Origin of the sequence: Methylobacterium sp. B4, assembly GCF_003201865.1 — a bacterium.
Taxonomy (GTDB): domain Bacteria; phylum Pseudomonadota; class Alphaproteobacteria; order Rhizobiales; family Beijerinckiaceae; genus Methylobacterium.
The window spans coordinates 113955-206271 of the sequence record NZ_QJJJ01000007.1 but is presented as its reverse complement, the minus strand read 5'-3'; the positions used below and the strand labels follow the sequence as shown (position 1 = coordinate 206271).

Here is a 92317-nt window from a genome sequence, read left to right as displayed (position 1 = left end):
GCGTCGCCCGCTGCGTCGCCGATCAATGGAAACCATGCCGCCAGTGGGTCCTTTTTGGACGCCGATCCCGGGTCCCTTTTCAACGCCGATTGACAGCCACGATAAAGACTTCGAATAAATTTCGACGTAGGGATCATTGGTTCGTCGAAGGATCGTGCATCGAGATACCAATTTTGAAGACGCCGCCCGGATGCGATTAGCTCGGATACGGTCCTGGCCGTCGCTCCCTGCGCGGACGCTGCCGTCGAGAACTTGGCCCAACGGGCATTTCTCGTGGCATGGTGGTCGAGCGTCCGAGGGCCTGTTTGGTTCGCGTGTACCCAGGCCTTCGCTCGTTCTGCGGTGCCGCGGAGCGGCCTCGAAAGGGGATCGAGGGACCGCGGCGGTCTTCGGGAGGTCTCCCTTGAGGCTTCTTACCGAGGCAGGGGAGACCTCAGGATGAGAGGGATGGATCGGGCGAGCGGATCGGCGGACCGGCTGCCTGCATCGGTCAAACAGGCTCCGAGCACGGCGCAGGATTGAACGCGGAGTCGATGCGCGAGGGTGTAGCCCGATCGGACTGCCACGCGCATGAGGGCCGGCCTCGTATAGCTCCGGGCGACTTGGAACCGCGAGCCTATTCCGACCGAGCCGCAAGGGCTTGGGGCCGGGCCGCAAGGGTTTGGGGCCGGCAGGAGCCTTGGATCGCGACCGACTTATCACGACAGACAGGCTTTTTCTCAACCCAGGAGGTGCGCCGTGATATCGTCTCCGGCTTTTCGGTGAGGCCTTCGCGGTACGCCGCGAAGGGATTCCCTGCAATAAATTTTGCTCTACCAGCGATAGTCGCAGATCTGCGTAGGTTTTACGTGAGACGATGCTAACTAAACGCGGCATGCATCTCGGCGATCCATACACATGATTGTCAGGATTTACTCGTCCTGGAAGTACTTGTTCGTTAGATAGGCGACTTCGGTGCGGTTCTTCGCCTTGAGCTTCTTCATGATGTTGCGAACGTGCACCTTGACGGTGCTCTCGCACATGTTGAGTTCGTAGGCGATGATCTTGTTGGGCGTGCCCTTCCGCAAGGCCCGGGCGACGCTGATCTGACGCGGCGAGAAGACTTCGTCGTCCTTCTTGGTCCCTTGCGGCTTGGTCGAGCCGTTGGCGAGCGCGGTGAGCATGCAGGCGGCGGGCATGTAGACCCCGCCGGCACAGACGAGCCGGAAAGCCTGCACGGCGACGTCGAGCGAGCTGGTGGTCGGGATGTATCCCTGCACGCCGAGTTGGAAGATCTTGACGATGACCTCGGCACTCTCGGTGTCCGACATCACGATCACCGAAACGGCGTCGTTACAGCCGCGCAGCTCTGCCAGATCGCGGGTGACGAAGGCGAGCTCCGCGTCCGCCGTCTGCCCGCCCGGCAGGCACAGGACGACGAGGGAGGGCGCCGCATGCACCGCGTCGGCGCGCCAGTGCTGAAGACTGGGGTAGAGCGCGAAGGTCGACAGCTTGTCGGTCCCGCGCAGCGACGTGAGCAGGCACTGACCGACCAGAGGACGATGATCGATCAGGATGATGGTGTGGCCGCTTGTTGCGGCCTTCACGGCTATGGTGTCCGCCGTACTGGCGGCTTGAGAAAGAAACCCATCCTGGTCGACTTGCGACTCAAAGGCGATATGCCGACCAGCCGGAGTACCAACTCGCACGACATCGACGGTGTTCATCTTTCCCCCCTCGGAAATCTGAAATTAATCAATCATCTTTAGTTCGATCCAGTCGGTACCCCCTGCTCACTTCAGCGTCTGATTGTATCGGAGCGCAGTAGCTTTGCATTGAGAAGACGTTAACGGAAAATTAGAGATTCTGTCAATTGGATTGGGTACTCCTTTTGGGTATCCGCAGCAGCGAGTTTGATTTCGAAAAAAGCATATCAAAAGTATATCGCGCAAAATCTGTAATAGAAAAGTTTTGAATAAGTGAATATCTCTAGGCTTGCTTCGGCGTAGAATGTTCTTCTCTGGATGCTGTATACTTTGATGGGGCAATAGCCTTAATGTAATTCTTATGGTCAAGCTCATATTTTATATTAAATATCTTGCGGTGTTGCGCAGTCGCTTTGGCTCTCGAGGGTCGCTTTCAAGTCGAATTTCCTAGATTTATCTTAGGTAAGATCTGGGTCCGCTCTTATTCTCGCGCTTAGTTCCATCGCATGAATAAAAATCAATTTTCCCAGGAACGAATCCGATCATCTTGCGCTTTACGCAAGTATTGGGTCTAAGTATAAACTGCTTAAGCAGTGCTGAAAAGCGGCTCTCGATCCTCGTTCTGTGCAGGATGGTCCGGGCGCGCACTTCACGATGATTCGCGTTCCCGGTCCTGGGCCTCAGGTCCGATGCCGCCGTTACTTCATTGGAGTATGGTTACCGCACGGCGGATCATTTGCCGGCCTCGAAGGGGTAGTTGGTGCACGGCGGGCTGCGCATCCGGGCCGTGCCGTCTACCTCCAAAGGTCGCCGTTTTCGCCGCGATTCGCCCAGGGGCGGCCGAGGGTCGACAGATGAACGTCAGGATTTTTCCGTCCCTGGAATTCATTGATCGGAGTTGGTAGCCGGATTTCCGGGCCTTCGGGTTATCTTTTCATTTAACTACCGCATGGGACGATTCGATTGGAGGCAGGATTGAACTCTCGCTTTCACTTTGACCTTGAGAACGGACGCGAGGCGATCCGTGACGAGGAGGGCGTTTGGGCGATCAATCTCGCCTCCGCGCTGGAGCAGGTGACCGCAGGCGTCGACGAGTTGCGCGCCGCCGGAGAATTCCAGGACATCGACAATGGATGGTTCCTCGTCGTGCGCGACGACGAGGGTGTGGTCAGGAAGTGTCTGCCGCTCTGAGGCGGGCACGATCTGCCCGATCATCGGCGCCTTCCCGCGACGACGTCGGTGTCGAGGGCATTTCCTGAGCGATACTGCGGCGACGGTCTCACCGGCCGGCATCGGCGGCAGGATCGAGGCTCGGCCGAAGCCGCCGGCAACAGGCAGCGCCGCCCCGTGCGGCGCTGCCGATGAGCGGAGCGGGAAAGGTCTTGCCGAGCAGCTCTTGCCGCGGCGGAGAGCTTGCCGCGACGAATTGGGCTCCGTCAGCCCTTGTACTCGATCAGGCCGCTGTCGCGCCGCCGGAGGCGGTCGAGGTGGAAGCGGGCATAGCCCACCATCTGCGGAAGCTTGGCCAGCGCGCAGTGAACACCGTAGGTCCAGGCCTCGCGCTCCACGAAGCCGCGCCGCCTCAGCCCGCGCGCGACCCGCCAGGAGAGGTGTCCGTAGAGGGGAAGTCCCAGGATCGGGAGCAGCGGCGAGATCGGCGTCAGCGCGACGAGCAAAGCCGGGACCGCACCGCCCCAGACCAGGGTGCTCCGGACCTGACTTCGGAAATGCGGGACCGCGGACGCCCTGTGCCGGTCATGCACCCGCGCGAAGGCGTAGCCGGAACGCTCGGTGCGCTTCCACCACTGGCGCATCGTCGTCATGGCGGCATCGTGCAGCGTCATGTCGGCGTCGATGCGCTGGATCGTCCATCCCTGCTGCCGCATGCGCACGCACAGATCCTCGTCCTCCCCCGCGATCAGGATCGGATCGTAGGCGCCGACGGCGTCGAGCGCGGCGACCCGCACCAGGGCATCGCCGCCGCAGGCGGCCGCCGGCCCGACCGGCGTGTTCCACTCGATGTCGCAAAGGAGGTTGTAGACCGATCCGTCCGGATGCCGCTCGCGCCGCCGTCCCGCCACGGCGCCGCAACGCCGGTCCGCCCCGAGCACGCGCAGGGCGGCGGGGAGCCAGCCTTCGAGCACCTCGCAATCGCCGTCGATAAATTGGATGATGACGGTCTCGGGCTGAATCCGGCGCAGATGCACGATCCCCGCATTGCGTGCCCGCGCCGCGGTGAAGGGCAGCCCCGGATCGAGTTCGACCACCTCCGCGCCGACCGAGCGGGCATGGGCGCCGCTGCCGTCGGTCGATCCCGAATCGACATAGACGACCGGCCAGGGCGTGCCCGCGAGCGAGGCGAGGCAGCGTTTGAGCCGCTCGCCCTCGTTGCGGCCGATCACCACGAAGCCGAGAGGACCCTCCGCCGCATCGGAGACGGCCGGGGCGGGGGGGCAGGCGGGAGCCGTCGGGAGGATGCCGGTCACAGGTTGCCTCCGCGAAGATGCGACAGGCCGTCGAAGGCGGTGCCGAGGGAGAACCACTCGCGCAGCAGCGTGAGCAGGAGGAGCGTCGCGAGCAGGACGGCCGTGGCGAGGAGATCGTGCGCGCCGAAGCCTGTCCGCGTGCGCAACTGAGCGATCAGGAGTGCCGCATAGCGAACCATGTCAGCTGTCACGAGGATCGTCAGTGCGGCGAGTATCCCGCCGACCTGGAAGGCGAGCGGCAGGCCGATCAGCAGATATCCGAGCTTGATGCAGCTCGCGACTGTCCCGACTTTCGGGCGGCCCTGACCGATCAGGACATACTCGTTCGTGGTGCACAGGATCGTCGCCCAGCTGCCGAGCAGCAGCGGCGGCAGCATCGCGGCGGCGAGTGCGTAGCGAGGATCGTAGATGGCGCGGATGATGAAATCTCCGCCCGCCGCGGCGCCCCCGATCCCCACTGCCGCGACCAGCAGGAAGCCGAGGCGGATCGGACCGATCTCCCGGCGCAACCGCTCGTGGGGCATGTCGCCGGCCGCCGAGACCAGGGGGAAGACGAGCGAATGACCGAGCCGTCCCGCGAGGGCGGCCGGCAGTTCGGCCATGGTGCGGGCGATGCTGTAGACGCCGAGCAGGGCGAGGGGCACCATGGTGCCGATGTACAGGCGGTCGACGTTGAGGCTGAAGAAGCCGACCATCGACCATAGGAAGATCCATTTGCCGAACCGGACGATCTCGCCGAGATGACGCCGGTCGAGACACAGGCGATTGCGTGATTCGGGCATCAGGAAGCTGGCCACGACCCGCATTACCGAACTCAGTAAATTGCACAGCAGGATCGTCCATATCGTCGGACTCCACGACACCAGCAGCAGCAGGGTGACCGTGCCGATGAAATCCAGAGTCAGGTCGAACATGGTCAGCATCGGCAGCCGCAGGCGCCGCTGCAGCAGGCAGAGCGAGGTCGACGTTGTACCGAGCACTGCGAGCGTCAGCGCCCCGAGCTGGATCGCCGATTCCGGCGCGCCGTATATCTGTGCCAGCGGACCGGCGAAGAGGCAGCAGAGGACGCACAGGATCAGTCCACGCAGAATCTGCAATGTCCACGCGGTATTGTAGAACGCCGGATCGTCGCCGCGCGGGTTGTTGACGATGTTCTGGCCGATGCCGATGTCGGACAGAAGCTCTGCCCCTGTACGGATAACGACGATGATCGCGATCATCCCGAAGACTTCGGGGGCGACAAGCCGAGACAGCATGACGTTGGAGCCGAAACGCAGCACGACGCTGGCCGCGTAGGTGCCGATGGTCCAAGCGCTGCCGCTTAGGATCGCGCTGCGGGAAAGCGCCAGAGCACTACTCACCGTACGGTCTCTTTGATCCGGGAGGGAGATGGACGACGTGCGCGGGCGAAATCGAACGGCTCGATCGAAAGTCTTGGATACGGACGCACGGTCCTCTCCCCACTGGCTGGCTCGGGGCGCGATAGGACTGTCACGATAGCGGCAGGCAGTTCGCGGGACACATGCCGTCCTTCGCCGGAGCAGGCCGAAGGCGATCCCCCGAACGGGGTAAGGTTCTACCTCAAGCGCGCGACGAAACCCCTGAATGGCGCAGGTTCGAGCCGCGCGTGCCCGTGCCTATGTTCGAGGCACCCGGCCTTGCTCGGATAGCGCGACCATGCCCACTGCACTGCTTCTAGCTGCCGGACTCGGCCTGTTCGTGCCGTTCGTCATCTGGGTGCGCGGCGGCGACGTGCTGGGAAAACGTCTGTGGATTCTGTTTGGACTCCTGCCGTTCCTTCAGCCGGCGCTGCCGCAGCTCGACTTCGCACTGTTGAGCTGGGGCGCGGACTGGCCGGGTCTCGTCAGCGGCATCGAGGTCACGGCGTTCGACCTCCTCGTCCTGGCGATCTATTTCGGCCTCAACAAGCCGCGGCTGCCCTCATTCTACTCCGCGGTTCTGGCTCTCTATTTCGTCGCCGTCCTGCTGTCGCTTCTTCAGGCGGCCGCGCCGACGGCAGCCTTCTTCTACTTCTGGCAGATCTGTCGGGCCGGCTTGCTGCTCGTCGTCGTCGCGCGGGTCAGCAGCGATCCCGTGATCCTGCGCTACATCCTGACGGGGTTGGCGCTCGGCGTCGTCCTCGAAGGCTTCGCGACCGCATATCAGCGCTTCGGGCTCGGCACTGTGCAGACCAGTGGGACCTTCGGCCATCAGAACACGCTCGGGCTCGTGCTCCACTTTGCCGTGCTCCCGCAGGTGGCGCTGTTGCTCTCCGGTCGTCGCGACTGGGGCACGGTGCTGGTGCCGCTCGCCGGCATCGCCGCCGTCGTGCTCACGACATCCCGTGCCGCACTGCTGTTCGCGGCGATCGGAATGGTGCTGATCTACATTCTGTCGAGTCTGCGCCGGGTTTCCGCGCACAAAATCCTCATCGGCGCCGCAGGCTTCCTCATCCTTGCGGCCTTCTCCCCGCTCGCGGTCAGCTCCTTCGAGAAGCGCTTCGAGGCCAATCCCTTGAACGAGGAAGAGTACGACGAGCGCGCCGCATTCGAGCGCGCCGCCACCGCGATCCTGCTCGACAAGCCGCTCGGGGTCGGCGCCAACCACTACGTCTACATCGCCAAGAACTTCGGCTACTCGGACGAGGCCGGCGTCATCGCCAACGAGGGCAACCGCAACAACCTTGTCCACAACGCCTACCTGCTCGCCGCCTCCGAGACGGGATGGCCGGGCCTCGTCGGGCTCTTTCTCCTCCTCGCTTATCCCCTTGTGCGGGCCTTCCGCGTCGGCTGGCCCCGCCGGACCGGGCCTGAGGGGGACCTGCTCATCGGGCTCGGGCTCGGCCTGCTCATGGTCTGCCTCCACTCGACGCTCGAATACATCCTGCTCCTGCGCGACAGCCTCTACCTCCTCGCCGTAGTGATCGGAATGATCCTGGGCCTCGCACACACGGTCGAGCGGCGCGCGCGCAGGCCGGAGCCGAGGCCGGCGCCCCTCCCGGCGAGGCGGGAATTCCTCGCCCCGGCCGAGTGACACGGTTTCCGGCTGAAGGGTTCGGTCTGGCCTTCACCTTCGTCTGGGGGGCCATCAAGCGAACCTGGAGCCGAACGGGTGCGCCGGAGGCATGCCATCCACGACGGGCCTTGCTTTGGCCGTGCCGCCCACATCACGGATGGATCCCGGGTGCCGCTACGCGGCTTCGGGGTGACGGGGAGCGGGATACCGAAGCGATCAGTCGGGAGCCGTATGACACGAAGCCCGACGGCACGCGGCCCGCGGGCGCGAGCCCGGCCTACCGCTTCGGGATGAGCGGACTCATCCTTCGACCGCAAAGGACAGGTTGTCCCGTCGCGCAAGGCCCCACAGCATCCGCTCACTGGCCCTCTCGCCGATCCTTTGCCCGCGGATGGGACGATGCCCCTCGACATGACTCGCACGACCCTCGCCCGCGCGCCGCTGGCCTTCGAGGGCGACCGAACGGGCGAGCGCGATGCCGCGGACGCCGTGCCGCGCACCGGCGGCGCCGGGCCGGGCGATCCGGGTCCCGGCAGCGTGCTCCTCGTCACCCACGTGCCCCTGCGTCGGATCGGCGGCCGGCTCTGCCTCGACGAACAGACCTGCGCCGGCCTGGAGCGCTGGGGCGAGAACTTTACCCGCATCACGTTCACCGGGATCGATGCGGGCGAGGGGGCGTCCGCCGACATACAGGCCTCCGCCGTCTGGCGCCCGGTTGCGGATCTCGCCTGCGCGAACCGTCTCACGGTGATCGCCCTGCCCGAGGCCTACCGTCTCCTGCCCTTCGCGCAGCACTATTCCAGCACGCGCCGCCGGCTCGCCGAGGCGATCCGGGCTAGCCGCTACCTCTGCTACACCCTTGGCTCGCTCGCCGGCGACTGGGGCGGCGTCGCAGCCCTCGAATCGATCCGCCAGGGCCGGCCCTACGCCGTCTGGTTCGACCGGGTGGAGCACGCGGTGATCCGCCGGACCTCCGCTGGGGCTCCTTTCCGCCGACGCCTCAAGAACGCCCTCTCCCTGCCCCTGATGGTGCGCTACCACCATCGCCTGATCGCTCGCAGCGCCCTCGGGCTGTTCCAGGGGCGGGATACGTTCGGCGCCTACGCCCCCCGTGCCCGCCACCCGTTCTGCGTCTACGACACGCACACGACCCGCGCCGACCTTATCCCGGAGGAGGCGGTCGCGGAGAAGGCCAAGACACTCCTCGGTGGCGCGCCGCTGAACCTAGTCTATGTCGGGCGAGCCAGCGCTATGAAGGGCCCCCTCGACTGGCTCGAGACGCTGCGCCTCGCCCGGGGGGCAGGCCTGCGCTTCACTGCCACGTGGTGGGGCGACGGCCCCATGCTCGGCGCCATGCGGTCGCGGGCGGAGGATCTCGGCCTCGTCGATTGCGTGGCGCTGCCGGGCTTCGAGGGCGACCGGGAGCGCCTACTCGCCGCGATGCGGGGAGCCCACCTCTTACTATTCTGCCACCTCACGCCGGAATCGCCCCGCTGCCTCATTGAGGCCTTGGTCTGCGGCACGCCGCTGCTGGGCTATGCCAGCCCCTATTCCGAGGATCTGGTGGCGCGCGACGGGGGCGGGCGCCTCTCGGCCATGGACGACCCCGCCGCCCTCGCCGCGCACCTCGTCGCCCTCGACGGCGACCGTGCCGGCCTCGCGACCATGGTGCAGGCGGCGGCCCGCACCGGCACCCGCTTCGACGAGGAGACCGTCTACCGCGAGCGGGCCGACCTGTTGCGACGGAATCTTTAAGGTGGCCGCCCGTCCCCCCGATTGGTTCGCCCGCCTCGGCCGCAGGCTCGGCCCGCTGCTGCTCGCGGGGCTGCTGCTCGGGCACGCGCTGGCCGCGCAGCCGGCCCGGACGACGCCGGACGCGGTCGGCGTGCACGAGGTCACAATCGCCGCCCCCGACATCCTAGCGGTCGAGCTGCAAGATCCCGCCTTCGTCCCGGGCCGCATCCTCGCCCTCGACGCGCCCCACTCGGAGGCGCCCGGAACCTGGATCCGCCACGGGGAGGTTTGGGGCCGGGTGATTGGGCCGCACCGGAGGCATCTGCGCCTCACCGATGCGAAGCCGGGCACGCCTCTCGACCGCCGCGCCGTCGACGCGGCGGAGGGCTACGGCCGGATCGGCGGGCGGCAGGTGCTCGCCGTCTACCGCAAGTCGGTGCCCTACGATTCCGGCATCCTCCGCGGCGAGGGTGGATCGACTCGGGTCGGGGCGAGTTTCCGCCACCACGTCTACCTCAAGCTCGACGGGCCGGTGCCGCGGGGCAACCACGCCATCGTCTGGCCTGGCCAGGTGCTGCCGCCGACGCCCTTCAGCTACGACGACCGGGCGACGCGGGCGATCGCCCTGCGGGGCACGCAAGTCGGGCACGCACCGGCCGACACCGCCAAGACCGCCTACCTCGCCCTGTGGCTGCCGGGCGGTCCCGACGCGGGCGCGGTCGATTTCCGGCGCTACGGCCTGAACCGCTTCGTGGTGCTGGACGGGGACGGCCGGGCGGTCTTCTCCGGCGAGATTCGCCTGCGCACCGCGCCGGATACGCCCGAGCCCGGCAACGGTCTGGCCAAGCCGTTGCCCGACAGCCTCGACATCGGCGGCCTGCGCCGTCCGCTCGACGGCTTCCGGGCCAGGGACGGCTTGGTCTCGGCCCGCGCCCACGGTCTGCGGGCGGGCGAGCGCATCGCCCTGGAGCGGCTCGGCGGCGAGCGGGTGCCCTACTTCGTCACGGTCAAGGAGCCGACCCGCGACGGCTTCACCGCAGCCCTGCCGGACCGCGTGCTGCCCGATTCCGACCGGGCCGGCGGCAGCCTCGCACCGGCCCATCCGGCGAACCGGGCCGGGACTTTCGTGTTCGAGCTCGATTACTCGTCCTGGAGCCCGCGCCGGCCCGGTCCCTACCGGCTCTACGTGCCCGGGCTCGGCGTGTCCGATCCCTTTCCGGTCGCCGACACCGTGTGGCTCGACGCGGCGCGGGTCGCGGTCGGCGGGCTCTACAACCATCGCAGCGGCATCGCCCTCGACGGACGGTTCGGCTTCCGCCGCCCCGCCGCCTTCCGGCCGGGACCCGACCTGCCGATACGCCTGAGCCGCCTTCCGCTTGCCTGGTCCGTCGAGGGCCTGGAGGGGTTCGTCTCAATCGAAAAGGCGGTGGAGCCGGCCTGGCTCACCGGCAGCGACGCCCCGGCGGGCTTCTGGGGCGGATACATGGATGCCGGCGACTGGGACCGGCGCATCCAGCACGTCGACGTGGCCAGCCTCCTTCTCGAACTGTTCGAGGGTCTGCCGCCGCATCTGCGCAAAGCCGATTTCGGCCTGCCGCGATCGAGCGAGCTGCTCGACGATCCGGTCTACGCCGCCACCGACGCCCTGCCCAACCTGCTGCACGAGCCGATCTGGGTGCTCGACTTCTTCCGCCGCCTCCAAACGCCGGACGGCGGCGTCAGCGGCGGCATCGAGAGTGCGGGAGGGCCGCTGCTGGGCGAGCCGAGCTACCTCGAGCATCAGGCGGTCTTCGCCTACGCCCCCGATCCGATCGCGACCTACCGCTACGTGGGCGCCGCCGCCGGGCTCGCGCGCATCCTGCGCGGGCTCGGCCAGGAGGCGCCCGCCGCCCTGTTCGGGGAGAGCGCGCTGCGGGCGTGGCGCTGGGCCGAGGCCGGCTCCGCGAAGCCGGACGCAGCCTATGCCGAGGCCTTGGCCGCGGGACGCGCCACCGGCCTATTCGCGACCGTCCCCTGGGAGACGCGGCGGGCCACGTTGCAGCGGATCACCGGCCCGTTCCGGGTCATGGCCGCCGCCGCCCTGTTCCGCGCCGGCGAGGGCCGCGCCTTCGGGCAGGTCTTCGAGGAGGCCTGGGGCGGTGGCTTCGGCATCGCCGAGCGGCGGGCCGACGCGGCCTGGGACTACGCCGCGGCTGCCGGAGCCGATCCGCGGATCCGCGGGCAGATCGAGGCCGCCCTGGTCCGAGAGGCGACCGGCTTCGCGGCAGCCCAGCGCGCGTTCAGCTATCCGGGCATGAAGCATCCCTACGCGCCAGCCGGCTGGGGCCAGGGCGGTGTGCCGGACGAGGCGATGACCCGCCTGTTCATCCGCGCGCACCGGCTGAGCCGGCACCCGGAGCTGCTGCGGGTGATGGAGCAGACCGCCCAGACCCTGCTCGGCGCCAACCAGCTCGGCCTGAGCTTCACCACCGGCCTCGGTCTGCGCCAGATCCGCCACCCCCTGCACGAGGATCACCGCGCCATGGGCGTACCGGTGCCCCCCGGCATCACGGTCTACGGCTTCGGCCCTCAGGCGGCCTTCTCCCCGGACTGGCTGTTCGGCCCGCCCTGGTCGATCTTCCCCGAGGACGAGCCCGGCATCCCGGCCGAGCGGCGCATCGAGCCGGCTCGCTTCGCCATGCCCTACTTCGAATACCTGATCGAGCATCCGCTGATGGTGATGCAGCAGGAATACACCGTGCAGCAGACCATCGGCACCACCGCCGCCCTCTGGCTCCACCTCGCGGCGCAAGCCGGGCGCCCGACCCCGGCCCGCGATCCCGGCCCGATGCCGGCGGCGCTCTCCTCCGAGCGGCGATGAGGCCGCCTGAACCCACCCGTGGTCCGATGTGAAACCCGGATGGCGATCCTTGGCCGATCCCTCGACATACGCCGTGAGGTACTCGGGGGCTCAACCCTCAGGGACGGCTTGCAGCTCCGCCATGCCCGCGAGGATCGTCTCCTGCAGCGCTGTCGCGACGGCATGCTGGCGGCCTGAGCCGAGCACCACGAACTCGACCTCCCCGATCGGGGGCAACCCGGCCGTCTCCGGGATCGGGGCCAGTCCCGGCGGCATCGCCCTGGCCGAGTGCGGCGTGATGCCCAGGCCCGCTTCGACGGCCGCGCGCAGCCCCATCAGGCTGCCGCTGGTGCAGGCGATCCGCCAGGAGCGGCCCGCGGCTTCGAGAGCATCGAGCGCCAGGGTGCGCGTGATCGAAGGCGGCGGATAGAGCACCAGGGGCAAGGCCAGCGCCGGATCGGGAACCAAGCCCGGTCGGCCTGCCCAGATCAGCTCCTCCGCCCAGGCCAATGCGCCGCGCGGATCGCCGCGTCGGCGCTTGCAGAAGATCACATCCAGTTCGCCCGCGTCGTAGCCCTGGTAGAGGGCCCGGCTGAGCCCGACCGTGAGCTGCAGATCGACCGAAGGGTGGCACTCGGCGAACCGCGCCAGAACCTGTGCCAGGGCCGACAGGGTGTAGTCTTCGGAGACGCCGAGGCGGATGCGGCCGCGCAGGCCGCCCGGCGAGAAGAAGGCGCGAAGCCGGTCGTGCGCCTCCAAGACGTCGCGCGCGAAGCCGATCATGGCTTGGCCATCCGGCGTCGGGGCGACCCGATGGGTGTCCCGCATGAGGAGAGAACGGTCCAGCGCCTGTTCCAGCCGCGCGATATGCCCGCTGACCGTGGACTGCCGCACCCCGAGCGTCTGCGCGGCCGCTGTGAAGCTCCCGTTCTCGACCACGGCCAGGAAGGAGCGGATCTGATCGACGTTCAGGCTGCTCATCATGACTCGTGATAGCCGATATCCCTACCGCTTCAGAGCCCGGCCGGCTTAGGGTCCAGACCGAACCGGTATCCCCCATCAGCGCCACGCTTCTTCCGATGACCGCACCCGTTGCCATAGCCATGATCTTCATCGGCGGCTTCGTCGCGATCCCTGCCTTCGGCCGATGGGCGCATCAGGTCACGGAAGCTCTCGCCTTCCTTCTGGCGACGGTCGCGCTGGTGTTTGCGATTATGTTCCTTTGCGATCGATGGCCGGGTTACTTTGCCAACCCTCAGGCGCCGATCGCGGTGAGCGTCGATTCGCTCGGTGATTAGTGCATCGAAGCGCATTCAACGCCAATCAATTCAGGACGCTCTCGTGAAGCCGCAGGCCACGGGTGGCGGCACCTCCGCCGGTGCCGCTCTCGCTTTCGTTGCCGGCTTCGTCGATGCCGCGGCCTTCATCGCGCTTACAGGCTTGTTCACGGCCCATGTCACCGGAAACTTCGTCCTGATCGGCGCCGAATTGGTCGCGAGTTCGACCGGCGTGCTGGCGAAGGTCTTGGCTCTGCCCGTTTTCATGGGGGCGGTGGCTTGGGCCCGCATCGTCGCGCTGCTCCTGGAGCGACAGGGGGCCGATCCGCTGCCCTGGCTGCTCGCCGTCGAAGCGGCCCTGCTCGCGGGCTTCGGCTTGTGCGGGACGGTGTTGTCGCCGCTCGATGCGCCGGACGGTGCCCCGGCTCTGGTCGTCGGCATGCTCGCCGTCGCGGCCATGGGCGTGCAGAACGCGATCGGTCGGCTCTCGCTCGGCCATCTGGCTCCCACCACGGTGATGACCGTGAGCGTGAGTCAGGCCGTCATCGACGCGATGGATCTCATTCTGAGAACGTCCGGGAACGCCGCTCCGGCGCGCGCGCGGCTGCTGCGGCTGCTGCCGGCCATCGCGACCTTCGCCGCGGGCGCCCTGTGTGGAGCCTACGGGATAGCCTACCTTGCGTTCGGCTGCGTCGCGCTGCCGATCATGGTTCTGATCGGTTTGATCGCCTTCGTTGCGCTGACGCCTGCCGAGGCGAATGCCGCGACGTGAGTGACGTCGGCGATACGCAGCGGAATGCTGCGTTCGCCAGGAAGACCTCACTGCCGAACGTCCGCCCCCGGGGGATGGGGCAACCGCTGCTTCCGACCCTCGCCAGACCCTCATTCGGCCGATGAACTCGGATGCCAGAGTGATGCCTCGCAGGCGTCGCGCGGTTCTACGGCAGCGTGCCGCCTTCTTCCGAAAGGAGGCGGTGGTGCTCGCGACGACGGCGGGGCTGGGGCGACCGAATCCGCGATCAGGCCTGCTCTCGGCCGCTCGCGCGCCAGAGGAAGGCGGCGGCCGGGGAGCCGGTGCGGCGAAGCGCGGCGACGTCGACCCGATTGAGCACGACGCCCAGGAGCTTCTCCCGGATCAGGCCCGCCTGGGCGAGGCCGATGCGCAGATGCTCCGCCTCGACCTGCCGCCAGCCGGCGACGAGGATCACACCGCTCATGTACTGCGCCGCCGCCCGCGCCTCGGCGACGCAGGCAAGAGGGGGCAGGTCGCAAACGATGGTCTCGTAGTCCCGCCCCGCCTCGGCGAGGAAGCCGCGCATCGCCTCGGTCCAGATCGGCGCCGCCCGCGGTGCGTCGGCGCGGCCGAGCGGCAGGAAATGCATCCCGTCGGCCGGGTCGACCTGAATCGCCTCGGCGCTCACGCCGCCGGCCGCCAGGCACTCGATCAGCCCGCCCTGGGGGCGACGCAGCAGCCGCCGCGTCAGGCCGGGATCGGCCCCGTTGCCGTCGATCAGCAGCACGCGCTCGCCCCGGGACGCGAGGAGATGGGCGAGGTTGGCGGCCACCGTCGAGGCCCCCTCGCCGGCAAAGGCGGCGGTGACGCCGATGCAGCGGGGCGCGCGGGGGGGAAGGCCGAGGTCGATCGCGACCTTGGCATGGCTCAGTGTCTGGGCGAAGGTCGAGGCGGGATGGGTCGCGGCATAATCCGCGATCGAGAGCCGCCGCAGGGGCGTTCCCCGGCGGAGGCGGTCGCGCCAGCGCGCCAGCAGCCCGGCGCCCCGCAGCCGCGGGACGATGCCGAGGCACTGGGCGCCCGTCGCCCGCACCACCTGCTCCGGGCTCTGCACCGTGCGGTCGAACATCTGCCGCAGCAGCGCGTAGGTGACGCCGAGGGTGCCCCCCGCCAGCGCCGCGAGCGCGACGATGAAGATGCCGCGCGGGTTGCTCTTCTCCGTGGGGGGCGCCGCCTGCGCGATGACGCGCGTCTTCGGCCCGACGTCGCGCAGGCGCTCGCGCAGCCAGATGCTGGCCGACTGGGCCGCTTCGATCCGCGCCGCGACCTGATCGTCGGTGTAGGCGCGGGCGACCTCGTTGGCGATCCGGGCCGCCCGCTCCGGCTCGACGGCGGTGGCGCGGATCATCACGATGTTGCTCATGCCGATCCGATCGACGCTGTAGCCGGCCTGAACCGCCTTCATCGCCTTGCGGCGGGCCTCGTCCGGGTCGCCCGAATCCTGACCCGCGGCCGGCCGGATCGCGTCGGCCGCGTCGCGCAGGATCGCGTCGAGGGGCGTCTCGGTCTCGCCCTCGGGAACCGGAGAAGCGAGTGCGCCGATCCGGGCGGCGGCCTCGGCGCGCAGCCGGTGCAGCAGGCCTGGCACCTGGGGTTCGTCGCCCTCGGTCGCGCGGAGGCGGTCGGCTACGGCGAGTGCGATCTTCTCCGAGCGCATGATCTGCATCTGCGTTTCGAGGAAGGAGGGGTCGGGCAGGGATTCGGCGAAGAGCGCGTCGTCGCGGCTGAAGGTCAGCTTCAGGTTCGTCAGCAGGAGATGGGTGTGGGCGGTGTAGATCACCGGCCGCATGACCACGTAGAGCGCCGCGAGCGAGGCCGCGAGCAGCATCAGTTTGACGATGAGGCCGAGGCGGCGGCGGATCGCCGACAGCATCCAGCGCCAGTCGATGATCTCGTCCTCGCCACCCAGAAGGAGCGTGTTACCGACGAGGTTGGCCGGGTTACCCTTGACGTGCAGCATTGGCGTCGACTCTCAGTACGGTCTCGCCCCTTCCGGAGCGGTTTCGCGGGCGAATTGCGCCGAGCCGGCCGAGGGCCCGGTCAGGGGACCGCCTCGGTGGCGAGGTTCACCTTGACCCGCGCTTGCTCGGCGAGGCGCGCGGCGGTGCCGCTGTTCTGGGCCAGGCCTTGCACCGCCTCGCGGCGCACGAGCTGCACCTTGAGGATGTCGCCGGGCAGCACGAGCGTGGTTTCCTGCGCCTCGAACTCACGGGCCTCGCCGCCCTCCACCCGGACGATGGCGAAGGCCAGATGCGTGGGCGCATCGCGCTCGTTGACGGCGGCCTCGCCGGCCTGGATCGCGCTCTCGCGCATCAGCCGCTCGGCGCCGGCGATGCGGCCGTCGGTATCGGTGAGCTGCGCCTGGGCCTCCAGCAGGTCGCGCAGGGCGGCCACCGCGCGTTCGTCGCGCACGGTGGAGGCGGTCCGCTCGGCGGTGTTGATGCTCTGGCGCGCCCGCAGGGCCTGGGCGTCGAGCTCCTTCTGCTCGCGCTCGATCTGCGCCAGCGTGCGCTCCAGCGGCAGGATGCGCGAGGTCGGCGTCAGGCCCCGTCCCATCAGTTCGCGCACCTCGGCGAGTTCGCGCAGGACCGACTGGCGCAGCTTCTCGGCGGCCTCGCGCTGACCTTTGAGGTTGACGATCTCCTCCTGATGCAGGGTGACCGACTGCTGCAACGCCCGCATTTCGTTGATCTGGTGCGAGCGCTGGGCGCCGTACATCCGCTGCTCGCCGGTCGTCAGGCCCGGCACGCCCTCGGGCGCCGCAGGATTCGTCGCGGGGGAGGACGTCTGCTTCTCCAGGCTGGCGATCTCGGCCTTGAGGCGGGCCTCCCGGGCGAGAAGCTCCCGCTTCTTCTGCCGCAGGATCGGCAACTCGGCATCCGCCCTCAGGCGCTCGACATGGATGGGCCAGCTGCTCGCCGATTCCGGCCGGCGATAGGCGCCGCCGGCGATGCTGACGGCGTTGAGCACCAGCATGCCCGGCCGGTAGGTGTACTCACCCGAGCGCTCGACCCCGCCGATCACGTAGAAGGGCCGGTACTGGGCGATGCCGACGGCGGTGTCCGGCGGCTCCGTCAGGCCGGCGCGGGCCTTGAGGCGAGTCGAGATCTCCTGGGAGAGATCCGCGGTCTGGAGGCCGGTGACCGACACCTGCCCGATCAGCGGCAGCGACAGCATCCCGTCCGCGCCGACCGTGAACTCGCCGGTCAGGGCCGGCCATTCGTAGACGTGGATGCGCAGCCTGTCCTGCGCGCCGAGCCGGTACTGCACCGTCTCGGCGGCGACCCGCGGGCTCGCCCCGAGAAGGCACAGGCCGAGAAGCACGGCCGCGCTCAGGCGCTTCGTGGGGGAGGGAGCAAGAAGAGCAGTCATGGCCATCCCGTCGATGCCGGCCGCCGAAACGATCGCGCCGCAACATTGCGCCGAAAGATCCTAGGTGCGCCCGCGTCCGCACTGCGACTTGACCATTCGTGGGCTGCGGTGCGCGGGGCGGATGCGTCCGGCTGAGGTACTCGGCCGAATGCGCCGGGCGCTACGCCTTTCGGCGAAGCGCCCGCAGGCTCAGCCCGCGTCGCGGGTCTCGCGCAGGGCGACGCCCCGGCCGCGCAGGGCGTTGCGGCGCTGGGCGGCGCGGGAGGAGACGCTGGCCAGAGCCGCGTCGGCGGCACCCGCATCGGCGAGGTGGCGCGCCAGCGCCCGCGCCGAGGGGAAGCGGAACAGATCGGTGATGCCGAGCCGGGGCGCGACGCTCGCCTTGAGGTCGCGATGCGCCTGCATCGCCAGCAGCGAGTGGCCGCCGAGCGCGAAGAAGCTGGCATCACCTGCCACCCGCTCCAGCCCCAGCACCCGGCCGAACACGCCGGCGATCGCCGCCTCCAGCCCGTCGGCGGGCTCGGCCGCCTCGGCCTCCGCCTCCGCTGCGGCCGGGGCCGCTTCCACCATGGGGGCCGGCAGCGCCTTGCGGTCGATCTTGGCGTTGGGCGTGAGCGGCAGGCGCTCCAGCGTCACGACATGGGCCGGAACCATGATCTCCGGCAGGGTCCGCGCCAGCGCCGCACGCAGCGTCTCGGCGGACGGGGGGAGGCCGTCCGGCACGATGTAGGCGACGAGGCGCTGGTCGCCCGGCCGGTCCTCCCGCACGATCGCCACGGCTTCCGCGACCCCGACTTCCGCGCGCAGGGCGGTCTCGATCTCGCCGAGTTCGATCCGGTGGCCGCGCAGTTTCACCTGACCGTCGATGCGCCCGAGGAAGCGCAGCGTCCCGTCCGGCTCGAACTGCACGAGGTCGCCGGTGCGATAGAGGCGCCCGCCCCCCGCGAAGGGATCGTCGAGGAAGCGCTCGGCGGTGAGGTCGGGGCGGTTGAGGTAGCCCCGGGCCACGCCGTCGCCGCCGATATAGAGTTCGCCGGGCAGAAGCGGCGGCAGCGGGCGCATCCGCGCGTCGAGCACGTAGAGCTTCGTGTTGGCGATGGGGCGGCCGAGCGGCACCGTGCCGGTGCAGGGCAGGGCCTCGTGCGTCGAGGACCAGATCGTCGTCTCGGTCGGTCCGTACATGTTGGTGATCGTGGCGACACCCGCCGCCCGAAGTTCCGCGAGCAGGTCGCCGGACACGGCCTCGCCGCCGACATAGAGGTGACGCAGCGCGCCGAGTCCCGCGCGGTCCTCGGGCGAACCCAGCAGCATGCGGGCCATGGAGGGCGTGCATTGCAGGTGGCTGATCCGGTGCCGGCGGATCAGCGCGCCGAGCCCGTCCGGCTCTTCCGCCGCCTCGGCCGCCCCGCGGTTGCAGGCCGCCACCACGGCGGCGAGCGGGTGCAGGCGCTCCAGCACCGTGGCGGTGGGCAGGCCGTAATCGATCAGGCAGGCGATCTCGTCGACGCCGACCGCCTTCACCTGCGCGGCGCGGGCGAGGGCGTCGGCCTGGGTGCCGAACAGGCCGCTATCCTCGAAGTAGCGCTCGAAGGCGAAGTCGAGGATCGCGTCCATCTCCTCGGGTGCGAGGGTGCGCAGGTCGAGCGCCATGGGCTGGGTCACGCCGGCCGGGCGCTTGAAGGCCGGGAAGGCCCAGGCGTACTGCTTCACCAGGGCGGCGGCGCTGCGCAGGTATTCCCGCATCGGCTCCCGCGCCAGGGCGCGCACGGCCTCCCGGTCCTCGCCGAGCAGCGTGTGGAGCATCAGCGTCACGGTGTGGGCTGCCGGATCGTGCCCGGCCTCGGCGAGCGCCCCGCGGTAGATCGCGATCTTCTCGCCCAGTTCATCGACCGACTGCCCGAGCAGGTGGGTCAGCAGGTTGGCGCCGAGCCGCCCGGCCTCGCGAAAGCTGTCGGGATTGCCGGCGGTGGTGATCCAGACCGGGAGTTCCCGGGAGACGGGCCGGGGCTGCGTGATCACGTCGATCGTGCCGCCGGGCCCGTCGAAGGGGACGGCCTCGCCGCGCCACAGCCGCCGCACGGTGTCGAGGTCGCGCACGAGCGCGTCCTTGTTGCGCGGCGGAGCGTTCTCGGGGCGGAGCAGGAAGTCCTCCGGCATCCAGCCGGAGGCGAAGGCGATGCCGGCCCGTCCCCCGCTGAGATTGTCCACCACCGCCCATTCCTCGGCGACGCGGGCCGGGTGGTGCAGGGGCAGGACGCAGCTTCCCGCCCGGATCGCGACCCGCGAGGTCACCGCGGCGACCGCGGCCCCGGTCACCGCCGGGTTGGGGTAGGGCGCGCCGAAATCGTGGAAGTGACGCTCGGGCGTCCAGACCGCGGTGAAGCCGTGGGCGTCGGCGAAGCGGGCGCTTTCGAGCAGCAGGCGGTACATCTCGCCCCCGCGCTCGGCCTGACCCCAGTGGAACAGGCTGAACGTCATCGGCACGGCGGCCGGCGCGGCCGTGGCCCCGGTCGGGGGGGCGGCCACCACCACCTTGAAGCCGCGCGACAGGGTCCAGAACAGCTCCAGCACCGAGATGTCGAAGGACAGGCTCGTGACCGCGAGCCACGTGGGCTGCTCCGGCTCGTCGCGGGCGATCCGCTCGTCCATTCCGGCGAAGAAGTTGGCGACGTTGCGGTGCTCGACCACGACGCCCTTCGGCCGCCCGGTCGAGCCCGAGGTGTAGATGACGTAGGCTGCGTGCGCCGGGCTGACGCCGGATTCCGGCCGGGTCGCCGGGCCTGTGCCCGCCTCCTCGATGGAGAGGATGGTCTGGGCGGCGCCCGGCACCGAGCCGGCCAGCGCGCGCTGCGTCAGGACGACGGAGAGGCCGCTATCCTCGATCATCAGGGCCAGCCGCTCGCGCGGGTAGGCCGGATCGAGCGGCACGTAGGCGCCGCCGGCCTTCTGGATGGCGAGCGCCCCGACCACGAGGTCGAGCCCGCGGGCGGCGTAGAGCCCGACCGGCTGGTCCGGCCCGACGCCGCGGGCGCGCAAGGCGTGGGCGACCCGGTTCGCCCGCTCGTCGAGGGCGCGATAGCTCAGGCTCTCGCTGCCGGAGACGAGCGCGGTCGCTTCCGGCGTGCGGTCGACCTGCCGCTCGATCAGAGCGTGGATGCAGGCCGCGTCGTAGGGCGTCTCCGTGCGGTTCCACGCGACCAGCATCCGCTCGCGCCACGCCTCCGAGAGCAGCGGCAGATCCTCGATCGCCCGGCTGGGCTCGGCGGCGAAGGCGGCGGCGAACGTCGCGATGCGCTCCGCCAGCGCTTCCGCGTCTTCCCTGGGCAGGCGGGCGGCGTCGTAGACGATCAGCGCCTCGCATCCACCGGCCACCAGGGTGAGGGGGCAGCCGGGAACGGCGTGGTCCGGGCCCGACCCCTCGACCAGGGCGACGCCGTAGCGCGGGACGGCGAGACCGGGCCGGCGCAGCGGCAGGTCAGCGGGCAGCGTCGCCCGCGCCCGCAAGGCCGCGATCTCGGCCGCAACCGCCCGTTCCAGGCCGTCGCCCGTCATCCCTTCCGCCTCGATGCGCAGCGGCAGAACGGGGCTGAACAGGCCCGGATACGCGCGGCCGGCCGCGCCGACCTGGGCATCCGCGTAGGCGACGTCGAAGCGCGGCTCATCGGAAACGCGGGCGAGGTAGGCGGCGAGCATCGCCAGGGCGCGCGTCCCGGACAGCACAGGCGGAAGGCCGACGGAGAGGTGTTCGAAGCGCGTCGCGCCCGTGCCCTCGGGACGGATCTCCGGCAGCGCCAGGGGTGCGAGGGCGGCAAGGCGCGCCTCGCCCCAGGCCTCGTTGCGGACTGCCGGCTCGGCGGCGCGGGTGATTTGGGCGAGCGCGCCGGCCTCGAAGAGCGGCAGGGCGTCGCCCGCGGCCGCGAGGGTGTCGGCGGCCAGAGCCGTGCCGTCCTCTTGCCGCAGGCCCTCGACCCGCACTGCCCCGTCGAGCGCCGCGACGGTGAGGCCGTCCGCGTCGGCGTCCAGCACCGTGCCGGGGGGCGACACGGTCAAAGCGCCGGTCGCCGACACCGAGGCGACCGGGTAGGCGCGCCCGTCGATGCAGAGTTTCGGCGTCAGCAGCGGGTTGGCGTAGCCCGGCCCGAAGTCGAGGGCGCGGGCGAGCCGGGCCAACTCCTCGGCCGGTCGGTCGAAGCGTAGAATCCCGGCGGCCTCGGGGCGTGCCGTCCGGCGGTAGAGCGTCAGCGGTCCCGGCTCCTGCGGCCGGGGCGCGAGGGTGCCCGCCTCGATCCCGTCGAGCAACTCGGCAAAGCTCTCGATGCCGGCCTCGAAGCAGCGGCCGTTGAGGCTGAAGCCGGTCTCGTCCGGGGCGACCTCGAAGCGGCGGGCGACGTAGACGCCGCCGGCATCGACCGCATCGGTCATGGCGTGCCAGGTGATGCCGTGGCTCGCCTCGCCGTTCAGGATCGCCCAGGCGGGGGTGTTGAGGCCGGCATAATGCGGCAGCGGCCCGTCGTGAAAGTTCGCCGCGCCCTCCAGGGCCCGGCCCCAAACGCTGCGCGGCACGATGCGCAGGTTGGCGATCGAGAGGAACCAGTCGAAGGCCTCCTCCGCCAGCGCTGCGGCGACGTCGGACCCGGCCTTGATCACGGGCAGTCCCGCCTCGTCGGCCCAGTGCGCGACCGCATCGCTCGCTGTCACCACCGCCACGATCCGGTGCCCGCGCCGCAGGGCGGTCTCGCCGCACTGCGCCAGCAGCGACTGGTCGCCCATCAGGACGAGCCGACGTTCGGTGGAAGCCCTCATCGCCGTTTGCCTTCGGTGTTCGGATGCGCCGAGCCGACCCGTCGCGGACCCTTGCCGGGACTTCTTGCGAGCAGGTCCGCCGCGGCGGCGGAGGAAGTGACGCCTCCTGCTCTTAAGTCTCGCCGGGCGTGCGGCTCCACGCCGCCAATCGAGCGACTGCTACGCCTTCCGGGGGAGAGGGGGCGCCGCCCGACGGACGGGCGGCCCCTCGTTTTGGCCGGATGGCGGCTCAACCCCGCCTCTCGCTAGCCTGAGCGATGCGCGCCCTCCGCCGAGGGGCGCTCAAGCCGCGCCGCAAGAGGGCTCGACCGTTCCATGTCCGTCTCCCCGCCACCCTCCGCCTTTGCCGCCACCGAAGCCGAGGTTTCGGAGACCGACATCGCCGTGATCGGCATGGCCCTGCGGGTTCCGGGCGCCCGCAACACCCGCGAGTTCTGGGAGAACCTGCGCGGCGGCGTCAGCTCGATCCGCCCGCTGACGATGGAGGAGCTCGACGCGGCCGGCGAGTCGCCCGCCCGCTCCCGGCTGCCGAACTACGTCGCCGTCTGCGCCGACCTGCCCGACATGGAAGGGTTCGATGCCGGCTTCTTCGGGATGAGCCCGAAGGAGGCCGCGGTGATGGACCCGCAGCACCGCCACTTCCTCGAATGCGCCTGGGAGGCGATGGAGAGCGCCGCCCGTCCGCCGGAGCGCGAGGCCGGCCCCGTGGGCGTCTTCGCCGGCTGCGGCATGGGCAGCTACTTCTACGACAACGTGCTGAGCCACCGGGAGCTGGTCGAGGAGACCGGCCTGTTCCTGCTGCGCCATACCGGCAACGACAAGGACTTCCTCACCACCCGCGCCTCGTTCCTGTTCGACCTGAAGGGACCGAGCGTGAACGTGCAGACCGCCTGCTCGACCTCCCTGGTGGCGGTCCACAGCGCCTGCCAGAGCCTGCTCGCCCGCGAGTGCGACATGGCGCTGGCCGGCGGCGTCACCATCGAGCTGCCGCACCGGCGCGGCTACCTCGCGCAGGAGGGCGAGATCCTGGCGCCCGACGGCGTCTGCCGCGCCTTCGACCACCGCGCCGCCGGCACGGTGTTCGGCTCCGGCGTCGGCGTCGTCGTCCTGCGCCGCCTCGGCGACGCCCTGCGCGACGGCGATCCCATCCAGGGTGTCATCAAGGCGACCGCGATCAACAACGACGGCGCGGGCAAGGCCGGCTACCTCGCCCCCAGCATCGACGGGCAGGCCCGCGCCATCGTGGAGGCGCAGGGGCTTGCGGGGATCGACGCCGATTCGATCCAGTATGTCGAGTGCCACGGCACCGGCACCTATCTCGGCGACCCGATCGAGATCGCGGCGCTCACCCAGGCCTTCCGTCAGAGCACCGGCGGCACCGGCTTCTGCCGGGTCGGCTCGGTGAAGACCAATATCGGCCATCTCGACACCGCCGCGGGCATCGTCGGGATGATCAAGGCGCTGCTCGCCCTGCGGCACGGGGAGATCCCGGCAAGCCTCGGCTTCGAGCGGCCGAACCCGGCGATCGACTTCGCCGGCAGCCCCTTCGCCGTCGCCGACCGGCTCACCCCCTGGCCGCGCGGTGCCGGCCCGCGCCGGGCCGCGGTCAACGCGCTCGGCGTCGGCGGCACCAACGCACACGCCATCCTGGAGGCGGCCCCCGCCGCCCGCGCCCGCCCGGCCGCCGGAGCGGAGGGACCTGAACTCATCGTGCTCTCCGCCCGCAGCCGCGCGGCGCTCGACGAGGCGGGTCGCGCACTCGCGGCCGAGCTGGAGCGCCGGCCCGACCTGCCGCTGGCGGATGCCGCCTACACCTTGTGGAGCGGCCGGCGCCATTTCGAGCACCGCCGGGTGCTGGCGGCGGGTAGCCAGGCCGAGGCGGTCGCGCTGCTCACCGGCGGCGACGGGCGGCGCCTCCACACCCATACGCTCGTGCCTGACGCCTCGGGCGCCGCGTTCCTGTTCCCGGGCGGGGGCGCGCAGCATCCCGGCATGGCGCGCGGGCTCTACGAGGGCGAGCCGGTCTTCCGCGCCGCTTTGGACGAGGGCTTGGGCTACCTGCCGCCGGAGGCCGCCGCCGAGATCCGCGCCCACTGGCTCGGGGCCGAGTCCCGCGAACCGCAAGCCGCGCAGTGGCTCTTGCGCCCCTCGCGCCAGCTGCCGGCGATCCTGATCTGCGAGGTCGCGCTCGCCCGGCTCTGGCAGGCCCGCGGCCTGAAGCCCGCGGCGCTGATCGGCCATTCCATGGGCGAGAACGCCGCCGCTTGCGTCGCCGGAATCATGACCTTCCGCGAGGCGGTCGGCCTCGTGCGGCTGCGCGGCGAATTGTTCGACACGGTGACGGGCGGCGGCATGCTCAGCGTCGCCCTCGACGCCGAGGCGCTGCGGACCCGGCTCCCCGATACCCTCGACCTCGCCTCGGTGAACGGGCCGGCGCTCTGCGTCGTCTCGGGTCCCACCGACGCGCTCGCGTCGTTCGGCGAGGCGCTGAAGGCGGAGGGCATCGAGACCGCCCCGGTGGCGATCAACATCGCCGCCCATTCGCGCATGCTCGATCCGATCCTGCCGCGGTTCGAAGCCTATCTGCGCACGCTCAGGCTGCGTCCGCCCGCGATTCCGGTGGTCTCGAACCTCACCGGTACCTGGCTCACCGAGGCGCAGGCCTGCGACCCGCTCTACTGGGTCTCGCACTTGCGCTCGACGGTGCGCTTCACCGACGGCCTGGCCCTGCTCGCCGCCGACCGGGGGCGGATCTACGTCGAGGTCGGCCCGGGCCGCACCCTCGCCTCGCTCGCCAAGGCGCAGGGGACGATTCCCGCCAATGCCATCCTCAACAGCCTGCCCCACGCGGACGAGGCGACGGATGCCCGCCTCGCCTTCCTCGCCGCCTTCGGCCGCGCCTGGGCGACCGGCCTCGCCGTCGATCCGGGCCTGCTCTGGCAGGGCCGCGATTGTCGCCGGGTGGCGCTGCCGACCTACCCGTTCCAGCACCAGCGCTACTTCCTCGACGCCGTGGAGCGGGTCGCTCCCGGCGCGGCCGAAGCGGTGCCTGAGAAGCGGGCCGACATCGCGGCCTGGGGCTACCGGCCGGTCTGGCGGCAATCGGCGGCGGCGCTGGAGGTCGAGGCCGATTCCACCTCCCGCACCTGGCTCGTCTTCCGTGACGAGGAGCCGGTCGGGCAAGCCCTCGTCGCGCGGCTGCGCGCGGCCGGGCACCGGGTCACGGAGGTGGTGCCGGGCGACCTGTTCGGTCGGCGCGGGCCCGAACTCTACGCACTCTGCCCCGAGGATGGCCGGCCCGGCTACGAGGCGCTGATCCAGGCGCTCGACGCCGACGGGCGCCGCCCCGACCGCCTCCTCCACCTGTGGCTGATGACGCGGGAGGAGCGTGTCCGGCCGGGCTCCAGCCCGTTCCACCACGTCCTGGAACGCGGCTTCTCCTGCCTCGTCGGCCTGATGCAGGCGATGGGCGAGGCGACACTCCACGCCACGGTCGTGACCCGCGGGATGCAGGCGGTCGGCGACCGCGCCCCGGCCCAGCCGGACAAGGCGACCGTGCTCGGCCCGGCCCTCGTCATCCCGAAGGAGATGCCGGGCGTCACGATCCGCACCATCGACGTGGACCAGTTCGACGGGGCGAGCCGGTCCGGTCGCGGGCGCGCGGCCCGGACCGAGGCGCCCGGCGGCGACTTCGAACGGTTGTGGGACGATCTGATGGCCGAGCCGGCGACCGAGACGGTGGCCTACCACCGCAGCCGCCGCTGGAGCCTGGACTTCTCGCCGCTGCCCCTCGACCCGGCGGAGGCGGGCGAAGCGGCCTTTCGCGAGGGCGGCGTCTATCTCGTCACCGGCGGCCTCGGCGACATTGCGGGAACGGTCTGCGAAGCCCTGGCCCGCCGCTACCGCGCCCGCCTCGTGCTCGTGGGCCGCACGATCCTGCCCGAGCGCGCCCTGTGGGACGACCTCCTGCGCGTGCATGGCGAGCAGGGCCGGACGGGGCGGGCGATCGCGCGCATCCGCGGGCTCGAAGCGCTCGGCGCGAAGGTGCTCTACGGCTGCGCCGACATCAGCAACCCGGAGGAGTTGGGTGCGGTGCTGGCCGAGGCGCGCGCCGCCTTCGGGCCGATCAACGGCGTGATCCACGCCGCCGGCCTCGTGCGCGACGGGCTCGTCGCCCTCAAGAGCGAGGCCGAGATCGAGGCTGTGCTCGCGCCGAAGATCCACGGCACGCGCAACCTGCACGCCCTGACCCTGGACGATCCCCTCGACCTCTTCGTCCTGTTCTCTTCCACCAGTGCCGACACGGCCCCGGCGGGACAGGTCGATTACGTGGCGGCCAACGCCTACCTGAACGCCTTCGCGGAGGCGCAGTCCCATCGTGCCGGCTGCCGCACGGTGGCGATCCACTGGGGAATCTGGAACGAGATCGGGCTCGCCGCCCGCGCGGTCGCGCCGGCGCGCGCCCTGCCGCCGCGGCCGGCCCCGCGCGGACCGCTCTTCAACGCCTGGGCCGAGGACGGCAGCGGCGGCCACTGCCTGGAAGGGAGCTGGAGCGCGTCGGAGGGAAAAGCCGCCTGGATCCTCGACGAGCACCGGGTGGGTTCGGGCAGGGCGATCTGGCCGGGCACCGGCTATCTCGAGATCGCGGCCCAGGCCCTGCGCGAGCACGGCGTCGAGGGCGGTTTCGCGCTGGAGGATCTCGTCTTCCTGCGCCCGCTCCACGTGCCGGACGGGCAGAGCGGCCGGGTGCAGGTGCGCCTGGAGCCGCAGGGCGACGGCTTCCGCCTGGACGTGCGCAGCCTCGCGAGCGCAGGGGGACGGTCCGGCTTCCGCCGCCACGCGCAGGGACGCATCCGCCTGATCCCCGGCGCTGCCTCGCGTACGGTCGCCCCCGCGCCGGCCGGAGGACTGCCCGCGGCCATCCCCTCGGTGCAGGAGGCGCATCTGCGCTTCGGGCCGCGCTGGCGGGTGCTGCGCAGCCTCGACCTCGCCGAGGGCAGCGCGCGCGCCCGGCTCGCCCTCGACCCGGCCTACCGGGCCGACCTTGAAGCGGGCTTCCTACTCCACCCGGCGCTGCTCGACATCGCCACCGGCTGCGCCATGGCGCTCGTGCCGGGCTACGAAGCGGCGGCCGCGCTCTGGGTGCCGGTCTCCTATCGCCGCGTGCGGGTGCACGGTCCGCTGCCCGCCGAGGTGACGAGCCGCATCCGGCTCGGTGCCAGCGAGGGCGAGGGCTTCGCGAGCTTCGACATCAGCATCACCGATGCCGGCGGTGCTCTGATTATGGAGGTCGAGGGCTTCACGGTGAGGCGCCTCGACGGCGGCGTCACGCTGGAGGCGTCCGAGGCGGGCATCGAGGTCGCGGCGCCGCGGGTCGAGGCGCCCCAGGCTTCGGCCTCCGCGGCGCGGGCGCTCGCCGCCCTCGTCCGCCAGGGCATCCGACCGGAGGAGGGCGTCGAGGCGCTGTTCCGGGCGCTGCGGGCCGGGCGGCCGCAGGTCGTCGTCAGTTCGATGGATCTCGCGGCCCTGCGCGCCCGCGCCGCCGCTCCGCCGGCCGAGACCGCCCCGCGCCCCTCGCTGTTCGAGCGGCCCGAGAGCGAGGCGGCCTATCTCGCACCGCGCACCGAGACCGAGCGGGCGCTGGTGGGCTTCTGGACCGAACTGCTCGGCATCGCCCGGGTCGGGGTCGAGGACAACTTCTTCGAGGTCGGCGGCCACTCGCTCATCGCCGTGCGGCTGCTGCGCAAGGTGCGCGAGCGCTTCGCGGCCGACCTGCCGATCTCGGTGCTGTTCGAGGCGCCCACCATCGCCGCCCTCGCGGCTCTGCTCGGCGACCGGCCGGGAGCGGCGGCTCCCGCCGGCGACGGCGGCTCGGAGACCGCGGCGGCCGGATCGACGGTGACGGCATCCCCGAAATGGCTGCACGTGGTGCCGATGCAGGTGCGGGCGGACGCGGCGCGCACGCCGTTCTTCCTCTGCGCCGGCATGTTCGGCAACGTGCTCAACCTGCGCCACCTCGCCCTTCAGATCGGCGCGGAGCGACCGGTCTACGGCCTGCAGGCGCGGGGGCTCTACGGCGAGCACGCGCCGCACGAGACCTTCGAGGAGATGGCGCGCGACTACTGCGCCGAGATCCGCGCGGTGCAGCCGCACGGGCCCTACTTGCTCGGCGGCTTCTCCGGCGGCGGGCTCGCCGCCATGGCGATGGCCCGGCGCCTGCGCGAGGAGGGCGAGGAGGTGGCGGCCGTGCTGCTCCTCGACACGCCGGTGCCCCAGCGCGTGACGCTCTCGGTCACCGACCGGCTGACCATGAAGGCGCAGGAGTTCCGGGCGAAGGGCGGCGGCTTCCTCACCGAATGGCTCCGGCGCCGCGCGCGCTGGGAGGCGATGCGCCTGCGCGAGCGCATGGCCGCGCCCCGGGAGGTGGGGGCCGAGCAGTTCCACAACGACGCCATCGAGGCCGCCTTCCGCAGTGCCCTCGACCGGCTGGTGCTGCACGCTTACCCCGGACGGGTGATCCTCTACCGGCCGCAGGTGCAGGTCCTCCACCGCCTCTCCGGCGGGCGCCGGCTCGACGTCAACCGCTCGCTGATCCGCGAGGACAACGGCTGGTCGCCCTACCTGCCGGACCTTTCCATCGTGCAGGTCTCAGGGGACCACGACGGCATGGTGCTGGAGCCCAACGTCCGGGTGCTCGCCGCCCGGATGCGCCGCCACCTCGCCGAGGCCGAAGCGGCCGCCGTGCCCGCCTGAGTGTCTCACACAGCTCCCGCAGCACCGGCTGCGTGAGAGCGGTCCGTGGCCGAGCGTTTCGTGAGGCGCTAGAGCGGCGCCCGACCACGTGGGGTCGGGACGCATCTTCAGCCTTCGTCGTGCCGCGCTTACTTTCGACGAACCGGTGTCCGCTTCGTCGGAAAGCGCTCTGAGACCGTTTCCGGCCGGTCGCTTCGGGATGCGCAGCATTCCGTCATCGCGAGGCGGAGCCGAAGCGATCCGGAGCGCGACCTTTCCGGGCAATGCGGAGCCCTGGATTGCCGCGGCTTCGCCTCGCAAGGACGGCGAAGTCACCGGAGTCATCATGCGGATACTGCAAGAGATCCGTCGATGATGATCATCACGCTTCATCGGTGGTCTCGCGACCGCGATCCGTCCCTCGATCACAGGATCACGGGACGGGTCGCGCCCGTCCGTCAGCCGCGTGCCTCCGGGGGCGGGGCGAACGGTGTCCAGTCCGGCTCGCGCCACATCTTCCAGCGCCAGCGCAGCGCCTTGGTCCAGAGCGTCCGGCGCGCCTCGACGAAGCCGGCCTGCGGGCGCCACATCGTCCGCTCCATGTAGGGCCAGAACAGTTCGGTCGCCTGGACGCGCAGCCGCTTCGCGCAATCCGCCGGATCGGGCTCCGGCTCCCGCGCCGCACGGGCCGCCACGTCTCCGGCGAAGGCCTGAAGGGCGTCCGCCGTGTCCGGCGCGACGCCGTCCGGCGCCCAGGCCCCGCGCGGCGCGCGCCCGGTCGTGGCCGCCTCGACGAGGAGCGCGAGCGCGTAGGCGCCGAGCCGCGTGGGATGGACATCGTCCTCGATCAGGCGCGCGGCCGCCTCCCCGGGCTCCGCCGCCCGCCATCCAGGCGGCGTCCGCTCGATCAGCGCGGCCAGCGCCGAGGCGGCCGGGATCACGCGGATGCGGTTGCCCGCCCGCGCGGCGTCCGAGCGCCGGTTCGCCGCGGCGACGATGCAGCGCCAGAGCGGCGCCGCCGCCCGCTCGTATGCAAGCCAGCTTGCCGGGTCGCGCTTGTCCTCAAGGGAGATCCACGGGACGTAGAACCACGTCGCGATGCCCGGATTGCGCGCAGCGAAGCAATCGTGCAGCCGGGCGAGTTCGCCGATCGTGTCGTTCCACAGGACCGCGCCCATCAGGTCGTGCTGCTCGGTCACGACCAGGGTGTCGTAGGGGCCGGCCTCCGCGCCGGGGCCGGAGCTCTCGTCGATTGCGGGCGCTCCCTCGCGGCAGGCGCGCTGGGCGATGGTCGAGCCGCTCGCGTGGCGCCGGCTCCAGGCGAGGTTCGGCCCGAGGCTCGCGGAGATGCGCGCGAGGTCGTCGAGAAGCGGCCGGTCGACGAGGCTGTGACCCGAGACGAAGACGCGGCGCGGCGACGCCTCCTCCGCGCGGACCGGGGCGGCGCTCACGGCGATGAGGCCGATGGCGGCAAGGCGGCGCAGGCGCGCGCCGGGGCGTTCACGACAGGCCACCGCGGTCCGTCCTGACCCAACCCAGCGGCCTGCGCGTGAGGACGCGCCGGTAGAGGGTGACGTTGCCGAGGAAGTAGGCGGCCAGTTCCGCCGGCCCGCAGGTGAAGCCGTCCTCGGCGCGCGCGAGCCGCCATCCGGCGACGAGGGCCAGCGCCAGAACCGTGACGTTCGCTAGGGCCATCGCCAGGGGCACGGCCGAGGCACCGGCCAGAACCGCGATCGCAGCGAGCGCGGTCAGGGCGAGGTTGGCCGCCAGCAGGAGCGTCAGGGGCGGCACCATCACGTCGAGCACCTGGGCCAGCAGGGCGGCGTCGCGGCGCAGCAGGCCGGCGAGGAGAGAGGGGAGCGCGGCGGCGATCTGGTTCAGATGGCCCCGCTGCCACCGCTCGCGCTGGTCCACCACCGCCCGCGCCGTCTGCGGGAACGCACTCGTCACCCGCGCCGCCTCGCACAGGACCGGCGGATGCCCTGCCCGCGCGCAATCGAGGCCGAGCTTGAGATCCTCGACGATCTCGCCGCTGGCGATCCGGGCCCCGGCGATGATCGACCAGGGAAAGGCCATGCCGCTTCCGGTGAGCTGGCAGGGCAGGCCCAGGGCCGCCAAACCCTGGGGCCGCACCACGTTCTTCAGGATGTAGGCGAAGCGGGCGACGCCGAGCGCCGCGCCCGTGCCGGGGAAGGGCACGCTGACGAAGACCGCCTGGGCCGGGCGCCGCCGTTCCAGCACGGTGCGGGCGAGGGCGTCGAACGCGCCGTCGGCGACGAGGCAGTCGGCATCGACGAACAGCACCAGCGGCGGCGGGGCAGCCTGGAGGTGGCGGATGCCGGCATCCATGGCGTAGCCCTTGCCGCGGGCGAAGGGATTGCGGCGCTCCACCACCTCGGCGCCCGCTCGTTCGGCGATCTCCGCCGTGCGGTCCGTGCAGTTGTCCGCCACCACGACGAGGCGGTCGCCCGGACGCAGCTGCGCCCGGATGCTGTCGAGCGCCGCGCCGAGATCGCGCTCCTCGTCATGGGCCGGCACGACGACCGCGAGGGGCGGCCGGTCGAACGGGAGCGCTTGCGGGCTCGGGCGGGCCCGTCGGCGGTGAGCGGCGGCGACTTCCGTGGCGAACACGGCCACGGGAATCGCCAGGAGGGCGCAGGCGAGCCCGACGAGGCCCGACAGAAGGACAAGAACCACGGTCATCGGCGGCCTCGCATCGTCTCGTGGGACATTCGCTCGATCCTTCGGGAGGGCGCGGGGGAATTCTCCCCGTGCGCGGCGCGCGTCCCGATTCCGGGCGGCGCCCTCGCCTCGACACTCCGTCGGTCCGTGCCGGGGGCCAATGCTCCTTTCGGAACGTCGAAAGGCGCAGGCCCTACCGCCTTGGCCTGAGGTTGTGACGGCACGGGGCCGAGAAGAATATCCCTAAGATAATGATCCTGTCCGAAAGACGGATACGATACTCGTGCCAACCTGTCCGTGCATCACGTTCCATCTTCCGTGATCAGGAAAGATGAGTAGGCGCGATAGGTGTATCCGATTGCAGGCAGGAACGTCGTTTAATCCTTGGTTAATGGAAGTATGCGGGGCCGGATTGGCGATCGATTTGCTTACTTCTGGCCCACTGCATCCCATGCACTTGCTCCAGGCTGAGCCTTGAGCGCCGAAAGGATCGACAGATCGGACGGCCCGCGCTCGGATCCACTGGAGCCGAAACCATGCCTGTCGGTCTCGTCAGCCCGCTCAGTCTTCGCGAACGCTTCCTGAAGGCGCCCTTCGACAGCCTCGGCCGTGCCGAAGTTCTGGCTCTGCTGTCGCGGGCACCGAAGGACGCCGAGCCGGGCCCGTTCCGCTACGTCGTCACGCCCAATGTCGACCATGTGGTGCGCCTGGGCGCCGACCCTTCGCTGGCCCCGCTCTACGACGGCGCATGGCTCTCGCTGTGCGACAGCAAGCCGATCGCGGCCCTCTCGCGGCTGCTGATTCCCGGCGGGCTCCCGCATCTGCCCGGCTCGACGCTGACCGAGATCCTGTTCCGATCGGTGATCGGCCCCGGCGACCGGATCGCCCTGGTGGTGGCGCATCCCTCCCTGGCCGCGGAGATGCGCGCGGCCTTTCCGGAGGTCGCGTTCGAGATCTTGTCCGCCCCGCCGGACATCGACCGGGACCCGGCCGCGCTCGCGGCCTGCGCCGCCTTCGTCGCGGGCAGCACCGCGCGCTTCACCTTCATCGCCGTCGGCGCCCCGCGCTCGGAGCGCATCGCCTTCCAGGCCTCCCTCGATCCGGCGGCGCGGGGGATCGCCCTGTGCGTGGGTGCGTCCCTCGAATTCCTCGTCGGCCGCAAGCGCCGGGCGCCGCTCTGGATGCAGCGGGCGGGCCTCGAATGGCTCCACCGACTCGCCGGCGAGCCGAACAGGCTCTGGCGCCGCTACCTGTTCGGGGTCGCACCGCTCGCCCGCCTCGCCCTCGCGGAGGCCGCCATCCGCGTCGCGGCGCGGCGGGCCCTGCCTCGACCGACGGAGCCCTGAGCCATGCCGGTCCCGCCCGTCGCCCCGCCCGGATCACCGATCGAAGGACACCCGGCCATGAAGGTCGCGTATCTGATGAACACCTATCCGCTGCCGAGCACGACCTTCATCCGGCGTGAGATCGAGGCGCTCGAACTCCTCGGATGCCGGATCCGGCGCTACGCGATCCGGGCGTGGCCGCAGGCGCTGGTCGATCCCCGCGACCGGGCGGAGCAGGCCGAGACGCATTACCTGCTGACCCGCAATCTCGCCGGACTGCTCGCCGCCGCCCTGCTCGAAGCGCTGCTCAACCCGCTCGGCCTCGGCCGCAGCTTCGGCCCGTGGCTGCGGCTCGCCCGGGCCGCCCGCAACGGATGGGTGCGCCCCGTCGCCTACCTGCTCCAGGCGGCCTGCCTGCGCCGGCGTGCGGCGGCCGAGGGCATCGACCACATCCACGTCCACTTCGCCACCAACGCAGCCACCGTGGCGATGCTGGCCCGGCTGATGGGTGGCCCGAGCTACAGCTTCACCGCCCACGGGCCGGACGAGTTCGAGGCGCCGGAGCGCTTCGGCTTTGCCGAGAAGATCGCGCACGCGCAGTTCGTCGTCGCGATCTCCGATTTCTGCCGCGACCGCCTCACGGACCTGGCCCGGCCGGAGGATGCGGCCAAGATCCGCGTCGCGCGCTGCGGGATCGCGCTCGAGGAGTTCGCGGCGGTTGAGCCCCAGAGAGCCGACAACCGCACCTTCGTCTGCGTCGGACGCCTCTGCCCCGCCAAGGCGCAGGCGGCGATCCCGGCGGCGGTGGCGGCCCTGCGCTGGCGCTATCCCGACCTCAAGGTGATCCTGATCGGCGACGGCGAGAGCCGGGAAGAGGTCGAGGCCGCCTGCCGGCGCCACGACGTGGCGGACCGGGTGATCCTCCACGGCTGGGCGAGCAATGCCGAGGTGCGCGAGCACATCGCCGCCAGCCGCGCCCTGCTCCTGCCGAGCCTCGCCGAGGGTCTGCCCGTGGTCATCATGGAGGCCTTCGCCCTCGGCCGGCCCGTCGTCTCGACCCGCGTCGCCGGCATCCCCGAACTGCTCGACGATGCCTGCGGCTGGCTGATCCCGCCCGGCGACGTGCGGGCGCTGATGCGGGCGATGGAGGCGTCGCTCGCCGCGACGCCGGAAGACCTCGCCGCCCGGGGGGCGGTCGGACGCGAGCGCGTCGCGCGCCTGCACGACCGGCGGCTCCTGGCCGGCACATTGGTCGGACTGTTCCGGGAGGCCGACGCGAGGAACCGGGCCGTGCGGGAAGGGAGGCGCGCCGCCGGCCGCCTGCCGAACGCCGAGCTCCTCGATACGCCCTGAAATTTGTCAACGAAGAGTAGGCCGCATCGTCGAAGCGTAAGTGGAAATCGAAGCAAGATCAGCATGTCGATCGACAGGCTGAATATTCGCCAAAGTCTCAGTGTCGTTCCGTCGCGTATCAACCCATCCGATCAACACGAGCCCCGTCGGCGTCCCGAGGACGGTTGAGGCAGGTCATGAGCGAGCAGGTCATCGGAAACTCGACGGGTCTCTCGCCGCGGATCCAACTTCGCTCGAATTCGTTCGGGCAACTCGGTCCCGTCCTCGTCACGCTCGACGCCTTCGCGCTGGTCGGCGCGGCGCTGCTCGCCCAGGCGGGCGCGGCGCATCTCGCCGAGCAGACGGCCGATCCGCTTCGTCTCGCGGCGATCGCGGCCTTCCCGACGGCCTTCACCCTGCCGCTGATGGCCCTGTGCGGCGCCTACGACACGGATGCCGCCTCGCGGCCGCTCCAGGCGGTCAAGGCGCTGCTCCTGATCTGGCCCGGCCTGCTGCCGCTGGCTTGGCTCCTGACCGTGGGGCTGCAGATCCGCCTCGACATCGCCCATGACGGGATCACCGCGTTCGCCGTGATGGGCCCGGCCGTGCTGCTGGTTCAGCGCTACACCCTCGCGGTGCTGCTGCGCCGGAGCGCCGAGGCGCGCGGAATCCCGCTCTTCCCGGTCCCATCCTCGGATGCCGACCCGAGCGGGGTCGCGGCCTTTGTCCCCGACCGGCCTCCCGCCGCGACGGCCGATCCGGCCGCCGCATCGCCGCGCCCCGGCGCGCCGGCGCGCTACGTCTCGTCCCGGCGGATGCCGGCCGGGCGCAAGCGCGTGCCGCCGAGCACCCTGACCGAGCCGCGCCCGAGCGCGCAGGCAGGGCGGCGCCGCGCGCTGCCGCGGCTCTCGCCGACGGAGCGGGCCGGCCTCGAGGCGCCCGCGGCGCGGCCCGGTGACGGGGAGGCGATCAAGCGTGCCTTCGATGTCGTCGGCGCCGGGATGCTGTGCCTTCTGCTCGCCCCGCTGCTGCTCATCCTCGCCGTCCTGATCCGCATGACCTCGGAGGGGCCGGTCCTGTTCCGGCAGATGCGCGGCGGCCTGCACGGGCGGCCGTTCGAGATCTACAAGTTCCGGACGATGACGGTTCAGCCCCGCGACGCCGCCCTGGTGCAGGCCTATCGGCACGATCCGCGGGTGACGCCGCTCGGCCGCATCCTGCGTCGCACCAGCCTCGACGAGCTGCCGCAGCTCTTCAACGTGCTGAAGGGCGACATGTCGCTCGTCGGCCCCCGGCCGCACGCCCTCGGGCACGACTACGAGTTCGCCCTCCGCATCGCCGACTATCACCGCCGTCACCAGGTGAAGCCCGGCATCACCGGCTGGGCCCAGGTCTGCGGCTGCCGCGGCGAGACGGGTACGGACGAGGCCTTGCGCCGCCGAATTGAGCTGGACCTGACCTATATCGAGCGACGCAGCCTCTGGTTCGATCTGCGGATCATCCTCCAGACCTGCCGGGAAGTGGTCTCCTCCGAGACCGCTTACTGAGGACGGGCCGACGCGGCCCAGCCGCGCGGGCAGGCGATCGCCCGTGCGCCGTCCCACCGATAGGGTAGCGGCGTACGCCCTTTGTCGAACTGCGAGCACGCGGATGCCGGTTCTAGCTTCGCGCTCGACCGGCAGGGGATCGACGGGGGACTCGATGGTACCCCGCAAGTGCCATGCCAGTCTTTCGATCCATTCATGGCTCGAGACGTGATGCGTGATTTTCAGGCCTCGTTGCTCAGCGCGTTTCGTTCCGGCGAGGAAACAAGGCGGATTCCGTGCGAGACCGGCCGGTACGAAACCAGCGACGTCCTTTCCGATCGATGCGCCCCGCGCCCCGCCCTCCATCCGGTCGCGCGGCCGATGCCCGTCCTTGACGCCATCGCGGACCCGGTCCTGCTCCTGCGCACCGACGGAACCCTCGTCCAGCGCAACCGCGCGGCCCGGGCGCAACTGCCCGCGGCCCTGCCGGGGCGGACGCTGGTTCCCCCCGGCTCGCAGGAGGCGCGGCGCCTCGCTTCCTACCTCTCGCTCTGCGCACGGTCGGCGCAGCCGCTGTCGGGCGTGCTCGACCTTCACGACGGATCGCGGCGGCGCCGCTTCCGCTGCCGGGCGGCCTGGGTGGAGGACGTGGAGGGCGGCTGCGTCCTCGCGCATCTCTTCGGGGCGGGCTCCCTCCCGGAGGAGGCGTCCGATCCCGCGCGCGGGGAGCGGGTCGGGCCCGAGCGGGACCAGATCCTGACCCGCCTCTACCGCATCGGCCACGAGGAGCGCCTGCGGCTCGCCCGCGACCTCCACGACCAGAGCGGACAATCCATCGCGGCGCTGGCCATGGGGATCGGGGCGCTGGAGAAGCATGTCACCTCGGCCGCCGGGCGCGAGCAGATCCAGCGCCTGCGGTCGCAGCTGGGCGAGGTATCGAAGGAGCTCCACCGCATCGCGGTCGAACTGCGTCCCACCGCGCTCGACGATTTCGGGCTCGGCGTCGCGCTGCGCCGCCTCGTCACGGATTGGGGCGCGAGCCGCGGCGTGGCGACCGATTTCGGTCTCACGGGCCGGGAGCCCGATCTGGCCTCGGACGTCGAGATCACCCTGTATCGGCTGTGCCAGGAAGCGCTCACCAACATCGCCAAGCACGCCGCGGGCGTGACCACGGTGAGCGTGGCGCTCCAGTACGAGGGGGAGGCCGTCTCGCTCATCGTCGAGGATGACGGCATCGGTTGCCGGGAGGGCGGTCTCTCGACCTCCCGGCTCGTCGCGGACGGAAAGTTCGGCATCGTCGGAATGCGGGAGCGGGTCGGGCTGGTCGGGGGAAGCTTCGAGATCGAATCCTCCCCCGAATCGGGCACCACCCTCGTCGCCCGCATCGGCACTCCAGAGAGGCGCACATGACGGATTTCGAGCCCAGCAGAATTCGAGTCGTCCTCGCCGACGATCATCCGATGTTCCTGTCGGGGGTGGCGAACCTCATCGGCGAGACCGAGGACATCGAGGTGGTCGCCACCGCGACCAGCGGCGCCCGCGCGCTTCAGGTCGTCGCCGAGGCCAAGCCGGACATCGCCGTCCTCGACATCGCGATGCCGGATCTGAACGGGATCACCCTGGCCTCCAAGCTGAACGCCGAGCGCAGCCCCGTGCCGACGATCATGCTCAGCGTCCACGAGGATCGCCTCTACGTGCAGCAGGCCTTGGCGGCGGGCGCGCGCGGCTACGTGCTCAAGCGCGCCACGAGCGACAACCTCCTCCTCGCGATCCGCTCGGTCCATGCCGGCGGCATCTATCTCGACCCGATGGTCGCGAGCCAGCATCTGGCGACCGAGCGAATCGCGCCGACCGCGCGCGACAACCTGCGGCGGATCCTCATGGCCTCGCTCTCGGTGCGCGAGGAGGAGATCATCCGCTTCATCGCCCTCGGCTACACGAACAAGGAGATCGCGGCCAAGCTCGCGATCACCTCGAAATCGATCGAGACCTACAAGGCCCGGGCGGCGGAGAAGCTCGACCTGCGCAGCCGGGCCAAGATCGTGCAGTACGCGGTGCTGCGGGGCTGGCTCCACAGCGTCGCCTGAGGGACGCTTCGTCCCGCTTCTATGCCGGCGCGGCGGGCGGCTCGGCCCGCGTGCCGAGCGCGGCGCGCAGCTGGGGCAGGAAGTCCCACAGGTCGCGGTTGAGCCGCTTGAGCTGGCGGTTGGCCTCGACGATCTCCTGGACGCGGTCCTCGTCCATTTCGCGCAATTCGCCGAGCGTCAGCCGCCCGCCCGCCTCGTGCGGACGCATCAGGTGCGTATGCGTGATCTCGCCCTGCGCGTTGAGCTTGTACATGCAGTGATTGAACTCGTTGCGCAGCCGGGTCGCACTCTCGAACCGGCGCAGCAGCCGCTTGAGCGTCAGCGCCGCCGTCTCGTCGCGAAGCTTGACCGTCGCCAGCCGGCGCACGAGGTCGAGCCGGGCGCGGGTGGTGTTCAGCGTGGAGAAGATGATCGCGGCATCGACCTCCTCAATGTCGAGGAGTAGCATCAGTACGTAGATGAACATGCTCTCGTTGTTCGACCAGTTCAGGCCGAGATTGCCGATCTGCATCAGGATGTGATGCTGCCGCTCGGCAAACCCCGGCGCGGCCTTCTCGACGGCGCGGAAGTTCGGGGGAGGGGGAAGCCGTGAGGGCATGGTGCAGGCTCGGCCCGGGTCCGGATGAGGTCCGGGGAGAGAGAGAATCGCCCCCCGCCGGATCACCTCTGCGGCCGGCGGGCCCATCATAGCAGAACATCGCGGAGGGGAAGGCGGCATCGAGGCCGCCCATCGGGATTCCGGCACCATGATCAGCCACATCGCCGCCCTCTGCGATCTCTGGCGCAGCCGCCGTGCCCGCTCCGCCGTGCTGGCCTCCCTGCGGCCCTTCAACGACTCGCTGCGGCAGGTCGGCGAGACGAACCCGCAGAGCCTCAACGACCCCTACCTCATCGGATTCCTGATCGCCTCGGTCTCGGGACTTGCACGGGACGCCTGCCCGAATATCGGGTCCGAGGGCATCGGCGCGGTGCAACTCGACGTCTGCGGCGGTCTGACGGGCCTGCCGCGCTCGGTGCTGGCCGAGCGCATCGTCTGCCTGAGCCTGGGCGAGGACGGTGCCTTCCTCCTCGGCTGCGCCGACGCGGTGGCCTTTCACGCGACCCTGAGCGCGGTGCAGGGCGAAGCCTACGATGCCGAGGAGCCGGGGCCGGCTGCGCTGGAGGCGCAGGCGCTCTGGGAGCGCTTCGTGGAGCGCTGGACCTCCGGCGAGGCCGTGCGGGACGGGGTGCTGCGTTCCTGATCCCCCGATGATCATGATTCGTCGGCGATGACCCCCGGGAGAGCGGGGCGGCGGGCGTCCGCCGGACTCACGAAACAGGAGCACCGGCCAGGGTCGGTGCAGCTTGGCGTAAGACCGCGTCCGGAAGGACGAGCCCAGGCCGACCGAATGAGCTCGATCGCGGAGCGGCACGGCCCCCGCTGGCCTCGAACACCCCCTTTCGGACGATGGCGCCGCGCCGGGCACGCCTTGCGGGGCTGTGGCCGTCCCGCACCAGGGCCCACCTTTCGGAGCGGCGGTTCGGTTTTTCCTGACAGGCGTTTACCGTTTTTTAACCCTGACAGCCCCGCCGCCGGGTGCGACCGTCACCTCACCCCGACGCAACCGCTTCCGAACGAAGGCGGCCCCGGGGATCTCAGACGGCACGGTTCCAAGGATTTTGCGTCGACGTAGATGATCGGCGTCCCGTCCTGCTGCCTGCCGTCACCTATTGCGGGAGACGTCATCATGAGCAACGAATCGAACCGGAACTTCGGGCCCGCCGCCATCGCGCAGCTCGAAGCGCAGGGTCAGCTCCAGGGCCAGGCCGAGCTGCAGGGTCAGCTCCAGGGCCAGGGCGAGCTGCAGGGTCAGCTGCAGGGCCAGGGCCAGGATCAGGGCCAGGGCCAAGATCAGGGCCAGGGTCAGGAGCAGTCGCAGTCCTCGTCGAACGAGGCGAACAACTACGCCGGCAACGAAGTCGAGAGCTACAGCGGCAACCTCAGTGAGAACGGCAACCTGAACGGCAATGCCAACGGCAACCTGAACGGCAATGCCAACCTGAACTACAGCGAGAACGGCGTCGACAACGACGTCAACAACTCCGTCGACAACGCGGTCACCAACGACGTCACCACGACCGTGAGCACGACCGTGGACGTCAGCGTCTCCGGCGAGTTCGGCCCGCCCACCGAGACCTCCGTCCTGCACATGGACGACCTCGGCTTCGACTCCCTCGACGGCAACTTCATCAACCTGCCCGATCTGTCGATCCAGACGCTGAACGGCGACGGCAACATCTTCAACCTCGATCAGGTCAACAGCCTCGTCGACACCGACGTGCTGAACGGTGCCAGCGTCGGCCTCGATGTCAGCGCCGGCGGCGGCGGGGACATGGGTGCGATGAGCTTCCTGCCGCTCGATCCGGGCGGTCCGAGCTTCTCGTTCACGCAGAACGCCACCGCCAACGGCGGCAACGCCACCAACACGACTGACATCGGCGATCACGGCACGGCCAACGGCACCGCCAACGGCTCGGGCACGCTGACCCAGGAGGCCTTCACGCAGCACATCGTGATGGGCGCCAACATCCAGTACAACACGATGCCGATCAGCGTCGTGGGCGGCGACTCCATGTCGGACGCTACCCCCGGCGACGCCTGATAACAGTATCGATACGACAGGTCGGCCCGCGTCGCAGGACGCGGGCCGACCCATCTGAAAGACGTTCCAAGAAAATCATCAAGAAAATCGTCGGTCAGACTTCAAGAATAGCAACTTCGAAGCAGAAGTTCAGCATACCCTCTCGAGAATACGGCGAACGCATCGTCACGGGAGTGGATCGCGCCATGACGCGGCCGGGTCGGGGAACGCTGCCATGCTTGCAGGCGGAACGACGGATGTCTCGGACATCATCGCCCACTTCATCGGCCATCTTCGCCTGAACGAGGGTGTGCCGCGGGTCCGCGACGGCTACGAGGATCCGGCGCATCCCGCCAAGCTCCAACCCTGGCTTCCCCGCCCCCCCGCCGAACCCGATCCGGACCGGCCGCTCGACGAGCTTCCGAGCCGCCCGTTCCGGGCCGATCTCTCCCCCGGCACGGAGGCCTTTCCCCGGCTCCCCGGCCTTCCCGGCCATCGCCCGCCTCTGGCGACACCGGACGATCCGTTCTCCCCGGGGCCCCTCCCGGCCGGACGCCTGCTGCCGCCCGGCGGCGGCGGGGGTGGTGGTAGCCGGGGCCACGCTGAGGCGGCGATCGACGTCGACCCCGACCAGCAACTCCTGCAGGTCCGCCAGGTCAACCGCATGGTGGACGACGATGTCCTGCTGATGCGCACGGATGTCGATCTCGCTCACTTCCACGATGTCGACATCGACGGCACGATCGCCGCGCTCAGTAAGATGGCCCAATCGCGGCTGCCCGCGGACCTGACGCTCCACAACCCGACGACGGCCGAGGCCGTCGAACTCGTCCTGCACCGCGACGCGGCGCAGTCTCTTCAAGGCGCCGACGAGGCCGGCCGGGACGCTGCGCCGCCCCATCCGATGGGCACCTATGTCGACGGCGTGCTGCAGTCGCCGGATGCCTCGCTGCGCTTCGAACTGCCCAAGGCGCCTTCGGTCGTACGGGACGCCCGCGACGGCCTGACCGATCCGGGACTCGATGCGCAGACCGGCGGCAACGTGAGCGTCAACACGGCCACGATCCTCGACGACCACGGCCATGCCACCGCACTGGCGGTGAAGGGGAACGCCTACACCACCGACGCCATCCTGCAGGTCAACGTCCTGATGAGCCGTGCGGAGATCTCGGTCGCCGGCGACACGCTCTCTCGCAGCATCGTCACCGACGGCAACGAGGCGCACAACACCGCGCGCATGGCCGACCACGACACCTCCGGCCTCGTGAAGCACCTCAGTTTCGGCACCTTTGCCCAGGTCGACCGGATCGACGGCGACTTCTACGGCGTCAACGTCCTGCGCCAGGTCAACGTCCTGAGCGACAACGACGTGACGGTGCAGGGCAATTTCGGCGCCTACTACGCCGTCCATGCCGGCGAGAACCTGGAGAACAACAGCTTTCGCCTCAGCGAGATCGGCGCCCGCTACGACCTCATCGTCGTCGACGGCAACTACCACAGCACCAACCTGATCCATCAGACCAACGTGCTGCTCAACGACGACGCCATCCGGGCCTACACGGCGCGCCAGGACAACGTCTCGCAATCGATCAGCACGGGCGACAACACCCTCGAGAACAAGGCCGCGATCGACCGCTACGGAAGCGACGAGTTCCGTCCGCTCAGTGCGACGCTCGGCAACGCCCTCGAGGGGCTCCATGACGGCGTCCTCCCGCCGGAGCTGGCGGCGACCTTCCCGTCCCACGGTGCCACCCTGAACATCCTCTACGTCACCGGCGACTTCTACGACATCAACGTCATCCAGCAGACGAATATCGTCTCCGACGTCGACGGCATCGTGCAGCACGCCGCGTCCGCCGGACCCGGCGTCACGCCATCCGGCGAGCCGACCGCCTCGACTCAGAACGCGGAATCGGGCGGCAACCACCTCGTCAACCTCGCCGGCATCGCCAATGTAGGGACGACCTCCGACCTCCAGTTCGTCGGGGGTCATCATTACGATACCGCCATCCTCCTTCAGGCGAACTTCGTCACGCAATCGACGCAGATTACGGTCGGCGACACGCACAATCTCGTGCCGGAGATCGTGGCGTTCACGGGGCTGACCGAGAGCGTTCCGATCGAACTGCCCGGCCCGAGCACGGTCACGGCCGACAGCCACATGCAGCAGGATCTCTTCCACGGGATGCTGTCGTAAGGGCCATCAGCATCGGAGCAGCCGAGATGACGAGTGCCCTCCTGAACGAGCGGCCGGGCCGGACGAAGGGGATCGAGCCGTCCGGCCCGCCGCGAGCGGGGGGAGAACGGCGACTCAGCAGCGGCCTCAGGGGCCTCGATGCCCTCTACAAGGTTCTGGCCGGGCGCAACTATATCGGCCCCGCGGCCGACCGCGCGCCCGAGCGGGCTCCCACTTCCGTGCCGAGCCGCCCATCGGAGACGCCGCCGGCCGAGGCGGCGGAGCCCCCGGCATCCCCCCCGGCGCCCGTCCCCACGCCCGCCCCGGCGGCCCAACCTGAGGCCCTGCGGGGCGCCGACGCGAGCGCCGCGCAGCCCGCCGCGCGCGCCGAACCGGTCCCGGCCGAGCCGCCTCCGCCCTCGCGGAGCCGCCCCGTCATCGCCCCCGGGAAAGGCACGACGCCGCCCTCCGGCGGCGATGACGGCGGGGGAGGGGGCGGAGGCGGCGGGTCACCGCTCCAGCGCCGCTTCGGCGACCGCGGCTTTCGCGAGACGCTGACCAAGGGGCTGGCCGCCTGCCGACGCAAGCTCATCGTGATCGCCGTGTTCTCCTTCTGGGTGAACACGCTCGTGCTCGGCGTGCCGATCTACCTGTTCAACATCTCCGACCGGGTGCTGACCAGCCGCAGCTTCGACACCCTGGTCATGCTGACGGTGGTCATCGTCGGCGCGATCTTCGGCCATGTCGTGCTCGACATGGTCCGCCGCTTCATGCTGATGCGTGTCGCCGTCGAGGTCGAGAGCCGGCTCGGGCCCCCGGTGCTCGCCGCCGCGGCCAAGGCCTCGCAGGCGGGATCGAACCGCGACTTCCAGACAGTCGCCGACCTTCAGCAATTGCGGAACTTCATCACCGGGCCGGTGCTGCTCGTCATGTTCGACGCGCCCGTGGCGCCGGTCTACGTGCTCGCGATCTTCCTGATCCACCCCGATCTCGGCTGGATCGTCTGCGCGACCGGCGTGGTGCTGCTCGCCCTCGCCTTCGTCAACCAGCGCATCACCGCGGTGCCCTTCGCCCAGGCCAGCGCCTACTCCACACGGGCGAACATCCAGTCCGACGCCATGGCCCGCAACAGCCAGGTCATCAACGCCATGGGCATGATCCCCGAGAGCGTGATGATCTGGGGCCGGGACACGGGAGAATCGCTGAAGGCCCAAGTGACGGGCCAGGACCGCAACATCGTCATCGCCGGGGTGTCGAAGTTCGTCCGCCTCTCGACCCAGATCCTGATGCTGGGCTGGGGCGCCTCGCTCGCCCTCGACGGCAAGCTCACCGGCGGCATGATGATCGCCGCCTCGATCATCAGCGGCCGCGCGCTCGCGCCGATCGAGGGGGTCATCGACGGCTGGCGCAGCTACGTCCAGGCCCGCATGGCCTATGTCCGCGTCAAGGCGCTGCTCCAGAGTTCGCCGCTGAACCTGGAGCGGCTGCGCCTGCCGCGCCCGACCGGCCGGCTTAGCGTCGAGCGGGTGCTCTACGTGCCGCCGCCCAACAAGAAGGTCATCCTGAACGGCGTCAGCTTCACGCTCGATCCGGGCGAGTCGCTGGCCATCGTCGGCTCGTCGGGCACCGGCAAGTCGACGCTGGGGCGGATGCTGGTGGGCTCGATCATGCCGACGGCGGGCGCCGTGCGCCTCGACATGATGGATCTGCGCAACTGGGATCCGCGCCAGTTCGGCCAGAGCGTCGGCTACCTGCCGCAGGACGTGCAGCTCTTCCCGGCCTCGATCAAGGCCAACATCGCCCGGATGCAGGAGGATGCCTCCGACGCCGACGTCTACGATGCGGCCGAACTCGCCGACGTGCACGAACTCGTCTCGGGCTTCACCGCCGGCTACGAGACCGTGGTCGGCATGGACGGCAGCCCGCTCTCGGGCGGCCAGCGCCAGCGCATCGGCCTGGCCCGCGCCTTCTTCGGCGATCCGCGCCTCGTCGTCCTGGACGAGCCGAACTCCAACCTCGACACGCTGGGCGAGATCGCCCTCGGGCGGGCGCTCGCCCGGGCCAAGCAGCGCGGGACGACGGTGATCGCGATCACGCAGCGGCCCGCGCTCCTGCGCAGCGTCGACAAGATCATGATCCTCAAGGACGGCGCCATCCAGGCGATCGGACCGCGCGACGAGATGATCCCGCTGATTGTCGGCAAGGGCGCGGCCCCGGCCACGATCTGATCCGCCGATCGTCTTCGAGACGGCGGCCCCTCGACGGACCGCCGGGAACCGAGAACAGGGCGCAGCGCCGGGCGAGGTCCCGGACGACCGCCCCGAATGCCGGGAGGGTGCCATGGGTAGCGCGGTGACGCGTCAGGGCGACGGGCCGAAGATGCCGGTGGTGCCGGGGGGGCGGGCCACTCCCGATTGGTCGATCGGTGCGCCGCACGACACGCGCTTCCTCACGGTCTTCGGCTTCGCCTTCCTCGCCCTCCTGATCGGCGGCTTCGGCGTCTGGGCGGGCTCGGCCCCGATCGCCGGCGCCATCGTGGCGTCGGGCAGCTTCGTGACGACCGGGCAGAACAAGATCCTCCAACATCTGGAGGGCGGGGTGATCCGCGAGATCCGGGTCCGCGAGGGCGATCAGGTGGAGCCGGGCCAGATCCTGCTGCGCCTCGACGAGACGGCGCCGAAAGCCGAGCTTCGCCGCCTCCTCGTCCGGCAAGACCGGATCACCGCGGTGGAGGCGCGGCTGCGCGCCGAGATCGCGCAGGATACGAGCATGACGGTCCCGCCCTCGCTGCTGGAGCGCGCCGGCGACCCGGACGTGGCCAGCACCCTGGCGCAGCAGACGCTCACCTTCCAGGCGCGGCGCAAGAACGTGGAGAGCGATCTCGCCGTCCTGCGCGAGGGCATCTCCGCGCTCGAACAGAAGATCAAGGGCACGCAGGTCCAGCGCGAAGCCGTCGTGCGTCAGATCAAGTTCTTCGAGCAGGAACTGGAGGGCAAGAACTACCTCCTCACCAGCGGCCTCGTGCGGCGCACGGAGGTGCTGGCGGTCCAGCGGGCGCATGCCAACGCGCAGGGCGAGATCGGCCGGCTCGACGGCGACATCGGCGACGCCCGCGAGCGCATCTCGCGCATCCGCGAGCAGATCCAGGGAGCGATCAACGCGACCATCAAGACGGCCGTCGAGCAGTTGCACGAGACGCTGGGCGAGAAGGCCGACCTGCGCGAGCGTATCGCCGCCGCGCAAGGGGTCCTCGACCGCGTCGCCGTCACCGCCCCCGTCCGCGGCGTCGTGGTGAAGCTGCGCTACCACACGCCCGGCGGCGTGGTGGAATCGGGCAAGAGCATTCTCGAGATCGTGCCCTCGCAGGGCGACCTCGTGATCGAGGCGCGCATCCGCCCGCAGGACATCGACCACGTCAAGCGCGGCCAGAGCGCGGGCGTGCGGCTCACGGCCCTGTCCCAGCGGCTCACGCCCATGGTGGCCGGCGAGGTGATCTACGTCTCGGCGGACTCGCTCCCCGAGGACCGCAGGGGCCAAGTGGCCGGCGGCGACTTCTACGTCGCCCGCATCCGGCTCGACGCCAACGAGGCCGCCGCCCTGAGAACCTTCTCGCCGACGCCCGGCATGCCGGCCGAAGTCTACATCAAGACGACCGAGCGGACCTTCTTCGAATACATCGTCAAGCCGATCCGCGACAGCATGACGAGATCGTTCCGCGAGCTGTGAACGCCCGCGGATGATCGTGAACGCGCGATCGGCTCATCACGAGCGGGGGCGGCGATCCGAACGGGCCGCTCCCTCTCCCGATGGAGGCCGTCGACCGACGGCAGTGCAGGTTGCCGGAAGGCGACCATGACGGCCGGCGGTCGCCGAAGCGCGGTGTCGGTGACTGTCCACGTCGAGCGGGATGCGTACGACGTCCCCGGGCCCCGGGCGGTGACGATCAGCGTCCGGCTCAGCGGGTGGGTATGCCAAGCCGGCTTTCGCAATCCTCCCGGACGGATTCACCGAGAATAAAGGCGCTTCGATCTACCGTCGTCGGGCGACCGTGTCATGTCCTCGCAAGACTACCAGCGGTTTCAGACTTCGGGCGTGCTACCAACGAAGACGACGTTCTTGAAACGCTTCAGGCTCAACCGGCACAACCGCCGCCTTGCGGCACCGACGACATCGGGCTTGCGCTTCATCCGCGATTGCGGCGGCGTCGCCGCCATCGAGATTTCGTTGCTCGCGGTGCCCCTGTTCGCGCTCATCGCCGTGGTCATCGAGGCCGCGCTCCTCGTTCTCGCGCAGCATCAGCTCGACGTGTCGGTACAGCGGGCGGCGCGTCTGCTGCGCACGGGGGCCTTCCAGGATCAGATGACCAGCATCGATCCGGCGCAGCACCTGCGCACGCTTCTGTGCGGAACCGGGTTGAGCCTCTACCGATGCGACGAGATGCGGTTCGATCTCGTGCGCACCGCGACCTTCGCCATCAAGCAGACGGCCTCGCCCTACGATGCCGATCGGGGCGATTGGGCGGCCGGCTTCGGCACGCAGTTCACCTGTCCTTCGGGCGGCGGCATCCATCTTCTGCGCGCGGCCGTACCGATGCTGCGACCGTTCGGTTTCCTCGACTTCACCGGGCAGCGCATGCCCGGCGGCAGGCAGCTCCTCACATCGACGGCCGTGTTCCGCACCGAAGATTACGCGGAAAAATCCTGTGCCTGAGCCCATGGAGCCTCTCGGCGTAGCCCCACAGGTCGCGGCCGACATGCACCGGTTCGGGGGCGTATTCGGACGCTTCTGGCGGGCGCAAGGGGGCGCGAGCGCCGTCGAATTCGCCTTTCTCGCGCCGCTCCTTCTGCTGCTGTTCGCCGCGGCGATCGAAATTCCACGGGCCTTCGCGACCAATACCCGTCTGGCCCAGGCCACCCTTGCCATGGCCGATCTGATTTCCAAGAACGACTACAGCGACATCAACGATGTCTTTGCTACCGCCGATGTCGTGGCGGCCCCCTATACCCTCTCTGGCGCCGGTATCGTGCTCACGGCCGGCGGGGTCTATCAGGTCGGCAACACCTTCGTCGCCCGGACCTGCTCCAGCGTGCAGCAGCGGGACAAGGCCCGAATCGTCGGCGCGGATATCGGTCCGCCCCCGGCCGGGACCGCCTCGAAAGGAGACCGCTTCGTCATGGCCGAGACGCGGCTGACCTATCAGCCGCTCTTCGCCTTCTTCCCGCTCATCAAGGACATGACCTTCACGGGCAAGGCCGTCTGGCCCGTGCGCGAAGGCGTCGCCCGGAACGGGCAGGCGGAGGTGGTGCTGCCCGGCGGCAAGCCTTGCCCTCAGTGATCGTGCTCTCGAATTTGTGACACAATTTTCAGTCGAACGCCGCCGCTCCATGCCGGAAACATAGCTTATCGGCGTCAATCCCGCGTCAACCAGATTAATGCGATTGGGGTCTCACACGGCAAGTCCTATTAACTCGGAAGCGTTACTTCCGCGAAGGGGAAGCGGCCAGCAGTGAGGCAATCGGCGCGATGACGGCGCGTGACGCGAGCGGACCTCCGGGACGCGGCATTCGATGGAAGCGGGCCGTCGCGAGCCTGCGCCGAGAGACCGGCGGCGGCGTCGCGGTCGTCTTCGCGCTCTCGGTCTCGACGCTCATCGGCCTCGTCGGCGGGGCGATCGACTACGCTTCGGCCGTCTCGGCCCGCACGAACCTGCAGAGCGCCGTGGATGCCGGGGTCATGGCCGGCGGGAACGCCCTGAAGCTCGTCGTCTCGAGCACCGACTCCATCGTCGGCCTGACGACGCAGACGATCCAGACGGAGGCGAAGGCGGGGGCCGACGCCCCGGTCTCGATCCAGGTCACGGTCGCCTCCGACAAGACCAGCGTCGAGGCCAATGCCGAGCAGACCATCAAGCTCACGTTCGGGCCGTTCGTCGGCATGCGAACGATCCAGATCTCGGCCCGGGCGAAGGCCAGCGTGGTGGGCCGGATGCGCCTGTGCATGCTGGCCCTCGACCCTGCCGCGGCCGGAGCCTTCAACCTAGAGAAGAACGCCCAGGTCACCGCCTACGATTGCGCCCTGTACTCCAACTCGGCCAGCGGCACCGGCATGATCGGCCGGGACGGCGCGCTCGCCCGGGCGCAGACGATCTGCTCGGCCGGCGGCTTTCGGGATGATCGGGCGAATTTCACGCCCAACCCGCAGACGGGCTGCCCGGTGATCCAGGATCCGCTGCGCGACCGGCCGGCCCCACCGATCGGCACGTGTACGCTCCTGTCGGATGTCCTCGTTCTTGCAGACAAGCTCACTGGCAAGAGCAAGGGGTCGAACGTCGTATCGAGCAACGTCACACTCGAACCCGGTACCTATTGCGGCGGCCTGCACGTCACCAAGAACGCCGTCGTCACCTTGCGGCCGGGCATCTACGTCATGAAGAACGGTCCGCTCATCGTGGACAAGAAAGCGACGCTGAACGGCACCGACGTCGCCTTCTACTTCACCGGCAACGACGGCGGACTTCTCTTCGACAAGAAGACCACCGTGAACCTGTCGGCGCCGACCACCGGCGTCATGGCGGGACTCTTGATCTCGGAGGAGCCCAGCGTCGCCCTGCCGATCGATCCGGCACTCTCCGTCGACACGCTGCTGGGCGACCTGATCACGCTGACGCCGCCGCCGCTCGCCGCCAGCAAGCCGATGCGGACCTATCGCATCATCAGCGACAACGCCCGGACCATGCTGGGCACGATCTACCTCCCGGCCGGCCGGCTCGTGATCGACTCGCACCGGCCGGTGGCGGATCTCTCGGCCTACACCGTCGTCGTGGCCCAGCAGATCAACCTCTACGAGGGCCCGAACCTCTATCTCAACGCGGACTACAACCGCTCCAGCGTGCCGGTCCCGAAGGGGGTCGGTCCGGTCTCGGGGCGGCTCGTCATCAGCCAGTGACACGAAGCGGTTTCTCGCCGGAGGTGCGTGTGCAGAGCGGTTTGGCAGTCTCGGGATCCGAACCCGCCCTGTCGGAGGGGAGTGCGCGACCGGACACCGAGCCGATGCTCGCGCTGATCCTCGATGATTCGGAGATGAACAACCTGCTGCTCGCGCGGGCGCTTGCCCCCGTACAGGGATGCCGCCCGGTCGAGTTCACGGAGCCGGAAGCGGCGCTCGCCTTCCTGCGCGCCAACGTCGCCCGGATCGGCATCGCCATCACCGACTACGACATGCCGGGCATGACGGGGCTGGAATTCATCGCCGCCGCCCGCGCCGTCGAGGGCTTCCGGCACGTGCCGATCGTCATGGTGACGAGCCTCGACCAGCAGAGCCTGCGCCGCGAAGCGCTGGGAATCGGCGCCACCGACTTTCTCGGCAAGCCCTGCGACCCGGTCGAGATCCGGGCGCGGGTCACCAACCTGCTGGCGCTCTCGCGGGCCTACCGGCAGGAGCAGGAGCGGACCGAGGTGCTGGCGCGGGAGGTGGCCGCCGCCATCGCCGCCTGCGAGGCGCGGGAGCGCGAGATCATCGCCCTCTTGATGCGGGCAGCCGAGCACCGCGACACCGACACGGGCGACCACATCGCCCGGGTGGCCGCCTATGTCGAGATCGTTGCCCGCAACCTCGGCATGGAGCGGGAGGCCTGCGCCCGCCTCAGCCTCGCCTCGACCATGCACGATGTCGGCAAGATCGGCGTCTCGGACACCATCCTGCTCAAGCGCGGCCCGCTCTCCGAGGACGAGCGGCGGGAGATGGAGAAGCATGCCGAGCGTGGGCGGCGCATCCTCCAGGGCAGCGGCTCGGAAGTGGTGCAACTCGCCGCCGAGATCGCCGCGAGTCATCACGAGCGCTGGGACGGAACGGGCTATCCCGCCGGTCTGACGGGGGACGCCATCCCGCTCTCCGGCCGCATCGTCGCCGTGGCCGACGTCTTCGACGCCCTCGTCTCCGAGCGGCCCTACAAGCGGGCATGGCCGCTCGACGAGGCCGGCGAGTTCCTGCGCGAGCAGGCGGGCCGCCACTTCGATCCCGCCTGCGTCGCCGCCTTCCTGGCCGGCTGGGACGACGTGACCCGCCATGCCAGGGGCTTTGCCGCCTGAGCCGCCGTCCCGAGTCCGTCGGCCCGATCCGCCCGCTTCCGAGGAGCCTTCCGTGCGTGCCCCGTCCTCCAGCCCGCTGCGCTCGCTCTCCGCACGGCTGGCGCTGGCCGTCACCGGCGCGGTCGCCGTCGCGTTGCTGCTTCTGACCGGCCTGTCGGCCTGGCGCGAAGTCGAGCGCTACACCGCGGCCAAGCGCGAGATGCTGCGCATGACCGCGCAGATCCTGGCCGCGAGCGCGGCGCAGGCCACGAGCCAGGGCGACGAGGCGGCCGCGCAGAGCACCCTGCGGGCTATCGCCCACGGTCGGGCGCTGGTCTACGCCGCGGTCGAGCGGGGCGAGGGCGACATCCTCGCCGAGCAGGGAATCGGTCTGCGGCTGGCCAACGACATCGACCTCGACCAGGGCTCGGTGTCGCCGCTCGACCTCATGACGACGCGAACCCTGCGCGTGACGGTTCCGATCCAGGAAAACGCCCGCACCATCGGCCGGGTCGTGCTGGTCTCGGACAACCGCGATCTCGCCGGGCGCATCGCCGAGGTCGGCCTGACGGCCCTGCTCGCCGGCCTGCTCGCCCTCGCCCTCGGGCTCGCCGTCTCGATGGGTTTGCAGCGCAGCGTCACCCGGCCGCTCGCCGCGCTCGCCCGGACGATGGACCACGTGCGCCAGGGCCATGACTACACGCGGCGCGCCGTCGCCGGCAGCGGCGAGGTCGGCGCGCTGGCGGCGAGCTTCAACGGCTTGCTTCAGGCGATCAACGAGCGCGACCGGGCCATCGCCCGCTACGGCGCGGGCCTGGAGGAGGAGGTCCGGCTGCGGACCCACGACCTGATCGAGGCCAAGCAGGCCGCCGACCACGCCAACGCCGCCAAGTCGACCTTTCTCGCGACGATGAGCCACGAGATCCGCACGCCGATGAACGGCATGCTGGTGATGGCCGAACTCCTGGCCTCGGCCGACCTGCCGCCGCGCCAGCAGCGCTACGCCAAGGTCATCGCCCGCTCCGGCCAGTCGCTGCTCGCCATCATCAACGACATTCTCGATTTCGCGAAGGTGGAGGCCGGCCGCCTGGAGGTCGAACGGATTCCGCTGAGCCCCCACGAGGTCGCCGACACTGTCGTGACCCTGTTCGCCGAGCGCGCCCGCACGGCGGGGCTCGACCTCGCGGCTCTGGTCGATGCCCGCGTGCCGCGCGCCATCCTCGGCGATCCCGTCCGGCTCGGTCAGGTGCTCGGCAACTTCGTCTCGAACGCGCTCAAGTTCACGGCCGCCGGCCACGTCCTGGTGCGGATGGAAATGGAGCAGGAGCCCTCCGGGTCCGTCCTGCGCATCGCCGTGACCGATACCGGGATCGGCATCCCGGAGGACCGGCTCTCCGGGATCTTCACGGCCTTCACCCAGGCCGACCAGTCGATCGCCCGCCGCTTCGGCGGCACCGGGCTCGGCCTCTCGATCGCCGAGCGTCTGATCGCGGCGATGGGCGGGCGGGTCGGCGTGGAGAGCCGTCTCGGTGAGGGCTCGACCTTCTGGGCGCGCATCCCCGTGGAGGCGGAAGAGGCGGCCGAGCCGGGGCTCAACCGCGCGCCCTCGGTATCCGAGCGCATCCGCTTCGGTGGGATCGGCAGCGCGACCGCGACGGTCCTCGCCTCCGACCTGCGGGCGGCGGGCTTCAGCCTCGCGGAAGCCGGCGAGGCTCACTGGTTTCTCGATGCGGCCGCGCTTCTGGCCGAGGGACGCCGTCCGGCGGGTGCCCGCCGCGTCATCGCCCTGGTTCCGATCGGCGACACGTCGGGACCCGGGCTTTTCCGGGCCGGCCTCGCCGATGCCCTGCTACGCTGGCCGCTCGTCCGGGCCGAGTGGCGCCCGACCCTGGCCGCGCTCGCCGAGGATGCGCCCTTCGCCCTCGACCCTGCCGCCGCGGAGGAGGGGCCGGCCGCCGCGCTGCCGTCCTTCGCCGGAACGCGGGTGCTCCTGGCCGACGACAGCGCGGTCAACCGCGAGGTTGCCTCCGAGGCGCTGGCCCGCTTCGGCATCCGCGACATCGTCTGTGTCGAGGACGGGCAGGCCGCCGTCGAGGCCGCCGCCGCGCAGCGCTTCGACCTCGTTCTGATGGATGGCAGCATGCCGGTGCTGGACGGATTCAGCGCGGCCCTCGCCATCCGCGCCCGCGAGAAGCGGGAGGGGGCGGGGCGCGTGCCGATCGTCGCGCTCACCGCCCACGTCGTCGGCGATGGCGCCGAGACCTGGCAGTCGGCCGACATGGACGGCATGCTCGCCAAGCCTTTCACCCTGCTGCAACTCGGCGCCCTGCTGGCCCGCCACCTCGGGGCGACGCATGCGGCGTCCGAGGACGGGGCGGCGGCCGAACCGCCGGCCTCGGGCGAGGCGGGCCAATCCCTCCTCGACGAGCAGACGCTTCTGAACTTGGAGGAACTCGGCGACCGCGACTTCATCGAACGCGTTCTGCGCCTCTACGTCGCCCAGGCACCGAAGGCGCTCGCCGATCTCGAGGCCGCCCTCGCACAGGACGACGCCTCCGCCGCGTCCCGCGCTGCCCACAGCCTGAAGTCGATGAGCGCCAATATCGGGGCCGCCCGGATGATGGGGCAGGCGGGCCTGATCGAGGGCACCGCACGCGAGGGAGGCCGGGCCGGCCTCGCCGCGGAAGCCTCCGACCTGCAGACCCTGCTCGCCCACACTCTTACGGCCCTCCACGCGCGCCTCGGCGTGTCGACCGCGGAGGGACAGGACGCGCGCCGCAATGCCTGAAGGACGGGTCGCCCGGCCGATCCCGCGGGCTTCGGCAGCCGAAACGACCCGTTCATCACCGTTGTGCTAGCAGCGCCGGACAAAGGAGGTGAGGCGGCATGCGGGACAGCCAAAGGGAAGCTTTGCGCCAGAAGGCCCTGGCCGAGATCGCGCTGCTCGACACGCCCCCGCAGCAGGAATTCGACGCCCTGGCAAAGCTCGCTCAGCGCATGCTCGGCACGCGCATGTCGTCGATCACGCTGGTCGATGCCGAGCGGCAGTGGTTCAAGGCGCGCTGCGGGCCGCTGGCGCCCGAAACCCCGCGTGCCCAGGCCTTCTGTCCCATCGTGTTCGAAACCGAAGCCCCCCTGGTCGTCGCCGACGCCCGGCTCGATCCGCGCTTCGCGACGAGCCCCTTCGTCACCGGCATGCCGAACATCCGCTACTATGCCGGAGTGCCCGTCCGCCTCACGCGGGCGGACGGCGATGCGGTCACCGTCGGAACCCTGTGCGTGCTCGACGACGAGCCGAGGGAGCCGGCAGCGGCCGATCTCGACGTCCTGGCGGAACTGGCCTGCGCCGCAGAAGCCCTGTTCGAGGCGCGCAGGTTCGCCCTGCGCGCGGCGGAGGTCGCCGAGGATCGGCGCCTGACCGTCGAGCATCTCGAACGGGAGCGGCGGCAGTTCAAGCAGGCCGAGCGCATGGCCGTGATGGGATCGTGGCGTTACGATCTCGAACAGCAGGCGCCGACGTGGTCGGACGGCGTCTTCGCGATCTACGAGTTGCCCGTCGGCGGGGACGTGCCGAGCGGCGAGATCATGGATTTCTTCCCGGAGCCCGACCGGACCCGCTTCCTCGATGCAGTAATGCGCACCCTCGACACGGGCGAGCCCTTCGAGCTCGATGCCGACCTCGTGACGGCCAAGGGTAACCGGCGGCGCGTGCGCTGTCTGGGCGAGATCGAGCTGTCGCGCGGACGGCCGGCCGCCCTGATCGGCCTGATGCAGGACATCACCGACCGCCACCGCATGGAGCAGAAGCTGCTGCACCATGCCCGCACCGACGACCTCACACAGCTGCCCAACCGGGCCGAATTCCACCGGGTGCTCGACAGCCGCCTGCGGGAGGCCCGCGCGGCGGGCGAGGAGGTCGCGGTCCTCCTGATCGACCTCGACGGCTTCAAGGGCGTGAACGACGCCCTCGGGCACGCCGCGGGCGACGAGGTGCTGCGCCGCGTCGCCGACCGGTTGCGGGCTGCCTTTCTTGAGACCTGCTTCCCAGCCCGGCTCGGGGGCGACGAGTTCGCCGTCCTCGTTCCCTCGACGATCGGGCGGGCGGCCCTGGAGCCGGTCGTGCAGAGGCTGCTTCGCAATCTCCACATCGTCGTGGACGGAGCCGGTCAGATCGCCCGCGTGACCGGAACGATCGGTGTGGCATGGTCCGACGCCGCATCGTGCGACCGCGACACCCTCCTGCGCCGCGCCGACGCCGCGCTCTACGCGGCCAAGCGCGCCTGCAAGGGCACGAGCTGCACCTATTCCGAAGCGACGGACCACCGGCTCGCCGGCTGAGCGTTTTCGAGCGCGCTGTCGCGTTCCTCGCCGAGCGCCTTCAGGCGACGCGCGTCCGGGATCTCCATGCCGTGAACGCGACGCGTGCCACGGGTCGAACGTCGCGTCGGTGATGCCGTGAAGGCAAGAAATCTCGGCGACCGGCAGTCCGGCTTGGCGGATCGGCGGGGGGCTCGCCCACGGTTGGTCTTCGGCCGAGATCCGGCGGGACTGGCATGACCGATCGAAGACGGCCGCAACAGCGCACGAAAGCGCCTGCACCCCCCTTCGGCTCGATGGTTCGGCCTCCGGGAGGCGGTGTAGCTGATGGGGCCTCGGTTGTTGTCGGGGTGGATCGGGCCCCCTGTGCGTGATCTGCTCTCAGGTGTGGCTTCCGAGCCAGGACGGGGGCGGACAGACGGCAACGAAGCGGCACACGCCGGAGGGCGTGGCGGCCAAGTTGCGGCAGGCGGGCGTGTCGATCGCACAGTCTATCGGGAGTGGATCGGTTCTTTACTGGTGAAATCTTGCGCTTCCGCCGCAAGGGCTTCGAAGCAATTCACGTCTGTATGAAGGTGCATCCTCCGTCAGCCCGGATCGCGCTACGCCGAGGCCGCGTAGCGTTCGAGGTTGCGGTGGAGCGTCTCCAGCATCATGCCGCGAACGGGGTCGCGCACATCTCTGGGATAAGCGGCTGCCAGCGGAAGACGCCGGATCGGAGTGCTCGAGGCGGACAGGATCGGTACGAACGTCACGCTTTGAGCGCCGATGGTCGACGTCCATCGCGGCACGATGGCGAGGCCAAGCCCCGCGGCAACGAGGTTGACGATCGTCTGCTTCTCGTCCGCGGCTTGACTGATGTGTGCGGGAATTCCGGCTTCGGCGAAGAGTTTGATCGTCAGGTCGTGACTGTGCGGACGCGAACGGCGATCGGGAACGATCAGCAGCGCGTCCGCAAGATCGGCGACTGCAACGCTCGTCGATCTTGCCAGCCGGTGATCCGTCGGCATCGCGACCACGGCCGTTTCGTGCAGCAAGGGCTCGAAATGCAGGGCCGCGTCGCGGTGATCGGGCGGCCTGACGAAGGCAAGGTCGAGGCGCCCTGATAGGAGGCGCGGCAGCAGGCGGATCGTCTTGTCCTCGACGATCTGCACGGCGATGTCGGGATGCGCCATGCGGAAGTCCTGCAGCAGCATCGGCAGCAGCCCCGCGCCGGCGCTGTCGATGGCGCCGATGCGCAGGGTGGTGGCCGTCATCCGTGACTGCACCCGGGCGCGAACCGCGAGCGCATCCGCATCGACGACGATCCGGCGCGCCTGCTCGACCAGATCGGCGCCCACCGCCGTCAGCGCCACCGAACGGGTCGTGCGCACGAAGAGATCGACGCCGAGACTCTCTTCCAGCAGCCGGACGAAGCGTCCGAGGGCGGCCGGCAGCAGGTCGAGCCGCTGCGCCGCGCGCCCGAAATGCAGCTCGTCGGCGACCGCGACGAAGCAGCGGAGTTGCTGAAGATCCACGGCCCGTTCCTCCCGCCGGACACTATATCATATATTTGTATAATCTGCGTGAGCTATCTCTGCCCATCCTGCCTGAGACGGTAACAGTGAGGATGGCCGCAAGTGTCGTCCCGTTCGGTAGGAGACGACCATGGGCGACGCCATCGAGGCGCGCACCATCCGCAGGATATCCTGGCGGATCGTGCCCTTCATCATGCTTCTCTACTTCATCGCCTTCATCGACCGCGTGAATATCGGCTTTGCGGCCCTGACGATGAACAAGGATCTCGGCTTCTCGTCATCGGTGTTCGGGTTCGGTGCCGGCGTGTTTTTCTTCGGCTACTTCCTGTTCGAGGTGCCGTCGAACATCATCCTCGAGAAGGTCGGTGCTCGGCTATGGATCGCCCGGGTGATGATCACCTGGGGAATGATTTCAGGCGCCTTCGCCTTCATCGAAAGCGAGACGAGCTTCTACGTGCTGCGGTTCCTGTTGGGCGCCGCGGAGGCCGGCTTCTTCCCCGGCATCATCCTCTATCTCAGCTACTGGTTCCCGGCCCGGCACCGCGCGGGCGTGGTCTCGCTGTTCATGGCGGCGGCGCCGATCTCGGTGGTGCTCGGATCGCCGATCTCCAGCGCGCTCCTGGAGATGAACGGGATCATGGGCCTGCACGGCTGGCAGTGGATGTTCATCATCGAGGCGATTCCCGCGGTCGTGCTCGGAATCGTCGTGCTGTTCTACATGACGGACCGGCCCGAGAAGGCGAAGTGGCTGCCCGAGGACGAGCGGACCTGGCTGGTCGCGCAGATGAACGCGGAGCGCGCCTCGAAGCAGACGGCCGCCAAGCACAGCATCCTCGCCGGGCTCGCCGACATCCGCGTGCTGGCGCTGGCGCTGGTCTATTTCGGCACCTCGGCCGGCCTCTACACGCTGGGCATCTGGGCGCCGCAGATCATCAAGAGCTTCGGCCTGTCGACCATGGCCGTCGGCCTGCTCAACGCCGTGCCGCCGACCATTGCGGTCGTCGCCATGATCCTGTGGGCGCGCCACTCCGACAAGACCGGCGAGCGCACCTGGCACGTCGTCATCGCCTGCCTCGTCGCCGCGGCCGGTCTCGCGCTCGCCGGAGGCGCTGCTTCGGTCGTCGCGGTCATCGCCGCGCTGAGCCTCGTCAACGTTGGCATCAGCGCGGCCAAGCCCCCGCTCTGGGCCATGCCGACCATGTTCCTGTCGGGCTCGGCGGCGGCGGTCGGCATCGCCACCATCAACTCGATCGGCAATCTCGGCGGCTTCGTCGGCCCCTGGGCCATCGGCTGGATCAAGGATCAGACCGGTAGCTTCGCCGGCGGCCTGATCTTCGTCTCCGGGCTGCTCGTCCTGTCGGCGGTCGTCACCCTCGTCGTCGCCCGGTCCGGGCGCCGCCCCGAGCCCACCAGCGCCGTCGCGCGCTGATCCCTCCCCCATCCTTCGAGCAGCAAAAGAGGATACGTCCATGAAGACCTACACCATCGCCGCCATCCCCGCCGACGGCATCGGCATCGAGGTGATCGCCGCCGGCATCGAGGTGCTCGACGCCCTTGCCGAGAAGACGGGCAGCTTCGGTTTCAAGTTCGACCACTTCGACTGGGGCTCGGACTATTACAAGAAGCACGGCGTGATGATGCCGGCTGACGGCCGGGAGAAGATCAAGGACCACGACGCGATCTTCTTCGGCGCCGTCGGCGCGCCGGACGTGCCGGACCACATCACGCTGTGGGGCCTGCGCCTCGCCATCTGCCAGCCTTTCGACCAGTACGCGAACGTTCGCCCGACCCGCATCCTGCCCGGCATCACCAGCCCGCTGCGCCACGTCACCGGGCCGGAGCTGAACTGGGTGATCGTGCGCGAGAACTCGGAGGGCGAGTACGCGGGCGTCGGGGGGCGGGTCCACCAGGGCCATCCCAACGAAGTCGCCACCGATGTGTCGATGATGACCCGCTCGGGCGTCGACCGCATCATCCGCTTCGCCTTCAAGCTCGCCCAATCCCGCCCGCGCAAGCTCCTGACCGTGGTGACGAAATCGAACGCGCAGCGTCACGCCATGGTGATGTGGGACGAGATCGCGGCCGAGGTCGCCCGCGACTTCCCCGACGTGACTTGGGACAAGATGCTGGTCGACGCCATGACCATGCGCATGACGATGAAGCCGGAGACGCTGGACACGATCGTCGCCACGAACCTGCATGCCGACATCCTGTCGGACCTCGCTGCCGCGCTGGCCGGCTCGCTCGGCATCGCGCCGACCGCGAACATCAACCCGGAGCGGACTTATCCCTCGATGTTCGAGCCGATCCACGGCTCGGCCTTCGACATCACCGGCAAGGGCATCGCCAACCCGATCGCCACCTTCTGGACCGCCTGCCAGATGCTGGAGCACCTCGGCGAGAAGCCGGCCGCCGACCGGCTGATGCGGGCCGTCGAGCGCGTCACGGCCGATCCGAACCTGCACACGCCCGATCTCGGCGGCAAGGCGACGACCCGTCAGGTCACGGACGCGGTCATCGCCGCCCTCCAGGGCGACAACGAGTAGGCGCGTGGTCGAGCCCGGAGACTTCCTGCGGCAGCTCTTCGCGGCGGCCGTGGCGGCGGCCGATCCGGCCGTCAGCCTCGCCCGGCATCTGCCGGCGCCACCACGCGGCCGCACCGTCGTCGTCGGAGCCGGCAAGGCGGCGGCCTCGATGGCGCGGGCCGTCGAGGTGGCTTGGCCGGGCGAACTCTCCGGGCTCGTCGTCACGCGCTACGGGCACGGTGCCCCGACGAAACGCATCGCGGTCGTCGAGGCGGCCCACCCCGTGCCGGATACGGCCGGGGCGGCCGCAGCGCATCTTGAACGAGGTCGCCGGGCTCACACCCGACGACCTCGTCATCGCACTGATCTCCGGCGGCGGCTCGGCCCTCCTGTCTCTGCCCGCTCCGGGGCTGACGCTGGCCGACAAACACGAGGTGAACCGCGCCCTGCTCAGATCCGGTGCCGGCATCGACGAGATGAACTGCGTGCGGCGTCACCTCTCGGCGATCAAGGGAGGACGGCTCGCCGCGGCCTGCCACCCGGCGAAGGTCGTCACCCTCCTGATCTCCGACATTCCCGGCGACGATCCGCTCGACATCGCCTCCGGACCGACCGTCCCCGATCCGACCACAGGCGCGGAGGCGCTGGCAATTCTCGCCCGCTACCGCATCGAGGTTCCGTCATCCGTGCGGGCGCATCTGGAAACCGGTGCCGGCGGGTCGGTGAGGCCCGGGGATGAACGCCTCGGCACACCGAACCTGCACATGGTCGCGACCCCACTGATGGCGCTCAAGGCCGCCGCCGTCCTCGCAACGCGCGCGGGCATCGAGCCCCTGATCCTCGGCGACGCCATCACGGGCGAGGCGCGCGAGGTCGGTCGGGTCATGGCCGGCATCGCCGAGAGCGTCGCCGTCCACGGCCTCCCATTGGCGCCGCCTTGCGTTCTGCTCTCCGGCGGCGAGACGACCGTCACCGTGCGCGGGCCCGGCCGCGGCGGTCGAAATGTCGAGTTCCTGCTCGCCCTCGGTGCCGAGTTGGCCGGCCACCCCCGCATCCACGCCCTTGCCGGCGACACGGACGGTGTCGACGGCCTCGAGGAGATCGCCGGAGCGATCCTCACCCCGGATACACTTGCCCGGGCGGCCGCCCTAGGTCTCAGCCTACGCGCCAGCCTCGATCGGAACGATGGGCATGGCTTCTTCGAGGCACTGGGCGATGGGGTCATCACGGGCCCGACGCTGACCAACGTGAACGACTTCCGCGCGATCCTGATCGTTTGATCCATTCCTGCAGAGGCGGCCGTTCGCGGCCGAGCGAACCATGCGCCGTCACCGCTACGCCAAGATCGTCGCCACCGTCGGCCCCGCCACCAACACGCCGGAGATGTTGAAAGCCCTGTTCCTGGCCGGCGTCGACACCTTCCGCCTCAACTTCAGCCACGGCGTCCAGGCCGACCACGCGAGGGTCCACGCCGCCATCCGCGCTCTGGAGCGGGAGGTCGGGCGTCCCATCGGCATCCTGCAGGACCTGCAAGGCCCCAAGATCCGCGTCGGCACGGTGCGCGACGGCCGGCTCGACCTCGCGGCGGGCGAGCGCGTGCGCTTCGTGCTGGACGGCGCCGAGGGCGACAAGCAGAACATCCCGCTGCACCACCCCGAAATCTTCGCCGCCGTCGTGCCGGGCCAGGATCTGCTCATCGACGACGGCCGGGTGCGCCTCCGCGTCGTCGGCATCGAGTCTGCCGCGATCGAGGCCGAGGTCGTCACCGCGGGCGTGATCTCGAACCGCAAGGGCGTGAACCTGCCCGGCACCCTGCTCGATCTCTCGCCGCTCACCGAGAAGGATCGTGCCGACCTCGCCTTCGGGCTCGAGCTCGGCGTCGACTGGGTGGCGCTCTCCTTCGTGCAGACGCCCTCCGACGTGCTGGAGGCGCGCGGCCTGATCGGGGACCGGGCCGGCATCATGTCGAAGATCGAGAAGCCGCAGGCCCTCGAGCGGATCGACGACATCATCCGCCTGTCCGACGCCGTGATGGTGGCCCGCGGCGATCTCGGCGTCGAGATCCCGCACGAGGACGTGCCGGGCCGCCAGAAGGAACTGATCCGCGCCTGCCGCCTCGCGGTGAAGCCCGTGGTGGTGGCCACGCAAATGCTCGACTCGATGGTCTCGGCGCCGGCACCGACCCGGGCCGAGGCCTCGGACGTCGCGACAGCGATCTACGACGGGGCGGATGCCGTGATGCTCTCGGCGGAATCGGCGACCGGCCACTACCCGGTCGAGGCGGTGGCGATGATGGACCGCATCCTCCGCTCGGTGGAGGGGCACAAGCTCTACCGCTCGATCGTCGCGGCCTCGGAGCCCGGCGAGGAAGAGACCCCACCCCACGCTGTCGCCACTGCGACGGCGACCCTTGCCGAAGCGGTCCAGGCGAAGGCCATCGTCGCCTACACCACGAGCGGAACGACCGCCGCGCGGGTGGCGCGCAAGCGCCCGGCGGTGCCGATCCTGGCGCTCACCCCCAGTCGCGAGACCTCGCGTCGCCTGAGCCTGTTATGGGGTACCCACAGCGTCCACACGGACGATGTCGATTCCTACGAGGAGATGGTGAGCGAAGCGGCCCGGCACGCGCGCGAGGAGGACTTTGCCAAGGCCAACGACATGATCGTGGCCGCCGCCGGCATCCCGTTTCATACGGTGGGCAACACGAACAATATCCGTCTCATACAAATTTGAAATCTTCGCGAAAGAGGGCGATATATAATAAACATAATACTTGTTCTGCTGCATGTGGTGATTATAGGCATTTGCTTGTGGCGTGATCTAGCCGTTCGGCATTCGCCTGCTGAACGGCTGCGCGTACAGCCACGTCTGGAGCTTCGACTCCGCTCGGCGCAGACCCAGGACGGTCGAAGTCTGCGCATCCTGACGCCGATCCACGAACATGGTCGAACCTGCTTGGCATTGATGGTGGCACGGCGGATCGACAGCCGCGGCGTGATCGACGCGCTGGCTGACGCGATGTGCCTGCACGGCATCCCCGAGCACAGCTTGTACGACCATGGTCCCGAGGGCGAAGCCCACGCAGGTCGCAAAGACTGGACAGCAGATCAACTGCATTGCCTTTGGATTCTGCCGAAGAACAGGTAGGGTTGCATTTCAGTGGCAATTTGCAGGGTGAGTGCTTGATCTGAAAAATTTCTTGCTCACCGAAGGAGGTGAAAGTCTTTCACCGGTTTCTGATAGAACACCTGCAGTCGCACCCGGCCGCACTCATCGATGGACGCCCGCCCGCCCGCGCCCGTCACCATCCCGGATCTAGCCTACCGACTACCCATGGCCGCGATCATGGTCCGCGATCATGCCGTCGCCCCTCGATCGGATGCATCCAAGATATCGGTCGGATCGGAGGCGGCGGCCTATCGTTTGTCGTCCGACATCATCGTCTCTCCCGTCTTGTCCGATGTCAGAAACAGGTCTAACCGTTGCCGACCCGAGATAACGAACGGGCCCTTAGTTTAGAACTATGATAGATAAAACAAAAAGATCTATCTAACCATGTCCGAAACATCCGAAAAACGCTACAAGGTACACCAGGAAGACGACTCCAATCCGACACGCCCTCTAGGAGACGCCGGCGCGATGATCACCTCGGATGTCCTGATGCAAGGGCAACGTGAAATCGTAATCGTTCATGACGGCTCGAATTATCGCCTTCGTATCACAAGCAACAACAAGCTGATCCTCACGAAATGACCACCAACTTCCCATCGCCGCGTCTTTCGCGACGCGCGATTCTCGGTGCTCTGCTCGGAGCCGGTGTGGTGAGCCGTCCTGCCAGGGCCGTGTCACCGGCAGCGCGGATCGCCTCCCTCGGCGGAGCCGTCACCGAAATCCTGTGGCGCCTCGGTGCGGGGTCTCGGATCGCGATCATCGACACGACCAGCGTCTATCCGTCCGAAGCGCTGCGCGAGAAGCCGAATGCGGGCTATCTGCGCGCCCTCTCGGCGGAAGGGCTCCTCTCGGTCGGTCCCGACCTCGTCATTGCAGCCGAGGGGGCCGGGCCGCCCGCCGTGCTGGACCAGATCCGGGAGGCCGGCATCCCGGTGACCGTGATCGCCGATCGGCCCACGGCAGAGGGCGTGCTGGAAAAGATTCGGACGATCGGCCATCAGGTCGGCCTCGATGAGAGGGCCGGCGCGTTGAGCCGGACGGTCGAGGCCGGCTTTGCCGCGCTGGCCGAGCGGCGCGCCCGGATCGCCCGGCCGGCACGGGCCCTCGTGGTGCTGTCGCTCGCCAATGGGCGCGTCATGGCCGGAGGCCGCGACAGCACGGCGGACGGCATCCTCGCCCTCGCCGGGCTCCAGAATGCCGCTGCCGGCCTCACCGGGTTCAAACCGATCACCGACGAGGCGATCATCGCCGCCGCGCCCGACGCGGTGATCGTGATGTCGAACGGCGGGCATGCCCTCGCCGCGGACACTGTCTTCGCCGAGGGGACGGCGCTCGCGCAAACGCCGGCCGCCGCCAAGCGTGCGCTCATCGCCATGGACGGCCTCGCTCTGCTGGGCTTCGGGCCGCGGACGCCGGAATCGGCCGAGGCGCTGATGCGGACGGTCTATCCGGAACGCGCGGGTGATTGAGCACCGCCGTGGAGCCTTCGCGATCCTCGTCGGGCTCGCCCTGTGCCTCTCCGCGATCCTGCTGCTCTCCCTCGGCCTCGGCGCCATCCGCATCCCGCCGACGCGCATTCTCGACATCCTGTGGCACGGCGCGGCGCCCGCAGGGGGCGATCCCTCGCTCGCCCGCGACGCCCTCGTGATCCTGAACATCCGCCTGCCGCGCACGCTGCTCGGCGTGATGGTCGGGGCCGGACTCGCCGTCTCGGGCGCCCTGCTGCAGGGGCTGTTCCGCAACCCGCTTGCGGATCCGGCCCTCGTCGGCGTTTCGGCGGGGGCGGGACTGGCTGCGGCGACCGTGATCGTGCTCGGCGACCGGTTCCTGGCCGCCTTCGCTTGGCCCGGGCCGATGCCCTATCTGGCCCTGCCCGCAGCAGCCTTCATCGGCGGGCTGACCACGACTTACGGCCTCTATCGTATCGCCACCCGTTCTGGCCGCACCTCGGTTGCCACGATGCTGCTGGCCGGCATCGCGCTCGCGGCTCTGGCCGGGGCGCTTACGGGGCTCCTCGTCTACGCCAGCGACGATCGGCAATTGCGCGATCTCACCTTCTGGTCGCTCGGCAGCCTGTCCGGCGCCACTTGGACCAAGGTGGCAGCGAGTGCCCCCGCGATCCTGCCGATCCTCGTCCTGGTGCCGTTCCTCGGACGCGGGCTCAACGCTCTGGTGCTCGGCGAGGCGGAAGCGTTTCACCTCGGCGTCGCCGTGGAGCGGCTGAAACGCATCGTGATTCTGCTCGTCGCCGTTGCCGTCGGTGCAGGCGTGGCGGCGGCAGGCGTCATCGGCTTCGTCGGCCTCGTGGTGCCGCATGTGCTGCGCCTTCTGATCGGGCCGGAGCATCGCCGCCTGCTGCCGGCCTGCGCCCTGCTCGGCGGTGCGCTGCTGGTCCTGGCCGACATCGTCGCCCGCCTCGTGGTCGCGCCGGCCGAACTGCCGATCGGCATCGTCACCGCGATCGTCGGCGCCCCCGTCTTCCTGTGGCTGCTGCTCGGCCGGAGCGCGCTGGCCGATGGCTGAGGGACTCTGCGCCGACGCGCTCACCTACGCGGTGGGAGAACGCGACCTGGTTCAGGACGTCGCGCTGACGGTCGCGCCGGGGCGGATCCACGTCATCGTCGGGCCGAACGGGGCCGGAAAATCCACCCTGCTGCGGCTGCTGAGCGGCGAGCTGACACCGAGCCGCGGCGCGGTATGCTACGACGGCGAACCGGTTGGCGCCCTTCCACCCTGGCGGCTCGCGGCGATGCGGGCGGTGATGCCGCAAGCCCTCCGGCTCGCCTTCCCGTTTTCGGCCGGGCAGGTGGCGCGGATCGGTCTCGACGGCATCGGCCGCGGTCTCGACCGCCGCGCGCAAGACGCCATCCTCGCCGACAGCCTGCGGCGGGCCGATGCGAGCCACCTCGCGCATCAAGCCTATCCGACACTGTCGGGCGGCGAGCAGGCGCGGGTCCAGTTCGCCCGTGCCCTGTGCCAACTGGCGGCTGGCCGTACCCTGGCGCGGCAGCAGGTGCTGTTTCTCGACGAGCCGACCGCGAGCCTCGACCTGCGCCATCAGACGGCGCTCCTCGACGTCGCCGCGGAGCTGGCCGCGACGGGCACGGCCGTCGTCGCGATCCTGCACGACCTCAACCTCGCAGCGGCCTATGCCGACGAAATGGTCGTGATGCAGGCAGGCCGGATCGTCGCGCGGGGCGCGCCCGCCGCGGTGATGCGCGATGATCTCGTCGCCAGCGTGTTCGGCGTACCGTGGCGGGTCGGGCAACTGCCGGAGGAAGGGCGCCCGTTCATTCTGCCGCGCAGAAGTGTCACCGGCTGGTCACAGCGTTGAGGAACGATTTTCGAGGCTAGAATTCTTGTAAATTCAGCTGGAGATAGTTGCGAACTGGACCAGATCGCAGATGTTCACGTTGCGTTGACTTAATCCCATCTCCACCTCAGACCGAGCCCTGCGCAAGCCAGCCATCCGCCAGCCAGCCGCCCTTTCCCCGTCTGGCCCGGATAATCCCCAATGTCGTCGCCGTCGCTTCGTGTCGCCCTCGCTCTCGGAACCTCGCTCTTCGCCCTCGCGAGCGCGCAGGCTCAGCCGGTCGGCGCGCAGCCCGATGCGCCGAGCGCGGCGAGTGCCAGCGCTCCCAGCGAGGAGGTGAGCCTCGACACCCTCTCCGTGACCGCGACCAAGACGGAGGGCGCTGCCATCGACGCGCTCGCCGGCACCAGCGTGGTCACGGCTGAGCAGATCAACCGCCTCCAGCCGAGCCGCCTCTCCGATGTCCTGCGCGACGTGCCCGGCGTGACCACGCAGGAGAACCAGAACGATCCGGCCCAGGCCATCAACATCCGCGGCCTTCAGGATTTCGGCCGCGTCAACGTGCTGATCGACGGCGCCCGCCAGGATTTCCAGACCTCGGGCCACAGCGCCAACGGCGTGTTCTACCTCGATCCCGAACTCGTCGGCGGCATCGACATCACCCGCGGGCCCACCGCGACGATCTACGGCTCCGGCGCCATCGGCGGCGTCGTCGCCTTCCGCACCCGCTCCATCGACGACATCCTCGCCCCCGACGAGCGGGCGGGTGTGGTGCAGAAGCAGGGCTTCGGCACCAACGGCCAGCGCTTCCTCAACTCCACCGCCATGGGCGCGCGCATAGGCACCGCCGCCGACGTGTTCGGGCAATTCGTGTTCCGCAACAACGGCGCTTACCGCGACGGGCTCGGCACCCTGATCCGCGATACCGGCAACGAGCTGACCTCGGGACTCGCCAAGTTCAATCTCCGCCCCGCCGACGGCCACGTAATCTCCGGGACGGCCCTGCTGCAGCGCTTCGATTTCACCAATGCCGGCACGAGCAACACGGGCGCCCGCTTCGCCAACGCCGTTCAGGCCGACACCTACACCCTAGGCTACCGCTTCGCCCGACCCGACGTACCGCTCGTCGATTTCAGTATCCGCGGCTACTATACCACCACCCACAACGACCTGACCTTCCTGCAGGACTCGCCGAGCGGCGCCTACGGCACGCTCGGCGCCCGGGCCGGCAACCGGATCACCTACGATCTCGAGACCACCGGCTTCGACGTTCACAACACCGCCCGCTTCGACACTTGGGCGCTGTCCCACGCGCTGACCGTCGGCGGTGACCTCGTCAGCAATCGCGTGCAGACCACCGACAATGCCGGTGGCTTCGGTGCCGCCTTCACGCCCTCGGGCGAGCGCAGCCTCGGCGGCGCCTTCGTGCAGGACGAGATTCGCTACAGTTCCTGGCTGCGGGTGATCGGCGCCCTGCGCTACGACCATTACGACCTCTCGGGAGGCGGCTTCCGCTCCAGCGGCGACCGGCTCTCACCGAAGATCACGGTCGGCGTCTCGCCGCTCCCCGGCTTCGAGCTCTACGGCACCTATGCCGAGGGCTACCGCGCGCCCTCGATCACCGAGACGCTGGTGCAGGGCATCCACCCCTTCCCGGCCTTCGGCATCCGGCCGAACCCGAATCTCCGCCCGGAGACCGCCCACAACATCGAGGGCGGCGTCAATCTGAAGTACAACGACGTGCTCCTGCCCGGCGACGTGTTCCGGGCCAAGCTCAACGTCTTCCACAACACGGTGGACGACTTCATCGGCATTCAATCGGTCGGACCAACCTACTTCGTGCCCGCGCTCGCCGGCATTCCGGCCTCGATCTGCGCCCGCATTCCCGGCCGCTTTCCCTGCGTGATCCCGGTGCGCGATTTCCAGTATCTCAACATCGCCCAGGCGGAACTGCAGGGTGTGGAACTTGAGGGCGCCTACGATTGGGGCGGCGGCTTCGTCACGCTCGCCGCCACGCATACGGACGGCCGCGACCGGGCGACGGGCGAAACGCTGATCACCGTTCCGCCGAACCGCCTCAGCACCACGCTGGGCCTGCGCTTCCTCGACGGCAACCTCACGGTGGCGAGCCGCCTCACCTTCGTGGAGGCGCGCACCGACCTGCCGGCCGGCACCACCATCCTCGCCACCAAGGCCTACGGGCTCGTCGACTTCTTCGCGTCCTACATCGTCAACGACCGCGTGCGGGCAGACTTCGTCCTGCAGAACGCCTTCGACAAGCGCTACACGCAATACCTCAACGCCCTGCCGAACCCAGGTCTCACCGCCAAGGCCGCGATCAGCATCAAGTTCGCGACGCACTGAGACGCGGCCGAAATCCACCGCGCTCTTCTCCACGGCATCCGGGAGGGTGTCCCGGTCATTCGGCGGGGATGGCTGGCGTCCTCGAAGCGGATGAATCGGCAGCCCGCCTTGCGATCCGCTCGATGCGGGGAGAGAACGCCGGAGCGCAGCCGGGATTGCGGCCATCAACCCGCCGGATCCTTTCGGGCGTCCCGATGCGAAACCGAGCGGGTTCCGTCGCGGGGGCGCGCACGTCTCACGGATCGCGGGTGAGGCGGATCGCCTGGATCGCGTCGCTTGCCGGGTTTCGGCTGAAATCCATCGGAGGCCAGCCCTCGATCTCGATCCGAAGACGGCGCAGGGCGGCGAGAAAGCGCGACTTCGTCAGATCCCGCCCGGTTTCGACCAGGGTCCTGGCGAGGATCGATACGATCAATTCGGCAAGCTTCGCCGGATCGGCCCGGTCGGCGGCCGCATGCAGGGCGACGACCTCGGCGCCACGCTTCAGCAATTCGGCCACGGCGTTCGGCGCTCGGCGGGCGAGCGCGGCGGTCAGCACCACACGGCGGCTCGCCAGCGGCAGCCCGGAGGCGGCGAGAGCCGTGAGTGAGGGCTCCCTTCCCGTCACGACGAAGATGCGATCGGACTCGGACAGCGTGGGCGGGGGATGCTCGCGAATCTCGACGCCTCCCGCACGAACGAGGTTTGAGAGCCGATCCTGCATCTCCGGCGCACCGGGAGCGATCCGCACGGCGTCGAGTCCGGCGGGGACCTCCGACTGCGCCGTGATCAGAGGCATGCCCCTCTGCGCGAGGGCCCGGAGGTCGATGCTTGCCTCGCCGCGCCCCGCCGCAACGACCAGGAAGAAATCGGGCGCACGGTCGGCGGTGGGCCAGCGCGTCGCATCGGGGGGGAGCGTCACGAAGTGCAGCCCGCGGCCATGGACGGCACGCGGTCCAGCCGTGTCCCACCGGCGTTCGAGGGCCAGCCTCAGGGCATCGGCCTCGCCGCTACCCGCGGCCGACACCGCGATCACGACGCGCTCGCCCGTCACCCCTGCGCGATCCTCCTGCGCGACGTTGCCGAGAAAGCGCAGGATCGCCTCCGCCTCGCGCGCGGACAGGGAGAAGCGCGGCATCGTCGCCGCCAGACGCCGCCCGTCCGGTGTCACGCCCTCGCTCAAGGTCCGCAGGAGCGAAGCTGCGTCGTAGGCCCCGGCGGCCAGCAGGGCCGCACGGTCGATCGCCGGGACGGGGATGCGGCCCTCGCTGCCGCCCTCGGCGAAGCGGCCGTGGCAGCCCGCACAGGTCAGTCCCCGACTCTCCATCCGGCCGATCCGGGCCCTGGGCGGGTCGGGTCCGAGACCGTGATAGAGCGCGCGGCCGTCCTGCGCGGCGACGGGGATGGCCCAAGCGAGGAGCAGGATCGGGAGAGCCCACACAAAGCCTCGTTGCGAGACGCGGTCGCCCCCTCCCGGGACGAGGCGGCGCGTCACCGGGAATCGGCCGCATCGTCCGGGATGCGATCGTCCGGACGATGCGGCCGGCATCAGCGCAGATCGCCCGCGAGCGTTGCCAGTTCCTCGGCCCCGGCAAGCCCCGACAGCGTTCGGATGCCGGCGCCGCCGCGGCCGATGAGCAGGAAGGCCAGGTCGTGGTCCTGGCGGGTGCCGCCCTCGACCCCGAGACCGTCCAGGACGGCCCAGACATCGTCCGGTTGGCCGGTGAGGAAGGTGCGGTCCGGATGCAGGAATGCCGCCCGCTCCCGGCGAAGCTGCTCCGGTGTGTCGGTGAGCGGGTCGAGCGTGAGGGTGATCAGGCGCACGCCGCCGGGATTGCGTCGCTTCAGCCGCTCGGCGACGTCGTCCATCACGATGTCGGCCGCCGGGCAGAACGCGGTGCAGCCGGTGAAGGTGAAGGACACGAGCACCGGGCCTCGCGCGAGGATCTCGCTGACGAAAAGCCGCGGGACGCCGTTCGTGTCGACGAGCGACCGGTCGAAGAGACGGACAGCGCGCTGCGTCGTCGCCGTTCGCGTCTCCTGCGCGTCCACCGTGCCGACGCCGCTCAGAAGCAGCGCCGCGACGATCCCCCTGCAGATCGGGTTCACGGCAACACCGTCACCACCGAGGGGGCGATGGGCTCCTCGCTCCGCAGAGAGATCGCGTAGTGTCCGGCCTGCCGAAAGATCAGCTCGGCGCTGAGTTCCGAACGCGCCGACAGGGATCCGACGACGAGCCGGGATGGCCCGTAATCCAGATCCTGAACCAGCAGCTCGACGGGGCCCGTCGCGAGCCGGTCGGGCCGGTTGTCGATCGCGAAAGTCAGCCGGCCGGGTTCCCCGGCGCGGACGGCGCCGCTCACGAGGCGGAGGGCCGCCGGCCTGTCGCTGGCCGGATCGGCTCCCTCCACCGTGAAGGCGGCGCAGGCGGTCACACCGCCCGGTCCGGTCGTCGTGACGACTTCCCAGATGCCCCCGGAGGGAAGCCGGACGGGGGCCGCGAAACGTCCGGTGGCGAGAGGCTCGAAGCGTTGCTCGAACAGGGCGATTTGGCGGGGTCGGTCGCCGCGGATCGTCAGGACGGCCGTCGGCTGGTCGGTGAGGCCGCCCCCGGCCGGGATCGTCACGGCCAGATCGGAGCCGGGCCGTACGCTCAGCGCGCTGGCGCCGCGGTCGGACCCGACGAGACGACCGCCACCGGTCTCGCCCTTTTCTCCGGCCGGTATCCGTACCATCCGCGAGACCGGTTCCCGTCCCGTGTGGGTCGGCGTGAGGTCGATCACGGTCGCCTGCGGTACGGCGCCGTGCGTCAGAACGAGAGCGGAGCCGGCGGAGACGACTTCATCGACCGGGTCGGCCAGCGCCAGGGCCGGAAAGGCGTGAAGCCGTGCCAGATCGAGGACGACGGCCGCGCGGGCCGCACGGGACCACGCCAGCGCGAAGCGGCCATCGTCCTTGACGAACATTCCTTCCGGCTCGAACGAGAGGGGAAGCGTCCGCGTCCGGCCCGGATCGTCGAGCCAGCGCACCCTTGCCGCGGCCCCCGGGCCGGCCTCCGCGAGCACCCCGCCGCCCGCCGCGACCGTGCCGGCCAGCGCTCCCGGCGGCAAACGTGCAGGCTCGCGGCCGGTCTTGAGCAGCAGCGCGGAGCCGTCCGAGGCCGTCGCGACCGCCCGGCCGCGGCCCGCCGCCCGGAGCGCCGCGGGGCCCGGTCCGATCTCGTGGACCCGACGGCGAACGCCCGAGGCCGCGAGCTGGACCAGCCGCGGCGCATCGGGGCGGTCGAGAACGAGGATGTCGTCTCCGAGCGGGACCAGCGCCGTCGGGCGATCGAGCTCCCCGGTGAACGGCCGCGCGCCTCCCCAGGGAAGGCGGACGGCGAGGACGTCGCCTGTTCGGGGGCGGCTGACGAGCGCCGAGGCCGCGGCCTCGTGGAGCAGGAGCGACGAGACGGGCTCCCCGAGCGGGGTCACGCTGAGAAGGTTGGCGGATTTCAGGTTGTGACGTGGGTCGATGACGCTCAGGCGCTCGCCGCCATCCCGGTCGCGTCCCAACGCCAGCACGAAGCTGCGTTCGAGCGGGATGTCGTCCTGCGAGATCGCCCCGGTCGCCCGCGCGGCCCAGGCCGCGTTGGCGCAACTCGGCTGGGCCTCCGAGCGCAGGCGACGCAGCCAAGCGCGCGGCGGGTCCACCGCCACGGCGCGGCCCGTCGAGGGGTCGGAATAGGCAAGCGTGAGCTTCAGATCCTCGCCTGCCCTGAGGCCGCTCCCAGCCTCCTCCCGCGCCGCGAGGGTGATCGTCACCTGCTGGCCCGGTCCGACGGCGAGTCTGGGAGGCTGCACCTGCGCAACCGAACCCGGCGTGAGCGCGAGGGCGAGGAAGACGGCCGGCAGGCTGCGGCGGGCGAACACGCGTCGTCCTAAGGAGCGGACGCGTCGGGACGGCACGTCTCGGGCGCGTCGCCGACTCTGAGCTGGCCCCAGGTGCCGCCCGCGAACATGGGCTGCGGTCCGTCCCGCCACAGGTAGCAACCCGCCGCAGCGGGGGCCCTTGCCCAGGCCGTGAGCGCCTTGCCCGGCCCGATCAGCGCCGAGTGACCGGACCCGAAGCCCGGGAACAGGTCGTCGTAGCCGGCAAAGAGGGGCACGAAGGCCCGTTGCCGGGCGCGCCCCGCCGGATGTGCGATCCGGATCGCAAGCTCCTGTCCGGGCGCCGACGCGAGAGCCGGGGTGGCAGGGGGTGCGACGAAGAAGTCCGGCGGGAACAGAACGGTGTTCAGGTCGTCCCCATCCCGGGGGTAGGACCGCAGCCCGAATTGACCCGGGACGCTGCCCGCGAGGACGAGGCGGTGGAAGAAGGGCTCGGAGCGGTAGCTCACGCCCTTCTCGCCGAGATCGTAGGAATCGTCGCAGACGGTGCAGTCCGGCAGCGGCCTGCCGGGAGAGCCGCGGTCGCTCACCGCCGGGCGCAACTGTCCGCGCAGATTGAGCCCGTCCTGCCAGACGAGGACCTGTTCCCGGATGTCGGCGCCGGGGATCGTTCCGGCCCCCGCGTCGTCGGCGCAGAATGCCGGCGGCGCTTGACCGTCCGTCCGCGCGAGGTCGAGGCAGGGCAGGCCGATGTCGAGGGCGGCGGCATGCTGGGCGGAACCCCGGTCGCTGCGCAGTTCGGCCCCTTCCGGCTCGACCACGACGGTGCCGAGGAGGCCGTGGGCGCCGTGCGAGACGATGTCGCCGACCGAGCGGATCGGCAGGACGCCGAAGGCATAGGGGATCTTGCGGACGATCCGGTCGGCCAGCATCGGGTCGGCGAAGCGTTCGACGAGGCGCGCCTGCACGAGGTCGCGTCCATCCTTCAGGATCCCGGCGGCCTGGGGATCGACTTGCCCCGTATCCGGATCGCCGACCATGCAGAAGTGACGTCCGAGAGCGACGATCTGGACATCGGGGCTGCATGCGATCTCGCCGAGGGGTACGAGGCTGCGCGCCCCGAAACGGGCGCCGATGGCCTGCGCCGGATCCCGTGTCTGCGAAGCCGGGGCCGGCGCGGTGATCTTCTTGAACTCGGCCTTGGCCTCAGAAGCGAGCTTGTCCTCGTCGGCCCAGATGAAGCCCGCATAATACTCCGTCGCGGTCCGCGGCGCCGGCCCGGACAAGGGTGCGGGGGCAAGGGCTACGACGTCGTTCACGCCGACCGGCAGGGTGCCCGCCGGTTTGCCCTGGGGGGCCGGCAGGGGGATCGAGAGCGCGAGCCGGGCGGAGGGGGCGATGTCGGGCCGGCTGCCGCCGCTCTCTCCCCATTCGTCGAAGCTCTTGCTTTCGCCGAACTGACGTCCGTCGCAATCGAGGTTCAGAGGCACGATCTTCGGCATCGGCGCGTCGCCGAACCGGTCGCCCGACTTCCGTCCGGTGCAGGCGCGGCTGTCGGGCGGCAGCGCATTGAACAGGGTCAGGTCGAGACAATCGCCCGCCCGGATGCGGATGACGAGGGGGGCGACGGCGTCTGCACCAAGAGCCTCACCAAGGGCCTCTCTGGCTGCCGCGATCAGGCCCGCGCGATCGACGTTCGGGGGGGGATCGGCGATCGGCACGAGAAGCAGGCCGTCCGGATCGAACAGGCGCTCGCCGTAGCGCAGCCCGGCGCGGCCGTCCGCCTCGTTCGGCAGGACGGCGTCGGCCCGGACCGCCACCACGCTCGCCTTCGCGTTGGGCCGGCAGGACAGGCGCTCGCCGGGTGCGACCGGGCGGAACGAGAGCGGGCCAGACGCGCCGGCATTCGGCGTCGGGGCCCGAAGCGTATCCTCGTCATCCCTCTGGCCGTTGAGGGATCGGCGCAGCACGCGCAGCGGCGTGAGCCGCGCGGAGATCGGATCGAGCGTCGAGCGCAGGCAGGCATCGAACGCCTCCGATGTCGGCGCGCCAGAGGCAGCGGGAGAGGTCGGGGGAATCGGGGCTCTCGTAGCTGCGCACGAGACCCCAGGCTCCGTTCCAGACCGCGTCCGTCGACCCGAAATGGTAGAGCCGGTCCAGCGCAGGGCGGGCCGAGGGATCGAGCGCCGGGCTCTCCTCCGGACGCGGGCTTCCGGCCCTGAGGAATGGGCTGATCTCCGAGCGGAAGGCGGAGAACAGGCCGCCGATCTCGAAATGCTCGGAGATGCCGATCTCCTGGGCCGCGACGAATCCCATGGGATTGTCGCATCCGGCCAGCAGCCGTTCGAAGCGCGGCCAGTTCGGCGCCGTGGTCGGGGTCTTGTTGGCCCAGGCGGGAAACGCGCGGGGGTCTCCCCATTTCGCGACCGGATGCGCGGCGCAGGCGGCCGCGCGCGAGGCGGCGGGGTCGCCTTCGGGACCCATCGGACGCTCGGTCGGGAAGGGTTGGTCGACGTTGCGCCGGCCCGTGCGGGCCTCGACCATGAAGGTATGCTGCACCTCCTGCGCGCCCTGGATGATCCGGGCGACGATCCGGTCGCCGCTGAGCCCTTCCAGGATCGGCGTGCAGGGATCGCCGTGCACGTCCGACTTGAACAGGTCGGCGAGGTCCCCGCCGCCTCCGGGCTCGGTCGAGCGCTGCCGGTCGATGCTGTCGGCCCGCTCGCCCGCGCCGGGCAGGGACGCCATCGCACCGGCGGTGCGGCAGGGGTTGGACACGAAGGCTGGCTGCGCCGAGCCGGCCTTCGTGCCGATCCGCAGCGGGACGGGCTCGTTGCGGTAGTTCACGAGATAGGGATCGTGGTGCTTCTGCGAGATCGCCTCGGGGCGCGGCGGCGGCGCCACCGGCCGTCCGTGGGCCGTGCGCAGGTCGTTACGCCGCTGCGCGAGCGCGCCGCGCTCCCCGGCATTCAGCGCGATACCCTGATCGCTCAGGAAGCGGGCAGGGGGACTCTCGCCCGCCTCGTCCTCGGCATGGCCGGCAGCCGGGTTCTCCGCCTCGCGGATCAGTTGGTCGATCCCGCCCGAGGCGAGCTCCGCGCGATCGTCGCGGCGCCCGTCGTAGAGGAGCGCGAAATCGGCGATCGCGATGGCGTATTCGCGCGCGTCGAGATGCAGGGGATCGCCCGACGCTCCGTCGCCGAGCCGATCGGTTCCGTAGTCGAGCACGTTCGCCCGTGCGCCGACGAGATGGCGCGACGGGTCGAGGGCGAGCGTCGGCAGGGAGGGGTGAGCCCTGGCGGCCGGGCCGAGCACGCAGAGCTTGCCGTCGCCCGTCGCGGAGCGCGGTTCGGCCATCGCGCAGACCGCATGGCTCGCCGGCTCGATCAGCAGCGCCGAGTAGAAGCCGTGCTGCTGGATGTTCGAGGGGCCGAAATGGTCGTGGGTGAAGACCGTCCGCATCGTCCGGTCGGCCACGCCCCGCCGGCCCGCCTCGCCCGTATCGGACAGGATCGGGTCGGCGAACCAGCGCTGCACGGTCGTCTGGAAATACTTGATGTTGTCGGCTTCGAGCCGCTGCAGCCGCCGCAGGCCCGACTTGAACTCCGCGCCGCACTCGGTCGGAGACCGGCTGGCGATCGGCTCGAAGCGCTCCGCCGCTTCGCCCGGCCGGCGCGTCACGGATCCAGCGGTCGTCGCCTTGCAGATGCGCTCCAGCACCTCGTCCGGGGCGAAGGTGCCGTCCTCGTAGTTGAAGCCGTTCCCGCTGCCGTCCGAGGACGTGACGTCGAATTTGACCAAGTGGATGTGCTGGCCGATCGTGTCGGTCGGCACCTTCATCTGGAAGTCGTCGAGGTCGAGATCCTTCGGCGTCTCGTTGGTGTGGCGAACCTCCAGGCACTCGCCCGAGAAGGCCCGGAAGTAGAACGGCTCCGCGTCGGAGCGAATCCTGTTCTTGGTGGCGTGCGCCTCCGCCGAGAGGACGTTGGTGCGTCCCTGCGGATCGTGCCAGCCGGCACGGTTGACCACGAGCGTCAGGGGGACGGCGGAGACGTGGAAGCGGCGGAAGCCGAGCAGGCCCGGGTCGGGTACGAGCGGAGCATCCGGCTTGAAGGGGTTCTGCATCGACGCGAACGGGACCGGCTCGCCCTGCCACTCGCCCAGACGCGCGTCGTAGCGGCGATGCTTCGGCCCGCCCGTCTGCCCGAACAGGAGCGGCGCGCCGCACGGGTCGGCGAACGGAGCGCCGTTCGCGCCGTTCGCGCCGTTGACCGCGAACCAGCCGCCCTGCTGCAGCCGGGCCTCGCCGGAGAGCTGGTCGATCGGGATGCGCGGCATCGGGTAGGCGCCGCGCGCCGGGTCGAGGCGGGTCTTGGGATCCGCCGGCAGGGGCTCGCTCCCCGAGGGGAACACCTTGGCGGGCTCGGAAATGGGCGCCTCCGGCAGAAGATCGGCGCCGTTGGCCGCCATGACCGCGACGCTGCTGCCATGAGCGTGGAACCGCATCGCGTTGCGCTCGAGGACGGTGCCCTCCTGGGGTAGCAGCTCAATGTCGAGACGCTCGAAATCCGATGTCATGTCGCCGCGGGCCAGCATCCGGGCGAGCAGACCGCCGGCCTCGCGCGTCCTGTCGCGCAGGGGCGCTGGAATGTCGGCGAGCACGCGGGGCACCGCCACGCCGCCGGTGACGACGTGGCGCGGCAGGCCGCCGTCGAGATGCTTGCGGCCCGCGAGCGCCGCGATATGGCGGGGCTCGAGGCCTCCGGCCGGATCGACCTCCGCACGCGCCATGTCCAGGGGCGGCTGCGGCGAGCGGTGGCCCGGCCGGCCGGCGATGTAGAACGGGTAGCCGGGGACGGCGTCCGTACTGACGTCCTTGTTCGGCTCAGGCGCCGCGGCGGCGGCCGTGTAGGTCGGCAGCGGGGGCAGGCCGTGCCCCGGCAGCGGCACCAGACCCGGCACCGGCGTGCCCAGGGCGCGGCGCCCGCCCGGCCCGGGGGCGACCCACTCGCCGGCCGGTCCGACGCTCCCGGCCCGCACCACGCCCTTGCGCGGGTTCGGTGCCACCGACAGGCCCGGCCGATCCTGCCCATCGGGCAGGAGCCGCGAGCCGTCCTCAAGGACGTCGTGGACGCGCCAGAGGGCCCACATCCCTTGCGCGAAATGCGGGTAGAGGTGGCAGTGGAAGATGGCGTCGCCGGGCGTGCGGTTCCGGTTCCCCGTGCCGAGCGAGTCCCACCAGCCGCCGGGCGCCTCCGCCCCGCCGCGCTCGGCGGCGAAGCGCTCCAGACCGCCGTGGTAGATCCGGTAGGTGAAGCCCTGCTGAGGCCCGATCGTCTGACTGTCGAGATAGGCGCCGCGCCCGGCATCGTTGCCCGCGAACCACTGATGGCTGTGCAAGTGGAAGACGTGGGTCTCCTTGCCGACGTGGAAGTTTCGGAAGACGACCTTGTCGTTGAGATAGGAGTGGTGGACGTTCGACGGATCGTCGGGGAAGGCTTCGAGAAGGGCCGGGTCGCCGTTGGCCCAGCTCTCGAGGAAGAATTCCTCGTAGAGGCATTCCGGGCAATTCGCGGCCGGCCCGATCCCGAGGCGGTTGGCGAGCACCGCCGAGCCCACGCCGCTCGCACCGTAGTTGATCGCGAATCCGTCGCGGATGCCGGAGAGCTGGCCGAAGCGGGCGAGCTGCTTGAAGGCGTCGGCGTAGTAGGTCTTGAGCTCGTCGTGGAAGACGACGCTGAACTCGCGAAACGGTGCGCGCGCCTCGTGCCGCTCGCGCCATTGCCGGCGCGCCGTCTCGTCCGCGGTCGAGTCGATCGGCGCGGGCGGGTCGTCCTGCCCCGGGACGACGACCGCGTTGAGGTCGCCGTGTACGATCTCGACGACCTCGCTGACCGGGCAGGGCCGCGTCATCTCGATCACCGGCACGGTGGCGCCCACCGTCTGGCAACCGGCGCGGTCGGGATCGCCGGCGGCCGGGTCCGGCACCGCGGCGGCGAAGGAGACGCTGTCGCCGCGCGCGTGCGGGTTCGCGCCCGCCTTCCGGCCCCAGACCGCGTCGAAGGCGGCGGCCGTCACCTGACTGCGGAAGTAGCGGCTGCCCTTGGCCTCGACGATCACCGCGCCGAACAGCCCGTGCGTGTTCGAGCCGCCCTCTCCCTCACCGCCCGCGGGTGCGGCGAGGCTGGAGAACAGGTGGGTTCCCTCCCGCTCCGTCTTCCAGCGGCAGACGATCGGACCGGCACCGGGCGCGATCGCCCCGAGACCGTTGCAGGCGGGGTCGATCCTGCCGTCCACGGGGACCGGTTCCAGCCCCGGGATCACGAGGGACAGGCCGCGGGTGCGCGGCCAGTCCGCGCCCGGGGCGTTCGCCGCCTTGCCGCCTTGCGCGGCTTCAGCCTCGGCCTCGGCCTCGCGGCATTGCGAGGGTCGGAACGGCGGTACGAGGGGCGTGTCGAAGCCGTGCAGGATGTCGGCCCGCATCGGCGCCTGCGCGGCGGCGCTGCGCTCCATCTCGCAGAAACCGGGACCACGCTGCTGCGGAGCGTCCGCATAGGCGCCGCTGATGCCGGGCTGGTCGGGACGCAGCAGGTTGCCGATCCGCAGTTCCAGGACGTCGCCGGCATTCACGCGCAGGATCAGCGGGCGCGGCCGCTTGCAGTCGCGCAGCCGAACCCGACCGGGGACCAGCGCCCCCTTGCCCGCCTCCGTGCCGAGCGCCTCGCCGCAGCGATCGGCGTCCGGCCGCATGGCCGATGCCGCGTCGTCCTCGAGCGCGGAGACGTCGCGCCTCAGCGCGAAGACCATGCCGAAGGGGTTGAACGAGCCGAAGCGGTTGTAGACGAGCAACTGGTCCAGCGCGACGATGTCGGCGCGCACGGTGCGGGTCGGCTGGGCGGCGGCGCTCGCGGTCAGGACCGTCGCGGCGAGCGCTGCCGTGACGCACCGGGCCCAACCGGGCCGGATGAAAACCGATTCGAGAATTCCCGGCTGGCCAACCCTCGACATGGGATCACCCGTCGACAGATCGAAGACCAGTTGATGGTAATCCCAAATCGGCGCAACTTGCAATCGGGCTACGAACTCATCAGTTTCGCCCAAATCTTCGCGGGCTCACCCGGGATTCGTGCATGTCTGGAATCGAGGCAGGTCTCTACGAATTCGTCGATCGGCGGACGGGGGAGGAGATTCGCCTGCGTCTGCAGAGAGGAGCCTCCGGTTCCGTCGTGGCGGTGAGTGCGGATCTCGGCGGCGGTCCGGCCGGGATCGCCTCGTTCGTCAGCTGGAGCGACATCGTGGAGTCGGGGTCCGACATCGCCTTCGACGCGATGCTCTACCCGGCGTCCGGGCCCGCCGCCCCGGTCCGTGCGCGGATCGCGAGGGCGGGGGCGGATACGATCACCCTCAGCGGTGATTTCGGCGCGGGTCCGATCCGCGCCGGGCTCACTCGCGTCGGCGCCGCGTTGAGGCGTCTGACCCTGGTCGTCGACGCGATCGACGGCTTCGACGTTCCGGACGACAGCCTCCTGGGCGGATCGGGCGGGACCGACGTGGCGTCCTGTCTGGCCAAGGCGTCGATCGCCGTCTCCCCGGTCCCGCGCCTGACCGTCCGGCCCGATCCCTACGGCCGGACCGTTCATACGCCGGCCGAGCTGCACGAGCTCATGACGCTCTGGGGCAAGCCTCCGGCGCGCGCCGCCGACCCCTGGTGGCTCAACGTCCTGATGGGCGGGCGCTTCGACGGGCGCGGCTACGGGGACGTCAGCGGTGTCCTGTACGACGTGAGCACGGACGAGGACGCTTTTCCCCGCCAGGGCGTCGCGGTCTTCCTCGCCTCCAAGGGAATCGCGGAGCACGCCCCGGGCAGCGAGAACTGGAAGCGCGAGATTCTCTTCACCCTCGTGCACGAGATCGGGCACGGCTTGAACCTGCCCCACGCCTTCGACGAGGGGCGCGACACCGCGCTGACCTGGATGAACTATCCGAGCCGCCTCGGCCCGGACGTCTTCTGGAAGAAATTCGATCACAGCTTCGACGAGCGCGAGCGGCACTTCCTCTGTCACGCTCCGCATGCCGATATCGCCCCCGGGGCCTGCGCCTACGCCGCGCGACGAAGCGATCTCCTGAGCGGCGGAAGGGTCGGCGACGCCGCCTTTCGGCACGTTCCGGCGCCGGAGGACGGGGACGAGCGAGCCCGGCCGCGCCTGGAGATCGGCCCGCTGAAGCCGCACTACGTCTTCGGTGAACCGGTCTTCCTGAAGGTGGAACTCGTCAACGAGGGAACGACTTCGCTGCGCTACGCGAAGGCGTTCGACCCGAGCGACGGCCTCCTCACCGTCACGATCGTGAAGCCGCATGGTGAGGTTCGGATCGTCCGCTCCCCGTTCGCCCTCTGCCAGGATCACCGGCTGCGCCGGCTGGGCCCCGGACAGCGAGTCGCGTTCGACGGGATCTTCGTCGCGTTCGACGCCGACGGCGCGCTCTTCGACGAGCCGGGCCGCTACACGCTCTCGGCCCGCTACGCCGGCGTACCCGGGCACGTCCTCACAGCGCCCGAGACGCGGCTGCGCGTCCTCCACCCGACGCGAGACGAAGAGCGCGTGGCCATCCTCGTCTGGGACAAGCCGCTCCTGATGCGCGCGATCGGGCTGCGGCAACCGCTCATCGCGCGGGACGATTGGGAGACTTATCGAGAGGCGGTGACGCATCGTCTGCCGATCGACCCCGGCAACACGACCCCCGCCTTTCTGATCTACACGGCCGCGCTCGGTTGGATGAAGCCGCACAAGCCGGCCTGCGCGGCCCGAGGCTACGAGGCCGACCTGACCAAGGCGAGGGCGCATCTCCGGAAAGTCCATGCCGCGCATCTGCCGTCGGGAGTCGTGCGCAAGAAGCGACGGATCGCGCGGGAACTCCGCGGAGACTGAAACCGGACCGGTGGCGCCTCTACCCATCGTCGTCGGCGCACACCCCGGACCGGCCTCGGCCCCGAACGGGTGACCGTGGTCGCGGTCGCCGCGGGGGCACAAAGAATTAGTGGACTGTCGGAGTCTCGAAGGACGACTTGGTCGAGATGGTTAATATAAAGTATAAATACTTAAGTAATTGACGATATTCCGTCCAAGGAAAGCTCTTTTGCTTCTCTGTTTTGGAGCGAAATACTGACTTGATCCTTTCGGATGCTGGAAGCTCAAATTCCGAAGGAGATCGAACATGACGGAAGCTATCCCATCCGTCCTAGGACTGCCGTCGGTCCGCACGTTGGAATGGCTGGCCGGGACGGACCTGCTTGCAGTGCCGGCGGCCACCTCGACGAGCCAACTTTCCGGGCTGGGTCCCGTCGCATCCCTCGTGGAGACTGCGATCGTCGGTGATCCCGTTGCGGACGAAAGTGGTCCTCTGCCCGACGTTGTGGCGGCCACTGCCAACACGCTCGTGCTCGATACCCACGCACAACTGGAGCAGACCGGACACGAGGTGCCTGCCCTCAACGGTCCCCTGCATGGCCTGACGAACCTCGGCGAGACGCTCGGCCTCGGCCATCTCAACGCGTCGGGCAACCTCGTGACCGACGCGTTCGCGCTGGCGCTCGGCGGCGACGCGACCTCCATCCCAACCGTCCTGACCGATGCCGGCAACGTCGCGAACGCGACCGGTACGCTGATCGAATCGGCGAGCGGGATCGTCGGGTCCGCGACCGGTACCAACCCACTTGGAAATGGCGGCCTCCTCGCCTCGGTCGCCGCGCCCCTCAATCAGGGGGTGCTCGAACTCCACGCTCAGCTTGAGCAGGTCGGCCACCAGAATCCGTCGCTGAACGGCCCGATCCACGGACTGACGAATCTCGGCGAGTCGCTTGGTCTCGGCCATCTCGGGACGCCCGGGAATCTACTCACCGATGTGACGGCCCTCCCAGGGGCGGTGCTCGCCGGTGGCGGTCTCGGCGCCGTCAGCCCACTCCTGCACGATCTCGGCGACGTCACGGACGCCGCCGGCAACCTCGTGAACCAAGTCCTCTCGCCGGCCGCATCCGGCGGTCCGCTCTCCTCGACCGGCCTGCTCGGGCCCGTCTCGAGTGTGGCCAACGGCGCCGTGCTCGACCTCCACGCCACGCTCGAACAGATCGGCCACGACGTGCCGGTTCTGAACGGCGTCGTCCACGGCGTGACCGAACTCGGCGAGACCGTGGGCCTTGGTCATCTCGGCGAGCCGGGCAACCTCCTCACCGATGTCGTCAATCTGCCGGGCAGCCTGCTCGGCGGCGAGGGGACGGCAGCGCTCACGCCGGTCCTCTCCGATGTGGGCGACATCCTCGGCGCGGTGGGCAATCTGACGGGCGCAGTGACCGGGACCCTCGGGACCGGGGGCGGCGGCCTGCTTCAGCCGGTGGTCGACATCCTCGACGGCGCCTCCGGTGGCTCGGGGGTGGGCGGTCTCTTGCAGCCCGCGACCGACCTGCTCGCCGATGTGACTGGCGGCGGCGACAGCGGCGGCCTGCTCCAGCCCGTCACCGCCATCCTCGACAACGTGGCCGGGGGCGAGGCCAACGGGGGCCTGTTGCAACCGGTCACGGCCATCCTCGACGGCAATGCGGGCGAGTCGGGGATCGGCGGGATTCTCCAGCCGGTCGCGGACGTCGTCGGTGGGGCGACCGGAAACGGCGCCGGCGGGCTGCCGAGCCAACTCGTCGACACCGTGAGGGACGTCCTGGGGAGCGGCGGGAGCGAGGGCGGCACCGGTGGCGGACTGCTCGGTGGTCTCCTCGGCGGGTTGTCCGGCACCGGCGCCGGCGGGACCGGCCCCGCCCCACTGATCGACCTGGGCATCGGGCCCCAGACCGACCACCCCGCCCTCGATGCGAACCTGCTCTCTTCCGGCACGGGTTCGGACCAGGCGATCCAGGTCAGCGCGCTCGACTCCGGCAGCCAGACGCCGGCGCTCGGCGTCAGTCTGCTTTCGGGCGACGGCATTGCCTTCCCCGGAAGCAGTGGCGGCGGAATCGATTCACTGGTCGGGCGCGTCCTCGATCTAACGCCGGCATCCTCCCCGACCTCCGCGCAGGCCGAGCCGGGCGTCCATCTCGACCTCGGCATGGCCACGCTCGACCTCGGCGGCCACGTGGATACCCATGCCACCGACACGCAGCACCATGCCCCGAGCCTGGGTCTTCACCTGCTCGGGCTCTGAGACGGCGGCCGTCCCGCCTGCGCGGGGCGGCCCTTCACCATTCAACGGGCCTGACACGGGCAGCCAAGCGGAGGGCGGCGGGTGGCGGATGAGCGTGCCGGATCCTCGGCGGGGCGGCGGGAGGCGTGGGGGGCGATTGGCGAGGCACGCTGGCCGCTGGCGACGGTCATGCTGCTGAGCGGACTCGTAAACCTGCTGATGCTGACCGCCCCCCTGTTCATGCTTCAGGTCTACGACCGGGTGCTCCCGAGCCGCAGCCTTGCCACCCTCGCCGGGCTCGCCGGCATCGCCGCGATCCTGTTCCTGCTCCAGGCGCTGATGGAGGTGTTCCGAGCGCGAATCCTCGTCCGGGTTGCCCGGCTTGTCGACGAGCGCCTTGCGGCGCGAGCTTTCCGCCAACTTCTCCGGCGCAGCGCCGAGGCGGTGCGCGGCGACGAGGGCCCGCAGGCCCTGCGCGACCTCGACACGGCCCGCGGCTTCCTGGCGAGTCCTGCCTTCTCGGCGTTCTTCGACCTGCCCTGGGTGCCGTTCTACGTCGCGGTCTGCTTCCTCTTCCATCCCTGGATCGGGTTCACCGTCGCCGGCGGGGCCCTCTTCCTCTGCGTCCTCACCCTCGCCACCGATCGGGCCGGCGCCGGCCCGACGCGGGAGGCGGTCGTGGCGGCGGCCGAACACCGCGCGCATGGGGACATGGCCCACCGCGTCGGGCCTCTGGTGACGGCGCTGGGCATGCGCGGACGGGTCGCCGAGGCGTGGCGGGCACGCCACGAGCGTCACCTCGACGTGGCCGGGCATGGCACCGACCTCGCCGTGTCCTTCGGCGGCATCGCCCGCCTCCTGCGCACCATGCTGCAATCGGGGATACTGGCACTCGGCGCACTGCTGGTGGTGCGGAACGAAGCCACGGCCGGGGTGATGCTCGCAGCGACCATCCTCTCGGCCCGGGCACTCGCCCCCGTGGACATCGCCATCGCCAATTGGCGCTCCGTCGCCGCTGCCCGGCAGGCTTGGTCGCGGATCGCCGCCTTCGTGCCGGCTCAGGAGCCGGCCGCCGTGACGCCCTTACCGGCCCCACGGGGCAGCGTTCGGGTCACCGGCGTCTCGCTTGCGGCGCCCGGCACGGATAACCTCGTTCTCCACGATGTCAGCTTCGCCCTCGCGCCCGGCAACGCACTCGGCGTCATCGGGCCGAGCGGCTCCGGCAAATCGACCCTCGCGCGGGCTCTCGTCGGCTTGGCGCGGCCCTGCCGTGGGGTGGTGCGCTTCGACGGCGCGGCGATCGACCAGTGGGACCCGGACGTGCTCGGCCGGGCGATGGGGTATCTCCCCCAGGATGTCGAGCTCCTCGACGGTACCATCGCCGAGAACATTACCCGCTTCGATGCCGATCCCGACCCAGAAGCCCTGCTCGCTGCGGCCCGCGCGGCCGGCGTGCATGAGGTCGTGCTGCGCCTGCCCGGCGGGTACGATGCCCGGGTCGGGATGGGCGGGCTCGCCCTCTCGGGCGGCCAGCGCCAGCGCGTGGGGCTCGCCCGTGCGCTCTACGGCGACCCGTTCCTGGTGGTGCTCGACGAGCCGAACTCGAACCTCGATGTCGAGGGTGAGCGCGCCTTGACGGCGGCGGTACAGGCGGTGCGGGCCCGCGGCGGCGTCGCCGTCGTGATTGCCCACCGCCCGAGTGCCCTGACCGCAGTCGATCGCATCCTCGTCGTCAACGAAGGACGGGTGCAGATGGACGGCCCCCGGGACGAGGTGCTGCAGAAGCTCGCCGCCTTGACCCGCTCCGTACCGACGAGGGTCGCATGACGAACACCTCCGCCCCTTCAGCGTCCCCGGCCACGCGGCGCTCGCTCCGGCGGCACATGGTCGGGGTGCTCGCCGTGCTCGGCCTGGCGCTGTCGGCAGGGGCTTGGGCCGGCGCGACCGAGCTCTCGGGTGCCATCATCGCGACCGGCTCGCTCGTGGTGGAGACCAACATCAAGAAGGTCCAGCACCCAACCGGCGGCGTGGTGGCCGAGCTGAACGTGCAGGAGGGCCGCCGGGTCCGCCCCGGCGAACTCCTGATCCGGCTCGACGCCACCACGACGCGGGCCAACCTCGACGCCGTCACCAAGAGCCTGTGGGAATTGGAGGCGCGGGCCGCCCGCTTGGAGGCGGAGCGCGACGGCCGGCCCGACGTGACCTTCTCGAAGGACCTCCTCGATGCGGGCACCGAGGTCGCCCGAATCGTCGACGGCGAGCGGCGCCTGTTCCGCTTCCGCCGCGAAGCGCTGGCTGGGCAGAAGGCGCAACTCAAGGAGCGGGTCGGGCAACTCTCGGAGGAAATCCGCGGGATGACCGAGCAAGCCGAGGCAAAGGGTCAGGAGGCCAACATCATCGAGCGTGAGTACCAGGGGGTCATGGACCTCTGGCGCAAGAATCTAATCCAGATGAGTCGCGTGACGAGCCTGGAGCGTGAGATCGCGCGGATCAAGGGCGAGCGCGGAGCGCTGGTCGCGAGCATCGCTGGGACCCGGGGCAAGGTCTCCGAGACGGAGTTGCAGGTCATCCAGTTGGAGCAGAATTTGCGCAGCGAGGTCGCCAAGGAACTCGCCGAAATCCGGGCCAAGAGCGCGACCCTCGTCGAGCAGAAAGTCACCGCCCTCGATCAGCTCAAGCGCATCGACATCCGCGCGCCACAGGCCGGATACGTGCACGAACTCAGCGTTCACACCGTCGGCGGGGTGATCTCGCCGGGTGAAGCGATCATGCTTGTGGTGCCAAACGCCGATACCCTTGTCGCCGAGGTGAGAGTCGCGCCTCAGGATATCGACCGGGTCCGGGTCGGGCAGGGAGCGGGGCTGCGCTTTCCGAGCTTCGACCAACGCGTGACTCCGGAGCTCGCGGGCACGGTGAGCAGGGTCGCGGCCGATGTCAGCGAGGACAAGCGCACGGGGGTGTCCTACTACCTCGTTCGGCTCTCCGTGACGAAAGAGGAACTCGCTAGACTCGCCGGGGCGCAACTGGTGCCGGGCATGCCCGTGGAGGCCTTCATCCGCACCGCGGACCGGACGGTCTTCTCCTATCTTACCAAGCCGCTTGCCGACCAAGCACGCCGGGCCTTCCGAGAGAAGTGAGGCTGCAGGCTTCCGGACGCTGCGCGGGTGAACGGTGGGGGAGGCACGGATGAGTGGCCGTCGGCGCAGTCCGACGAATGGAACGACGCCTTCCGCCTCGGGCTCGCAATCGGTGGCGTGTCGATCGGGTCGACAGCTTCAGGGCCGTCAAGATCGAAGGCGGGCAAGCGGCATGTCCGCTGTCGCCAATGCTGCCGAGAACGTCGAAGGCGTGGAGACTCGCGGGCCAGAATGGCCCCTTATGCTCTCTTGAAGAGCTTGGATTGCCCGACGGACCGTCTCTGGCGTCGTGGCGCTGCCGTGGAGAACCTGTCCCATCGCGCGTCACTCCATGCGGCGTCAGTCGTACCGCCACACAGCGGGACCAGACATCCAGCGAAACTTCCCGCACTGTACGATGTGCGCCTTGTTGCTACCGACGCGACCTGACGGTGTGAGGCAGCAAAGGTCCTCGACTGCAAGCCGAGCGACATCGGACTCATCCTGCTGTCGGAGGCGCGGGGCGCGCCGGATACGCTGCTGCGGACTGCCTTCGAGGCACGCGAGCGGGCCCATGCCATGTGGTGTCGGGAGGCGGAGGACGTCGCCGGTTAATGAGGCGTTCTCGGTGATCCCGTCTGCTCGCGATTAAGCGCTTGGCCCAGCACATGAAGCGCATGGTCGATGGCCTTCGCGACGTCAGCCCCGTACTCCACGGTGATCGCTCTCGCTGCGATGAGATGGTCAGCGGCGATATCCAGTTTTGACAATGGGGCGAATTCGCCTGTGGCCCGACCGGGCGTGAAGCTGCCAATCTCGGCTGTGGCGATGAGGTCTGATGCCTCGTTCTCGTACTGGCTCAACACACCTAAAAAGCCAACGAAGTCGTGGGTCAGAGGCGTGAACGTGGGCGAGGAGCCGCCGAGAACCCAGACGTGGGTGCCATCTGTACGCTGCAGGCGGAAGCGAAGCATAAACTCGACCTGACGCCGGCAAGCTTCGGCAAAACTCTCTACGACTAAGCTTCTGTCGTCAGGATAAATTGCATCCACCCAGCCCATTTTCAGGGCTGCTGCGGGCTCCTGGCCAGTCATACTCTGCCATTGACGACAGATATAGGTGACATGGCCTTTATGGTCGGTGACCCAGATCATGGCTCGCAGTCACACCTATGCGGGTTTAGATTGCTGAATTTTCCTGATCCTGCAGCATATTTCTTTATCGTCACATCACAGAAGCGTGAAGATGTGCGCTGCGCGCCTGCCCCTGAGCCGTCCACATCAGCACCATTCGCTGCAGCGAAGCAGCCGAGATGGAGATGCAGGGGATGCCTTATTCGCGGGAGGTCAGTTGCCCGATCTCGATACGCGCCGCTCCAGGCACGACGTCCGTCCCACCTCCTCCGGCGTCTCCAAGGCGAACATCGCGATCGACCCGGCGGTGACCTCGGACCACGCATGCGGCTGCTCGCCCGGTGCGTCGTCCACCGGGCTGATGCGTTGGCTCGACCGGGTGAGCAGGTAGGCGCGCGTCCTTGGCCGGCTTCCCGCTCGCGAGCATGCCGGCCGGGGAGACGGCGACGGAGCAGGGGCTCACGGCCGGTCCCGCTCGTGCGGCCGGCTCTCGATCGCTTGCACGCGCTCGATCGTGGCAATGACCGATATGCGCGCGTGTTGTGAGGAGAAACCCGATTGCAGGGATGGTCGGCGGTTACGGCGTGCGCTGCCGAGCCGCCTCGATCATGCGATCGCCGTCCTCACGCAGCAGGAGGCGATCCGATACGAGCGCGTCGACCGATTTCGCAACGGCAGCGATGTAGGCGTCCGCATCCGGATAGCGCTCCTCGAGGGACAAGCGGGGATCGCCGGCCGCGTCCCGTTCGGCCCGCGTGTGTGCGAACGGGATCTGACTGCCCTCGCGGTCACACAGCGCCCCGGCGGGGAACGGATCGGCATACAGGTTCCAGCCGGTGAAGGTTGCACGCGGGGCTGCAACGGCCGGCAAGCGGATGCCGGCCACCTCGTTGCCGTCGGCATCGACCCGCGGGACCAGCGGGCGATATTGCAGCCCGCTTTCCGGCCGGGGATCCACGTAGGTGCTGAAGCGCGCGATCGCATTCGGCGCCGTCGGGACGGGGACACCGACCATGAACGGGAAGCCGATATCGGCCGCCTCGACCAGGGTTTGATCGGACAGGCGTGGCACACGGCTCTCCGGTGGTGCCTTACCCGCCTTCACCCATTCCTCGAGCGCGACCAGCAGCGCCCGGACCGCCGGGGCCGGGTTCAGGCTGCTGCGCGGGTTCGCGCAGGGTCCCTTGGTCGAGGCCAGGCCGGCACGCCCATAGTGGAAGCCGCTCGAAACCAGGTAGGCGCGCGCGGAGTCGGGCAGCGGCACATCGGTGCGGCCCAGCGGATCGGTCGTGAGGAGAGAGGCACCCTTCTGCCAATACTCGGTCCCGGTATTGGCTTCGATCATCAGCGGATCGAAGCCATCCTCTCGCAGGATCCTGCCCGTCCGCCCGGTAACGGGATCGTGTTGGGCGGCGGCCGAGAACGGGAACATGTTCTCGGGGTATAAGTGGTCTTCGTGCTGCGTGTTGGTGCGCGAGGGCTGACCGAAGCGGCTGTTGAGGAATACCCCGCCCACGCCCGCGATGTGGGACAGAACGCCGTCGAAGACGCGCTTGCCGGCTTCGTCCCGGTTGAAGCCCTGCTGGATGAAGTCGCGCAGATAGCGCCCGCTCTGCGAGATGCCGAGCGCGAGGGTGTGCCTGATCGTGCCACCCGCCGGGTTGAGCGTGCCGCCGCCCTCGCCGCGGAGATAGGCCACCACATCCCGCGTGGCGGCGAAGCCGATCCCGAGCACCTTCGGCTCGGTGGCCTGGTAGGTGAATTCGTAGAGCGAGCCGGGCAGCGGCTTGGTGCCCTTGGGCAGAAGCTCGATCTGACGCGGCGTGGCGTAGTGCCAGGCGTCGGACGGCACCGGCCGCGGCGGATCGGCCTCCCGGCGCCGAACGGTGAGCTGCGCCCGGGCCTTGTCCTGGCTGGCCACCTTGAAGGTCAAATAGAAGGGCGCCTCGGGCGGGCCGCGGGTCGCGCTGACGAGTTCGTCGCGCACGACCTCGACGATCGGCTTGCCGCCGCGCGTGGCCACCGGCACGTCGATGGCCATACCGCCCTGCTGGCGCAGTGCGTCCGCCTCCCAGCCTGACCAGACGACGGTGTAGCCCCGACGCAGCACGAGCCCGGTCCCCGCATCGGTGGCGGTCTTCGGGTCGTTGACGGCCTGTACCGCTTGGGCTGGCGCGTCGAGGACCCAGTTGAAGAGAAACTTGCGGCCCCGGTTCAGCACCTCGAACAGGAGCGTGCCGCTGCCCCGAGCAGGATCCTTGGGGCGCAGGATGAAAAGGTCGGTCTTGTATTCGACCATGCCGCGGGCGTTGCGGGGCGCCAGGGTGATGTCGACGATGCCGGCGTTCGCAGGATCGGCAGGATCGAGCTCTCCGCTGGCCGTGCCGACGACACGCTCGTAGCTGCCGGCTGATCCGAACTCAGCGCCATCCGCAAAAGGCTCAACGCTGGTAACCTCGATGCCTGTGATGCGTGCTTGAGCCGGCACAGCGCTGAGAGCGCAGCCGAGCGCGCCGACCACAACCCAACCGTTGCGCATGTTCTCTCCCTGTCCGGCTCGTATCGACCGGTCTTCCCAGCAAGCACGCTTGAGCAGAGGCGTCGAGAGGGAGGCGCGAACTGTCGGTGCTTTTCCGTTCGAGGGCTCGACGTGGTCGCCTTACGCCTCAGTCCAGCGCTCGATGATGCGGGTGGAGATCCCCTGCGCGGTGATGACGGGGTGCGGTCCGAAGTGTGGTGTGAGGATCGCGCGGTATCGATCGATGCGATCGATACCGCGCCTCGATGCGCTCTCGGAGAGCCGGCCCGTCACCAGCGGTAGCGCAGCGTTGCCAGGATCGTCTGACGATTGCCATAGAAGCAGCCTGTCGCCGCGATGCAGGTCGTCACATGCGTTTTATCGAATAGGTTCGTTGCATTCACCGCCAGATCGACGCCCTTGAGCGCCGGATGCCGGTATCCGAAGTCGTAGCGGATCGCGGCGTCGACCAATGTGACCGCAGGGGTCCGATAGAGGTTGGCGTTGTCGCCGACCGAGGTGCCGATGTAGCGCACGCCGGCCCCTAACCCGAGGCCTGCCAGGGTCCCGGTCCGGATCGTGTAGTCGAGCCACGCGGAAGCCTGATGCCGGGGCACGAACGGCAACGCGTTTCCGACGATGCTGACGCCGGCGGCGTTGGCATTCGCCTTCGTGAACTCACTGCTCATCCCCGCGTAGGATGCGATCAGGTCGAGGCTGTCGGTCAGGCTCGCCTTGGCCTCGAGTTCCACACCGCGGACCCGAGCCTCTCCGGCCTGTGTGTTGAAGCGGAAGTCCGCGCTATCGGGCGTCAGCACGTTCTGCTGCGTCAGGTCGAACACGGCGCCCGTCAGCAGGAGATTGGTGCCGGGCGGCTGCACCTTGATGCCGGCCTCGATCTGCTCGCCCGTGGTCGGCGCGAACGGTGAACCGAGACGGTCCGTGCCCGAGGTCGGCTGGAACGACGTGGCGTAGCTGACATAGGGTGCGAGGCCACCGTCGAAGAGGTAGCTCAAACCGACCCGCCCGGTGAAGGCGGCATCGTTTTGGCGGACCTGGGTCAGCGCGCCGCTCGCCACCGTGCGGGTGCGGGTCACGGCGTCCGCCCAATCCTGCCGTCCGCTCAGCGTCAGCGTGAAGCCGCCCAAGCGGATCTCGTCCTGGGCATAGAGGCCGGTCTGGTTGCGCCCTTGCGTGATCCGGGTCCCGAGCGGGGGCCGCGTGACCGTCCCTGCATAGGCCGGCGCGAAGATGTCGACCGACGGGACGATCCGCAGTTCGGACTCGTCGTAGCGCGCATCCTCGCGCAGGTAGTCGGCCCCGAACAGGAGCGTGTGCGCGAAGGGGCCCGTGAGGAAGCGCGCCTCGGCCTGATTGTCGACGTTGAAGAGGTTCGAGCGCTCCGGGAACGCCCAGGCGTATCGGGACAGCGTACGGCCGTTGGCCGCCAGACCGATCGCCTGCACGCGCTGGGTGTCGGCTTCGACGTGGGAGAACCGCAGATTCTGGCGCACGGTCCAGACATCGTTGAAGCGGTGCTCGAAGGCATACCCGATGAAGCCCTGGTCGAGCTTGAAGCGGTCGTAGTTCGGTTCGCCGATGAAGCGGCGGGTGGGGATGCGCCCGTTGGGATTGCTGTACAGCGTACCGAGCGTCGGCAAGCCCTGCGGCGCGCCGCCTCCGGGCGAGTCGATGTGCAGGTACTGCGACAGGATCGTGAGGGACGTGTCGGCATCCGGCCGGAACGTCACGCTCGGCGCGATGAAGACCCGGTCTTCCTCCAGGTAATCCACCTGGGTGCCGGTGGTGCGGGCGAGTCCGGTCAGCCGATACAGGATCCTGCCATCCGGATCGACGGGGCCGGACAGGTCGAAGGCGGCCTGCGCGCGTCCAAAGCTGCCGGTCTGAAGCTGGATCTCGCGCAGGGGAACCGCACTCGGCCGCTTGCTGACGAGGTTGAGCAGGCCACCCGGCGAGTTCTGCCCGTACAGCCCCGACGACGGGCCCTTCAGCAATTCGATCCGTTCCAGGCCGTACGACTCGATGCGCGGCTGCGAGTATCCCCGCGCGCCGAACGGCAGGCGCAATCCGTCGAGATAGCGTCCGGGCACGAAGCCACGGACATAGAGCCAGTCGTAGCGCAGGTCCGTGCCGTACTGCGTGAGGACGCCCGGTGTATAGAGCAGAGCCTGGCTCACGCTCTGCGCTTGCCGATCTTCGATCTCCTTGCGGCCGACCACGTTGATCGCCTGCGGTGTCTCCAAGATCGACGTGCCGGTCTTGGTCGCGGTCGCGCTGCGGCGTGCGACGTAGCCGTTGACGGGACCGACCGCACCGTCCCCCATCACCTCGAGCATATCGAGCGTGACATCCGCGGCCGGCACGACGGGGGGCACAACTTCAGCCACGACCCGAACGAGGGTCGCCATACGGTCTCCCGTGAATTGCGGCACCAGCCCTGTGCCGGCGAGCAATTGCCGAAGCGCCTCGTCGCGGCCGAGGCGGCCCGACACGCCGGCCGAGCGAAGCCGGCCCGAGGCGCGCGCGTCGTAGATCAACTGCACGCCGCTCGCTCCAGCATAGGTCGCCAGCGCTTCGTCGAGAGACCCGGCCGGGATCGCAAAGCCGACCAATTCCTCCTCGGATTGCGCCGTTGCCGCGACACGCAGGATCGGCCGGATCGTGGACGCAGCGTCCAGGCCGGCACCGCGCCCGGCATCGATGCCCGCTGCCGCCGGGGCCGGCATGGCGACGGCAAGCATCGCGAATCCGCTCAAT

Annotated in this window: 55 protein-coding genes and 1 pseudogene; 37 read left to right on the top strand and 19 right to left on the bottom strand. The window is 69.9% G+C overall.

The window, feature by feature from the left end; translation table 11 throughout:
* Positions 1-911 precede the first annotated feature (911 nt).
* On the bottom strand, positions 912-1706 hold the full coding sequence (locus BY998_RS11955; RefSeq protein WP_110351837.1) for a response regulator transcription factor: 795 nt from the start codon (positions 1704-1706) through the stop codon (positions 912-914).
* 942 nt (positions 1707-2648) lie between these two features.
* Between BY998_RS11955 and BY998_RS11950 the strand changes: the two genes are divergently transcribed.
* Positions 2649-2876: a hypothetical protein gene (locus BY998_RS11950; RefSeq protein WP_245421568.1), complete on the top strand. Its 228-nt coding sequence runs from the start codon at positions 2649-2651 to the stop codon at positions 2874-2876.
* A gap of 245 nt (positions 2877-3121) precedes the next feature.
* Here BY998_RS11950 and BY998_RS11945 read toward each other — a convergent pair whose 3' ends face one another.
* Positions 3122-4171, bottom strand: coding sequence for a glycosyltransferase (locus BY998_RS11945; RefSeq protein ID WP_210205497.1), 1050 nt, complete (start codon positions 4169-4171; stop codon positions 3122-3124).
* Complete coding sequence (locus BY998_RS11940) at positions 4168-5532, bottom strand: oligosaccharide flippase family protein (RefSeq protein WP_181425497.1); 1365 nt, start codon at positions 5530-5532, stop codon at positions 4168-4170. The genes BY998_RS11945 and BY998_RS11940 overlap by 4 nt, the downstream gene beginning before the upstream one ends.
* A 316-nt stretch (positions 5533-5848) precedes the next feature.
* On the opposite strand from BY998_RS11940, the gene BY998_RS11935 reads away from it, so the two are divergent.
* From BY998_RS11935 to BY998_RS11925, 3 genes are all read left to right on the top strand, one after another.
* A complete protein-coding gene (locus tag BY998_RS11935; RefSeq protein ID WP_181425496.1) occupies positions 5849-7204 on the top strand; it encodes an O-antigen ligase family protein in 1356 nt (451 codons plus the stop codon).
* A 393-nt stretch (positions 7205-7597) separates the two neighbouring features.
* Positions 7598-8941: a glycosyltransferase gene (locus BY998_RS11930; RefSeq protein ID WP_181425495.1), complete on the top strand. Its 1344-nt coding sequence runs from the start codon at positions 7598-7600 to the stop codon at positions 8939-8941.
* A 1-nt stretch (position 8942) separates the two neighbouring features.
* Complete coding sequence (locus BY998_RS11925; RefSeq protein ID WP_110351832.1) at positions 8943-11780, top strand: glycoside hydrolase family 9 protein; 2838 nt, start codon at positions 8943-8945, stop codon at positions 11778-11780.
* Positions 11781-11870: 90 nt separating this feature from the next.
* On the opposite strand, the gene BY998_RS11920 is transcribed toward BY998_RS11925, so the two are convergent.
* A complete protein-coding gene (locus tag BY998_RS11920; protein WP_110351851.1) occupies positions 11871-12740 on the bottom strand; it encodes a LysR substrate-binding domain-containing protein in 870 nt (289 codons plus the stop codon).
* Between the two features lie 98 nt (positions 12741-12838).
* Here BY998_RS11920 and BY998_RS11915 point away from each other — a divergent pair, with 98 nt between their 5' ends.
* The gene (locus tag BY998_RS11915) at positions 12839-13057 is read left to right on the top strand and encodes a hypothetical protein (RefSeq protein WP_110351831.1); all 219 of its coding nucleotides are present in this window, start codon (positions 12839-12841) and stop codon (positions 13055-13057) included.
* A 43-nt stretch (positions 13058-13100) separates the two neighbouring features.
* Entirely contained in the window at positions 13101-13808 is a 708-nt protein-coding gene (locus tag BY998_RS11910) for a DUF1275 family protein (RefSeq protein WP_110351830.1), read from the top strand.
* 247 nt (positions 13809-14055) lie between these two features.
* Here BY998_RS11910 and BY998_RS11905 read toward each other — a convergent pair whose 3' ends face one another.
* From BY998_RS11905 to BY998_RS11895, 3 genes are all read right to left on the bottom strand, one after another.
* Entirely contained in the window at positions 14056-15789 is a 1734-nt protein-coding gene (locus BY998_RS11905) for a Wzz/FepE/Etk N-terminal domain-containing protein (RefSeq protein ID WP_110351829.1), read from the bottom strand.
* An 80-nt stretch (positions 15790-15869) separates the two neighbouring features.
* The gene (locus BY998_RS11900; protein ID WP_181425494.1) at positions 15870-17201 is read right to left on the bottom strand and encodes a polysaccharide biosynthesis/export family protein; all 1332 of its coding nucleotides are present in this window, start codon (positions 17199-17201) and stop codon (positions 15870-15872) included.
* Between the two features lie 189 nt (positions 17202-17390).
* The gene (locus tag BY998_RS11895; RefSeq protein ID WP_110351827.1) at positions 17391-22004 is read right to left on the bottom strand and encodes a MupA/Atu3671 family FMN-dependent luciferase-like monooxygenase; all 4614 of its coding nucleotides are present in this window, start codon (positions 22002-22004) and stop codon (positions 17391-17393) included.
* Between the two features lie 315 nt (positions 22005-22319).
* Between BY998_RS11895 and BY998_RS11890 the strand changes: the two genes are divergently transcribed.
* Positions 22320-28757: a type I polyketide synthase gene (locus tag BY998_RS11890; protein ID WP_110351826.1), complete on the top strand. Its 6438-nt coding sequence runs from the start codon at positions 22320-22322 to the stop codon at positions 28755-28757.
* 437 nt (positions 28758-29194) lie between these two features.
* Here the strand turns inward: BY998_RS11890 and BY998_RS11885 are convergent, their stop codons facing one another.
* Both BY998_RS11885 and BY998_RS11880 read right to left on the bottom strand, forming a co-directional pair.
* Positions 29195-30250, bottom strand: a complete 1056-nt coding sequence (locus tag BY998_RS11885) for a hypothetical protein (RefSeq protein ID WP_110351825.1) — start codon at positions 30248-30250, stop codon at positions 29195-29197.
* Positions 30237-31439, bottom strand: a complete 1203-nt coding sequence (locus BY998_RS11880) for a glycosyltransferase family 2 protein (protein ID WP_110351824.1) — start codon at positions 31437-31439, stop codon at positions 30237-30239. Before BY998_RS11880 ends, BY998_RS11885 begins: the two co-directional genes overlap by 14 nt.
* A 515-nt stretch (positions 31440-31954) precedes the next feature.
* Here BY998_RS11880 and BY998_RS11875 point away from each other — a divergent pair.
* The 5 genes from BY998_RS11875 to BY998_RS11855 all read left to right on the top strand — a co-directional run bounded on the left by BY998_RS11875 (position 31955) and on the right by BY998_RS11855 (position 37688).
* Positions 31955-32764 carry a WecB/TagA/CpsF family glycosyltransferase gene (locus BY998_RS11875; RefSeq protein ID WP_110351823.1) on the top strand — a complete coding sequence of 270 codons (810 nt, stop codon included), beginning with the start codon at positions 31955-31957 and terminating at the stop codon, positions 32762-32764.
* A 57-nt stretch (positions 32765-32821) separates the two neighbouring features.
* Positions 32822-34096, top strand: a complete 1275-nt coding sequence (locus BY998_RS11870) for a glycosyltransferase family 4 protein (RefSeq protein ID WP_110351822.1) — start codon at positions 32822-32824, stop codon at positions 34094-34096.
* Between the two features lie 176 nt (positions 34097-34272).
* The gene (locus BY998_RS24735) at positions 34273-35622 is read left to right on the top strand and encodes an exopolysaccharide biosynthesis polyprenyl glycosylphosphotransferase (RefSeq protein ID WP_110351821.1); all 1350 of its coding nucleotides are present in this window, start codon (positions 34273-34275) and stop codon (positions 35620-35622) included.
* Between the two features lie 360 nt (positions 35623-35982).
* Positions 35983-37011, top strand: coding sequence for a sensor histidine kinase (locus tag BY998_RS11860; RefSeq protein WP_181425493.1), 1029 nt, complete (start codon positions 35983-35985; stop codon positions 37009-37011).
* Positions 37008-37688, top strand: a complete 681-nt coding sequence (locus tag BY998_RS11855) for a response regulator transcription factor (RefSeq protein WP_110351819.1) — start codon at positions 37008-37010, stop codon at positions 37686-37688. The genes BY998_RS11860 and BY998_RS11855 overlap by 4 nt, the downstream gene beginning before the upstream one ends.
* 19 nt (positions 37689-37707) lie before the next feature.
* Here the strand turns inward: BY998_RS11855 and BY998_RS11850 are convergent, their stop codons facing one another.
* The gene (locus tag BY998_RS11850; RefSeq protein ID WP_110351818.1) at positions 37708-38286 is read right to left on the bottom strand and encodes a hypothetical protein; all 579 of its coding nucleotides are present in this window, start codon (positions 38284-38286) and stop codon (positions 37708-37710) included.
* 148 nt (positions 38287-38434) lie between these two features.
* Here BY998_RS11850 and BY998_RS11845 point away from each other — a divergent pair, with 148 nt between their 5' ends.
* The 11 genes from BY998_RS11845 (at position 38435) to BY998_RS11795 (ending at position 54889) form a co-directional block, all read left to right on the top strand.
* Entirely contained in the window at positions 38435-38929 is a 495-nt protein-coding gene (locus BY998_RS11845; RefSeq protein WP_110351817.1) for a hypothetical protein, read from the top strand.
* 486 nt (positions 38930-39415) lie between these two features.
* Positions 39416-40330, top strand: coding sequence for a hypothetical protein (locus BY998_RS11840; protein ID WP_110351816.1), 915 nt, complete (start codon positions 39416-39418; stop codon positions 40328-40330).
* A 214-nt stretch (positions 40331-40544) separates the two neighbouring features.
* Positions 40545-42506, top strand: a complete 1962-nt coding sequence (locus BY998_RS24340; protein WP_110351815.1) for a hypothetical protein — start codon at positions 40545-40547, stop codon at positions 42504-42506.
* Between the two features lie 26 nt (positions 42507-42532).
* Positions 42533-44713 (top strand): type I secretion system permease/ATPase, encoded by a 2181-nt coding sequence (locus BY998_RS11830; RefSeq protein ID WP_110351814.1) that lies wholly within the window; start codon positions 42533-42535, stop codon positions 44711-44713.
* A gap of 112 nt (positions 44714-44825) precedes the next feature.
* Positions 44826-46211 carry an HlyD family type I secretion periplasmic adaptor subunit gene (locus tag BY998_RS11825; RefSeq protein ID WP_245421567.1) on the top strand — a complete coding sequence of 462 codons (1386 nt, stop codon included), beginning with the start codon at positions 44826-44828 and terminating at the stop codon, positions 46209-46211.
* Between the two features lie 327 nt (positions 46212-46538).
* Positions 46539-47195: a TadE/TadG family type IV pilus assembly protein gene (locus BY998_RS11820; protein WP_245421566.1), complete on the top strand. Its 657-nt coding sequence runs from the start codon at positions 46539-46541 to the stop codon at positions 47193-47195.
* Positions 47196-47238: 43 nt separating this feature from the next.
* On the top strand, positions 47239-47820 hold the full coding sequence (locus BY998_RS11815; protein WP_110351848.1) for a TadE/TadG family type IV pilus assembly protein: 582 nt from the start codon (positions 47239-47241) through the stop codon (positions 47818-47820).
* 188 nt (positions 47821-48008) lie between these two features.
* Positions 48009-49430: a TadE/TadG family type IV pilus assembly protein gene (locus BY998_RS11810; RefSeq protein WP_110351813.1), complete on the top strand. Its 1422-nt coding sequence runs from the start codon at positions 48009-48011 to the stop codon at positions 49428-49430.
* A 104-nt stretch (positions 49431-49534) separates the two neighbouring features.
* Positions 49535-50572, top strand: a complete 1038-nt coding sequence (locus BY998_RS11805; protein ID WP_110351812.1) for an HD domain-containing phosphohydrolase — start codon at positions 49535-49537, stop codon at positions 50570-50572.
* A gap of 52 nt (positions 50573-50624) precedes the next feature.
* Complete coding sequence (locus BY998_RS11800) at positions 50625-53339, top strand: ATP-binding protein (protein WP_110351811.1); 2715 nt, start codon at positions 50625-50627, stop codon at positions 53337-53339.
* Between the two features lie 98 nt (positions 53340-53437).
* Complete coding sequence (locus BY998_RS11795) at positions 53438-54889, top strand: diguanylate cyclase (RefSeq protein WP_110351810.1); 1452 nt, start codon at positions 53438-53440, stop codon at positions 54887-54889.
* A gap of 581 nt (positions 54890-55470) precedes the next feature.
* Here the strand turns inward: BY998_RS11795 and BY998_RS11790 are convergent.
* The gene (locus tag BY998_RS11790) at positions 55471-56385 is read right to left on the bottom strand and encodes a LysR substrate-binding domain-containing protein (protein ID WP_110351809.1); all 915 of its coding nucleotides are present in this window, start codon (positions 56383-56385) and stop codon (positions 55471-55473) included.
* A gap of 130 nt (positions 56386-56515) precedes the next feature.
* On the opposite strand from BY998_RS11790, the gene BY998_RS11785 reads away from it, so the two are divergent.
* The 10 genes and pseudogenes from BY998_RS11785 to BY998_RS11740 all read left to right on the top strand — a co-directional run bounded on the left by BY998_RS11785 (position 56516) and on the right by BY998_RS11740 (position 67758).
* A complete protein-coding gene (locus BY998_RS11785; protein ID WP_110351808.1) occupies positions 56516-57814 on the top strand; it encodes an MFS transporter in 1299 nt (432 codons plus the stop codon).
* Between the two features lie 40 nt (positions 57815-57854).
* The gene (locus BY998_RS11780) at positions 57855-58931 is read left to right on the top strand and encodes a tartrate dehydrogenase (protein ID WP_110351807.1); all 1077 of its coding nucleotides are present in this window, start codon (positions 57855-57857) and stop codon (positions 58929-58931) included.
* A 4-nt stretch (positions 58932-58935) separates the two neighbouring features.
* Positions 58936-60190 (top strand): annotated as a pseudogene (locus tag BY998_RS11775) (glycerate kinase).
* A gap of 40 nt (positions 60191-60230) precedes the next feature.
* Positions 60231-61643: a pyruvate kinase gene (gene pyk, locus BY998_RS11770; protein ID WP_110351806.1), complete on the top strand. Its 1413-nt coding sequence runs from the start codon at positions 60231-60233 to the stop codon at positions 61641-61643.
* A 222-nt stretch (positions 61644-61865) separates the two neighbouring features.
* Entirely contained in the window at positions 61866-62057 is a 192-nt protein-coding gene (locus tag BY998_RS23950) for a hypothetical protein (RefSeq protein WP_146221767.1), read from the top strand.
* Positions 62058-62465: 408 nt separating this feature from the next.
* Positions 62466-62663 carry a hemin uptake protein HemP gene (locus BY998_RS11760; RefSeq protein ID WP_110351804.1) on the top strand — a complete coding sequence of 66 codons (198 nt, stop codon included), beginning with the start codon at positions 62466-62468 and terminating at the stop codon, positions 62661-62663.
* Positions 62664-62731: 68 nt separating this feature from the next.
* On the top strand, positions 62732-63550 hold the full coding sequence (locus BY998_RS11755; protein WP_245421564.1) for an ABC transporter substrate-binding protein: 819 nt from the start codon (positions 62732-62734) through the stop codon (positions 63548-63550).
* Complete coding sequence (locus BY998_RS11750) at positions 63546-64604, top strand: iron ABC transporter permease (RefSeq protein WP_245421569.1); 1059 nt, start codon at positions 63546-63548, stop codon at positions 64602-64604. The genes BY998_RS11755 and BY998_RS11750 overlap by 5 nt, the downstream gene beginning before the upstream one ends.
* Complete coding sequence (locus BY998_RS11745) at positions 64597-65415, top strand: heme ABC transporter ATP-binding protein (RefSeq protein ID WP_110351801.1); 819 nt, start codon at positions 64597-64599, stop codon at positions 65413-65415. Before BY998_RS11750 ends, BY998_RS11745 begins: the two co-directional genes overlap by 8 nt.
* Positions 65416-65595: 180 nt before the next feature.
* Entirely contained in the window at positions 65596-67758 is a 2163-nt protein-coding gene (locus BY998_RS11740; protein ID WP_110351800.1) for a TonB-dependent hemoglobin/transferrin/lactoferrin family receptor, read from the top strand.
* A gap of 235 nt (positions 67759-67993) precedes the next feature.
* Here the strand turns inward: BY998_RS11740 and BY998_RS11735 are convergent, their stop codons facing one another.
* The 5 genes from BY998_RS11735 to BY998_RS11720 form a co-directional block, all read right to left on the bottom strand.
* Positions 67994-69178 carry a hypothetical protein gene (locus BY998_RS11735; RefSeq protein ID WP_110351799.1) on the bottom strand — a complete coding sequence of 395 codons (1185 nt, stop codon included), beginning with the start codon at positions 69176-69178 and terminating at the stop codon, positions 67994-67996.
* 107 nt (positions 69179-69285) lie between these two features.
* Entirely contained in the window at positions 69286-69789 is a 504-nt protein-coding gene (locus BY998_RS24335; protein ID WP_181425492.1) for an SCO family protein, read from the bottom strand.
* Between the two features lie 53 nt (positions 69790-69842).
* Positions 69843-71648, bottom strand: a complete 1806-nt coding sequence (locus BY998_RS24330; protein WP_181425491.1) for a hypothetical protein — start codon at positions 71646-71648, stop codon at positions 69843-69845.
* A gap of 8 nt (positions 71649-71656) precedes the next feature.
* Positions 71657-73576, bottom strand: coding sequence for a hypothetical protein (locus BY998_RS11725; RefSeq protein ID WP_110351797.1), 1920 nt, complete (start codon positions 73574-73576; stop codon positions 71657-71659).
* Positions 73542-78614 carry a hypothetical protein gene (locus BY998_RS11720; RefSeq protein ID WP_146221766.1) on the bottom strand — a complete coding sequence of 1691 codons (5073 nt, stop codon included), beginning with the start codon at positions 78612-78614 and terminating at the stop codon, positions 73542-73544. The genes BY998_RS11725 and BY998_RS11720 overlap by 35 nt, the downstream gene beginning before the upstream one ends.
* Before the next feature lie 122 nt (positions 78615-78736).
* Here BY998_RS11720 and BY998_RS11715 point away from each other — a divergent pair, with 122 nt between their 5' ends.
* The 4 genes from BY998_RS11715 to BY998_RS11700 all read left to right on the top strand — a co-directional run bounded on the left by BY998_RS11715 (position 78737) and on the right by BY998_RS11700 (position 85909).
* Positions 78737-80533 (top strand): hypothetical protein, encoded by a 1797-nt coding sequence (locus BY998_RS11715; protein WP_110351795.1) that lies wholly within the window; start codon positions 78737-78739, stop codon positions 80531-80533.
* A 286-nt stretch (positions 80534-80819) separates the two neighbouring features.
* Positions 80820-82793 carry a hypothetical protein gene (locus BY998_RS11710; RefSeq protein WP_110351794.1) on the top strand — a complete coding sequence of 658 codons (1974 nt, stop codon included), beginning with the start codon at positions 80820-80822 and terminating at the stop codon, positions 82791-82793.
* A gap of 81 nt (positions 82794-82874) precedes the next feature.
* Complete coding sequence (locus tag BY998_RS11705; protein WP_280952906.1) at positions 82875-84599, top strand: type I secretion system permease/ATPase; 1725 nt, start codon at positions 82875-82877, stop codon at positions 84597-84599.
* On the top strand, positions 84596-85909 hold the full coding sequence (locus BY998_RS11700; protein WP_110351792.1) for an HlyD family type I secretion periplasmic adaptor subunit: 1314 nt from the start codon (positions 84596-84598) through the stop codon (positions 85907-85909). Before BY998_RS11705 ends, BY998_RS11700 begins: the two co-directional genes overlap by 4 nt.
* Positions 85910-86499: 590 nt before the next feature.
* Here the strand turns inward: BY998_RS11700 and BY998_RS11695 are convergent.
* From BY998_RS11695 to BY998_RS11680, 3 genes are all read right to left on the bottom strand, one after another.
* Complete coding sequence (locus BY998_RS11695) at positions 86500-87042, bottom strand: PAS domain-containing protein (RefSeq protein WP_110351791.1); 543 nt, start codon at positions 87040-87042, stop codon at positions 86500-86502.
* Positions 87043-87598: 556 nt separating this feature from the next.
* Positions 87599-89560, bottom strand: a complete 1962-nt coding sequence (locus BY998_RS11685) for an alpha/beta hydrolase domain-containing protein (RefSeq protein ID WP_110351790.1) — start codon at positions 89558-89560, stop codon at positions 87599-87601.
* 269 nt (positions 89561-89829) lie between these two features.
* A complete protein-coding gene (locus BY998_RS11680; RefSeq protein ID WP_245421563.1) occupies positions 89830-92286 on the bottom strand; it encodes a TonB-dependent siderophore receptor in 2457 nt (818 codons plus the stop codon).
* Positions 92287-92317: the final 31 nt, after the last annotated feature.

What these genes read in the sequence shown, in the direction of transcription:
- BY998_RS11850 (WP_110351818.1), bottom strand. Translation starts at nt 38,286, where the DNA reads ATGCCCTCACGGCTTCCCCCTCCCCCGAACTTCCGCGCCGTCGAGAAG.
- BY998_RS11880 (WP_110351824.1), bottom strand. Translation starts at nt 31,439, where the DNA reads ATGACCGTGGTTCTTGTCCTTCTGTCGGGCCTCGTCGGGCTCGCCTGC.
- BY998_RS11680 (WP_245421563.1), bottom strand. Translation starts at nt 92,286, where the DNA reads ATGCCGGCCCCGGCGGCAGCGGGCATCGATGCCGGGCGCGGTGCCGGC.
- BY998_RS11905 (WP_110351829.1), bottom strand. Translation starts at nt 15,789, where the DNA reads ATGCTGCACGTCAAGGGTAACCCGGCCAACCTCGTCGGTAACACGCTC.
- BY998_RS11855 (WP_110351819.1), top strand. Translation starts at nt 37,008, where the DNA reads ATGACGGATTTCGAGCCCAGCAGAATTCGAGTCGTCCTCGCCGACGAT.
- BY998_RS11700 (WP_110351792.1), top strand. Translation starts at nt 84,596, where the DNA reads ATGACGAACACCTCCGCCCCTTCAGCGTCCCCGGCCACGCGGCGCTCG.
- BY998_RS11840 (WP_110351816.1), top strand. Translation starts at nt 39,416, where the DNA reads ATGAGCAACGAATCGAACCGGAACTTCGGGCCCGCCGCCATCGCGCAG.
- BY998_RS11875 (WP_110351823.1), top strand. Translation starts at nt 31,955, where the DNA reads ATGCCTGTCGGTCTCGTCAGCCCGCTCAGTCTTCGCGAACGCTTCCTG.
- BY998_RS11930 (WP_181425495.1), top strand. Translation starts at nt 7,598, where the DNA reads ATGACTCGCACGACCCTCGCCCGCGCGCCGCTGGCCTTCGAGGGCGAC.
- BY998_RS11860 (WP_181425493.1), top strand. Translation starts at nt 35,983, where the DNA reads ATGCCCGTCCTTGACGCCATCGCGGACCCGGTCCTGCTCCTGCGCACC.
- BY998_RS11685 (WP_110351790.1), bottom strand. Translation starts at nt 89,560, where the DNA reads ATGCGCAACGGTTGGGTTGTGGTCGGCGCGCTCGGCTGCGCTCTCAGC.
- BY998_RS11895 (WP_110351827.1), bottom strand. Translation starts at nt 22,004, where the DNA reads ATGAGGGCTTCCACCGAACGTCGGCTCGTCCTGATGGGCGACCAGTCG.
- BY998_RS11810 (WP_110351813.1), top strand. Translation starts at nt 48,009, where the DNA reads ATGACGGCGCGTGACGCGAGCGGACCTCCGGGACGCGGCATTCGATGG.
- BY998_RS11805 (WP_110351812.1), top strand. Translation starts at nt 49,535, where the DNA reads ATGCTCGCGCTGATCCTCGATGATTCGGAGATGAACAACCTGCTGCTC.
- BY998_RS11825 (WP_245421567.1), top strand. Translation starts at nt 44,826, where the DNA reads ATGGGTAGCGCGGTGACGCGTCAGGGCGACGGGCCGAAGATGCCGGTG.
- BY998_RS11780 (WP_110351807.1), top strand. Translation starts at nt 57,855, where the DNA reads ATGAAGACCTACACCATCGCCGCCATCCCCGCCGACGGCATCGGCATC.
- BY998_RS11740 (WP_110351800.1), top strand. Translation starts at nt 65,596, where the DNA reads ATGTCGTCGCCGTCGCTTCGTGTCGCCCTCGCTCTCGGAACCTCGCTC.
- BY998_RS11815 (WP_110351848.1), top strand. Translation starts at nt 47,239, where the DNA reads ATGCACCGGTTCGGGGGCGTATTCGGACGCTTCTGGCGGGCGCAAGGG.
- BY998_RS11935 (WP_181425496.1), top strand. Translation starts at nt 5,849, where the DNA reads ATGCCCACTGCACTGCTTCTAGCTGCCGGACTCGGCCTGTTCGTGCCG.
- BY998_RS11915 (WP_110351831.1), top strand. Translation starts at nt 12,839, where the DNA reads ATGACCGCACCCGTTGCCATAGCCATGATCTTCATCGGCGGCTTCGTC.
- BY998_RS11890 (WP_110351826.1), top strand. Translation starts at nt 22,320, where the DNA reads ATGTCCGTCTCCCCGCCACCCTCCGCCTTTGCCGCCACCGAAGCCGAG.
- BY998_RS11955 (WP_110351837.1), bottom strand. Translation starts at nt 1,706, where the DNA reads ATGAACACCGTCGATGTCGTGCGAGTTGGTACTCCGGCTGGTCGGCAT.
- BY998_RS11845 (WP_110351817.1), top strand. Translation starts at nt 38,435, where the DNA reads ATGATCAGCCACATCGCCGCCCTCTGCGATCTCTGGCGCAGCCGCCGT.
- BY998_RS24340 (WP_110351815.1), top strand. Translation starts at nt 40,545, where the DNA reads ATGCTTGCAGGCGGAACGACGGATGTCTCGGACATCATCGCCCACTTC.
- BY998_RS11820 (WP_245421566.1), top strand. Translation starts at nt 46,539, where the DNA reads ATGTCCTCGCAAGACTACCAGCGGTTTCAGACTTCGGGCGTGCTACCA.
- BY998_RS11870 (WP_110351822.1), top strand. Translation starts at nt 32,822, where the DNA reads ATGAAGGTCGCGTATCTGATGAACACCTATCCGCTGCCGAGCACGACC.
- BY998_RS11830 (WP_110351814.1), top strand. Translation starts at nt 42,533, where the DNA reads ATGACGAGTGCCCTCCTGAACGAGCGGCCGGGCCGGACGAAGGGGATC.
- BY998_RS11720 (WP_146221766.1), bottom strand. Translation starts at nt 78,614, where the DNA reads ATGTCGAGGGTTGGCCAGCCGGGAATTCTCGAATCGGTTTTCATCCGG.
- BY998_RS11920 (WP_110351851.1), bottom strand. Translation starts at nt 12,740, where the DNA reads ATGAGCAGCCTGAACGTCGATCAGATCCGCTCCTTCCTGGCCGTGGTC.
- BY998_RS11710 (WP_110351794.1), top strand. Translation starts at nt 80,820, where the DNA reads ATGACGGAAGCTATCCCATCCGTCCTAGGACTGCCGTCGGTCCGCACG.
- pyk (WP_110351806.1), top strand. Translation starts at nt 60,231, where the DNA reads ATGCGCCGTCACCGCTACGCCAAGATCGTCGCCACCGTCGGCCCCGCC.
- BY998_RS11785 (WP_110351808.1), top strand. Translation starts at nt 56,516, where the DNA reads ATGGGCGACGCCATCGAGGCGCGCACCATCCGCAGGATATCCTGGCGG.
- BY998_RS11715 (WP_110351795.1), top strand. Translation starts at nt 78,737, where the DNA reads ATGTCTGGAATCGAGGCAGGTCTCTACGAATTCGTCGATCGGCGGACG.
- BY998_RS24735 (WP_110351821.1), top strand. Translation starts at nt 34,273, where the DNA reads ATGAGCGAGCAGGTCATCGGAAACTCGACGGGTCTCTCGCCGCGGATC.
- BY998_RS11695 (WP_110351791.1), bottom strand. Translation starts at nt 87,042, where the DNA reads ATGATCTGGGTCACCGACCATAAAGGCCATGTCACCTATATCTGTCGT.
- BY998_RS11745 (WP_110351801.1), top strand. Translation starts at nt 64,597, where the DNA reads ATGGCTGAGGGACTCTGCGCCGACGCGCTCACCTACGCGGTGGGAGAA.
- BY998_RS11900 (WP_181425494.1), bottom strand. Translation starts at nt 17,201, where the DNA reads ATGACTGCTCTTCTTGCTCCCTCCCCCACGAAGCGCCTGAGCGCGGCC.
- BY998_RS11795 (WP_110351810.1), top strand. Translation starts at nt 53,438, where the DNA reads ATGCGGGACAGCCAAAGGGAAGCTTTGCGCCAGAAGGCCCTGGCCGAG.
- BY998_RS11760 (WP_110351804.1), top strand. Translation starts at nt 62,466, where the DNA reads ATGTCCGAAACATCCGAAAAACGCTACAAGGTACACCAGGAAGACGAC.